The organism is Flavobacterium sp. PL11, from assembly GCF_035985025.1.
Lineage (GTDB): Bacteria > Bacteroidota > Bacteroidia > Flavobacteriales > Flavobacteriaceae > Flavobacterium.
On the sequence record NZ_JAXCIA010000001.1, the window covers coordinates 1 to 115,343 of the forward strand.

A 115,343-nucleotide genomic window follows, 5' to 3' on the forward strand; every position below is an offset into this window, starting at 1 on the left:
TGAATTTTGGTCGAGGAGCAAGTACGAAAATTTTATCCATTCAGCAAAGGGGAAAAGAATTTATTTTCTTTTCTCTCTTTCTGTAAAAATTTAATATACTTGCAACTCTTTTCTCAAAAGTTGCATTTATAAGTTGAATTCAAGTTTTATTTAAACCAACTGGAATATAGAACGTAATTATTAGCAATACGATCTATTTCTCCAGCAAAATTGGATTGATCTATATCTTTAATTTTTTTTGCAGGAACACCAGCCCAAATGCTACCAGAAGTGACAATAGTATTTTGTGTTATAACAGCACCTGCTGCTATAATCGAGTTGCTTTCTATAATACAGTTGTCCATGACAATAGAACCCATACCTATAAGCACATTGTCATGTACTACGCAGCCATGTACAATTGCATTATGACCAATAGAAACATTGTTGCCTATAATAGTTGGATGTTTTTGATAAGTACAGTGAATGATTGCTCCATCTTGTATATTCACTTTATTCCCTATTCTAATAAAATTCACATCGCCTCTGATGACAGCATTAAACCATACACTACAATTAGCACCAAAAGTTACATCGCCTACAATTGTTGCATTTTCAGCTACATAACAATCTTCGGGAATAAGAGGCGTTTTACCATTAATAGATCTTATCAACATAAATTTTTATGGATGTTAATTAATTGCGGGACATTTACAATCGTATTTAGCACGTCTACAAGATAAATCGATTCCTAATGTTATTTGGTGATAGCCACCATTATCAAATTTAACTGCACCTGATAATTGTGAATAGGTATAGGCAAACATAAATTTATTATAATTAACACCTACTATAGGAGTTATATATTGTAAATTTTGAGTTGCAATTTTACCACCGTTTGTATATTCAGCACTATCAAAACTTCTTCGATACGATAATCCAGCCCAAATGCGCCCAAAATCAAGATTCTTGTATGCTTTTAGATTAATATCGATAGCCTTTTCTCTAGTTTTTTCGACCATTTGAAATAAGAGTGATGGCTCCCATAAAACTTTATCACTGTCTCCAAAAACGTATCCAGCACTTAATAAATATTTCCTTAAATTATCACTTTCATATTCAGTATAAATATTCCTTCTGGTTTCTATCACATTTTTAACAGTGGCGTGTGCATAAAAATCTAAAAAATTATAAGATGATCCAATATCAACATTAAAATAAGAATCTTTTTGAACAATTGTACCATTTATGATGCGATCATAGTCACCTGATAATAAAAACTCAGTTTCATCCAATTGACTTTGAATAAATCCAGCACTCATACCAAAAGATAATTGGTTTAAATCAATCTCATCCCGAGAAAACATTAAGTGATAAGCATAAGTAAATTTCACCCCTTTTTGAGAGTGATATCCATTTTTATCATTAAAAAGTATTATTCCTGCGCCTGTATTCTCACCTACTCTTGCATTGTAGCTAAGTGTTTGTAATTCTGGCGCATCGGACTGATCAAACCATTGTTTACGACCGGTAAGTCTAATCTTGTCACAATTGGCGGCTCCCGCCATCGATGGATGAATCAAATAATAATTATCTGACAAGTAATCAGAATATACGGGAATACCCTCCTGTGCGAAAGAAAAGAATGATATTAAGAATAGCAGTGCTAAAATTTTAAATTTTTGGTGCATCGAAATAATTTTAAGTAACCTATTGATTAATGATCATTTGAAAAAGTAACATTGCTAAAAAAAAATTTAACCTGATATTAAATAATAGTTAATTTATTCATTAAAAAAACAAATATAGTTATTCATCGAAAATAACTTTAGTAAATTTGTATAAATTTAAAAAAACATGAACAAAGTTACCATAAAAGAAACGCAAAACCCTACTATATTAAAGTTTGAATTTCAAGAGTTCATTACTCAAAATGAAAGTTTTGAATTTAAAAATATAGATGAAGCTAAAAATTCGCCATTAGCACAACAATTATTTTATTTACCTTTTGTAAAAACGATATATATCTCTGGAAATTTCATTGCGGTAGAAAAATATAGTATTGTTGAATGGGACGATGTTAAAGATGCAGTTGCAGAACAGATGGAAAAATTCCTAAATGACGGAGGAACTATTATTAAAGTTGATGAAAATAAAGCTAAAAAACAGCCTGTAACAGTATATGGTGAAACAACACCTAATCCATCAGCTTTGAAATTTGTAGTTAGTAAAATGCTAACAAAAACTCCAATTGAGTTTAAAAATATAGATCAAACTAAGGCTTCTCCATTAGCAAAAGAGCTTTTTAAATTCCCGTACGTTAAAGAGATTTTTATTGATGAAAATTATATTTCGGTTACAAAATATGAAATTAATGATTGGCAAGAAATAACCCTAGAATTGAGAAGTTTTATAAAACAATATATTGAAAACGGCGGTGAAGTTTTAGATGAAAATTATGTAGCTACTGAAACTGCTAAAGAAGAAATTAAGGCGAAAGAATTTGATAATTTAGATGTTACTTCACAGCAAATTATTAATATTTTAGAAGAATATGTAAAACCCGCTGTACAAGCTGATGGAGGAAATATTGCTTTTGAATCTTATGACGAGAATGAAAAAACGGTAAAAGTGATTTTACAAGGAGCTTGTAGTGGCTGTCCATCTTCAACATTTACACTGAAAAGCGGAATTGAAAATATGCTAAAAAGCATGTTGAACGATGAAAGTATAAAAGTTGAAGCAGTAAATGGTTAATTTCCATAATCCTAAAAAAATAGGTATTAAATCTTTATAAGATTTGATTTACCACCCAGGATTTTTTTTGCTAAATTAGAAATTAGCTGATTAAATTAGAATTAAAAAGAATAAGCATAGCTTAACCGTTTAAATAAAATTATTCTTTTACGGTATTAATAAAACCTTCTCCAGTGGGAAGGTTTTTTATTTAGAAAAAAATGAAAATTATTCCAGAACAAGTTACTGATTATGCAAGTCATTTCATAAAGGTGTTGATCGATTATTCACCAAGATTGATTTCAGCATTTCTAATTTTATTTGTAGGGCTTTATGCTATCCGTCTTATTAATAGATTTATCAGAAAGATAATGATTAAAAGAAATTTAGAGCCTACCTTAACTAAATTTTTAGCTGATCTTTTACTGTGGTCATTACGAGTTTTGTTATTTGTAACATTTATATCTAAGCTGGGTATTGAAACTTCATCATTTGTTGCTATTTTAGGAGCAATGGGCTTGGCAGTGGGTCTATCGCTTCAAGGCTCACTTTCTAATTTTGCAGGAGGTGTGCTCATCATCCTTTTTAAACCTTTTAAAGTAGGAGATTTTATTGAAGGCCAGGGAGTAAGTGGAACTGTTTGTGAAATTCAAATTTTTATAACTAAGTTGATTACCACAAATAATCAAACCGTTTTCATTCCAAATGGGTCTTTATCTAATGGCAATATAATTAATTATTCAATGGAGAAAATTAGAAGAGCGGATTTGACTATTGCAATTTCGTACGAAACGAATATTAAAGAAGCGAAGGATATTATTATTGCGGTTTTAAAAAATAATCCAAAAGTGTTGTTGACTCCAGCGCCCGATGTTTCTGTAAAAAGTTTGACCGATAGTTCTATACAATTAGCGGTTAGACCTTGGGCAAATCGCGAAGATTTTTGGGGTGTTTACGCGGATACCCTACAAAACTGTAAACAAGCTTTTGATAATGCCGGAATCATTATACAACCTTATGTAAAAGAATTTTCTAAAAAAAATGAGATAACTAATTCTTAGAACTGAAGCGAAAATTTAACTATCTATTATAATTGCTTTGGAGAACTGATCATAAAGTCCTTTAGATAATAAGGTTCAAAGTAAGCTACATCAACAATGTCGTTTACTTTGAATTTATTATAACTCAAAATACTCATTTCCTTTGCCGATGGATATTTACTATTTTCTAAAAATACAAAATTTGCATTATTGAGAACTAATTTACATTTTGTTGCGCAATCTCCAACAAAATATATTTTTTCTTTTATTTCCTCAAACGAATCCTCACTGATAATTTCAGCTTGCGTATCTCTTATTTTTTGTAACTGTGGACTAAAAATTGCGCTAAACACTTCCATTCTACGCGCATCAATCATAGGAATTATTATTCCATCGTTAATATCTATCTGAGAAGCTAAAACTTGTAAAGTATCAATTGCAATCAATGGAATTCCTAAGGCAAAGCAAAAACCTTTTGCCGCAGAAACTCCTATTCTTAAACCTGTATAGGATCCAGGACCTTGACTTACTGCAACAGCCACTAAATCATTTAAAGTAATTCCAGCTTCTGCAATAACTTCCTCTATAAAAACGTGTAGTCGTTCCGCATGGGAGTAGCCTTCATCTGCTATTTCTCTAAAAAAAAGTGTTTGACCTTTCTTTGCTAGCGAGACAGAACAATTTTTTGTGGCAGTTTCAATGTTTAGTATGTATTCCAATTTGCGATTTTATTATAAAATATAAATCACAATTATAAATAAATATTTATAATTGTGATTTACAAAAATACTATAATTTAAGATTATTTTTTGCTTTTGGCTTTGTCATTATCACTTTTAAGTGACACTTTATCTCCTGAATTTAAATCCTTAGTTACCGTTGAGTATGGACCAGTTATGACAACATCCCCTTTCTTGAGTCCAGTTAGGACTTCAATATTTGTATCATCCTGTATTCCAGTTTTAATAACGCGGATCTTTGCCTTATCTCCAACCTTTACAAATACACATTCAAATTTTTTATCACTTTTTGGCTTATCATTTTTATCATCATTCTCATCAACAACAACAACTCCTTTAACTGCTGTTGTATCTGATTTGATAACTACAGAACTAATTGGAACGGATAAAACATTGCTTTTTGTTTTTGTAATAATATCTACCGTTGCTGTCATTCCAGGTCTAAAAGGTGAATATGTATCTGCCCTTCCCTCTAATAAATCTTGATAGGACTCTTTAAGGATTCTAACTTTAACTTTAAAATTAGTGACTTGATCCGCAGTTAAAGCTGAACTTGCAGAATTAGATATACTAGTTACAGTTCCTTTAAATTGCTTTTTTAAATAGGCATCTACTTCAACATTAGCTTCATCACCTACTTTGATTTTTACGATATCATTTTCATTAACATCCACTTCAACTTCCATATTGTTTAAGTTGGCAACTCTTAGTATTTCGGTTCCAGTCATTTGCTGTGTTCCTAGCACTCGTTCTCCTAACTCTACATTTAGCATTGAAATGGTACCATCTGCAGGAGCGTAAATTGTTGTACGCCCTAGATTGTCCTTTGCTTCATTTACCGTAGCTGAGGCGCTTTCTACATTAAAATACGCATTTTGCTTGGCTGCTTTGGCCACTTCATAAGAACCAACTGATTTATCCCAATCTGCTTTTGAAATTATTCCTTTATCAAATAATGTTTTATTTCTATCATAATTCGATTTAGACTCTTTAAAAGAAGCATCGGCTTGACTTAAATTAGCTTTAGTCCCAGATAAATTTGAAAGTGAGCGATTGTAACCCGAGGTGTATAAATCAGGATTTATTTTAACTAATAAATCTCCCTTTTTCACAACTTGACCTTCTTTTACGTTTAAAGAAATAATTTCGCCAGATACTTCAGATGAAATTTTAACTTCAATTTCAGGTTGAATTTTTCCAGTGGCCGAAACTGTTTCTATAATTGTCATTGGGTTAACCTGCGCAACTTCAATTTCAGTACTATTGTCTTTGTTACCTATAACCCCAGTTTTAGAAAGTATTACTAAACCAGCGATAATTACTACTGCTACACCTATTAAAATATAAATTGTTTTCTTTGACATGATAAATTAGTTTTTGATAAGAGGAATTCCAAAATAGAATTCTAATATTTTGATTTTGAAAATGTAATCGTATTTGGTTCTAAGTACTTCAGATTGTGAATTAGTTAATAGCGTTTGAGACTGATTAAAATCAAAAGCATTCATTAAACCAACATCATATTTCTCTTTTGCGTAATCGTAAGCTCCTTGCCTCGCCTCCACTGCAATAACAGATGATTCATAAGCATTTAAAGCTCCTTTGGCATCGGCGAAAGCGGTAAAAACATTTCTTTGAAGATCTAAATCTTGTTGTTCAACGGCAATTTTTGATCTCTCCAAATTGACATTTGCACGATCCACATTATTTCTAATCGAAAAGCCATTAAAAATAGGAACTGACAATTGCACGCCAAAAGATTGTCCTTTATTATTGCTAAACTGATTGAAAAATGGTGCCGGACTTCTAACACCTATTAAATTACCCGTAGAATCAAATAACGGTCCATCAGCATAAGAAACACGACTATTAAACCCATAAAAACCTTGTAAAGTAGGTTGTAAAGCACCTTTTGCAATTGCAACATTTTTTTGAGAAATCTCTAAATTTGTTCTAGCAATTTTTAATTCTGTTCTCTCTTCTTTGGCCTTGTCTAAAATTGCGTTAGGAGTTTGATCTAAAATATTATTTTCATCCTTAACCATGATGTCATCGACTACATCAAAATTTTCAAATTCTTTCAGCTGTAATAGTTGTGCTAAACTCAGTTTGGAGATTAGAAGTGCATTTTCCGCAGCAATAATATTTTGATTGTTAGAGGCTAGTGTAGCCTTTATATCTAATAGATCTCCACGAGGAATTGATCCTGCTTTTACTAATGCTTCAGATCTTATAAATTGTTTTTGATTGATACTTAATTGTTGTTGTTGCACATTTAAATTTTCTTTATTAAATAGTACTTGTAAAAATGCATTGGCCACATTTAAGGCAACATCTTCTTGCATTTTTAATAACTGGTATTTAGCAGCTACAATAGAAAGATTAGCTCTTCGTAAAGTGTTTTGGTTTTGTAAACCGTTGTAGATATCCACTCCCACATTGGCACCAACAGAAGTAAACTGAGTGGTCTGATTTCTCAAAAGACCTGTTGTAATATCTTGGTTTAAACCAATATTCCAAGAATGAGAAGCACTTGCATTTAAGGAAGGAAGGAAATTACCAATGGCACCTTTTCTATCAATTACTGCAGTTTTAGTGTCTAATTCGGTTTGTTTGATGGAAATATTATTCTCTATTGCATAAGTTACACATTCTTGTAATGTCCACACTTTACTTTGAGCACGCGAACTAATAGAGAACGTTACGACGGTAATAAAACTAATAAAAATTCTTTTTTTCATATCATTTTGAATAAAAGTGCAGCATCACTGCAAAACAAATTTAACTTTTTCTAATAAAGATGCACGAAATATTACAAAATATTTTAAGCACAAATTAATTATAAAACTATTAGACTTTCTAAACAGGCATTTGTTACAAAAAATTTTAGAAAAAGAATTCTTTTGTTAATTTTACCAACTTAATTAATATCTCAATGGCAAAGCTAACAATCCAATCGCTAATTCTTACATTACTTTTTACAGTTATAAGTTGCAGCACGATCAATAAAATAGATGCTTTAAAACCAGAGCCTGATGATGCAACACCACTTATTTATGAAAGCAATCCGTCATTTATAAATATGCCTGTAAGTGTAAAACTAAAAGATATTGAAAATCAAACCAATTCACTTTTAAACGGGCTCATATATGAAGACAATAACATAGAAGATGATGATATTGAAATGAAAGTCTGGAAACTTGCACCCATAACTATAAACAACAAGACTGCTGAAAAGGGAAATAAAATCACAACCGTATTACCATTGAAGGCAACAGTAAAATATAGGGTTGGCACCAAGAAAATGGGAATTGAATTATACGATACAAGAGAATTTCAGCTCAACGGCCTTGTAACTTTAGTAAGTGATGTGACATTGATAAACTGGAATTTAGCCACTAAAACGGAACTCAAATCACTAAACTGGAATGAAAATCCAACTATGACTGTATTTGGCAAAAATATGCCTATAACCTATTTGATTAATCCAACTATAAAAATCTTTAAATCTAAAATAGAAAGTAAAATTGATGAGTCAATATCGAAGTCAATGGATTTTAAACCAAATGTACTAATGGCACTTGAAAAAATAAGTGCACCGCTTCGAATGAGTGAGGAATACAATACTTGGCTGCGAGTGACACCACTTGAAATTTATTCCACTAATGCCAGATTGAAAAATGATACTTTTATTTTAGAAATGGGAATGAAATGCACTATGGAAACCATTGTAGGCCAAAAACCAGAATCTAAATTTAATGGTTCAAAAATAATTGTCAAATCAGTGTCTAAAATTCCAGAAAATGTAATTGCCAATATTGTTGCTATTTCAAATTACAGTGAAGCTTCTAAAATTATGACTAAAAATTTTATTGGACAGGAATTTGGATCTGGATCTAAAAAAGTTAAAGTAGAAAAAGTTACGATTTGGCATAAAGCAGGAAAAATGATAATCGCATTAGATTTGTTGGGGTCTGTCAATGGAACAGTATATCTCTCTGGCTTTCCTAAATACAACAACCAAACTAAGGAAATTTATTTTGAGCAATTAGATTACGTTTTGAATACAAAAAATAAATTAATGCGCACCGCAAATTGGCTCGCCGAAAGTTTAATTTTAAAAAAAATAGAACAAAATTGTCGTTATTCGATACAACCTAATCTAGCAGAAGGTCAGAAAAATATGATGAGTTACCTAAAAAATTATTCTCCTATGAAAGGCGTTTTTATAAATGGAAAGATGAATGACATTCAATTTAAAAAATTTCAATTGACCAATCAAGCTATTATAGCATTTTTACAAATAGGAGGCGATGTTAAAGTTTCAGTTAATGGATTGTAATAATAATTGAATGCTTACTACTACTTCCCAAAATCTAACTTGCTTTATTTTTTTTCATTCTATAAACTGCAAAACCAATTCCAGCCACCAGTATATAAGGTATAACCATTAAATAAACAATACCATCATTGATTGCTTCGGCTTTTACGGTATTGCCCTCACTTGTCAGCGCGGCACGACACATTGCACATTGAGCATTCATTTGCACTGAAGACAGACTAAATAAAAGAAGCATCGTATACAATACAGACTTCTTAGTACTAATTTTGATTTTATTTTGCATAATAAGGAGATATCATTATAAATACAATTACACCAGTAACGGCAACATACAACCAAATAGGAAAAGTGATTCTAGCTATTTTTTTATGTTTGTCAAATGTTTTAGCTAATGCTCTAACATAAGTGATTAAAACCATTGGTATAATAATAATAGATAAGATTATATGTGTGATTAATATGAAAAAATAGATATACTTTATAGTTCCTTCACCACCAAATTTTGTTGAATCAGAAGTCATGTGATAAGCAACATACATAACTAGAAAGGCAACAGATAGAGCAATTGCCGTTGTCATTAAGCTTTGATGAGCTTTCTTTTTACCATTCTTAATTGCTACTACCGCTGCAACTAACAACAAAGCAGTAATGCCATTGGTTGTTGCATATATAGGGGGTAAAAACGTCAAAGGCTCTACATCAAACCCAAAATCTTTTAATTTGATTCCAAAAAGAATTGCGACTACAACAGGAATCAATATTGAAACTGCAATTATTAATTTATTATATTTTTGTTCTAATGATATGTTCTCCATTATTATTCCTTTAATAAAACATTAATGTCCTGTTGTAAGTTCCTTACTCCTATTTTGTCCAAACCATCATAATATAAAATAGGATTACCAAAATCGTCATTTCTACATCGAATGTTTCCCTCTTTATCAACTAATGCAAACAAACCAGAATGTTCAAATCCACCAGCCACTTTTTTATTTTCTCCCGCATAAAGATTAAAACCTTTATTAGCTAAATTGAAAATATACTCTTTATCTCCCGTCAAAAAATTCCAATTTGACGACTTAACACCCAGAAATTCAGCATGTTCTTTTAAAGCTTTAGGCGTATCATTTATAGGATCAATTGTGATTGACACAATACCAAAATTTGGATTCCCAAAGAAAGTCTTTTCTAAAATAAGCATGCTTTCATTCATCTTTGGACAAATTGTAGGACATTTTGTAAAGAAAAACTCTAAAACGTAAACCTTTCCTTTATACGTTTCATTAGTGATTGTTTTATTGTCTTGATTGATTAATTCAAAATTTGGAACAGCTCCAATTTTAACTAATTTAGCATCACCAGTTGGTTTAGGCGATACTCGATCTAATCTGTCGCCTTTAACGATACTACCATTTTGGAATCTTTCCACTATTTTAGGAATAGCATAAATACCAAAAAGCAATATTATAAATGAAATGCCTATGTAAGATTTATTTTTAAGCATGAGTTATGAAATTAAATTTTTCTACTTGCGTTATTATTTTTCTTAAATGCAGCACGATATTCATAAAGAATAATTTTAAAATCATCTTTCATTTCATTGCTAAGTTCAGCAGGGTGAAATGTGTTATAACCTTCTTTACTATCATTATCCTTTTTACGACCACGAAGATTTCTTTTTTTATCAATAATATAAATCTTTGACGTACCTATTTTGTCATCTAACTTTTCTACCAAACCTAATTGAAAGTAATATGTTTTGATATCTTCTGGCGGAGCAAAAACAAACTTCCATTGTGCCATATCAGTAAATGCTCCTAATGCTTCAATGACTTTTCTAGCGTCATCCTCAGTACCTATAGGACATAAATAAACAAACTGAACATCTCTAAATTTGTGATAGGTTTGATAAATCTTTTGATTTAAATTAAACAAGTTTCCTCTATTGTTTAAAAGATCGTATCCTGAAAAACCAATAATAGTAATTTTTCCATTTAAAGACACTTTATCACCATTCAATGATTTCCAATTGCCAAACTCAGCCGTATTCTCTTTTAATGTTGGTAGTTTTGTATATCCATTTACTCCTGATGCAAAAAATAGATAGGCAACAATAGGCAATACAAAAAGCACAAAAAGAACAATATTTTTTTTCATTTTTTATATTTTTCGAATTTGATTAATACTCTAAAAGCTAGTTAAAACGTATATCAAAAATTATTACCTAAAATGCTAATCCAATTTCTAATTGATACAGTACCGCAATTATAGTGTATAAAAAAAGGTACCCGCTAAAACAGATACCCTCTTTAAGAATTAATTATTAATTAAAAATTCCATGTAATACTAGAATTTTTAAAAACCTCATATATATAATGACCTTCGGTTAAAAGTATGAAGAGTAAATATAAAATCAGGAAAATAAGTGGGTAAACAACTGAACTTCTTAAAGTACTAGTTTCGCCTTCTATATGCATAAAAGCCCAAACAATATAGTACGCTTTATAAACAGTTAGTGCATAAAAGATCCAGTTAAGTAAATTCATACCTAAAAAATCAGTCATAAAAAGAAAATCTGGTTTGATAATACCCAAGAAAACTTCAATTATAGTAACAGCTGATAATATTGCAAAAACCTTCCAGATTCTACCTGTATTGGATACGTGTACGTGTGACATAATGATTAATATATAAAATTAAGCTAGATAAAAAACTGTAAATACAAAAACCCAAACTAAATCGACAAAGTGCCAATATAAACCCACTTTTTCTACCATCTCATAACTTCTTCTCTTTTCGTAAGTTCCAACAAGCACGTTAAAGAATATGATAATATTGATGATCACACCAGTGAAAACGTGAAAACCGTGAAAGCCCGTAATAAAGAAAAAGAAATTAGCAAATAATTTATTACCATATTCATTTCGAACAAGATTAGCACCTTCTATTACATAACGAGCCTCACCTAATCTTGCCTCTGACTCTGATCTTGAAAGAATTGTTTTTTTCTTTTCTTTAGTAACTACTTCAGTTCTAATTAATAATTCAGGATGCGCTTTAAAACCAGCTTGAATTTCTGAAACGGTGTAAGTTGCTAATGGTGCCTCGTCCATAAACCACATTCCCTTACTTCTAGTCAGTTGCTCACGATCCCCTTTTAAATCGGTGGCGAAATCGGCTAGCGCGACACGTTTACCATCTTTATCAACAAACTGTAGTAAGCCTCCACCTGTAGTTTCTATCGCTCCATACTCACCTTTGATAAAATTTTTCCACTCCCAAGCTTGAGAACCTACGAAAATCATACCACCAACAATAGTTAAGAACATATAAACAACAACCTTACTTTTTTTCATTTGATGCCCTGCGTCAACGGCTAAAACCATTGTTACAGATGAAAAAATTAAAATAAAGGTCATTAATGCAACATAATACATAGGAGCATCAACACCGTGAAAAAATGGAAAGTGTGTAAACACCTCATCAGCAATAGGCCATGTTTCGATAAACTTAAATCTGGAAAATCCATAAGCCGCAAGAAATCCCGAGAACGTTAAAGCATCAGATACGATAAAAAACCACATCATTAATTTGCCGTAATTTGCACCCATTGGCTCATTATTGCCACTCCAAATTCTTTCTCCACTATTAGCAGTAGTAACTGTCGATTCCATAAATGTTATTCGTTAAAAAGTCTACAAATTTACGTTTTTTTCTTATTTAAAGAAATATAAAAATAAAAACAAATAAACCCATAATATGTCTAAAAAGTGCCAGTACATTGCACCTAGTTCAATTCCAAGGGTTTGAGATGAATTGTATTTTTGTTTAAAATGATTATAAATTATTATTAAAAGCGCCAGCACGCCACCTGCAAGGTGAATTAAGTGTACTACGGTAACTACATATAAAAAAGTAGTTGTTATAGAACTTCCACTTCCCGTAAAGAAATAACCTTGATCTACTATTTGTCGAAATCCTAAGAATTGCAAAACCACAAATAAAATACCTAATGCTAATGTAGTTAAAAGAAAAAGAGTTGTCTTTCCTTGATCATCCTTCATTATGGCTTTTTTAGCCAAATGAAAAGTGGCACTACAGCCAATAATCGCTAATGTACTCCAATAAAAGGCAGTTGGCAGCTGAAAATCTTTCAACCAATCCACACGTGATTTACTCACTACAAAAGCACTTGTTAACCCTGCAAACATCATAGTCATACTAACCATTGAAAACAATAAAATCAATTTATATGATCTTGCTGTTCTAGATTTTTGCTCTTCTACTGTCATTGTCATCTCCATAACTATCTTAAAAATTTATCTATTATATAAACTAATTGCAATAATGTAATATATAAAACACTAACTAACATTAATGTTCGTGCCGCTTTTGGTGTTCTCAATTTATATAGATTAACTGCATAAAATAGCATCCATAAACCTAATAAAAACACAACAATTGCTGCGATTGGCGTTATAAACAAACGACCCGTATAACCTAACACTGGTAATAATGACGCTAAAATTAACCAGATCGTATAAAGTATAATTTGTAGTGCAGTTCCCTTATCCTTCTTACCTGTAGGTAACATAAAGAAACCTGCTTTTTCATAATCGTCATATAAAAACCAACCAATAGCCCAAAAGTGCGGAAACTGCCAAAAAAACTGAATTAAAAAGAGAGTTCCCGCTTCAATCCCAAACTCTCCAGTTGCAGCCACCCAACCCAACATAAATGGAATTGCTCCTGGAAAAGCACCTACAAATACGGACAGCGAAGTCATTGTTTTTAAAGGAGTGTAAATACTAGTATATAAAAAGATCGAAATCGCTCCAAACATTGCTGTTTTTGGATTGATCGTATATAATAATATGATTCCTGTGAGTGTTAAAAAACTTGCAACAAATAAAGCAACTGAGCCAGACATTCTACCAGTAGGAACAGGTCGGTTTTTAGTGCGATCCATTAATGCATCTAAATCCTTTTCTATAACTTGATTAAAGGCATTTGAAGCTCCTACCATACAGTAGCCACCAATTGCCAACTTTAATAACACGATCCAATTAAGCGATTGAAAATCATTTATGCCCAGCATAAATCCAGCAATTGAAGAAAAAACTACACTAACAGCAAGCCTAGCCTTAGTGATTTCGCGGAAATCAACATAAACCGATTTTAAGGAAAGTGTACTTTGTGTTGCGCTCAATGCTATTACTTATTTGCTTTATGAATTCTTTTGCAAAACTACGTCATCAAAAGCGATTTGACAAAAAACAATTCATAAAAAGGAATTAAAAACTGAAATAATCACTAATAATCAAAATACCAATTAAAAACATCAGATCGTAGCCCAATACTAAACCAATTTGTACTTCCCTTGAATATTGAAGTAGTATTTTCCTGTGGATCTAAGCTTCTATAAATAAAACTTCCATATATTTTAAGATTACTTGCTGGATTTATTAAATAGCCTCCTTGCAAATCAGCAATTAAAATAGAGGTTTTATTTCCTTGACCCGCTTTTACTCCCTCATTAAAGGCTCTTTTTTCATCATAATCTTTATAAATATTTCCACCATAATTGAATCCATTTTCTAATGTGTCAAAATCCAACCCACGTGTTCCCAATGTAACTTTTGCATCAGCAAAATAACGTCCCTTGTGATATCGAGAAATAATATTAAATTCTTTAAAATTTGCACCCCATTGATGTCCCATGCTTTGGTTATTATGTCCATAATTTGTAATAGGCATACTATGAGAATAAACATAAGGACGAACATAATTGTATTCTAATTGCAATAGTAGATTATCAATTTTAAATGCATCAAAATATTTGGCACCAAACTGATAGCCATATTTATTCTTCCAGTTATTAACGCCACTTTTAAAATCTTTTAATGAAAAATCATCTAATATAAATTGCCCGTAAAAATTGATGTAATTACTCCATTTATATTTGTACGTTAACCCTAAAATGGCGTTTCCACTTCTTGATGATGAGGCAAATTCTACTGAGCGATAAAAGACTATAGGATTTATAAAACTAGCATCGAAACCTCTATTATTAGAATTACTCCAAACAACCGATTCAAAAAATCCAAGATTCAATCTATTTGAAACGTTCCAGCTTAAATAATGATTTGCCATAAATTTTGTAGCATAAGTGCGCTCGAGAGTGGCATCGGGACTCACGTCTTTAAGCCACATGTAGGTATTCGTATATTTTATTTTCCAGAATTTTGTATTTATTTTAAAAAACGGGTACGGACTTGCACCATCACTTTCGAGAAGTGAACGATATCCGTCACCTATAAAATTTCTACCATATCCTAACTGTAAATCGATATGTTTGCTTGGCACAAAAGTCAGATTGGCTTCTGCTAGAGGAAAATCATAGGAATTAATTTTGAAGTTTTTTGCAATTCCCATTCCTGGAATAATCGCTGGATTACCTCCCGCGGGTTTAATAGCTTCCGCATAACGATTAAAGTAATCTGCAAAGCGCCCTTGACTTTCAAAAACAGTAGTAGTAAAATTTAGTTTTGCACCTAAACCCCCACGAAAATTAATAGCTCGTGTATTTACGTAGGTATAAGAAACTTCACTTTCAGCGGATTTACCAAGCTGTAAATCTAATATTGGATTGAGTGTAAACCAGTAATCTTCACCTTTAATTACCACTGTATTTTCATTCCATAACTTTCTTCCCCACCAGCTTGATACTCTTTTTTTTAAATTTTCATTAACTGATTTTAAATTATAGTATTTCGATACTTCAGTGTAAGTGTATGGTTTTGATGCCGTATGATTATTACTTCCCACCTGATTTAATGATTCGTCAAATTGAGAATAATAGCTATGTGAGAAAGGTATATTTAAATTGCTTTTAAATTCTGGATTATCATATTTTTTATAAACTATCCTATCTAATTCCGTTAAATTTTTAATGAGATTGGGTTTGAATTCGGCTTGCGCCAAAGTTTCCGCTTCAACAATCGCTTTTGATTTTAACGGAATATCAATTGTCATTGTAAACTTAACATAAGTAGGCCTTCCGTTGTAAGTAGCAGGTTGAATTTTAGGTATAATATTAAAAACCCTTTTTGTCTCAACTATTAGTTCTTCCCCTATAGCACCTACATAAATAACATTAAAAACACCAGCAGCATCTACTTCAAAAAGCACTTTAATTTGGGTTTTATAATTACTTCGCTTTAAGGAAATAGGAACTTCAAAATTTGTGAAAACAAAATCTTGAAGTTGGTTGTAAAAGCAATTCTCTAAGTCTGAAAATTGCAAAGTTTGACAATCAGAGAAAACAGGAAAACGCTCCTCTACGATAGCTGACTTTACGACAATGGGTTGTATTTCCTGAGGATACACAGAAAAAGAGTAAAGCAATATAAAAAATACTAAAACTCTTTTTTTTGTGTCCATTATCTAACTCATTTAATAACTGTTATTTGTATTTTTACCATTGGCTATTGCTAAAGCACCTGAAGTACCAATTCGTTTTACTCCCAATTCAATCATAGTAATTGCTTCCTCATAACTTCGCACGCCACCTGCAGCCTTTACAGGAAGAGGAGCTGCATTATCTAACATTATTTTTATTACAGGAATCGTTGCGCCATTTGGCAAATTATTTTGCGTTTTGTAAAAACCTGTTGATGATTTAATAAAAACTTTAGGGAAAAGCTCTTGTTCAAAATTAGAAACTACTACATTTTTAATTAGGCTACATAATTGAATAATTTCTTTCTCAGTAAGAGCTGCTACCTCGATAATCCACTTTACTACTTTACCATTTGATAAGCCTAAGGAAGTTCCTTTTACTATTTCTTCCTTTATTAAATCTATATTGCCGTTTTTAAATGCATTATAATTACATACAAAATCTAAGTCGTCTGCACCGCTTTCAATTGCTTGTGAGGCTTCTTTCAATTTATCTTCTATCGATGATTTTCCTTCTGGAAAGTCAATAACAGTTCCTATCTGTACAATAGAATTTGCCTCTTGAATCATTTTTCTAGCTAAAGCAACTCTATCAGGTCTGAGCATAATAAGCTTAAAATTTTGAGTGATTGCTTCTTTAATAAATTCTTGAGCTATCAAAATGTTTTCTTGCTCAGTAATTCCTGCCTGCTCCGCTGTTTTTAAATAGGTAGAATCTAGATATTGCTTAATGTTCACTGTTTTTATATTAGTTGTAGATGATGAAATTTTAAATGTCAAGGTACAAATTATCTCGAATCAATATTAAATAAAGTGATTAGAAATTTTATATAAATAAAAAAAGTCCCAATTATCATTTGGGACTTTCTATTGTTATTGTTTTACTTTCTTTTTAATAACCTATAAATTGATATAAGCACTATGGCTGAAGCAGTTCCTACTATGTTTGCTAAAACATCAAATAAATCTGATTGTCTTGTAATGGTAAATAAGCCTTGCGCTATTTCTATTCCAATTCCGAAAAGTAAAGAAAATAAAAATGAATAGATTAATGGTTTCCAATTCCCTTTAATGTTAGTTTCATTATTTAAAACTAAAAAGCAGAGAAAAGTTAATACAAAATGAAAAAAGGCGTGAACATATTTATCGATATTTGAAACACTGGCTAATGGAACATCGTTCAGTTGTACTAAACAAAAGAAACTAATAATACCGCTCCATATTAGGACTGCCCAAAAATAAAGCTTTTTATGCACCTATTAATTCATTATAAGATTCGCTAGAAAGCAAACTCTCCACTTCTTCCATATTTGAAATCTTTAATTTAATCATCCATCCAGCTCCATAAGGATCTGAATTGACACTTTCTGGAGTAGATTCAAGAGCATCATTGAAAGCTATAATCTCACCCGCTAAAGGCAAAAACAAATCAGAAACAGTTTTTACAGCTTCAACTGTACCAAAAACTTCATCTTTTTCTAGCGTTTGATCTAAAGTTTCTACTTCAACATATACAATATCACCTAATTCTTTTTGAGCAAAATCAGTGATTCCCACTGTTGCTATATCACCTTCAATACTCACCCACTCGTGATCTTTTGTGTACTTTAAATTTGCTGGTATGTTCATCTAAAATGTAATTGATTATTATTAATTGATTATTTATCGAAATTTTGTGTTACAAATGTAACAATCTTCTCTTCAAATCAGTCTGGAATTATAAAAATTAATTCCCAAAATTGTAACGTACTGTAAATCCAGAACGTATGTTGGTTAATGGAAAAGAAGTTGAAATAACTGCTTTGGAAAATGAATGATCATAATAAAATATTGCCGTCAGATTTTTGCTAAACGCGTAATCAGCTTTCAATTTTAATGACCAAATATTTTGTCCACCAGCTAATTGATTGTTATCATAATCTAAATATCGAACCACAGTTTGATTGTTTCTATACCCTAAATCAGCTGCTATATTAATATCACTTTTTATAATTCCTGTAGGACTATCAGCTAATCGAGATGAAAATATTATATCTTTCAATCGGTATCCTAAACCTACTATATATTCAACACCTTTTACTTCTGTTAATAAATTATTATCAAAGCTCATGGATAAGGCTCTGTCTTTTTTAATTTCGGTCAGCACTTTTAATGAACTTTTTAATTCAAAATCCATTCGAATCAGCGGACTAAATTGCTCGACTAAATTGATGTTAGACATTATTGTTTCATTGTTATAATTGTCACTTGCATCAAATCCGTTTGGTGCATTATCATATTTAAAATTAGATCGAAACGCATTTATCGTATAAGAAGCCCTATAATTGTGTTGTAACGAAAATCGCTTAAAATTTTGTTTGAAAACACCATAGCGCATTAATCCATTGTATTTTACTGCCCAGTTTGGAATGGGGAAATTTCTAAAAATTCCTAAAGATACAGCTGCTGCATCTCCTCCTGAATACGCTGCTAAAAACGCTGGTAGTAAAACGGCTTGGTTGTTTTTGCCATAACCTAACGGAAATCCTTCCGCATCTTTATTGATAGGATTATTAATATCAATTCCCCTTTCTATAGCTAATCTATTAGCCACGGTAAGACGGTTTGTTCTAAAATCATCAAAAGCAGCTGATCCATTTTCATCGCTTTTAGAAAATGAAGTTCTTATTAACACAGTAGAAATCGAGAAAATTCCAGTATTGTAGGGAGATCGTGAATTATATAATCCGTTAGTAACATCATATTGTTCAGAAAAATTCTCAGATAGCGCTCTATCAAGTGTTAAATCAATTTTTAAGTCTGGTAATAAATCAATATTTGCAGTAGCCTTAAATAATCTATTACTAACCTGACTGAAATTTTGATTAAAATCAGGATAATCTGTCAACCAACCATTTTTTGCTGCTTCAAAGCGAACATCATCTTGACTACCAAAAACAAATCCTAACGAAGGTCTAGATGATCCTAAGAACCCAATGCTAGGTGTATACCCTGGTAAAACTGTACCACTATTATATGTGTAATTAATTTGAACATTTTTAATGCTTGTAAGAATTCCAATTAATCCATCTTTGAATGGATTATCTTTTTGAATTCGAATAGGATTATTATTTACAATTTTTTCACCAGGTTTTGGCGCTATAACTCTTGCTCTTGGAAGTGCTTTAGTACTATTTTTGGATAAACCAAGATACTTATATAACATTTCCATATTTAAAGTGGCTGTCAAATTATTTGAACTTGCATTTTGAATAGTATTTCCTAAATTATAATCAGTTCCATCGATTTGTATTTGCGACAAAGCATTTGATGTGCGTTGCCAACTATAATCACCCGTGTAAGAATAATTAGCTTTTATAAAATTAAATAGTGGTATTTTATTAATAGGTATCTCATAATTTACTACTAGTTGCTGCATGTGCTGATTTGCATCTCCAATATCCCAATAATTATCCCAAATGGTGAAACTATCGATAGGTTCGTCATCCTCATTAAGATAATCTTTGATAATATTATTTGATGATGCTGTATAATTTAATTTTAGTGACTTTGTCAAATTATAGTTGAAACCATATTGATAATTAAAAGCAAAATTTCTACGATATAAAGGATCTAGACCTATTCCTTGTACTTCAACTTGTCTAAATTGCTGACGGTTATACTGCCTAATAATCGAAGTATTAAAACTAATATTTGAAGGCAAATAATTAAAATTGAAATCACTTAATAACTTCCAGTAATTACTTTTTTTCATCAATTTACTTTTCTTAAAAGGCTCAACAAGTTTAGATTGAAAAGTATAATTATAATCTACAGATGAATTTGCTTGCTGGTCAATGTAATCTTCGATTTCAAAGTCATGTCGTTGCACTTCGTTATATGATTGTGAAAAAGTAAAATTCTCAGGATCATAAACATGTTGCTTTTGTTCTGGTTGACGTTCTTTTCTGACCCCAATAAAATTAATACTGGTACGTTTTGTGTAATCAATCGCTCTATTTGTGATATTGTCTCTTTTAGCCTGATCAGTTGTGTTTTCAAGTAATTGTTTTAATTTAATATCTTGATTAAAAGGATCGTACTCTGGCGTAATTGTTTCTTCGCCTATTCCATAATTGAAAGGTAAATTTACTCCCCATTTTTGAGGTAGTAATTTCCCTAAATTTATGTTAGTTACAATGTTATACTGTTGTGTATCCTCGCGATTTCTCTCATTAGGACCTTGCTCTAATGCGCCAAAACCTATAGTGCTCTTTCTACCAGAAGCAGAAATAGTGGCTAAATCAGCTAAGTTTGTATCCACATTTAGCACTGCTGCTGTTCCACCTTGATTATCCATATCAGCTAAACGCAACTCATTAAACCAAACTTCTCCCTTAATATCATTACGAATATCACTATTTTTAACTCCTACCATCAGCGTACGCACTAAGCCAAAATTAGGATTTCCTTTAATTCCTAGTTTCAACGTATTACTACCATCACCTTCTGGTTTATCAGGGTCCAGATCAGGATAATAAATACCATCAGGAGGCAACTTCGTAGGATCAATACTCATCGCTAATATTTTAAGTTTGGTCAATAATGCAAGTGATAGATCAATTTCATTTTCTTTTGGCCATACCGCCTCTGCGCTTAAAGGACTACAATCAGAATTAGGACCAGATGAAGCTACGGTAACTTTCAGAGGTATTTCTATTTGATAGAAATTTTGTGTAAAATCATTTCCAAAACGTATAAATCCCACCATTTGATCATCACTAAGAGCTATTTCACCAGGTAAAGATTCAGCATGCAAAAACATTTTCAGTTTCTTGAATTGACGCATATCAATACTAACATTTTTAAAAACAGCTCTAGAATCTTGAGATTCTAAACCGTTATCTCCAGATATTCTTAAAGCAAGCGATTGTTCATTTTGATTTATAATTGTGTTACTATTAAATAATTGTTCACGTTCCACTCCTGGTGGGGTCACATAATTTATGGGACATCTTTCATTATTTTCCTGAATGTTCACAGCTAAAACATCTAAACTAGTTTTGTCATCATCTACATTAGTATCACTAAAATCGAGTGTGTTAAGATATCTTCTCCATTCGCCACGAACTAAATCTAAAGCCCCAAAACGAACTGTAACTTCCGAGTTAAAACCTGTCATGAACAGTCTCATAAAACGTATCGACTTAAAATCAGTAATATTCCCTATTGTATTTTCAGGTTGAGAAACTGGGATTTTAAATTGAATCCAGCGAGCCTCTGTGCTGGACCCATTTGGTAAAGTAACTTGGGTATTTCGAACGTCAGTAATATAATTTTGTCCAATATTCATATTTGGCTTAATGTCAATACTATATTCATAATAAGCATTGATGGTGTTCATTGTATTATCCCTATTTATATCTTCAACATCAGGCAAAGTTGTTGACCCTCGATTAGGATCTGTGATACTTACTGCTGAATTTCCGTCAGTACCATTATATTGTTTATATCGATCTAAAATTCCGCCATTCGCATTTAAATAAAATCTGTAATCATCAGCAGCAGGATCAGGTTCTGAGGCATAATTAGTGTAAACAGAACCTTCATTATCGTTTGATAATCCATCTAAACCTATATCCTGATTAGCTCTATTATTTGCATTATTATCAAAAGCATAAATTAGCGATTGCGATGCAGGAACATCACCCCATAACGGTCTTGGATTCGTTAAAATTTGGTCCGGACCAAGGCCATTTTCATATTGCTTACGCCCATCCTTTAAAACATCCTCTGAAATTTCACCTAGATTAAAATAGATTTTACCTGTATTAGCTTTTGCAGACTGACCATTTCCCACATACGGATCTAAAACCCAAAATTGAATATACTCGACATTTCCTTGCTCAAAATTTGTAGCATTTAAAGAACGCATAATTCCTCCAAAATTTTCATTTGGATTTATATTTACATTTGGATTATTATTATACGCACCTCTTTCTGACGGGTAATATGTCAAATCCAATGTATTTACAACCTGTGTTTGTCCTTGTACAATATCAGTATTAGGATACAATTCTTTACTAAATATTCTTCTCGTTTTATTAGATGATACATCTTCATCAGAAATTCCAGCAGGTTTTTGAATATAAAAAATAGGATCTATTGAATACCAAGATAACTTGGCTCTCTTGAAACCATAGCTTAAGTCATTAGCGGATGCATTGAAGTTGTAAGTGCTAGAAATAGTTCTCGCTGGCGTTGATGCTAAACTCCACGAGTAGGAAGAGCGCATGTCTATAGTAGATTGTGAACCTTCAAAATCGTCAACATAAATAGTGGATTCCCCTTGAAATTGATCTGCTTTTGGAGTGTCTGGTTTTAAGAAAGCAATCTCGCCACGCACAGAAAGATTAGATGGGACATCCGTATCAATATTTGGTAATTTATTAACTAATCGGGTTAGAAAAGGTATTTCTTTAGCAAAATTAGTATTGAATCCAAAAATAGTATTATTAACAGATTCTTGTCCAAAACTTGATTTTTGCGTAAACGGTCTTTCTGTCATTTTTAAAAATGTACCACCTACAACAAAATTCTCTGAAATTTTAGTTTCAATATTCAAACCCATAAATCTTCTGGTTTGTTGACCAAAAATTGAATTGTTTTCTAATGAAACTTCAATAGGTGTATTTGACGCTTGAAGCGAGGGATCTAAAATTTGGACACGCCCTAATTGATAATTTACACTATAATCTAATCCTTCTACTAATAGTCTTCCAGCTGCTGTTACTACAACTGATCCTTGTGGCACATTAAAAGCACCAATAGGTATTCCATCTCCACCACTAGATTTATATTTACCTCTTAATAAAAATTTATTTTTTTCACTATTTTGTAATGCCCCAGCTTGAGTGTTGCTATACATACTACGAAATACATATTTTTTCTGATTTTCGTTATATGTGTTTGCAGTACGATAATCTTCACCTGATCCCTTATTGGATAATTTCGAAAATAAATGTTCACCAAAAGGTTCCTTAGTTGTAAAAACGATTCTTCCGTTTTGGGCATCAATTGTTAGTCCTGGTAGAAAGTCAAAAAATCCATCTCCTCCATCTTGAGGATCATTATTATAATTCAATCTATCTAAATTAAATACTTTCAATAAAGGAGTTTCAGCAACCTTATTTTCGGCATTTTCTTTAGGCGTTTTTGATGGGTCAGGTCCCGGAAATGGCACAGGATTTCCTGCAACATCTTTAGCTTCTGTAATATAATTTAGCGGTGAAGGATCTGTATAAAGAATATTAAATCTAAAATCCTGCTGCTGCAATTGGTATCCACCCTGAATTTGATAAATGTTTTTCATCATCAAATTCCACACTGGATTTTTGACATTTGTCAAATTACTTTTTAACATTTTCAAAATTAAACTTTGCGAAATAATTGCGGTAGTTGCAGGTGAATTTCCAGTTACAATTGTTGCATCTACACCATCATTTCCAAACTCACCTACTTGATACACTTTATCACCTATCGTGTATTGGTAGGCAACTGCCAGCACTTCATCATTAGCTAATCTTTGTTGTAAAGAGATATATCCTAACTGCGCATTAAACGTATATTCATTTGGATTAAGTTTCCGCGCATTTTCTAATTTAGAATAATCCTGACCTTCGATTACTGTAAAATTAAAACCTGAATTAGCCGTTACAATTTCACGAATATTAGGATTTAGCAATCCTGTACCTTTATCTATTTGTGCTGGATCAAAATCATTATTTGAGTTATCCGCGGGAGAGTCTAATGGATTATTAAAAATACCAGTTGATGGATCTAAGACTACAATTTCATTGTCAACAATACCAGAAAGTTGTGCTTCACCTAAATCTTGAAGCGCAATAATGTTTCTTAAGTTATTATTAGTAGTAGTTATTCTATTTTGTTTATTAGTTACCCAAATTTCAATTCGTGATATTTGAACACGACTATCAATAAAGGGATAGTTTGCTAATGATTTATCATATTTATTTCTAAAATACTGTGATAAGAAGAAATGCCTATCGCTATCATAATCTAAAGCGAACATTTCAAAATTTTCGATAGTTCCGCCACCTTGTGCAATGACGCTTTTAGTTTGTGATTTTTGCTCAGAGAATACGCCAGTAATGGTCGTTTTACCAAATTGTAGCTTCGTTTTTACACCAAATAAACTTTGAGCTCCTCTAATTAATGAACTGTTTAGTGGCATACTAACATTACCCACTTCAATTTTTTGAATGATATCATCATCAGACGGCGTATAATCGAGTTTTATTAAATTTTGAAAAGCAAATGTAGACTGGGTATCATAATTTGCATTAACGTTAAGTCGTGTACCTACTTTACCCATCAAGCTCATACTAATTCTTTGATCAAAATCAAATGAAATATTAGAGCGATTTCGAGGTGAAAAAGAGGGGTTGTCTTGTTTAGTGTATCGCATACCTAAATCTAATTCAACAGATCCAGTTGGTTTTACATCGATGGTATTACTTCCAAAAATGGATTCGAAAAGTCCTGATTTTATGTAATATCGTGGTAACAAATCTTTTTTTGCTAGTTCACTTCCTTCCTTAAGTCCATCTAAAGCATCGACTTTTTTCTTAAAATAATCGCGCATTGATTCTTTTAAAACCAGTCGTTCATATTCTTTGGGTGTTAAAATAATGGGATAATTTATTGAAAATCCATCCACGGAATTAGTGTAGATATAACGATTAGTTATAGGATCGTATGTATAAGCAGAGAGAATACTTGGCGGATTCTTTAATTGGAGTTTACCTACTGCAAAACCCTTTTGAATTGTATCTTGAGCAACTTGATCTACCTGCCCAAATGATAAAAAACTATAAAGTAGGACAGCTAAAAAAATACAAATTTTATACATAGAACTCATGTTTCTTATATACCTTTTTAAAGGCTTTTTAGTGCTTTTTTTATTATTGACTCTACAGATGCTTCGGGATCATCTTTTACGATTTTCTCTATAACTTTTTCAGAGGCTTTGCGTACAAATCCTAAAACTTCCAAAGCTGATAACGCTTCATCTCTATTTGTATTGTTTCGGGACATTGAAACCTCATCTAGATCATAAAGTTTCAATACCTTTTCTTTTAGATCTAATATTACTCGTTGAGCTGTTTTACTCCCAATACCTTTTATAGATTGGATTGTAACAACATCAGCTGATGCGATTGCATTAGTAATTTGCTTAGGGTCTAGCGAAGACAGCATTGTGCGTGCAATACTTGCTCCAATACCAGAAACGGAAAGTAACAATCTAAAGATTTCTCGCTCTGATTTTTCCATAAAACCAAAAAGTGTATGCGCATCTTCTTTTATTTGAAGATGCGTATACACTTTGATAAAATCTGTAGTGGGTAATAAAGAATACGTATGCAATGAAATATTGATATGGTAACCAACACCGCCGCAGTCGATGATAATATGTGTAGCAGACTTCTCAACTACTTTCCCCTGTAAATGTGCTATCATGAATATTTATATATCACCAAATATAATAAAATTTACACGTGTTAGAATCAAATCAATAATTTTAACTACGCCTCTATTTTACAGACTATTGAATTGGATTTAATTTATTTTTTTTCATTTCTTTTTCCTGAGCATCGATAACGGCAATTGCAGCCATATTTACCATTTCCTCCACACTGGCTCCTAACTGAAATATATGAACTGGTTTATCTAGTCCAAGAATTATTGGTCCAATTGAATCTATTTTGTTCAATTCTTTTAAAAGTTTATAGGTAATATTAGCTGAATCTAAATTTGGAAAAATTAATGTATTTACTTTTTTACCTGCTAATTTAGAAAATGGAAATTTAGCTTTTAACATCTCTGGATTTAAAGCAAAATCAGCTTGAATTTCACCATCAATTATTAAATTGGGGTGATTTTTATGTAAATAAGAGACTGCATCTCTAACTTTTCCAGCATTTTGACTTGTGGACGACCCAAAATTAGAGAAAGAAATCATTGCAATAACTGGTTCAATTCCAAACATTTTAACCGTTTTAGCAGTCATTATCGCTATTTTAGCTAAATCATCAGCTGAAGGATCGATATTTATAGCTGTATCAGATAGAAACATTGGACCACGGGCAGTCATCATCATATTAGTAGTAGCTACAATTGATGATCCTGGTGCTTTATCAATAAGTTGTAGAATAGGTTTCACAACGGTAGGATAACTTCTAGAATGTCCAGTAACAAGTGCATCAGCTTCTCCTTCATTGACCATCATTGCTGCAAAATAGTTTCGCTCACGCATTAATTTTTGAGCATCTAGAAAAGAAATTCCACGTCTTTTTCTACTTGTCCAATATGTTGTGGCAAACTTATTACGTCTTTGCTCTTCTTCATCCGTTTTTGGATCGATGATTTCAACGTCAGCGTCAAAACCTATTTCTGCTTTTAGTTCTAAAATAATTTCCTTGTTACCAAGTAAAATAGGAAAACCAATCCCTTCTTCCCACACAATTTGAGCAGCTTTTAGAACATCTAAATGATCAGCTTCCGCGAAAACAATTCTTTTAGGATCTGTTTTAGCTCTATTTGTAATTAAACGAACCATTTTATTATCGTTCCCTAAACGATCTAAAAGTTCCGCTTCATATTTACTCCAATCAGTAATGGGATTTAATGCAACACCTGAGTCCATAGCTGCTTTGGCTACAGCCGGAGCAACAATAGTAATTAACCGTGGGTCAAAAGGTTTTGGAATAATATATTCTCTACCAAAATTTAATTTGGTAGCTCCATAAGCAACATTTACTTGTTCAGGCACTGATTCTTTAGTTAATAAAGCTAATGCTTTAACAGCCGCCATTTTCATAGCTTCATTAATTTTAGTTGCTCTTACATCAAGCGCACCTCTAAAAATATATGGAAATCCTAATACATTATTAACTTGGTTTGGATAATCAGAGCGTCCTGTGGCCATAATTACATCTTGGCGTGTAGCCATCGCAAGATTATAATCGATTTCTGGATCAGGATTTGCCATGGCAAAAACAATAGGATTAGCTGCCATTCCTAACAACATTTGTGGAGACATGATATCGCCTGTGGACAATCCTAAAAACACATCAGCGTTAACTAATGCTTGCTCGAGAGTTTGAGAAGGAATATCTTTTGCATACTTTAACTGCATTTCAGACAATTTAGGATTGTCCTTTGTAAGCAGACCTTTACTGTTAAACATAAAAATGTTTTCCATTCTCACCCCTAGCAATATATATAAATCAGCGCAAGCGAGCGCCGCAGAACCAGCTCCTGAAACCACTAATTTAACATCTTCCGCTTTTTTATCGGCCAGTTCTAACGCATTTAGCAATGCTGCAGATGAGATAATAGCAGTGCCATGTTGATCATCGTGCATTACGGGAATGTTCAATTCCTCTACTAATCGTCTTTCTATTTCAAAGGATTCTGGTGCTTTGATATCCTCAAGATTGATTCCACCAAAAGTAGGCGAAATATTCTTTACCGTTTGAATAAATTCCTCAATATCTTTTGTACCTATTTCAATATCAAAAACATCAATATCTGCAAATATTTTAAATAATAATCCTTTGCCTTCCATTACGGGTTTAGAGGCTTCAGGACCAATATCACCTAAGCCTAAAACTGCAGTTCCATTAGTAATTACTGCAACTAGATTTCCCTTAGCAGTATATTTATATACGTTATTAACGTCTTTTACAATTTCTAAACATGGTTCTGCTACTCCAGGAGAATACGCTAATGATAAATCTCTTTGTGTTGCATATTTCTTAGTAGGAACTACTTGAATTTTACCAGGAGTGGGCTTCGCATGGTATAATAATGCTTCTCTTCTTTTACTATCTTTGTTCATTTATAATAGATTTTTTTCTAGTTGACAAAGATAGAAGACTTAGCTTAATTAGGTAACTTTAAATCTATTCTTTTTAATAAATCAATGATTTATCAATAACTACAAGTGCAAATAGCCGCTAAAAAAGCGGCTATTTTCGATTTAAAATCATTTCTCTTTATTGGCTTATGTAAGAGTTCAAATGTTCTATAGTATTTTTTTGGATCGCTATTATCGCTTTTACAACATCGCTGATAGAGATAATTCCTATTACGATATGATTTTCTAAAACAGGTAAATGACGCACTCTTTTTGTGCTCATTAATTCCATACAAAACTCCAAATTATCTGACGGAGCAACTGTCACTACATCAGTTTCCATAATTTCATGAACAAAAGTCTTTTTAGACGATTTAGATTTTAAGACAACTTTTCTAGCATAATCTCTTTCAGATAAAACGCCTTTTAAAACTGTATCTTCTATAATAAGGATGGCTCCTATATTTTTTTCACTCATTACAGATAAAGCTTCATATACGGTATGGGTTGAAAGTATAGAGTAAACTTCTTTTCCCTTGCTGCTTAAAATTTGATTTACAGTCATAATTGATTCATTTAGTGAATGATAAAGTTAGAAAAAATATACATTCAAAAACAAAAAATGTTTTACATCACTAAAAGAGAGCATCTGGCGAAATTAATTCAACTAATTTATTTTTTAAATCTTCGTTTAAAATTTGTAGCCCACGTTGATACGAAGCATTGACCCAACCAAAACCTTCTTTAGCGATATAGTCAAACTCAGTGCCTACATTACCATACTCCGCAAAGACTTTATGCGAGCTTATTTCAAGATCAAATTTTTCTGGTATTGTTCCATTATAATCTACAACATTGCGAGTTATTAACCACAACCAGCGGTACACCATCTCTTGAGCCTTGTCTATAAAATTATATTGTAACAAACCTTCCCATAACAAAATTTGATGCGGTGCCCAACCAAACGGATAATCCCACTGCCGTTGCGTTGTGTGCAATGAGGATTCTAATTCGCTAGATTTTGTGCTACCTGTTATACCTCCCGTTTTTATAAATTGAGGTAGCGCTACTTCAACTAATTTTTTGGCTTGACTTTCGTCACATAATCCAGCCCAAAGAGGGAAGAATGTTGCTGCAGCTTCAAACGGAAATTGCTTTTTATTTATAAAATCATAATCAAAATACATTCCCGCTTGCTCATTCCAGCACAATTCATTTATTTTATTCTTGCGGTAAATCGCTTTTTGTTTCCAATCTCCCGCACTGTAAACAACATTGTCAATTGTAAAAGAATTCTCAAAATAGGTTTCAATTAAATAAGCGATGTCTTTTTCATATTTATATAAAAAACTATTTATATCAACTGAATTTAAATTGGCACAGGTGTTTATCAATCGGTTAGTTGTGTCATGTCCACTTTCGCGCATGCTTCTATCGTGAACAAAATATTCATCGAGATCCGCATCAACAATAGTTCGCTGTAAATACTGCTTTTCAAATTCTCTAATAGGTAATTTATATTTTTGAGCATAAGGTTCCAATACGTCATCAAAATGTCCAGCCTCTACTTCAAACGGCATTCCAATTCCATCCGCTTTATACCTGTTTAATCCCGTTGATGTCAATCTATTTCCTTGAACCATCCAAACGGTGTTGTATTCCAGAATTATAGTTTCAAGATGACTTTGTAACCAGTCTAAGCTTGGAATTCCCTTTTTTAAAATTTCAATTATTAATGATGAATAGAGCGGCGGTTGCGTTCTAGTTAAATAATAGCTTCTATTTGCATTCAGAATTTTTCCGTAATAAATAATTTGATACTTAAAATTTTCAGCTATTGCAATTGCTTTTTCTATTTTGTTATCAATTAAAAGTCCTAAACCAATAAAATAACTATCCCAACCATACATTTCATTAAACCTTCCGCCAGGAACTATGAAAGGAATGCCTTGTAAACTATATCCCTTTTGTTCTAAAGCCAAAGCCAAAATCCCCGGTTTATCATTTAAAGTTTCAATATACTCCATAGAATAATTCTCTGGAAGAATCTCTACTTTAAAGTTTGGCAACTCCTTTTCTAGTGCCTTAAAATAGGCAACTCCTTGCTGATCCTTTGCAGAGACATAAAGTGTAGCCACTTCACTTGAAGTTTTTTCATCTTCAATAATTTGCAGTAATCCCTTTTTATCGATCGTTCTAGTAAGCTCGTCCCAGTAATCATCTTTAATTTTCCTTGAAATGCGATCTACGGGATTTTCTTTAATTCGAGCTAAATCAACTTCGCCTGAGACCAAATTACTTTCCCTGAGTAATGCTAATTCTTGCAGTAAATTAGATAATTGATACGTACCAATAATTTCTATTGTTGCTTTAGTATTTTCATCAACAAGCATAAAATGCTTTGGACCAGTGTCGTCTTTTGTGATTTTTTTATCTTGATCTGTATCTTCTTGAGAAAGTAGTCTTTCAAAAACTTCTTCAATATTAATTAGAAATTTCATTTTAATTCTTTTTTAGTTAAACTAAGCATTATCATTTTTGACTTCTAATTTTACCACAGCTGATGCAGTTAATTTTTTCAAAATAAAGAAAGAAATCAGCAACAACGACATAGGAATCAATGTGTAATAAAATGCATTTTCAGGACCTTCGTTTTTAAATAAATATCCAATCACTCTGGAACCTAAAGTCCCACCTAGCGCAGAAAACACAACAATTAATCCCGTCATAGCGCTGTGTAATTTTTGAGGTAAAGCACTCAATACAACTGAATTTAGTAAAGGATATATTGGAGCTATGAAAAGTCCAACTAAAGGAAATGCAAATCCTATAAGCGGGATATCATCAAGAGAATTGATGTCTTTAACTTCTAAACCAACCGTTTTAGGAAGAACAAATATCACAATCAACATGGCTACTATAATACAAACACTTAAAACCCAAATCCAACTTACTCGCTTTGTAATAACACCAGCTAAAAGCCTTCCTACAGCTAGAGAAATTGCTAGTATACTTGCCATCATTATGCTTATGTTCTCAGGTAGATGTAAAACTTTGCTATTAAAAGTAGGCAGCCACGACATGATTCCTTGCTCAATCATTACAAACAAAAACGCACTGATAACAAAAACTATGGTTAATAATTTTGCAAATAACTTAAACATTTGCTTAAAATCATCTGCTAAATCAACACCAGGTATTTCCGTTTGATTTTCGAATTTAGTAAAAAATAAAAAGCCAAAAGACAGTAATGAAATTGCAGCTAAAAGCCAATAAACATTCAACCATGCATCAGGATTTCCAGCAGAATTAAACGCCGGAAACAAAAAATAGGCTAACGCAATTCCTATCATAAACACGCCCTCAATGCTACTCATTAAACTATTATGCTCTTGTTGATTTTTAGTTATTGTTCCAATAAGAGAATAAACGGAAACTTTTATTAAAGCAAAAGAAACGCCAACGGTGGCAAAAAGTATTTTTGCCGTATCAAAAGAATTTCCAAAATACATAGTGATACAAGCTATCGAAACTAACGCTAAACCAATAAGCATTGCTTTCTTGTAACCTATTCTCGGTAAAAATGAAGCTATTAAAAAAGAAACGATAGCGATCGGTAAATCCTTGTAAGCCTCTAAAACACTTGCTTGCAATTCATCTACACCATAATTTTTTTGTGCTTTTAAAATTACAATCCCCACACTATTTAAAAGAATTGCAAACACAAAGTAATTGAGATACATTGCGAGTTTAACTGTGCTTTTTTTCATAGTTTAGTTTAAATTTGTCTTTAAATATTTTTCAATATCGATGTCATCTGGCAATCTACCTACATACTGAAGTTTAAGCACTGCCAATTTTTGCGCGATTGTAACTGTTTCTTCAAATGATTTTTTAGATAAATGCGCATATAAAAATCCAGTCCAGAAAGCATCTCCCGCGCCTGTGGTATCTTTAATAACAGCAACTGGCAACGCTTTTTGATTGTAAATGCCACTTTCAACATTAGACAATACAACACCATCTTTCCCTTTTGTCAAGCAAATAGTTATCGCACCCATATCATGGAAATATTTAAAAATAAAATCATCAGTTTTGACCTCAGTAAATAAACGAAAACAATCATCTTCACTAATTTTAACTAATGGATTAGTGGCTAAATAATTTTGTAAAAATTGTTTTGCTTCATCTCGATCTGGCCAAATTTTTTCTGAAAAATTAACGTCAATACTGGTTTGCAATCCTAATGCCTTTGCTTGTCTAGCGCTTTCTATTATTGTACTTCGCGCTGGGTTTTTGCTTAAAGCGAAACAAGTAGTGTGAAATATTTTAGCACTTTTCAATAAATCCTCAGTGATTTGATGTGGCTGGATTTGACAATCTGCCTCTCGATAAGGAATAAAATCTGGCGTACTGGTAGATTTTGAAACAAATATTACAGAAGTCGGGTGATTCTCTGATTTTCTAATGTGTGAAGTATCTACTTTATTGGACTTCAATTTCCTAATAATGTATTCGCCCAAGCCATCATTGCCACAAGTCGCCACTAAAACTGATTTTAAACCCAAACGTGCGGCATTTACCGCAACATTTGTTGGTGAACCACCTAATAATCTATGGTAATCCTTTGTTTTATCTATAGATGCATTCATTTCATGACCAATAAAATCAATCAATACTTCGCCTACACAAACTATATCTATTGTCTTTTCCAATTAAACTAAAAATTTAAAATTATTATATAAGCTCTGGTGTAATAGAACAGCTGCGGCAGCACTCCAAGCACAAAAAGCAACACCATTAGGCTCTGTAGTATTGCTATTAAAGTTTTCATAGAAACTAAAATCGGCAACGGCATTTACGAAATTTAAAGCATCAAGTATTTCTGAAGCTTCTGTAATTTTTCCTTTTGAGAGAAGTGCCAAACCGTAAAATCCGTTAACCATTGACCAACTACCGCCGTTATGAAATTCGAAAGGAAAATTCCTAAACTCATATTTACAATTATTTTTGAGTAGATTCCAATCTAAATCAGTTTCAAAAATTGGAGGCCAAAAAGCAGGCAAGAGCTTCAATTTCATTTCGTTTTTGAGATTTAGCGAATACTTTACAATTTCATCTTGAAAATCATCAGATCCGATGTTTAAAAACAGTGACAATGAATTAGCAAATGCATCAAACTGTATTTTGTATCCTGCCGGAGAAAAGGAACACGGCATAAAATCTCGAATCTCTATTTCATTGTACGCCCTTTGGTGGTATTTATCTCCGCCAGCATCTGACGTAAAATTGATTTCTATTTGTTCTATAATCGTTTCAATTTTAGTCGCTATAGATTTGTCCTCTAAAAAATAATTATAACTTTTAAGTGCCCAAACTCGTAGCAATTGGTCGTAAAGAACATAGCCATCTGTAATATATTCATCGGCCCAATTTCCTGAAAGTGGCACATAGAGCAATCCCTTATTATTAAATTCCCATGCTTCGAGTAATGCAAAACATTTTTCAATATGAACGTTATATTTTGCCACAAACGCCAAATCATTAGTGTAATAAGCATATTGACAAACTCCAACAATAAACCAAGTTACAGCATCAACTCTGCCCGCTAAACCTCCATAACTCACCTCAACTTCTTTACCATTTGTCATTACATTAGATGGAATAGTTCCATTTATATGTTGGTTGTCAGCTAATGTTTTTAATGTTACTCGAAATGTTTCTATCAGTTGCTTATCTCCTGAAGCTAAAGCAGCTAATCCGCAAATTACTCCATCACGAGCCCAAACTCGTTTGTAATTTGAAATATTATTTGCACTAGCCAAAAAACCTTCAGGAGATGACACTTTTTGCAATAATTCTATTGCTTTTCTATAATTTATATCGTCTTTCATGCTGTTCTTGATACGTTTTTAGCGTGAATTAAAAGCGTGCAAAAAGCACCAATCAATAGTAATACGCCTGCAAAAGTTATCGCTTGACGTGGATCATTGTCTAAAAAATTTCTCAAAATATATCCAAATGAGAGATTTTGAATGATCATAGGAATTACAATCATCATGTTTATAATTCCCATATATACGCCGTATCTTTCTTTTGAAATGACTGCAACTACCATTAAGTATGGAATTCCCATCATACTAGCCCAAGCAATGCCGTATCCTATTATCACTGCAAAAAATAAATATTGATTCTGGACAGTTGGGAAAAATAAAAAGGAAGTGGCACCAAGCAAAAGACAGACAAAATGTACCAATTTTGCTCCAAATTTTTTAGCCAATTTTGCTAAATAAAAAGCAATAGAAAAAGTTACTATAAAACCAAACGCGCCAATTAATCCATTCCATTCTACCGCCTTTTCATACCCCACAGCATTTTTTGGCGTCACGTCCCAAACGGATAATGCAATACTTTTTGAATTATTTTGCCAGTAGCACATCATTGCATACCATTGGAACAAATACACTAAAAAAAGTTGCCACATAACTTTTGGCATATCTAATACCGCTTTATAAATATCGATAAATGGCGAAAAAACATTTAAAGGTTCTGCTTTTAAGAGTGCTAATTCTGCCGCAGTTGGGGGAATTTCTTTTATTTTTCTCATACTCCACCATATTGAAGTAACTGAAAGAATTCCTCCTAGAAAAAAGGAAGCGTAGATCCAAGTGGGTAACGAACCAGTATATCCAACAAATACAATGGGAAACAGAAATAAAGAAATATAAGCTAAAAATTGTCCAAATCCTGTAAAAAAACTTTGAGCCTGAAAACCCATAGGCTGCTGTTCCTCGTCTAATGTATCTGCTATAAATGCGCGGTACGGTTCCATGGCCGTATTATTACCTACATCTAAAATCCACAGTAAACCTGCTGCCATCCACAATGAGCTACTAAAGGGAAATATAAATAATGCTATACTACAAATTATTGCACCAATAAAAAAGAATGGCTTGCGTCTTCCCCATCGCGGATGCCATGTTTTATCACTCATAGCACCTACTATAGGTTGAATTATTAAACCTGTTAACGGCCCTGCCAAATTTAAAATTGGAATTTGATCTGGACTGGCATGTAAAAAATCATAAATAGGATTTACAGCGCTTTGTTGTAAACCAAAACTATACTGAATTCCAAAAAAACCAACATTCATATTGATAATCTGCCAAAAACTCAATTTTACTTTTAAGTTCATATTAGTTGGTTCATTTGTTAATTATTTCTAAAATTAAATTTAAAATTCCCAATAAAAAATAGAATAACAACAAAAACGTTTTCGATAAAGACGAAAACGTTTTCGATATAATAAATTCTCGCTATATATTGTTATTTAATCGCATACGGTATAATTATCTTCGTCTCCCATTCCATTTCGTCTCCACCATTAAATGGATTAGCTAAAAAATTTTCTCTAGGCATTTTATTCAATTTATATCCGTGATTATTTGCATAATCAATAAGTGCAAACCAAGCTCTATCTGAAGTTCTATAATTACCATAATAAGTCGCTGTCAATCCCTTAATAGCTGGAAGTTTCTTAAACTTAACGAACTTATTTTGAACGATTTTTACATTTTTATCAACTGGAAAGCAGTAATCAAAATCGATTGTTTCTTTGTCTAAATCCCATTTTGTAATTTGCACATAAGGTTTACCAATGATTTTAATTCCATTACTTATTAAAAATCCAGTTATGTCAGCATTATTGGCGATCATACTTTGCGCTTTCTGCTGCATAACGCTTTTTAAACTGATATAAGCAACAAATACTTCTTCAGAAGTACCTTCTCCATCAACACTTAGAGTAAAATTTTTTAAATGTTCTATTAAACCTTCTTTAAAATCACTGATTTTTTTTATTTGTTCCAGTTTGAATGGAGTGTCAAAAAAAGGAACCGATATTCTATTATAGATGCTATTATTATAATCTTTTATACCTACTTCTACTTTTGTAATGGAATCATTAATGGAGGAAATCTTCCAAGAATAGTCCATTTTAATATTTTTACCTGATAACTCATATTTTATAAAATCAAAATTTCTTTTTTCAAGAATGGTATATTTTTCATTACTAGTTAAAGTTTCAACACTTTTCCACTCTTGCAATCCTTGAAAGACAGTACCGGTAGCTGTTTTTACTGTAAACGAAATACAATAATCTTCTTTTTTAATAAGTAAATACCAAACTAAAAACAGACTACAAACACTAATTACTACAAGTATAATTTTATTTTTTTTGCTCATTCTTTTTTTTCATTTTCAACTTGCTTACCACATAATTGCCTATATTTCTTCCTTGATCGATACCATTTACAATAGCGGCTCTATAATGAATACCGCCATATAACCTGCTAATTGATGCTTCGGAAGCAGCTTGATTAAACGAGGTAAAACTTCGCTCAGGTAAACCAAAAGGAATTTCAGAGTCATCAATATAAGCAAAATTATCTCCAAAAATCGAAGTCAAAATAACCGCTGAACAGGTCGAAACGACTGAATGCCCGCTGGAATATTCTGGAAAAGGAGGTGTTTGCAATTGAGGCATCCATCCCTCATCTATAAATTTATTAATATAGGTTTCAGGACGCACGACATTGCTTCTAAATTTCTCATCCCAGCAACTAATAAAACTTTCAAATATTCCAATAGATGTTAATGTATTTATATAAACCGTTGTCTCAAAATCAGTTTTAGTCATTTTACATGCAATTTTTGCAATATTGATCCAATGCGCATCAGGCGTATTTTTCTTTTTTGCAAACATCATGTGTCCCTGAATCACTGTAGCATAAGGATTACAGTCCCAAAAGCTTGCAATGGCAGATTTCTCCGGAATTTTATCGCTTTTTGCATTTTCCATTGCGAGTAATTCTTGAGTGATACTATTTCCAAGATCATATACTTCTTTTGCTTCTTTATAAAATGATGAATTTTTATCGGTAGAAAAAGGATAAGGTGCTACAGGTTTAAATTGGGAAGATGAATCCATAACTAGCGGTCTTATTACTTTCCAGTTTGGTTCCACTGCATCCATATAGGATGGAGGAGTTGGTTGCCAGCGATCCTGACGATCAGAGTAAACCGAATATTTAGCAAATGTTCTCGATTGTTTATACCTATCTTTATCCATCCATTTATTAATATGATCTACTACTTTAAACGCATAGTCTTTTGACATCAAAAATTCGCTTTTATTTTCATCCTCCCATTTAATATATAAACTATCGCGGTATTTCTCAATCATATCCTCTGAAAACAGCAATTGCTTACTGATTTCTAGATGAGCTATAATCGCAGCCAGTCTTTGATTTACGCCACTTTTAGGATCTAATTTTGGGATAGGTGTCAAATCGTTTAGTTGCCCTTGTAAGCTTTCATATTCCTTACTGTTTTGAGCAATAATTTCATACGCTGCAATATTTGGGTAAACATATACCCTACTTGCTACCGGAGGCGAAAAAATATCATGAACCATAATCCAAGTAACGGTATCAACAGCTGCGCAAAAATCATCTGCTGTGATCTTTATTGGAGCCTCTTTTTTACAAGAAGTGAATAACATCATAATTATTCCTATAAGAAAAATCTTAGCATTCATCTTTCTAATTATTTTTTTGATTATAATGAAATCATTGTTTAATTGAAGGCATTTCATATAGCTCTGCTTTCTTATTATTGATTGTCACTAACAAATATTTCTTATTATTAACAGTAATGATATTAAGATGTCTTACCGCTTTTTGAGTAAGATCAATTCCTATTTGAGACCCTAAATAAATAGTTTTATTTGTTTTAATCAATGCTCCAGAGAATCCATCAAATCTACTGTGATAAGGCGCAACTCCAAAGTAATTTCCAGCGGCAAACACTTCTTCTTTATCATCTGCATCAAAATTAGATTTAACAAAACTAGTTATCGGTGCTACTTGCATTTTATTAGAAAAAGCTACAAAAGTAAATTTTCCACTATCGTTCCTTAAGTAACCCGATTTTAGATTATGCACTTCATACAACTTAGCATTCTCTAACATTTTACTATCAAAAATTTCCTCGAGAGTTTTTCCAGCAAATGATTTATAACTATTAAATTTCTTTTTAAGCATGCCGCTAAACTGCTCTGCCAATTCATCTAAACCCGCCGTAGTGTAATATTTACCATTCTTTTCTATAGCTACGATGGTTTCAAAAGTACCATTAGCATCAAAGTCATCATAGTACATCTTCATTGGGAAATTTTGAGTCGCTTTGAATTTGGAATTCAATCCCCAGTTGCCTACTAAATAATCTAAATCACCATCCTGATCTATATCAAATGCAATTAACGATTGCCACAATCCATTATTTTTTTCTGGATATACAGTTGTAGTAACATTAGTAAACTTTCCATTTTTATTAGCAAAAAAAGTCGGCTTCATCCACTCACCTACAGCAATTATATCAATTGTTCCATCATTATTAAAATCAGTAAAAACAGCATCGGTAAGCATTCCTATTTTTTCAAATGTTTTATTTTGAACAATCGAAAACACCCCTTTGTTATTATTCAATAAATAGCAATTAGGCATACGCCCAAAACTATTGTATTTAGAGTTATTTCCAATAAATAAATCTAAATCGCCGTCTTTATCATAATCAAAAGCTTTGATTACAGAAGCATTCATCGCTTGTGTATCTGGGAAAATACTTTTGTTTAAGGTCTTTCCCAAATAAAATCTATGAATTAAGTCAGCTGCATATTGTCCGCTTCCTGAGGCCACCATTATATCATTTTCCTTGTCTCCATTAAAATCATTTATTACTGCTGATGCATCTTCATAAATAGAATCTGAAACGATTGTACTAAATACTTTTTTAGAAAATCCATTTCCATTTTGAAAATAAATAACCGCTTGTTTTCCTTGTGAACCTCCAAAGAAGATATCCTCCTTCCCATCACCATTTAAGTCGCCAATGGCAGTTGCTGGACCTCGGTCAGAACGTTGATATGGAATTAATTTTTGAGCATTAAAATCTACAAAATCATTTTCTTTATGGGTAAAGTCGATTCCTAGATTTTCTTTCACTTTGCTAAAAACAGGTAAAATAGTAGGATGCAAGGTCGAATAATCAAAAACGCGTCGCTTCGTGTTTGCGCTAATTGTTAGCGTTTTATTAGTTTTAACATTTTTTAATGATTGATAAGTCTTGTCTGGCCATATTACTACTAAGGAATCAATCTGTTTTATTTTTCCGTACCCAAAATGAATCATTGGCTCTGATGACGATTGAAATCCTCTTGTAGTTTGTAATTCTTTAAACTGCTTTTTCCCGTTAGAATAAGAAATTACTTTTGCACCTATTCCAAAGCTGTTTTTGCCTTTAAATTGTAATTTGATTTTTAAAAAATTTGATGTCGCATCTGTCTTATTAATGTAAAGCGATGCTACTGCATTTGTATTATTAGTAATTACATCTAGATCTCCATCATTATCTATATCAGCATATCCGCTACCATTTGAAATTATAGTGTCATTTTCAATCCAGTCCGTGGTTCGATTTTTAAATTGTAGATCAGCACCTCCTTGAAAAATATAATTATTTACATTACCACTGGGCATTTTTCTCAAAGCTTCTTTATCTAACAACTTTGTAGTGCTGATTTTAGTTTTAATTTTATCATTAGAATAGTATTTTACATAATCTAAGTCATTTGGACGCTTGAGAATTCCATTACTGATAAAAATATCTTGCTCACCATCTTGGTCATAATCGGCAAATAATGTACTCCAGCTCCAATCTGTAGCTGCAATTCCACTTAACAATGCCGTTTCTGTAAAGTGATTGCCTGCTTGATTTATTTGCAACATGTTTCTTGTATATTGATAATGATAGCCCAATTTCTCAGTTCTCATTTTCAACATTTGCACATTATCATCTCCCAGTGAAGATTTTAACACTTTTTCGTCTTCAGGAAGCATATCTAAACTCAAAATATCTGGAAAGCCGTCGTGATTTACATCAGCTACATCAACACCCATGGAAAATCTTGAAGTATGCCCAAAATATTGTTTTAAACTTTCTGTAAAAGTTCCATCTCCATTGTTTAAATAATAATAGTCATCTTCATGAAAATCATTTCCAACGTAAATATCTGGATAACCGTCTAAATTAAAATCGGCAACAGCCAGTCCCAATCCATACCCATTTGCACCGCCAAAAATTCCTGCTTGCTCGCTTACATCTACAAATTTCCCATTATCATTCCGAAATAATTTATCCCCCGATTCATAACTTCTTTTGCTCCTGCTATTTGCATTCCCAAAAGAAGATTCTGAATGCACTGCATGATTTAGCAAATACATATCTAAATCACCGTCTAAATCATAATCAAAAAAAGCGGCTGACGAACTATAATTATCTAGATCTAATCCATATTCTGCTGCACTTTCAGTGAATGTTTTATTTTTATTATTTATAAAAAGCTCATTTTTGCCTTCAAAACCATTGATGCCTACAACAGCACAAACATAAATATCTAAGTATCCATCTCCATTTACATCAGCCATCACCACTCCAGAATTCCAATCACTTGAACCTTTAACACCAGCTTCTTTAGAAATATCCTTAAATTTATTTTTTCCTTCATTTAGGTATAATTTATTTTCTCCCTGATTCGATGTAAAATAAATATCAACTAAACCATCATTATTTATATCTCCAAGCGCTACTCCGCCTCCATTATAATAATAGAGATAATCTAAAATAGATATGTTTTTAGATTCTACTAATTGATTATTAAATGTAATATTACTTTCATCCGATGATAATTTTTGAAAAAGGAGTTCTTCTTTTTTGGAACAACTTATAACAAGTAATGAAACTAATCCTATTATAAAAAAATTATTCATTGCGTCTGAATATTTTAGGAACATTATTATTAATTACCGCTAGTATTGACACCGTTTTATTCTTGTCTTTGATCACCCTAATTTTTTTTACCTCACCGTTAATATAAAAACCTGATTTATTATTGGGCATCCATGAAAAATTTCCCTTTTTACTCCCTAAAAGTACACTGCCATAATTAGCATCAAGTCTCGTAAATTGTGGTTTGAATGAATACTGGTTTCCGCCCAATATTAAATCTAAAATGCCATCATTATTTATATCCATTGTACTAATTGTATTAACACATGAAAATTGAACTTCTTTTGGGAGCGCCGTAATCTCAAACTTTCCATTTCCTTTATTAATAGCCACAACACTTTCTTGAGTATTTACCGTTTTTTGTATGGAATTGTCAATGACATCTTTAGCAAATAATTCCTGAAACGTCTTCCTGGCATAGTCTGTATAACTTAAATTTTTCTTTTTAATTGACGGGATTTGTTTACCTAGTTCTTGCTTTAAATTAATGGGTAAATCTTTGCCGTCTATAGTTCGCGTTGCTATTTGTTCTATAGTTCCGTTATTATCAAAATCATTAATAAACAATTTCAGAGGATTTCCTTTAGTTGCTTTGTAAGGCATATTTGTTCCTTGATTTCCAAAAACTAAATCTTTTTTTCCATCATTATTTAAATCTACACAAGCCACAGCGTTCCAAAAACCAGAATAATTACTTAGATTGGATTTATATTCAACCAATCGTCTTCCATTGTTTTTAAAGATCATGGGTGTTGTCCAATCTCCTACTAGAATTAAATCTTTTTTGGAATCATTGTCAATATCTTCCCATATTGCATCAGTTATCATTCCTACAGCATTAATTTTAAAAGCTTTCTTATCCAATACATTTATAAAATTTCCTTTACCATCATTCTCTAATAATAAATGTTCTGGATCTATTCCATAAACGCCTGGAACGCTTCGGCTTCCTATAAACACATCAATATCGCCATCATTATCAAAATCATTTGCCGCAATTACCGCTACATTATTATTTGTCGTTGGAATACTTGTTTTACTTTTTACAAAAACACCTTTTCCATTATTTAAATAAAGTCGGTTTATATAATTTTTTTGATCCTCTTTTTCATTTCCACCTGAACCCACCAGTAAATCAATGTCACCATCCTGATCAGCATCAAAAAAAGCCGCTGCTGTATCTTCAAAAAGCGAATCCATCTCTAGATCTTTTTGATTTGTAATAATATAATTTCCATTTCCTTTGTTCAAGTATATTTTTGCAGACTGTCCTCTAGCTCCGCCAACATAGATATCCTCATTTCCATCACCATTAACATCAGCAACTGCAAGTGATGGTCCTTCTTTAGAAAGCATTTTAGAAATTAATCCCTCATAATCAAAATCACTATATTCATTTTCTTTGTGTGCTAAAAATGGTGATTTTTTTTCTACAAAAAGTGGCTTAACAGTTTTGTTTTTTAGAACATAATCTTTTTTAGCATCTAAAATATTTAAATTAAACGTCGAATTGCTAACTACCTTATTTATAATTTGATATTTCCCATTTGGCCAAATTACTTGCAGGGAATCTATTTTTTTTGTTCCAATTCCAAAAGTCATTATGTAATCAATCGAAGATTGAAACCCTCTTGAAGGGATCAATTCTTGACGTAAAATTTCTTTACCTGAAAACAACTGAACTACACTTCCTACGCCAAAAGTGTTTTTTTTATCTCCTTTTAGTTTTACTTTAACAAAGTGATTATTTTTATTTTTTTCAGCATTATTGCGATATACAAATGATTCCATATTAACATTGTTGACAATTAAATCTAAATCACCATCATTATCTAAATCGGCATACGCGGCGCCATTTGAGAAGCTTGGTGTATCGAAACCCCATTTTACAGCTTCATTAGTAAAAGTTAAGTTTTTATTATTCTTAAAAGCATAATTAACAATTGGTGTGGTGGGCATTTTACTTATAATTTTCTGAACATCCTCTTTTACACCAGTAGCAACCATTTTTTGTAGAAATTGGTTTGCAAAAAAATCAACAAAGTCTTGATTAGTTAAATCGTTATAAATACCATTACTCACATAAATGTCTTTGTATCCATCATTATCCATATCAAAAAGTAATGCGCCCCAACTCCAATCCGTTTTTGATACGCCCGCATAATTTGCTATTTCAATAAATTTATCTTCACCATTATTAATTTGTAAGGTGCTTTGCATGTACTGATAATAGAAATCCATATTTATTTTTCGCATAAATAAATCATAGCTTTCAAAATTTGTAGTCAGTTTTAATCGTTCATCGGGTTCTGGTAACATATCCGTTACAAAAATATCAGGCTTTCCATCATTGTTTATATCCGCCATATCAGCTCCCATAGAAGATTGACTGATATGCGATGTCCATCCCTCAATTTTCTCAGTAAAGGTTCCGTTTTTATTATTTATGTATAAATAATCTCTTTCATAAAAATCATTAGAAATATAAATATCTGGATATAAATCTCCGTTTACGTCGCCTACCGTAACGCCAAGACCAAAGCCTATGAGACTGCCATAAATTCCTGCTTGTTCGCTAACATCAACAAAATTTCCATTATCATTTCGAAATAGTTTATCACCACCAACTTTTAGATCGTCAGCAATTGGCCAATCTTTTTCCCGTAACTCCCGTTTGTTAGAATAATTAAGACTACTCACGGGGATAAAACTATTATTTAAGAGGTATACATCTAAATCGCCATCTTTATCATAATCAAAAAATGCCGCATGAATAGTGACGCCGTCATCATCAAGATTGTATTCTTCTGCTCTCTCGGTAAAAGTACTATTGCCATTATTGATAAACAGCTCATTTTTTTGTTTGTCTCCTTTGTTATTACCAGCATTACACACATAAATATCAAGTAATCCATCCGCATTAATATCGACCATTACTACTCCAGCAGACCAAATTTTAGTGCCTTCAATACCTGCTTTTTTTGAAATATCTTCGAATTTGAAATTTCCTTTATTTAAATACAATTTATTTTTCCCCAGATTTGAAGTTAAATAAACATCAGCAAGTCCATCATTGTTTATGTCCCCAATAGCTACACCGCCGCCATTATAAAAAAAGCGGTATTTAATTATATTCATATCTGCGTTATCTTTCACTTCATTCAAGAAATTAATCCCCGTTTCTGAAGACTCTAATTTGGAAAATAAGGTGTCTTTATTTGCTGCATTTTCTTTAGAACAACCTGAAAAGAAAAAGAAGATAAATGCTAGTAGCACAAAATGTTTTGTCATAGAATCAAGTGGCATTTTAGGTAAATAAGTAGATAGATTTGAATGTGTAATTTATTTAATATTTTTTAGAAAACTTTAAATTAATTATACAATAAAGAGGGTAGTAAATACCCTCTTTATGACTAACTCAAAAATATTAAATTATAAATATATTTTTAGTAACCTGGATTTTGTTTAATATTTGGATTTATTAGTGCAGGTGCAGGAATAGGCATTAATACACGGTATGCATCGGTATTAGACATCGTTCTTCTTGCCGTTGTATAATTACCAAAACGAATCATATCGTTTCTTCTCCATCCTTCTAACCATAACTCATTTCCTCTAGCTTTAAAAATTCCAGCCAGCGTACTTAAGTCTGTAACGGTAGTAATTCCTGAACGACCACTTAATAATGTTGCTACAGCCGTTGCTGATGTGGGACTTACACCAGTTGCAGCACCACCTCGAGCTAGCGCCTCTGCCTTCATTAATAATGCATCAGCGTATCTAAATAAAACGTAATCATTTTCAGGTTTATCAATATTAGAAGCATCTGGAATATATTTTTGAGGACGAACTCCAGCTGTTTCTAACTTACTTACCGAAATAATTTGAGAAGCAGGTAAATCTTTATCAAAAATCAAATCTCCTCCTCCAGCTTGCTCTCTAACCTTTAATTTAGTTGTTCCGCCAGGAGCATATTGTTGACCAATTTGCATGCCCAATGGGTTTCCAAAAGTAGAGATAATACCAGCATCATCATTCTTAATTCTACGATCATTTGGATTAAATGTATCGTAAAATTCTCCTAATATTGAAAATCCATTCCATCCGCCTGGTGTTTGATTATAATGAGCTCCCATAAACCACCTTGTATTAACTGGCCCCATTGCCACTCCATTAATATTCTTTGAAGTAAAGATCACTTCTGGTGATGTATGGTTTGTAGGTTTAAAATTGTCCCAATAATCCGAAGCAAGAGTAGTTTTTCCTGCAGCAGTTATTTGATCAATATATTTAATTGCTTCATTCATATTGGCAACATTATTTGCATTAAAACCAGTATGAGTTGGAGAATCAAATACAGCTTTATTCATATAAATTTTTGCTAATAAGAAACGTGCTGCATCTTTATTAGCCACTGCAGGATCCGAACCTTTTTCAGCTAAATTAGGCAAGGCTTCATTTAACATTGCAATAATAGCTGCTGTAGCTGTAGGTGAATCCCAAACTTTAGGAAAATCATCTGGAGAACTACCCGCTTCTCGGTATGGCACTTGTCCATAAAAATCAATTACATTATAGTAATAAAATGCTTTTAAAAACAAAGCCTGCGCTTTCTTTTGTGGAGAAATCCCCGTAATAGCCAAAGCTAAATCACAGTTATAAACGCTAGTCAACATTGCGTCCCAAGATTGGCTTCCTTCTCTACTTGTTGGTGTCCAGTTGTGAGAATGATCTAATCTCCATTCCCCGTTATCATCCCAATCCCCACCTCGGGTAGGCACCATCATAATATCAGTTGAAACTTCGTTCAAAGCAAACATTTTATCCTGTGCTTGAAATGCTCTCAATCCATTGTATGCTGATGTTAATATAGCATCTGGATCGGCTTTAGCAATGTCAGTACCGTCGATAATTCGTTCGTCTAGATCGGTGCAACTTACACCAAAAACTACTACTCCAGTAAAAAGCAGGTATTTTATAAAATTATTTTTTTTCATTTTTTTAATTGTTAAAATGTTACATTAAGACCTAAAGCAAATGTTCTAGCTTTAGGATATGAATAATAATCAATTCCTGCAGAGGGAATTCCATTTCTTGATTTATCACTATCTACTTCAGGATCAAATCCCGAGTATTTAGTAATTACGAATAAATTAGAACCATTAACATAAAAACGAGCTGATTTTATATAAAAACGCTCTAAAGTAGCTCCTTGCTTAAAAGTATATCCTACTGTTAAATTGTTTAATCTTAAGAAATCACCTTTTTCTAAATATTTAGTAGAAGGACCGTTTATGTCAGCTGCAGATTGTGCTGAAGTTGCAGCGGTTTCAGTAGAATTTTTACCACCGAAAGCACTTTTGAAAAACGTAGCATTATCCGTATTGTTATATATGTAATGACCAAATGAACCATATAATGAAGTTGAAATATCTATTTGTTTATAAGATACACTTGTAGAAAAACCAACAGTTGTTTTAGGTAATGGCGTTTTGTCAGTAAGAACTTTTTTAGCGTTTTGCGAATTAACTATGGAACCATCTGGATTAATAAATTCAGATTCTCCAGCTGTATTGTATCCTTTAAACTGATTTAATTCATAAGCGTATAATGGTGAACCGTCTTTAATTGTTTGGATGAATGCTCCAGAAAGACCTTGACCATCAACATTTCCTGCTTCAAAAACATTAGTTGAACCTAAGTTTTTAACTTCATTACTCAAAAAAGCCATATTTGCTGAAATATCCCAAGTTAAATCTTCACTGTTAATCGCATTTAAATTCAAACCGAAATCTACTCCTTTATTTATTAAATTTCCATCTAAATTTTTAAATTTAATCCCTTGTGGAGATGGTTGTCCTGAAGTTGAAGGTACACCCACGATAAGATTTTCAGTGTCTTTTATAAAATAATCTAAAGATCCCGATAATTTATTGTTTATCAGTGTAAAATCAGTTCCTAATCCATAAGATGTAGAGGTTTCCCATGTTAAATTTGGATTGGCATTATTTACAATATTAAATGAATCTGGTCCATTATACTGAATTACACCAACAGATGAATTTCTCGGAAATTCAGTGTTACCTGTTTTACCAACATTAAGTCTTATTTTGAAATCATTAACGAGTCCTTCATTTCCACTAAAAATTTTATATCCTAAACCTAAAGAAGGAAAGTTACCATACTTTTTACCATCACCAGCTTTTGACGATCCATCACGTCTTACTGTTAAGTCTACATTTAATCTATTATAAAATGCAAGAGAAGCTCGTCCAAAAACAGATTGTAATTGTGTTTGTCCTTTGTATGAATTAGCTCTAAATTCTGTGGGAATACCTCCCTCGATATTATCTATTAAATTGGTTTGAGAAGGTGCATATCCTTTACCTAACGTAAAGTTACCATTTGACATATAATCATAAAAAGAATAACCAACTATAGCATTAATATTGATGTCCGCTGTAATATCTTTATTGTAAGTTAAGTTATGCTCAATAGTTTTATTTGTCCTTTGATCTGAACTAATAGTGGCCATTCCTCTATATTGTTTCTGATCTGCCGGATTTGTAGCAACAGCCACATTTTGGATAATCATTGTAGGTAGTAATTCAGTAGTAGTTAGTGAATTAGAAGTTTCAATACCTACTAATAATTGATATTTCAAATCATTAGTTAGTTTTACAGTAGTAGTTAAACTTCCCAAAAATTTACTCAAATCACCTTTATTAGAATATGAATTTAATAGTTGAACAGGATTTAGATAAGAATCTCCATTAAAGAAATAAGAACCATCGTTGTTGTACACATTTAATGTTGGGTTCCAATATAATGAGGAACTAATTAAGTTACCAATAAACCCACCATTATTGGTTATTAATCCTCGTTGATCTTTGATATTAGAATATGATAAACGTGTTTCTACCTTAACTTTATCGTTAAAAAAATCATTTGAATTAAATAATGATGCAGTATATTTATCCAGTCCAGTATTTCGCACGATACCATCCGTGTTATTTAAGCCTAAGGAAACTCTAGTATTTGATCTTTCAGTAGAACTAGAATAAGCTAAATCATGATTAATTGTTGAGCCTTGCTGTAAAATTGCATCTTTCCATTTAAAAGATCCATTTTTATTATTAGCTGGCGATAATTCTGCAAATCTTTCAGGACTTAATACATCAAACTTAGATGAAAAATTCGAAATTTGATAGGATGTTGAATAGGATAATTCAGGTAGTCCAGATTTACCTTTTTTAGTAGTGATAATAATTACACCATTTGCACCTCTTGCACCATATATAGCTGTAGAAGAAGCATCCTTTAATATTGACATACTTTCAATATCATTAGGATTGATGAAACTCAATGGATCTTTTGCAGAAGATGTTCCAAGTCCTATATCACCATTTCCTGATGACACATCACCACCACCTAATGGCACACCATCAACAACAATCAGTGGTCCATTTCCAGAACGAAGCGTACCATTTCCGCGTACTCTTACTGAAACACCTGCACCTGGTTCACCACTTGATGATGTGATTTGAACACCAGCAACTTTTCCTTGTAATAAAGAACCTGGATTAACAGCTGCTACATTATCAAACTTTTTGGCTGAGATAATGTCAACCGCTCCAGTTGCATCCTTTTTTCTAACAGTACCATATCCAATAACTACAACTTCTTTTAGTTCAGCAGAATCTTCCACTAATGTAATATTTACATTGCTTCTACCCGCTACATTTACTTCTTGTGTTTTTAGACCAATATAACTAAATATCAAAATAGCATTTTGACCTACATTTTTGATTGTATATTTTCCATCCAAATCAGTTTGTGCTCCAATATTTGTTCCTTTAACTAGAATAGATGCACCAGGAAGTGGCCCACTCCCGTCAGATACTGTACCGGACACATCTTGCGAGTATGCCACACTTGTACAGAGCATCACTAGGACTGCTGCCAAGTATTTTATTAGATTATTTTTCATACGTAATAAATAAGTTAGTTAATATTTTTTTTAAAATGGTTTGTTAATTCTAAGATCAAACATAGCTATTAAATTAAGATAAATTTAGCATTTCTATTACTATAACGATTTTATAGTATCGAAAACGTTTTCGATTTTACTATTAATACTTTAAAAAATTAGTATTTAAATTTCATTACCTATAAATAAAGGCAATTAAATTTATTATAATACTAGATTTAAGTTCCAACATTAATTTATTCAAAACCAATTAAGAGATTTTTTTTAATTCAAATTATTCAAAATGCAATAAATAGTTACAAGATTATGGGTAATGATATATTTATTAGGACAATAGATTTCAAAAGTTCTGAAATTCAATTCGTAAACAGCCTTAACATTGAGTATGTTATAAAATACAAAAAGCCGTAAGCATACATTTAATCTTCCTTTGAGATTTTAATGTACACTTACGACCTAAGATTATTTGACTAAAACCTTTTCCCTTTTTGATAAATTATATTATAGCTAAAGTTACCTTATTGAATAATTAAGCTATTAACAATTGCTTTTTATATGTTTCCATTTATATGGAAAACCATCTATAAATGAATACAGCAGCTTAATTATAAAAGCTTCAAATAATTAATTGAATTTAATTGAATGTCTATTTTATGGTTATTGTTTTATTGTCAACTCCAATTCCGATAATTTTTAAAGATTTCCATTGTTTTGGAAGTAATCCTTTATTATATTTTAATCCTGTATCTGTTAATTCAACACCACCAAAACCATAGATAACTGCTTGTAACATGGCGCCTGCACCAGTTGCAAAATATGGATTATTACTATTTGCTGATTCTGAAAATACTCCAAATGGAGGACGACTATTAGGCAAGTACGATTTTACAAAATAATCATAAGCTTTCTCTCTATTGCCTAAACGGGCATATAAAACAGATAAAACTCCAGATGCCATTGCGGGACCATCTTTTTTATCAATTTTTTCGGCATAGTATTCAAGATCTCTTTCAATTTGTGCTTTATCGGTGATCACATTCAATGGATAAGCTAACAAATTCACATCTGCCTGTTTTATCATTTGTCCCTCGTATCCTTTATAATTTTGAGTTATACCATTTTTAGTATGAATTAACAATTTGTTACTTATGGTAATCCAGTTTGGATTAATTGGCTCATTTAATATTTTGGCGGCTTTTATAGTGTTTTTTAAAGATTCAATTACAGATGCATTTGTAAAAGCATTATCATCCACGTGTTGAGCGTACTCATCTGCGCCTACAACATTTAAGATTGAGAAACTGCCATCCGGATTTTCAACAACACGACTTACCCAAAAATCAGCTGTTTCTTTGAGCACTGCCCATTCTTTCTTTAACCAAGCCTTATCTTGTGTGTATGCATAATAATTCCAGAATGCGATCGAAACATCAGCCGTAATATGCTGTTCATAAATACCTGTTAATGCCCAGGTTGGTGTAGCTTCCTCACCTGTATCATCAGATTCCCAAGGATACATAGCTCCTTTGTAGCCATAAATAAAAGCTTTTTGTTTTGCTTTTTGTAAACGATCTGAACGATAATCTAAACATGATTTTGCCATCTCAGGTTGCATGGCCAAAAGTGTTGGATACATCCACAGTTCAGTATCCCAAAATATGTGACCGTTATACCCTTGTGACGACAATCCCATCGGTGCAATACTTTGTCTGGTGTCTGGTCGAATAAAGGAATATAAATTATATAACGCAAAACGCACGCGTTGCTGTGCATCAAGATCACCTTCAATTTGGATATCTCCAGAGTTCCATAACTCTGCCCAAGCTTGTTTATGTCTATTTAAAAGTTTATCAATTCCCTCTTGTAAAGCATAAATGGGTTGTCTTTCAGATTCATTTAAAGGATCAGTAACATCCTTAGAAGTACAAATTCCTCCAGCTATAGCAAAACGATATTTTTTTCCCTTTTTCAATTTTTTTGTAAAACCAACTTCATTATTAGTTTGCTTTAAAGCTTCACTGTCTCCATCAAAAAGAAATGTAGTGGACGCGGCAACTGTATACTTACCCGTTAGAGTTTTAGCGACAGTACCAAAAACTGGCATCAAATATTGGTTATCTTTTAGAACACGAAACTGACTTTTAGCCTCTTTCAATTCGTCAGGAACTGTCATGTAATTATTAGCACTGATCTCTATATCTTTAGACGGAGTGATTTCAACTATTGCCATTGCTGAAAATGGTATCGCTCTGTTAGCTAAAATTGTGTAATTAATAGTCGCTAAATCTTTAAATGAAAATGAAGTGGTGCTTGTTCCCTCTTTCATTGAGACAACTTGAGACCAATTACTAATATTATCCGATTTAATGTCCTGGTTATTAATAGTCAAACGCAGATTTAAAAATTCTATCCCGCGCACAATTCTACTAATACCATTTTCAGGGCTTCCATCATAAACACCGTTCAAAATAATTTCTTTGGTTTTTAGCGGCGTATCATCTGTAACAATTCCTATTTGGCCATTTGCCATAGATACTCCATAATAATTTTCTCTTGAAGTGGCTAATAAATGCCATTCGTCTGATTTGGCTTGACTAAAAACTAGAGGGCCTATTAAGAGAAAGAAAAATAAATATTTATAAGTTGATATCATAACTGAATTATTTAATTTATTAAATTCAAACATAAATAATATAATCTGTAAAAAACTTATTGCACATCTATATCACTAGTATTATAACTCGAAAACGTTTTCGAGCATTTATGATTTTAATAAAATTATTTACATTAGTAATAAAATAAATTGTACACAATAGTTTTTAATTTAGAAATTATTTAATCAACTATAAATATGTTAAGTATTGTCAATATATTGTAAATTCGTTTTTGAGATATTTCTAAATTTTGCTTTTATTGATTAGAGAATAATATGAATAATCCAACTCTTAAAGAAATTGCTTCTCAGTTAGGAATTTCAATAACTACCGTTTCAAAGGCCTTAAAAGGATATGCTGACGTAAGCCCTCTTACAAAAAAAGCAGTTATAAATCTAGCTAAGCAATTGAATTATACTCCTAACAGTTTTGCAGTAAATTTAAGAACAAAAGAATCTAAAACCATCGGATTAATAATTCCAACGCTTGTGCACGACTTTTTCTCAATTGTAATAAAAGGAGTACTTGCAGAAGCAGAGAAAAGAGATTATCTAGTTATAATTTTACAGTCAAATGAAAAATTAGCATTCGAAAAAAAGCAAATTGAATTATTATTAAATAAAAGAGTGGACGGAATATTAATGTCTCTTTCTAATGAAACGGACGATTTTAAACATTTAAATACTATAATTTCACATGGGACGCCATTAGTGCTTTTTGACAAGATTGCTAAATTAGTTAATTGTTCTAAAGTGAGTATTAATGACCGAAAGGCGGCTTACGATGCGGTATGCTATCTGATAAATAAAGGTTACAAAAAAATTGCCCACTTTCGAGGTTCCTATACGCCTCAGAATTCTATTGATCGATTTTTAGGATATAAAAAAGCGCTGGAGGACAATAACATTCAATACGATTCATCCTTAGTTTACTTATGTGATCATAATGCCGATTTTCAAGATGGCTATGAGAACGCCAAAAAAGTAATTGCTGAACATCCTGAAATAGATGCAATTTTTGCCATAACGGATTTAGTAGCCTTTGGAATTATTAAGTATTTCAATGAAACTGGAATTTCTATACCTAACCAAATTGCCGTCTTAGGATTTAGCAATTGGTTTATGTCAAGCATTGTTACTCCAAAACTTTCAACTATAAATCAACCTGGATTTGAAATTGGCAAACAATCTGCGATAATTTTATTTGATGAAATAAAATTAAAAAGACACAACGCACCCATCGTTTTTAAATCAATTGAAATAGAAACCCACATTATTGAAAGAGAATCAACATGAAAAAATTAAATATTCGTGTGTTTAAGGTCAAATTAGTGATAATCATTCTTCAATATACAAGGATTTGAAAAATAACAATTATAAATAAATTAAAATGAATATCTTGCCATACCTGTAATGAAATACTTAATTTACAGTACTCATAGTCAATTAATAATCCAAAAAAGTTCAACAATTAATTGCGTAAAATTCATTTATGAAAGACATTACTCTTAAAGAAATTGCATCTAAATTAGGGATTTCAATCACGACAGTCTCTAAAGCATTAAAGAACTATCCTGATGTAAGCGCGCAAACAAAGGCAGCTGTGAAAAAGCTTGCGCACGAACTTCAGTATACACCCAATAGTTTTGCAGTAAACTTGAGAACTAAAGAGTCAAAAACAATTGGGTTGATCGTTCCAGAATTAGTTCATCACTTTTTTTCAAATGTAGTAAACGCTATAATTGATGAAGCAGAAAAAAATGGATATCTAGTAATAATTTTGCAATCTAATGAAAGTTTAGTACTAGAGAAAAAGCAAGTAGAATTGCTTATTAATAAAAGGGTTGATGGAATTATTATGTCCCTCTCCAATGAGTCGAACCATGACGATCATATCAAAGAAATTTGTTCACGAAATATTCCGTTCGTGATGTTTGACAAGATTGCGAAATTGTCAAATTGTTCTAAGGTTATTATCAATGACCAGAAAGCAGCCTTCAATGCCGTTCAACACCTTATTGATATGGGGTGTAAAAAAATAGCCCACATTAGAGGACCAGCAAATCCACAAAATTCAGTCGATCGCTTTATTGGTTATAAAAAAGCACTTGAAAAAAATAATATTTCTTTTGATTCATCATTAGTTTACACATGCGAAAATGTAAGTTTCGAGGAAGGGAAAACCTTTGCTGAGCAAATTATTAACGACCATAACGACATTGATGGTATTTTTGCGATTACTGATTTAGTAGCCGTAGGCGTTTTAGCCTATCTTAATGAAAAAAATATAAAAATCCCAGCTCAAATAGCAGTTATTGGATTTAGTAATTGGTTTATGTCTCAAGTACTCACACCAAAATTGAGTACAGTTGATCAACCAAGTCGAGAAATGGGAATTGAATCATTTAATTTGTTACTGGAAGAAATAAACTGTCATAAAGAGGGAAAAACTTTTAAACCACGAACGATAGAACTAGAAACAAGTGTGATTATTAGAGATTCGACGATGAAGATAGTAATTTAAGTGATGAAACTATTTTAAAAAGTCAATGTTTCTTTTTAAACCCTGAAATTTAGCTCGTTTTAGTGGCGAGTTTTTAAAAACAGCTTTAAACGTTTCTTCAGTTATATCGATCCAATCCTTTTTTGACATTGATAAAATCTCTGCATTAGCATTAAATAAAGGCTCAGAATGCGGTTTTGAAAACTTATTCCAAGGGCAAACGTCCTGGCAAACATCGCAACCAAAAGCCCAATCATCAAACCGTCCTTTCATCTCGATAGGAATATTTTCTTTCAGCTCTATTGTAAAATAGGAAATACATTTACTTCCATCTACAACATAAGGGGCAACAATGGCTTGTGTAGGACACGAATCAATGCAGGCTGTGCAAGTTCCACAGTGATCTGTAACAGCATGATCATATTCTAATTCAAGATCAATTATAAGTTCAGCGATAAAATAAAACGAACCTACTTTTTGAGTTAATAAATTACTATTTTTTCCTATCCATCCCAAACCTCCCTTTGCAGCCCATGCTTTATCTAAAACTGGCGCCGAATCTACAAATGCCCTGCCATAAACTTCACCTATCTGTGCTTGGATTGAAAATAAAAACTCTTTTAATTTATCCTTAATTACAAAATGATAATCTTCACCATAAGCATATTTAGATATTTTATAAGAATCAGCATTTTGCGATTGATCTGGGTAGTAATTTAATAGCAGCGAAACAACACTCTTAGCATCATCTACCAGTAATGTAGGATTTAATCGTTTATCAAAATGATTTTCCATATATTTCATTTCGCCGTTTTGATTGTTTTTTAACCAATTTTCAAGTCTTGGTGCTTCTTGCTCTAAAAAACCTGCTTTCGATATTCCACACGATAAAAATCCAAGACGCTTAGCCTCAGATTTAATAAAATCCGTATATGTCTGTTTAGAAATAATAGTCTATTATAATTTAAGGTTTTAGCACGAACAAGCTATTAAAATCGAGAAATTTTTTGATACAAATCTTTTCTAATAAAAAGATTATAATTTTAAAATAATCCTCCTTGAATGTTGGTATTTGCCTTTCCTAAATGTTTATAAGCCTTTTCAGTAACTTCCCTACCTCTAGGAGTTCGCATAATAAAGCCTTCTTGAATTAAAAATGGTTCATAAACTTCTTCAATAGTTTCACTACTTTCTGAAACTGCTGTAGCAAGGGTTGATAAACCAACTGGTCCACCCTTAAATTTATCTATAATGGTATTTAATATTTTATTATCCATCTCATCAAGGCCATGCGCATCCACATTTAATGCTTTTAATGCATATCTTGCTATCTCTATGTCAATTGTACCATTCCCTTTTATTTGAGCAAAATCTCGTACTCTTCTTAATAATGCATTTGCAATACGAGGTGTTCCCCTACTTCTACCAGCAATTTCTATAGCAGCTTGCATTGAAATTGGCATTTTAAAAATAGCAGCACTTCTTTCTACAATTGTGGTTAATAATTCAGTGGTATAATATTGCAATCGAGAGGCAATTCCAAAACGTGCTCTCATAGGAGCGGTCAGCAGTCCAGATCTTGTGGTTGCTCCAATCAAAGTGAAGGGATTCAGATTAATTTGAACAGTTCGAGCATTAGGACCAGATTCAATCATAATGTCAATCTTAAAATCCTCCATAGCTGAATATAAATATTCCTCCACTATAGGACTTAAACGATGTATTTCATCAATAAACAAAACATCTCTTTCTTCAAGATTGGTAAGTAAGCCAGCTAAATCTCCCGGCTTGTCTAAGACAGGTCCTGAAGTAATTTTTATTCCTACTTGTAATTCATTAGCAAGGATATTTGCCAAAGTTGTTTTACCAAGTCCTGGCGGGCCATGAAATAAGGTGTGATCAAGGGCCTCATTTCTTTGGTTAGCAGCTTGAACAAATATTTTTAAATTCTCTAATACTTGATCTTGACCTGCAAAATCATCAAATGAAAGCGGTCTTAATTTTTTTTCAAGATCAAATTCCTCAGTGTTAAAACCGTTTGAAGTAGGGTCTAAATTTTCGTTCATAAGACAAAGATAAAGTAAAGTTACATGTAAAAAAAAATGCCTTTCAGAATTGAAAGGCATTTTAAAAATTTTATCAATGCACTAATGATGTAATACTTCTTCACCTGGCTTCATTGGTACGTTTTGTGGTACAAAATCAACATCATGATGAGGGTTGCTATAATCATAAGGCCACCTATAAACTTCAGGAAGAGCTCCAGGCCAGTTTCCATGAATATGTTCTACAGGAGCTGTCCACTCTAATGTATTGGACTTCCAAGGATTTTGCACTGATCTTTTACCGTAAAAAATACTTACGAAAAAGTTATACAAGAATATTAGTTGGAAAGCACCTCCTATCAATGCAAACATTGTAATCAATACATTCACATTTTGTAAATCATCAAATAATGGAAAGTTCGTGTTAGTATAATAACGTCGTGGCAAACCAGCTAATCCTATAAAATGCATTGGGAAAAATACTCCATAAGAACAAACTGCAGTTACCCAAAAGTGGATATAACCCATGTTTTTGTTCATCATTCTTCCATATAACCTCGGAAACCAATGGTAAACACCAGCAAACATTCCGTATAACGCCGATATACCCATTACTAAGTGAAAGTGAGCAACTACAAAATAAGTATCATGAACATTTATATCTAATGTACTATCTCCAAGAATTATTCCTGTCAATCCGCCTGTAATAAAGGTAGAAACCATCCCTATGGAGAATAACATAGCAGGATTAAACTGTAGATTTCCTTTCCATAAAGTAGTAATCCAGTTGAAAGCTTTTACTGCCGATGGAATTGCAATCAAAAGAGTGGTAAAGGTAAATACAGAACCTAAAAATGGATTCATTCCTGAAACAAACATGTGGTGACCCCAAACAATCGTAGATAAAAATGCAATGGCTAACGTTGAAATAATCATTGCTCTATATCCAAATATGGGCTTACGAGCACTAGTAGCTAAAACCTCAGATACTATTCCCATTGCAGGAAGAATTACGATATAAACTTCGGGGTGACCTAAAAACCAAAACAAGTGTTCAAATAGTACAGGTGATCCACCTTGATAATGTAAAACCTCTCCAGCGATATAAATATCAGATAAGAAAAATGATGTGCCAAAACTTCTATCAAATATTAATAACAAAGCTGCTGATAACAACACTGGAAACGAAACAACTCCAATAATAGCAGTTACGAAAAATGTCCAGATTGTTAACGGTAGTCTAGTCATAGACATACCTTTAGTTCTTAAATTTATTACTGTAACAATATAATTCAAAGATCCCATTAACGAAGATGCTATAAATATCGCCATAGAAATTAACCATAATGTCATACCCGTTCCTGAACCAGGGATTGCCTGCGGTAATGCGCTTAATGGCGGATATATTGTCCAACCTGATGAAGCAGGCCCTGCCTCTACAAATAATGAACTTAACATAATAACTGCTGATATAAAAAACAGCCAGTAAGAGACCATATTCATAAAACCAGAGGCCATATCCCTTGCACCAATTTGAAGTGGAATAAGTAAATTACTAAAAGTTCCACTTAATCCGGCAGTTAACACAAAGAAAACCATAATGGTTCCGTGTATCGTGACAAGAGCTAAATAAATATCGTTAGCCATAACTCCATTTGGAGCAAATTTGTCACCAAGTAATACATTAAATATTTTAAATGATTCTTCAGGCCATGCTAATTGCATCCTAAAGAGTAATGACATCAATATACCGATTACCCCCATAAATATACCTGTAATCAAGTATTGCTTGGCAATCATTTTATGATCTGTACTAAATATATATTTAGTTATAAAAGTTTGTTTATGGTGGTGTTCGTGCTCGTGATCCATTGCGTGATCGTGACCTTCTGCTGACATATATCTTTACTTTAAATTTTCTTACTATTATTATTTCATTGCCATTTTAGCAACAGTTGCTGTATCAGTGGTATTAGTAGAATCTGCCTTTACATCACCATCAACCGCCGCAGGAGCTGCATTAGCATCTTTTACTTGATTAACTAATAATGCCTGCTCACTTAACCACTTCTTGTAATCTTCAGGAGTATCGACAATAACCTTCATTTGCATGTTGTAATGTGAAGCCCCACAAATTTTATTACAAAGCAATAAATAATCGAAGGCATAAGGGTCAAGAGCAGTTTCTCCTTTTGCAATAAGACCAACACTTTTCTTAGCTCTTAAATCATTAATGTGAGCTACTTTCTCAATCATATAAGGAAGCTCTCTATATTCTGCAGTGGTTAAAACCGGCGTAAATGCAAACTGAGTTATCATTCCTGGTACAACATTCATTTGTGCACGAAAATGAGGGAAATAAGCCGAGTGTAATACATCTTGAGATCTCATTTTAAACTGTACTTTCTTTCCTTTTGGAATATGCAACTCTGTCGTTACCACAATATCATCCTGAGAGTATGGATCGGCCATATCAACACCAAGACTATTCACGCCTTCAATTAATCTTACATTAGCTTTACCTAGAACATTGTCTTCGCCAGCATATCTAATTTTCCAGTTAAATTGTTGAGCATAAACTTCAATAATTATGGTGTCTTCATCTTCATCAACAAACATAATATTTGTCCATGCATATAAACCATATAGAATTAAACCCGCTAAAACTACCGCTGGAATACCACTCCATATAAGCTCTAGCTTATTATTATCTGCAAAAAATAATGCTTTTCTATCTTTATTTCCTCTGTATTTGAAAGCAAAATAGTGAAGTAGAACTTGGGTAATAGCTTGTACTATAAATATAAGTAGCCACGTGATGTTCATTAAACGATCCACTTCAAAACCATGTTCAGAAGCCGGAGTATGCAATACTAAAGGTCCCCACTTAAACAATCCGTAGATTGAAAAGATATATAAAAAGGCTAGGAATCCAAACATTAAATAACCTTGCACATTATTATCATCATCAGTAGCTATCTCTGATCTATCAGGATTTGCTCCTACTTGAGTAAGGTCGAATATTTTAGTCAATTGCCATAAAGCAACAGCTAATAAAACTAAAACTATAATTACCAACAAACTTGTCATCTGTTATTTACTTTAAATATTAATAATGGAAATGCTTACTTTCATCAATGAAAGGATTTCTTTTAGGTAACAATGGAACTTTAGACATAGCATTAAAAACTACAAAAATAAATAATCCAAGGAAAAATAAAACTGAAGCTATTTCAGGAATGCCAATAAACCATCTATCACCAACAGTACCTGGCATAATCATAATAAAGAAGTCTAAATAATGACCTATCAATATGACTACTCCAGCCATAACAAGAATCCAACTAATTCGTTTAAAGTCAGTATTAATTAGTATTAATAATGGGAAAACAAAATTCATTACAACTGCACCGAAAAAAGGCAAATTATATAATTCGATTCTTGTAATATAATACGTAACTTCTTCAGGAATATTAGCATACCAAATCAACATATATTGAGAGAACCATAAGTATGTCCAAAATATACTAAAACCAAACATAAATTTTGCAAGATCATGTATGTGACTTGTATTCACATACTCTAATGCACCTTTAGACTTTAAGTATAAAGTTACTAATGCAATAGTGGTAATAGCACTTACAAAGAAGCTTGAAAATACATACCACCCAAACAAAGTACTAAACCAGTGTGGATCAATTGACATAATCCAATCCCATGACATTATAGATTCTGTCACAATAAAAAATACTAAAAACGCGGCTGAAAGTTTAAAATTTTTCTTGTAATAAAAATTATCTTTGGCATCATCTTGTGCTAAACAATTCTTTCTTGAATAATACCAGTAAAGATTCCAACCAATTAAAAATATGGCAGCTCTAATAATCCAGAAAGGAAAATTTAAATAACCAGACTTGTTAGCAATTAACTTATCATTTGCCACAACTTCCGGGTCAAGCCAAACAAAAAGATGATTTAGATGTAAACCAGATAATACTAAAACTACAAAGAAAATAACCGAACCCACTGGAAGATAAGCGGTAATTCCTTGCATAACTCTAAAAAGAACTGGTGACCACCCAGCTTGAGCAACTTGTTGAATAGCATAAAATGCCAAGACGCCAAGAGAAACAAGCATAAAAAAGATACAGGCCACGTAAAAAGCAGACCAAGGCTTATTTTGTAATTGATGTAAAACATGAGTCAGATGTTCTATATGTTCTTCTTCTGCAGTTAAAACAGTTACTTTCTCTCTCCCCTCAGTTAAATCTGATAAAGATAAATTTTGATTAGTTTGCATTGCGGCCGTGACACCTCCCGAAATTGAATCACTACTATTAGCAGATGCTATTTTATTATCATTACTTTCCTCAGACGCATGAGAAGTACCATCATGCGGAGCTACAGTAGCTGAATGTTCTTGCGTTGCTTCACCATGTCCTCCATGACTTTCTGCAGCAAGAATTGTTTCAACTTCTTGAATATCTTTTGGTGCAGAGTAAAAACCATATCCTATACCTAATATACCTAAGGCCATTAAGATAAAGGAAAGTGTTTTTAATTTACTTGTAAATGTATACATATCTATTACGATCAGTTTGTTCAACAATTATAATTCGCTCTTTAGTTTCAAAACATAGTCGGTAACCAACCACCGTTCATCGGCACTCAATTGATTAGCATGTGAACCCATAGAATTTAAACCATAAGTTATAACATGAAAAACACTTCCCTCAGTTATAACTCTATCAGCATAACTAGGAACACCTAAAAACTTTTCTCTTTCAACTAAAACGCCTTTACCGTTACCATTATTTCCATGACAAGTAGTACAATATATTTCATAAAGCACTTTTCCTTTATCGGCATTTCTTGAAACAGAATCAAGAGGAGATTTTAAATTAGCTTTAGCCAATTCATAACCAGCGGTAGAGTTTTCATATTCAAATGGCTCAAACCCTCTATCTATTGATCCTTCTGCAGGTAACTGAGCTTCTTTTCCATCTTTAAAAGCATTTGATTCGGAGTAAGTTTCATACCCCACAGCCTCATACATATCTGGAAAATATTGAAAGTTCGGTGCCGAAGTATTATGGCAGGAAGAAACTATAATAGTCAATCCAAATAAAAGTGTTATTTTATATACGCTTTTCATATCTCTAATTAATGCTTATCAATTACTTTAACCTCTATAGCTCCTGTGCTTTGAAAGAAGGAAACCAGTTCCGCCTCATTGTCTCTGACTGCAACTTCCATTAAGAAGTGATCATCAGTTGTTCTTACATCCGGATTTTCTGCTTGTTTAAATGGCCATAATCTACTTCTCATATAAAAAGTAATAACCATTAGATGCGCAGCAAAAAATACAGTAAGTTCAAACATAATTGGAACGAAAGCAGGCATATTTTGAAGATAGCTAAAACTCGGTTTACCACCAATATCTTGCGGCCAATCTTGAATCATTATATAATACATCATCCAAGTTGCAAATGATATACCCACACAACCATACAAAAATGAACATATCGCTAATCTTGTAGGTGCTAATCCCATAGCCTTATCTAATCCGTGAACTGGAAATGGCGTGAAAACTTCTTCAATATGATGATGAGCTGCCCTAGTTGTTTTAACAGCCTCCATCAAAATATCATCGTCATTATAAATGGCGTATATTACTTTATTACTCATGATGTGAATCTTTATTTGCTTCTCTTACTCTCTTATAACTTTCTCCTGTCGCCTTCAAGATTGTTTTAACTTCTGCTTGTGCAATAACTGGAAAAGTTCTAGCGTATAACAAAAACAAAACAAAGAAGAAACCAATTGTTCCTATAAATATACCTATATCGACAAACGTAGGTGAAAACATAGTCCAAGAAGACGGTAAATAATCTCTGTGCAATGATGTTACAATAATTACAAATCGTTCAAACCACATTCCAATATTAACTACAATCGAAATTACAAAGGAGAACATTATGCTTGTTCTTAATTTTTTAAACCACATAAATTGAGGAGAAAAAACATTACAGGTCATCATTGACCAATATGCCCACCAGTATGGTCCAGTTGCTCTATTTAAAAACGCGTACTGCTCGTATTCAACACCAGAATACCATGCAACAAATAATTCTGTGATATAGGCCACTCCAACTATCGAACCAGTAATCATGATTACAATGTTCATTAACTCAATATGTTGAACCGTAATGTAAGCCTCAAGATTTGAAACTTTTCTCATAATGATAAGCAATGTATTTACCATTGCAAATCCAGAGAATACCGCCCCAGCAACAAAATAAGGAGGGAAAATTGTAGTATGCCATCCTGGAATTACTGACGTTGCAAAATCCATCGATACAATCGTATGTACTGAAAGCACAAGTGGAGTCGCTAAACCAGCAAGAACTAACGAAACTTCCTCAAAACGTTGCCAATCTTTTGCTCTACCACTCCAACCAAAACTTAAAATAGAATATACTCTTTTATTGAAAGGAGTGATCGCTCTATCTCTAAGCATTGCAAAATCTGGTAATAATCCAGTCCACCAGAAAACTAATGATACTGACAAATACGTGGATATTGCAAATACATCCCACAATAATGGTGAATTAAAGTTTACCCATAATGATCCAAATTGATTAGGAATTGGTAACACCCAATATGCTAGCCATGGACGACCCATGTGAATAATTGGAAACAAACCTGCTTGAATAACTGAAAATATAGTCATTGCTTCAGCTGACCGGTTAATGGCCATTCTCCATCGCTGACGGAAAAGTAATAATACAGCAGAAATCAATGTTCCAGCGTGACCGATACCAACCCACCAAACGAAATTGGTTATATCCCAAGCCCATCCAACAGTTTTATTTAATCCCCATGTTCCAATCCCTGTAGAAACGGTATAAATAATGCAGCCAAGTCCCCAAAGGAAGGCTATTAATGCAATTGAAAATACAATCCACCAATGTTTGTTAGCCTTACCTTCAACAGGTGCAGCTACATCTACAGTTACATCGTGATATGATTTATCACCCATAACAAGGGGTTTTCTAATGGTTGCTTCGTAGTGAGACGACATAATCCTTTATATTGATTCTTAATTAATTTATTTTGTACTAGGTATTTCTGACTTTAACATGATAAATCACATTAGGTTTTGTTCCAACGTGTTCTAAAAGATGATACATTCTTTCATCAGCAACTAGGGAAGCAATTTCAGAACCTACAACGTTTATATCGCCAAATTTCATTGCACCTTGCGAACACGCATTTGAGCATGCCGTTTGAAATTCACCTTCATTAACAACTCTTCCTTCTCTCTTAGCTTTTAAAATTGTAGATTGAGTCATTTGAATACACATTGAACATTTCTCCATCACACCACGAGAGCGAACATTTACATCTGGATTTAATACCATACGACCTAAATCATCATTCATGTGATAATCAAACTCGGTATTTTTATTGTATAAGAACCAGTTAAATCGACGTACTTTATAAGGACAGTTATTAGCACAGTAACGCGTTCCAACACATCTATTATAAGCCATGTGATTTTGACCTTGACGAGAATGTGATGTTGCAGCTACAGGACAAACCGTTTCGCATGGCGCATGATTACAATGTTGACACATTACAGGTTGAAAAGAAACTTGAGGATTTTCACCTGCGCTTTCCATCTCATTAAATGTAGATAATGAACTACCTAATCCAGAAATATTTTCTTTACGTTCATTGTCACCTGCAAAAGTACTCTCCGAAGAATAATATCTATCAATACGCAACCAGTGCATATCGCGACTTCTTCTTACTTCTGATTTTCCAACGACAGGAACATTATTCTCTGCATGACAAGCAATAACACATGCCCCACATCCTGTACAAGCATTTAAGTCTATTGACAAATTAAAATGATGCCCTACAGAACGATCAAAAGACTCCCATAAGTCAACCGTAGTTGCTTCAACTTCTTTATGATCTAATGAAACTACTGGCTGTTTGTTCCAAAATTCAGCATTCTTAGTATTAAAAATCTCTAAAGAAGTTTCCTTAATAATATCTCCTCTACCCATTAATGTTTTCTGACCTTGAACACAAGCAAACTCATGTTCTCCTCCAGCATTAGCAAGCGTAATTGACTGCACATTATTAAAATTTTTATATAATGGATAGGCATTTACACCTACCATCATTTCCTCTTTCATAGCTTTCATACGGCCGTAACCTAATGCCAACCCAACTGTTCCAACTGCTTGGCCTGGTTGCACTATAACAGGAATGTTTTCTACTTTTGAACCGTCAGTTGTTGTAATAGTTGCATAACTACCATTCAAACCACCGTTGGCAACTATTTCATTAGACATTTCATATTTATCAGCATCAGCTTTAGATACTGTTAAATAATTATCCCATGAAACTCTAGTTATTGGATCTGGAAATTCTTGCAACCAAGGATTATTTGCTTGTTGCCCATCTCCTAAACCTGTCTTGGTATATAAAACAAGTTCTAGTCCTTGAACTGCTTTTGATTGGCTTAAAGCATTTGCTGCAGCAGTAAAATCTGCTGAACGAGCTGCGATGTTTATATTACTACCAACATAAACACCATCATGTAAGACTTTATTCCATGAAGAGCCTGTTATTATTGATGCTGAATTTGTTTTTATAAAATCATAAAAAGAACCTGCTTGACCGTTTAATGATAATAATACATCTTGAAATTGTTTCGTATTAAAAAGTGGTCTAATGGTTGGCTGAGTAATACTGTAATTTCCTTTTACAATACTTAAATCATTCCAAGATTCTAAATAGTGAGGAGTTGCAGCTGCAATTGTACTAATTGATGCAGTTTCGTCATCTTTTAATGAAAAAGCTACAGAAGTTTTCACTTTTTTAAGACCGCTAACAAAAGCAGTGCTGTTTGGTAAGCTATAAGCAGGATTTATTCCACTCATCAATAGAGTGTGAACTTTACCAGCGTTCATGTCGGCAACTAATTGTTCAACTTTAGCATTTGAACCTTTTCTAATTTGTCTAACTCCTAAAGTAGAAGCAGCTTCACTAGATAAAATTTGATTAATAGATAAAACTAAAAGTTGTGCGTTTTTATCTTGGATCCCAGATACTAATAGACCTTTAGATCCTGCTGCTTTTAATTGTTGAGCTGCTTTATTAACATCTGCTTTAAATGAAGGGTCCAACTTAACGGCAACAACTGAACCAGACACAACGTTGTATATATGAATTAATGCTTGCTTTTGATTTGCAGTTGACATTGCAAGACGTTTATCTGCAGCAGCGCCAGAAAGTGTCATATTGGACTCCATCTGAAAGTGACGAGACATTCTACCGCGTTTTGGAATCCTCCCTTGTGCGTAACCAGTAGCATATCCGCCACCTTGCCAATCACCTAGAAAATCAGCTCCAACTGATACAATTAATGATGCTTTTGAAAAATCATAATTGATTAAAGCTCTCTCACCATATACAGTTTCAAAAGCATCTAATGCCTCTGATTCCGAAACTGCATCATAAATTACATGTTTTGCATTTGGATTTTTACCTAAAAACTCAGTAATTAATTTTTCGGTTGAAGGACTTGCTAATGTATTTGTGAAAAGAACTACCTGACCTCCTTTAGCAGAAGCATCAGCAATACTTGATTTTAATTTAGAATCTACAGTACTCCAATTTGAAGCTGTACCTTCAATTTTAGGCTCCTTTAACCGCGTACTGTCATATAACGAAAGTATAGAGGCATGAATTCTCGCATTAGCGCTAAATGCTGCACCTGCAATAGTATTATTGTCTATTTTTATAGGACGTCCTTCACGAGTTTTGATTAATAGGTTAGCAAAATCAAAACCATCAAAAACTGATGTTGCATAGTAATCAGAAACTCCAGGAATGATTTGCTCTGGTTGAAGAACATAAGGTATTGACTTGTTTACAGGACCTTCGCAAGCTGCTAACGTTGCCGCTGCAGTACTAAAACCAACGTACTTTAAAAAATCGCGACGTGATGTTGATGATGATGCTAATGCACTGGCATTTCCTAAAAATTCATTGGTAGGAATTTCTTCAACAAACTCGTTATTTTTAAGCGCCTCAACAATAGAACTATTTTCGTCTAGTTCTTCAACACTTTTCCAGTATTTTTTGTTTGATGACATATATAAATATTAAAATCTTAATAAATTGATTAATAATGGCATTTACCACATTCTAAACCACCCATTTGTGCAGCAGTCAGTTTGTCTACACCATACTTCTTAGAAAGTTCCTCATGAATTTTAGTATAATATTCATTTCCTTCCATTTTAACTTCCGTTTTTCTGTGACAATCAATACACCATCCCATAGTTAATGGAGCAAATTGTTTTTGGATTTCATATTCCTGAACAGGACCGTGACATGTTTGACATTCAATACCTGCAACAGTAACGTGTTGGGAGTGATTAAAATAAACAAAATCAGGTAGATTATGAATACGAACCCATTTCACAGGTTGTGTTTTTCCAGTATAGCTTTGTGTTTCTGGATCCCAACCAACAGCGGTATATAGTTTCTGGATCTCTCCATCGTAAAATGCCTTACTGTATTCTGGAGTAGCTGTACTTTCAGCAACTTCACCAATATTTTTATGACAGTTCATACAAACATTTAGTGATGGAATTCCACCATTTTTACTTACTCTGGCAGCTGAGTGACAATATTTACAATTAATCTCATTATCACCAGCATGAATCCTGTGCGAATAATGTATAGGCTGTATAGGAGCATAATCTTGATCTACACCTATCTGCATTAAAAAACCATAAACAAAATAAGCACTAGCCAAAAGAAAAAATACTGAAGTAACTAAGACTAAAAATTGATTTCTTGCAAATGCTTTCCATATAGGAGTAGTAGGTGTTTTAGGAGCAACTACAATCCCATTTGCCTTAGCTACAGATGTAAGTACTTTATTCACTAAGAATAACATAACAACCAAAACAATCATTACCAATGCTAAAGCTCCTAATATTATATTATTAGACATGGCTCCATCTGCAGGCGCAGCACCGGCAAGAGCTTCTGCTCCGGGAACAGTTGCAGCGGGCGCTTCCATTTTTGGCTCTGAAGTGTAGGCTAATATATTATCGATATCAGCATCAGACAATTGAGGAAAAGCAGACATTACTGCCTTGTTATACTCTTCATAAATTTTTATAGCTTGAGGATCACCAGATTTAATCAAATCTGAACTATTTCTAATCCACTTGTAAAGCCAATCAGTGTCGTATTTATCAGCTACACCTCTTAGTGCTGGACCAGTGGCCTTACCATCTAACTTATGACATGCAGCACAATTTGCATTAAACAATTCCTTACCTTTAGCAGCATCACCTGCACCGGCAGCTATAGGAGCAACATCAGCGGCGGCGGCATCTGCAACTACTTCCTGAGCAAAAGAATTTAGGGAGAAAATTAATGATAAAGCAAAGCCTAAAAATAATTTCCGTGTGATCGAATTATGGTTACCCACCTTTTTCATATTGTATAAATATTATCTAATAAAAATTGGCACAGTTTTTAGAACCATTTTACTGGCCTGTTCCTTCTTTTAAAACTTGTACAAAAATACGACTAAAGAACTATTCTCAAAACCCAAAAATGGCCTTAAATTCAATTTATATTTATTCTAAATAACGCTTACTTTTAACTATATGCTATTAAATAGTAAATTTGCAAAAAAACAATCACATAATGAGAATTTTAGCTATATCCAACACTTCTTTGACATCCCTTTTTATAACTTTAGCTACTTTCACTGTGAATGCACAAGTAGCAAACATTAATATTAAACAAGATATTAAATTTGAACAATTATTAAATGAGAGGAGAAAAAACACAATTTCGCCTCCTACTGATGAAAATTACCAGATTCAGATTTACAGTGGTGATAGCCAAAAAGCAAAATTAACGCTCAATGAATTTAGACAAGAATTTAAGGATGTTGATGCTACAATCTTTTTTTTTACTCCTAATTATAAAGTTTGGGTTGGAAATTATAGCAGCCGTATTGAGGCTGAAAGGAACTTAGTTAACATCAGAAAAAGGTACAGCAATGTACATTTAATCAAGCCCAAGAAATAGATCTGATTTTTATTGTCATGATCTTTTTAAGCTTTCTTTTTAATAGTTAATTTTAAAAAAATGGTGAATTTACAGCTTAAAATAATAGTGTAAGTTATGTTTTAAAATCCTTTTAGAAGTTAAAACACTCTATTCCTTAAAGCTTCCAGCCTTTTAAAGGTTGGAAACTTTATTAACCTAAGTTTTTTTTTTGAGTTAAAATAGTACCATTGTTTAAGGCATCTCATTATTTGCTATTTATATGAGCGAACTTACCTATAAAATACTTTGCTTCGTAAAGCTTCCAGCCTTTGAAAGGCTGGAAGCTTTGTTAAACTATTTTTTTTGAATTAAAATTGTACTATTGTATAAGTCTACTAATTATTTGATATCAAAGTTATTAGGTTTGATTTTAAGATATTCTAATCCTTAAAGCTTTCAGCCTTTGGAAGGCTGAAAGCTTTAGCAAAAATTTATTTTTTAAGAAATCTACTGAAATGCTGATTTAATTTTAAAATTCCACTAATTATTAGCTTAGTTTTAAGCGCTTTTCAAGGATTACACTATCTCATTAAATCTCATCTTATACTAATTCTTAAAAGTACATTTACATTTTAACACTTATTATAAAGTGGTTTCTCATTATATTTCTGATTCTTTTAAATCTGTTTCCCAAATTTACTCTATTAATTTTCTAATTCAATTACGTTCTTTACTACGTTTGAATCCTATAAACCCACAAAATTTCTTTTCAAATTTTATATTATTTCTAAAGCTATCAAGTATTGTTCTCATTGAAAATCCTTCTTATTACTAATATTGGCACCGTTTTCAAATCGGTAATATTAGAGCAAAAAAAATCCCGACGAATCGGGATTTAAATAATATTTATTTAGAAATTTTATTTCAATTTCTTCTTAATGGCAACTTCGTGGTACGATTCAATAACATCTCTTTCTTCAATATCGTTGTATCCTTTAACTTGAATACCACAATCATAACCTTTAGCTACTTCTTTAACATCATCCTTAAATCGTTTCAATGCTAAAAGCTCACCAGTAAAGACAACTACTCCGTCTCTAATAATACGCATTTTCGCGTTTTTAACAATCTTACCATCCATAACCATAGAACCAGCAATTGAACCTACTTTAGAAATTTTGAATATTTCTCTAATCTCAGCAGTACCTAGAATTTCTTCTTTCATTTCTGGCGCTAACATTCCTTCCATTGCATCTTTTAAGTCATCAATAGCGGCATAGATAATAGAATAATAACGGATATCAATTTCTTCCTTATCAGCTAATTGTCTAGCATTTCCTGCAGGACGTACATTAAATCCAATAATAATTGCATCAGAAGCAGAGGCTAACATAACATCAGTTTCAGTAATTGCTCCAACACCTTTATGGATAATATTTATTTGTATTTCCTCTGTAGAAAGTTTAGAGAACGAATCAGATAATGCTTCAACTGATCCATCAACATCACCTTTAAGGATAATATTCAGTTCTTTAAATTGACCTAATGCAATTCTTCTTCCAATTTCATCTAATGTAATATGTCTTTGTGTACGTACGGATTGCTCACGCATCAATTGAGATCGTTTAGAAGCAATTTGTTTAGCTTCTTTTTCATCTTCAAAAACATTAAATTTATCTCCTGCTGTTGCTGCGCCATCAAGACCCAGTACAGATACTGGTGTTGATGGACCTGCGACCATTACAATATTTCCACGTTCATCATGCATGGCTTTAATTTTACCATGATGCTTTCCAGCTAGCATATAATCACCAACTTTTAAAGTACCATTTTGCACTAATATAGTTGACACATATCCTTTACCTTTATCTAAAAATGCTTCCACAACTGTACCTTGCGCAGCTTTATTAGGATTTGATTTCAAGTCCAAAAGTTCAGCTTCCAGCAATACTTTCTCTAATAAGTCTTTTACACCTGTTCCAACTTTAGCAGAAATATCATGTGATTGTATTTTTCCACCCCAATCTTCTACCAGTAAATTCATACCTGCTAATCTTTCTTTTACTTTTTCAGGATTAGCATTTGGCTTATCGATCTTATTGATAGCAAAAATGATCGGAACATTAGCGGCTTGAGCATGGCTTATCGCTTCTTTTGTTTGTGGCATTATATCATCATCAGCTGCAATTACAATAATAGCAATATCCGTAACTTGAGCACCACGAGCACGCATCGCTGTAAATGCTTCGTGACCTGGTGTATCTAAGAATGCAATTTTTTGATCATTATCTAAAGTTACTCCATAAGCCCCAATATGCTGCGTAATTCCTCCACTTTCTCCTGCAATAACATTCTCTTTACGAATGTAATCCAGTAAAGATGTTTTACCATGATCTACGTGACCCATCACAGTAACAATAGGAGCTCTAAAAACTAGATCTTCCTCTTTGTCTTCAACAACTTGAATTGCTTCCTCAATATCTACAGTGATAAATTCAACTTCATAACCAAATTCATCAGCAACGATTGTTAATGTTTCTGCATCAAGACGTTGATTCATTGTAACCATGATACCAAGTGACATACAAGTACCAATAACTTTAGTAATTGGCACATCCATCATTATTGCAATTTCACCAACTGTTACAAACTCAGTAACCTTTATAGTTTTACTTCCTTCGTCAATAGCTCTTTGCTCATCATCAGATTTCTGACGGTGTGTGTCTCTTTTATCTCTTCTATATTTAGCCGCTTTAGATTTACCACCTTTACCTTGCAGTTTCTCTAAAGTCTCTCTAATTTGATTTTTAACTTCCTCTTCCGTAGGCTCTACCTTGGCTACAATTGCAGGTCTATTTCCTTTTACAAAACCAGGTCTTGCACTGCGATTAGCATTGTATCCACCTCCACCTACATTAGGTGTAATCTTATTAGGATTTGGCGCACCTGGAACTGCTGGCGGTCTTGGCGCACCCGGTTTAGGAGCAATCCTTTTACGTTTATTTTTATTTGCATTAGCCGCAGCTGAACCTGGAGCTCCTGGTTTATTTGGAGTGATCTTTGGCTCTTCTTTTTTCTTCTTAGGCTTATTGAACTGCGACAAATCAATTACTTGACCTGTTGATGTTGTTCCAGATAATTTTTGGTACTGAGTAGTAATTGTTTCATCAACAGCTGCTTCCACTGGTTTTACAGTTTCTGGAACTACTTCTTCTTTAAGACCTGCTGAAGATTCCTTGATAGGTGTTGCTTTTATTTCTTTACTTGCAGCGTTTGGTTTTATCAAATTGCTGTTTGTATTACTTTTCTGTTGTAGAGGTTTAACTTCTACTGGAATTTCAGCAATAGGTTTGGCTTCAATAATAGGTTTAACTGCCTCCACTTTTTGCGACACATTATCCTCCATTACTGGTTTAACTTCAGCTACTTTTGGCACTACAGCTGGCGCTTTTTCAACTACTTTATTGGCCGAAATTATTACAGGTTTTTTCGGATTTAGATCTATTTTACCTACTTGAACAGGACCGGCAATAACAGCTCTCGCTTTTATCACTTCTTGTTTTTTAAGACGATCTTCCTCTACCTTGCGTTTTTCTTCAATTTCTTTTTCACGCTCTAATCTTAGAGCTTCTTTTTCCTTTCTTTTTTCTTCTCCCACTTCCTTAGAAGCTTCTTTGTTCCCTTTGTCTCCAGCAAATTGACCGCACAGAACATTGTATATATCATTAGAAATTTTTGCGTTTGGATTTGCTTCAATAGCAATTCCATTATCTTTTAGATAATCCACAGCTCTTTCTAAAGAAATATTCAATTCCCTTAAAACTTTGTTTATTCTAATAATTCTCTCTTCAGACATAAAACCTTTTTATTATTACCTTTTTGTTATTCCTCATTTTACTCTCGCTTAATACCTACTAAGAAAGATTTTGTTGTAAAATGGCATGTTTATAGTTGAAGAATTATTGACTAACTGTCAAATTCTTCTTTTAATATTCTCATTACATCTAAAATCGTTTCCTCTTCTAGATCTGTTCTTTTCACTAAATCATTTACATCTTGTTTCAAAATACTTTTTGCAGTATCTAAACCTATTTTTGCAAACTCTTCAATAACCCAATCCTCAATTTCATCTGAGAACTCAGTTAATTCAACATCATCTTCATCTGCTGTTGCACCAGCAACATCGCCTTCACGAATAACGTCTAATTCATAACCGGTTAACAATCCAGCTAATTTAATATTGTGACCACCTCTACCAATTGCTTTTGAAACCTCTTCCAATTTTAAGAAAACTTCTGCTCTTTTAGTTTCTTCATTAATTTTTATCGAAGAGACTTTTGCTGGACTCAAGGCTCTTGTAATAAACAACTGAATATTACTAGTATAATTGATCACATCTATATTTTCATTTCCTAATTCACGAACAATTCCATGAATACGAGAACCTTTCATTCCTACACAAGCTCCTACTGGATCAATTCTATCATCATAAGAATCCACGGCTACCTTTGCTTTCTCGCCAGGAATTCTCACTACCTTTTTTACCATGATCAAACCATCGAACACTTCTGGTATTTCTTGCTCAAATAATTTCTCTAAGAACTTCTCAGAAGTACGAGACATAATAATTTGAGGCTTATTCCCTTTCAATTCAACACTTTCAATTATTCCTCTAACATTATCGCCTTTACGGAAAAAGTCAGAAGGTATTTGCTTTTCTTTTGGCAAAACAATTTCATTGCCTTCATCATCCACTAATATGACAACTCTTGGACGCACATGGTGTACCTCGGCTGTATAAATATCACCTACTAAATCTTTAAATTGCTTATAAAGGTTTGTATTATCATGTTCGTGGATTTTTGAAATTAAGTTTTGACGCAAGGCTAAGATAGCTCTTCTTCCAAGATCAATTAACTTTACTTCTTCAGAAACCTCTTCTCCTATTTCAAAATCAGGCTCAATTTGTCTGGCTTCAGTTAACGTGATTTCAAGATGATCAAAGTCCAAGTCTTCATCAGCAACGATTACTCTTCTCTGCCAAATTTCCATATCTCCTTTATCAGGATTTATAATAATATCGAAATTATCGTCTGATCCGTATTTTTTTTTCAATGCATTTCTAAATACATCTTCTAAAATTGCCATAAGCGTTACACGATCAATGAGTTTATCATCTTTAAACTCTGAGAATGAATCGATTAATGCTAAGTTTTCCATGCGAATTCTTTAATTAAAATGTTACTGTAACAATTGCTTCTTTAATAGTACCATAAGGTAGCTTCAATTCTTTTTGAACTGTCTCCTTGCCTTTCCCAATTTTCTTAGGCTCTCTAGCTTGCCACGACAAAATTACAAAATCATCATCAGCATTAACTAATTCTGCTTCAATTATTTCTGATTCTGTCTTAACAATTAAAATACGACCTATATTTTTTTTATACTGCCTGATTTGTTTTAATGGTGAACCAACACCTACTGACGCCACTTCAAGAGAATAATCTTGCTCCTCACGATCTAAATTAACATCTAGATAACGACTTACATCAATGCAATCCTGCAATGCAACACCATTATCCCCATCTAAATTTACAATCACTTTGAAGGAATCAGTAATGATTAAATCAATTAAAAAAATTGAAGGTTTTTCTTTAAGGCATTCTACCAATGCTGTATTTACTTTGTCTTTGAATGTCATAATTTGTATAAAAAGAGGGGACTTAGTAGTCCCCTCATTATCTAAATTTTAATAAATAACGGTGCAAATATAGTGCTTTTTTTTATAAAATTAAAATTTTAGATTGATCGATAATAAATTTATACCTTTATGAACTAGAATATCTATTTTTTTTAATAAAATTTAACACTTTTTACTTATGAAACGTATTTTAGTTCCTACTGATTTTTCTCAATATGCGGAAAACGCTCTCAAAATGGCGGCTTTAATAGCCAAGAAAAACAACTCAGAAATATTTTTACTTCATTTACTAGAATTACCGAGCCAAATGCAGGACGCAACCACAGACGGTAGCAGTATTCCAGAAGTGATGCATTTTATAAAAAAAGCAAATGAGAAATTAGATGATATAACGCAACAACCATATCTAAAAGATGTAATCGTCCATTCATCAGTTAAGTTTGAAAAAGCTTTTAATGGTATTCTTTCTTTTAATGTGAAGAATAATATTGATTTAATAGTAATGGGATCACATGGCACTTCGGGATTTGAAGAAATATTAGTTGGCTCCAATGCTGAAAAAGTAGTTCGATTGTCTGACATTCCAGTTTTAATTATTAAAAATGATATAAGTGAATCTAAATTTGACAATTTTGTTTTTGCCTCTGACTTTTCAAAAGAAATAAAGAGACCTTTTAAAAAAATGTTAGAATTTTCAGAGATTTTTAATGCTAAACTTTCGTTAGTTATGATTTGTTCTCCTAGTAGTTTTAAAACAACGCTTGAAGCTGAGAAAATAATGAATAAATTTGTAAAAAAACATGACATTAAAGATTATTCGTTACATATATTTAACGATACCAAAGTGGAAAATGGCATTATCAATTTCTCAAAAAAAATCAATGCCAGTTTAATTGGAATATGCACTTATGGCAGAACTGGATTAGCTCATTTTTTTAATGGAAGCATAAGTGAAGATATAGTCAATCATACGGTTAGACCCGTAATAACATTTAAGATATGATCAATTAAAAAACATGATTATTACATTAAATCAATTTTAAATATAGTTTAAGAACACAATGTTAAATATAGGTAAAGCTTGTTTAGTCAAACATTTGTGATAGTTTAAAGATGCCGTAATCAATAATAAATAGCGTTTATTTAGCTTAAAATTAAAGAGACAATTAACATGATAACAATTTAAAATGGCATTATAAAAATAGCAAAACTTTATACTGTTCCATTGATACTAACACTACTAAGATTTAATTAATACGCTTTACACAGCTTTATATTTATACAAATTAGATGTACTTAGGCTGTATAATGTGTGCACAAATTGACATTACTGCTTATTAGCAACTTTATTTATTTTATTAGAAATACGCTCAAAAAATGACAGTGTTTTACCAACTGTGTAAGTTAAAGAATTATATTAATAAATTAGTTTCGCCCGATAGTAATTTCTAACACTATATTTCATCATGAGTTGCCTATTCCTTTTTAAAAACCAAATCCTTATTATTGGAGTAAGCATTTTTATGTAATTTCTTAGTATTATTATATTCCCATTTGTCAAACTACAATTCATAAATTACTACAAAGAATTGTAAATTTTCTGACATAAATTAGATCAATTTTTTTATTAGAAGATTGACTTAAAAGGTACAATCGTCATATTCCATTAAATTCTAATAGAAAATTATGCAAATTGATTCTCACATTTTTTTTTACTAAAAACGGTGAATTTATTTACTTTAAAACAATTAATGTACTTTATCGATTAAAATGCACGTTACATCGTGTATTTTATATATTAATTTATTAGGTTTGAATAAAAAAAATGAAATCATAATTTTTTTTAAGCCGTTAGAAATAAATAAGTTGATATTATATTAATTTGAAATAATAGAAGTTAATAAAATACTTGTTAATAAATAAAATAATGAAAATTACAATTGTAGGAAGTGGATACGTGGGTTTAGTTACAGGAGCTTGTTTTTCAGAGGTTGGTATTGATGTTGTATGCGTTGATATCGATCAAAGTAAAATTGATAATCTTAATAAAGGGATTATTCCAATTTACGAACCAGGGCTAGAAGAGATGATAGCTCGTAATATGAAAAAGGAACGTCTAAAATTTACTACCGACATTGCTGAAGCAGTTAAGGAATCTGAAATTATTTTTATTTCAGTAGGAACGCCACCTGATGAGGACGGAAGCGCAGATTTAAAATACGTATTAGCCGTTGCCCGTGATTGTGGCATGTATATGGATAAATATACTCTTGTAATTACTAAAAGTACTGTTCCTGTTGGTACTTCTTTAAAAGTAAAAAAAGCAATACAAGAGGAGTTAGATAAAAGAGTTGAAACTATTGAATTTGATGTAGCTTCGAATCCTGAGTTTCTTAAAGAAGGAGCTGCAATAGATGATTTTTTAAAACCAGATAGAATTGTAGTTGGTATTGAAAGTGCACATGCAGAGGAGTTATTAAAACAATTGTATAAACCTTTTGTATTAAATGGACATCCTATAATTTTTATGGATATTATTTCAGCCGAAATGACAAAGTATGCTGCAAATTCTATGTTAGCTACTAAAATTAGTTTTATTAATGATATTGCAAATCTTTGTGAATTAGTTGGAGCAAATATCAATCAAGTAAGAAAGGGAATAGGATCAGACGGCCGTATAGGCAATAAATTTATTTATCCAGGAATTGGTTACGGAGGATCTTGTTTTCCAAAAGATGTTCAAGCATTGATTAAAACTGCAGGAGAATACAATTATGATCTACAGGTTTTAAAGGCAGTTGAAGCTGTTAACATGGCTCAAAAGTCAATCTTATTCCATAAAATAATGAATTATTTTAATGGAGATGTCAAAGGTAAGACAGTCACCTTATGGGGATTGTCCTTTAAACCTCATACTGACGATATGCGTGAGGCTCCATCATTAGAAATAGTGCGTAAACTTTTGAAAGAAGGAGCACATATCAAGGCTTATGATCCAGTTGCAATCCCAGAGGCGAAACATCATTTTGGTGATACCATTTCATATTATGATGATCAATATGAGGCTTTAATAGATTCAAATTGTCTAGCTATATTAACAGAATGGCCAGAATTTAGAATTCCAAATTTTAATGTTATTAAAAAATTATTGAAAGCACCTGCTGTTTTTGATGGAAGAAATATTTATGATAAAGAAGAAATGAAACAAAATGAGTTTGATTACTTCTGTATTGGGATTGATACATCAAGATAAGTTTATAAAATTAAAAAAATCTATAACTGAATTTTAGATAATTTATTTTCTTAAAAAGAATGATACGTAAAAAAGTGCTTGTTACTGGTGGCGCAGGTTTTGTAGGATCGCACTTGTGTGAACGTTTATTAAATGAGGGTAATGAAGTATATTGTTTAGACAATTTCTTTACTGGTCAAAAGCGAAATGTGGTACACTTATTAAGCGATCCTTATTTTGAACTAATCCGTCATGATGTTACAACTCCATTTTTCATAGAAGCTGATGAAATTTACAATCTAGCTTGTCCAGCTTCTCCAGTACATTATCAATACAATCCTATTAAAACCATGAAAACTTCTGTAATGGGAGCAATCAATATGTTAGGATTAGCAAAACGAATAAATGCTAAAATCTTGCAAGCATCAACGAGTGAAGTATACGGAAATCCATTGGAACATCCACAAACAGAATCTTATTGGGGCAATGTAAATCCTATAGGAGAACGCTCTTGTTATGATGAAGGCAAGCGTGCTGCTGAAACCTTGTTTATGGATTATCATAAACAAAACCAAGTAGATATAAAAATTGTACGAATATTTAATACTTACGGTCCACGCATGCATCCCGACGATGGAAGAGTAGTATCTAACTTTATCGTTCAGGCATTAAAAAATCAAGATATTACTGTTTATGGCAAAGGTCAGCAAACTAGAAGTTTTCAATATGTTGATGATTTAGTTGAAGGAATGGTTAAAATGATGGCTTCTTCAAATGGTTTTACAGGACCAGTAAATATTGGAAATCCAGATGAATTTACGATTATGGAGTTAGCGAAGAAAGTAATTGCAATTACAAATTCTAATTCTAAAATAATATATAAAGCACTACCATCGGATGATCCCTTGATGAGAAAACCAGATATCAGTCTTGCAAAGAATGAACTTAATTGGTCACCAAAAATCAATTTAGATGATGGTTTAATAAAAACTATAAAATATTTTGAATCAATTTTTAATTAAATTTTAAAATAAGGTTATGAAAAAAAAGATATTAGTTGTTGATGATGAAGCCATGATATGTTTTCTGTTAGAAAATTTCCTTTCTAAAAAATATGAAGTGACAGCAGTGAATGATGGTATTGGAGCTTTAAAATGGTTAGACAGTACGATTCCTGATTTAATAATAAGTGACATTCAAATGCCTAATATGGGTGGTTTTGAATTTCTCACTAAGTTGCGACAACGTGGCTTTACGAAGCACACTCCTGTTATCATGCTTTCAGGAAGATCAGAAAGTAAAGAGCGCATCAAGTGTTATCAACTAGGAGCACAAGATTACCTTACTAAACCATTTAACCCTGAAGAACTTGATGAATTAGTTAAAAAAAACCTATTCCCAATTCATTATGCATTAGAGTGGTAACATTCTAAAAATTTTAATCCCACTTATACCTACAAGATGAAGCCCCATCTCAACCTCCTATATATTGGTAACAATCCTAATTATTTTAATAACATAAAAGACAATGAAACTATTTCTCTAACCATAATGGAAAATAGCATCAAAGCCATACAACATTTAACATCTCACGAAGTGACAGATGCTATAATTTGTGATTATAATTTATCTGGAAATAATGGATTGTATCTTTATGACTGGATTAGAGAGCGTGCAGAGTTTAATACAATTCCTTTTATTATTCTTACCAAAGAATTTAATATTGAAACTTATAAAAATGCATTTATAAAAGGTGTAAGCGATTATTATATACTAGCAGTAACTCCAGTGACCGTTATTTTAGAAAGAATCGCATTTCTTCGTACCCATCAAAACATTGCTATAAATACGACACAATTAAATCAAAAAGATACGGAACAGGGTTATAAAATGCCAATATCTAAAAGGGTCTTTGATATATTTGTTGCTTCATCAGCATTATTAGTAGTGGCGCCATTTCTTTTATTAATAATTGGAGCCATACGCCTAGAATCTTCTGGCAAAGTTTATTACACTTCAAAACGAGTGGGAAGAAAAACATTTGATTTTTATAAATTAAGATCAATGAGAAGTGGCTCTGATCAGCTTTTAAAAAAGCTAGCTGAAGAAAAAAATCAATACAAAGCAAAATCTAAAGCTGAAGACAGTCCACTAAATACTGATTGTACCAGATGTAGTTTATTACCAAATGGACAACGATGTTCCCCAATAATGTTTATGGGCACTGAAGAGATATGTGATTACTGGTTTAATGTACAAAAGAAAGAAGTACTCAAAAATAATTCTACTTTTGTCAAAATTGTAGATGATCCCCGTGTGACAAGAGTAGGTAAATTTATTAGAAACACTAGTATTGATGAATTGCCACAATTGATAAATGTTATAAAAGGCGATATGTCAATTGTAGGAAATAGACCATTACCGGTTTATGAAGCAGAATTACTTACTTCAGGAGATTTATCTAAACGTTTTTTAGCTCCTCCAGGAATAACTGGTCTTTGGCAAGTTGAACTTAGAGGTAAAGGTGGACAAATGTCTGAGGAAGAAAGAATACGGCTTGACAATGAATATGCTGATCAATTTAAAGGAGATAAATACTCTTTCTGGTACGATCTTAAACTTATATTAAGAACTATTCCTGCATTACTACAAAAAGATTCTGTTTAAAAATTATAAATATCCTTTAAAATTTTATGAAGAAATTTCTAATGTTACTTTTTACCGTAACAGTATTATCATCTTATACTATTCAAGCTCAATCATCAAATAATGATGACAGTGAAGATTTTTCTTTACCTGCTCTTTCAATTGTTATTGATTCTGTTTTAAAAAATAATGGGTTACTCCAGTCGCGAAAAAAACACATAGGTGTAAAGGAATTTACATTAGCCTCTGAACGCGTTGACTGGACTCGCAACATAGGCATTCAAACAGACACTAGATATGGAACTCTTAATAACATTTCAACAAATGGTCTTGATAATCTAGCCACCTCTATTGCTACTAATACAAGGCAATTTAATTATAGTGTTGGCTTTTATGTAAACCTAACCGTTTTTAATGTTATAAACAGAAAAAACCAAATAGGATTAGCTCGATTAGAAGTCGATGAGGCTAAGGATATGGTGCAGTTTCAAGAAGATGAAATACGACAAAATGTTATTAAATTATATCAAGATTTACTTTTAAAGCAAAAAATCTTAAGAATAAAATCTAAAAATTTAGGCGATGGCAAGGTAAATATGCAAATGATAGAAAAAGAATTTAGAAACGGAGTAGTTCCTGTTGCTGAATATGTGCGGATCACAAGTATAACGGCTGATGTAGAAGTAGATTATGAATTAGCAAAATCTGAATTTATTACTTCGAAAAAAATATTAGAAGATATGGCACGATTCACATTTTAAATCAAACTAAACATCATAAACTGGAATTCCGTATTAATAAAATTTCTTAATAGTAGTAGTATTGATGCCACCTATAGCCTTGAGCTTTTAGCACGCCATGCTGCCGCTATTTTTTCGAATTACAAATTATAAATTTAAGCAAACATTGAAAATAAAGGTATTGCATATACCCTTATAAATCAGTAACCAACATATATGAAAATAATTGATTTTATCAGACTGCTTTTAAAGCATTTAACTCTTTTAATTGTAGTTCCCTTACTTTTAGCTGTTTTAGTTTTACTATTAACTAGCAAACCAAGTTTAAAGTATACTTCCCAGACCATATTATACACTGGTCTTGCCTCTGGTTCTAGTATTGAGATGGAGAAAACCTTTAATTATTTTGCAACAAATACTGATTTTGACAATTTAATTAATATTGTAAACTCTAGAGAAACACAAGAGGAAGTAGCTGTCAGATTGCTAGCCACACACTTACTATTGCCAGCTGCTGACCCTAAATATATTTCTAAGAAACATTACGATGAAATTAAGTCAAAGGTGCCAACTGCTCTATACACTTACATAAAAAAAACCCCAATTAGTAAGGTAGACAATAATGTTATGCCTTTGAGTAATGCAATTCCTGCTGCTATTAATCCATATCAGTATGAAAAAACAGTAGAAAGGCTCTTACAAATCATGCGCAGTAGTAATGATAATTACATTTATGAATTATTAAATTATGAAGGTGACGATCATTACTCACTAAAAGCTTTATCTACTATACAAGCAGTTAGAATAAACAGTAGTGATTTAATTAAATTAACGTATACGGTAAACGATCCAGGAATTTGCCAGCAAACCCTTCTTATTTTTAATGAAATCTGTATTAAAAATTATAAAACCATAAAAGAAAATAGGTCTGATGATGTTGTTAAATACTTTGAAGAGCAGTTAAATAAAGCCAGTACTGACTTAAAGCTTGCTGAAGAAAAGCTGCTACAATTTAATAAATCCTATAATATCATCAATTATTACGAGCAGAGTAAAGCAGTTGCTGTGGTAAAGGAAGAAATGGGGGTTGAATACAATGATAAAAAAGCACAATTAGCTGGAACAGAGGCGTCTGTTAAGCGATTAGAAGAAAAATTAAGAATACAAGAATACATACAAAAAGAAAATAATATCGTTTTAGAAAAAAAGAAATTACTAGGCGATATTAACTATAAAATTGCGGTAAGCGAAGCAAATTTACAATCTAATAAAAATGAGGAATTACTCACTAAACTGAATTCATTAAGAAAACAAAAAGAAACTTTAGCAGAGGACATTAAAAAAAGTGTTGATGACATTTATAGCTATCAAAATTCCACAGATGGAGTACCATTAAGCAAAGTATTACCAGACTGGATGACTAATGTTGTTGAAGCAGAAAATTTGAAAGCTAAAATTAATGTAATGGATCAACAGAGCAGAAGATTTGAAGATCAATATGCTATGTATGCACCAGCGGGCGCCACAATTAAACGAATTGAACGTGAAATTTCAGTATCAGAACAAGGATATCTTGAGCTTTTACATGGATTAAATCAGGCAAAACTAAAGGTTCAAGACAATCAAATGTCCTCAAACTTAAAAGCCGTTGACCCACCCTATTATCCATTATCAGCAAATCCAACTAAGAGAGGATTGCTTATTGTTATAGCAGCTTTTCTAGGCGGCATTATGACCATAGCAATTATACTGATAATGGAATATTTTGATGATACACTAAAAAATGTAGAGCGAGCAACTAAAAAATTAGGACTTTCCCCACTAGGTATTATTCCTAAAATTGTATTAAACCCTGGAGATTACAATTTAAATTATATTCAAAAGAGATTGCTTGAAATCATTGCACAAAAAATAGGTTTATTTCTTAATTATAACCCAGCAGAGCAATTAGTAAAAACAATTGTAATTTTTAGCACGCAACATAGCGAGGGCAAATCAGTTGTTGCTGGTAATCTAGCTAAAACTTTAAAACAGGAAGGTAAAAAAGTTTTATTGTTACAAGAGCACACCGTACAACAAGAGCAAATAAAGCAACGAAAATTTCCGATGATACATAAAATTCTTGGTTACTCAGATCCAAGAGTAGATTTAAAAAATTCTTTTTTAGCTCCTATTTCAACCTATTTAGATCCACAAGATTACAGTACCTATACCTTAAATCAGTCATTTTATGAATCTACCAATTACAAGGATTTAGTAGCCACTACTACCCTTAGTTTAAATCACAAACCTGATTTTGTGATCATTGAGTTACCTGCTTTACTATACAATAATTCTCCATCACACTTACTTGCTACTGCGGATCTAGGTATTCTTGTTTGTCGTGCAAATAGAGTTTGGACCGAGGCTGATCAAGCAGCAATAGAAGCCATTTCGACACTCTCACGGGATAAGATCAAATTTATATTGAACGGTGTAGATATAAATGAGACTGAGTCAATCTTAGGAGATCTTCCTAAAAAGCGAACTGCTTTTAGAAAAAAAATTAAATCCATGTTTGAGTTTCAATTTTTCTCTAAAAACCAAATCTAATTACTCTTCATGAAAATTTTAAAAAAATTACTGCGAGAGGATAATTTTCTGTCATTATCTGGAAACATAATCATTGCCATTTTAGGCATTGGTGGTTTTGCGTTATTAGCCAGAAATTTATCGATAACTGTTTTTGGCGAGTGGGTTTTGTTTATTACAGCAGGCTCTTTTGTAGAAATGTTCCGTTTTGGAATTACAAATACAGGTTTAATTAGATTCCTATCAGGAGCTGAGGCTCCTGATAGAATAAAATTAATTGGCAGTAATGCCTTAATAGGTCTTGTGGCAACAATAGGCATTGCCCTTATTCTTATTTTATGTAATCTCCTTTTTTCAGAGGCAATACAAAGTTCAGGATTTTACCTGTTTTTTAAGTGGTACCCTATATTAGCTTTTTTAAATCTTCCGTGGAATAATGCTTTAGTTTTATTACAAGCAGATCAACAATATGGTAAGATGTTAATAGTAAAATTTATCAATAGTAGTTTGTTTTTTTTGGTGATTTTGAGTAACTTTTTGTTTTTTGAATTAACATTAAATCAGTTAATTATTGCACTACTTATTATCAATGGTCTTACCTCAGTAATCACTTTGATACTAAAATGGGATGGAAGTACATATATCACAAAGGCTGATGTAGCAACTAATAAAACCTTACTACATTTTGGGAAATATACCACTTTTACCTTAGTAGGATCTAATTTATTACGCAGCGCTGACACGCTGATAATCAGTTTAAGTCCCATGGGTAGTGCAGCTGTTGCCTTATATAGCATTCCCTTAAAACTCACTGAGCTACAACAAATACCTTTACGCAGCTTTGTAGCTACTGCTTTTCCAAAAATGTCCAAAGCAAGTGTCTTAGGAAAAGTAGATGAGGTTAAGGATTTATTTTATACGTATTCAGGAGCACTCACCTATTTATTTATTGGTATTAGTGTGGTAACATTTGTATTTGCAGAATTTTTAGTGTTTCTGCTTTCTGGACAGCAATATTTAAAAACTGATCCTATAACTGGATTTAATGTGGTCGATATCGTTAGAGTATTTGCCATATACGGCTTGTTACTGCCTATTGATAGAATGACAGGAATAGCTTTAGACAGTATTAACAAACCTCAAATAAACGCTATTAAGGTATTTGTAATGGTTGTAGCTAATGTTATTGGAGATTTTATCGCCATTTTTATATTTAAGTCCTTACTACTAGTTGCAGTAGCTTCTATACTATTTACGGCTATTGGTATATGGATGGGGATGTATTTTCTCAATAAAAATTTTAAATTATCGTATAAAGCTATTTTTAGGAATGGATTTTACTTTTATGAAAATCTATTTCATAAAGCCACACACAATCGTTATTTACCATCACATAAAATTAGCAAATAAAAAAAATTGAATATAAACAGTTCTGATACTAATCCTTTTGAAAAATTAACAGGTTCGTCCATCTTGGCGAATACTAAAGCTATTGTTATATTACTAACTGTTGTCACTCTAATTGCTTTATTACTTGCCAAAATGCAAATTATGGGAGCCGGTTTGGTATTTGCTCTGCTATTTGGTTTAATATTTCTGTATCTATTGTTTCAAAATCCTATTATTGGTTATTACACGGCTATAGGTTTAAATTTCATATTGCTGGGCTTAAATCGTTATATCGTTGGTTTGCCATTAGGTTTTGGTATTGATGGAATACTACTGTTAACTCTATTAGCATTAATTTTTTCGAGGTTTAGGGATCGTGTAGATTGGTCTCCAGCAAATAAAGACATTACTATATTAGCAGCGTTGTGGTTAGGATATTGCCTTTTACAACTTGTAAATCCAGAGGCTCAAAGTGTGGAAGCGTGGATTACTGGAAGAGGAATAGGCTTTTATTTCTTTTTCTTTGTGGTCCTTACTTTACTGTTTATCAATACGGGTAGAAAATTAGATACCCTCCTGTATGTTTGGGGAGTTTTTACGATTATTGGTACCTTAAAGGGAATTGTTCAATTATATATAGGAGTTGACGCAGCTGAGCAAGCCTGGCTGGATGACGGTGCAGCTCAAACTCATGTGCTCTTTGGCAAATTACGTGTATTTTCATTTTTTAGTGATGCGGGACAGTTTGGTGCTAATCAAGGATTTTCAGCCGTTGTAGCCATTATCTATTCCATGAGTAAAAGGGGATTTGCAAAAGTTTTCTTTATACTTGTGGGATTATTTGGTATATACGGCATGATGATTTCTGGAACAAGAGGCGCAATTAGTGTTCCACTTGTGGGCTTTATGACATTTTTTGTTTTACGCAGAAACTTAAAAGTATTAGCCTTTGGTGTTTTTATTTTAGCCATAGTATTTGTGTTTTTTAAATATACAACTATTGCTAATGGCAACGATCAAATAAGGCGTATGCGTACTGCCTTTGACCCTAATGATGCATCGCTACATGTTAGGCTTGACAATCAAAAACTCTTTAAAACTTATTTAGCTACTAGACCCTTTGGAGGTGGTTTAGGTCATGCTGGCGATAAGGCAAAACGCTTTTTGCCAAATGCTTTTTTATCTAATGTTGCCACGGATAGCTGGTATGTTCAAATCTGGGCTGAATTAGGTATAGTTGGATTGGTACTTCATTTAGGTATCCTTTTTTATGTAATGGGAAAAGCTTCTTTCCAAGTGATGTTCAGAATTCGAGATCCAGATTTAAAATTAAGAATCTCCGCGCTCATTGCTGGAATGGCGGGTATTATGGTTGCATCGTATGGAAATGCAATTTTAGGACAAATGCCTACAGCCTTATTATTTTATGCTGGCATGGCCATTATATCAAATACCGCTGTACTAGATAATGAAGCTACTGAGCCTGTGAGTAAACTGCAACATAAATTTATTAATTAATATTAGCATGATTAACTAATTTACTACTTATATAAAACATTACTATGTACTATCGCAACGTCAAAGATTTAAATAATATCATACTCCAAAAACTAAGTATCCTTCCGCGTGATTTTGACTTAATTGTGGGTGTGCCAAGAAGTGGTATGCTTCCCGCTAATTTACTAGCACTATACCTTAATAAACCGTATACTGATATTGATTCCTTTATCAATGGGCATATTTATAAAGCGGGCGCTAGAGGACAGTTTTTTGACATTTCTACTTTTAAAAATATTTTAGTTGTAGATGATAGTATCGCATCAGGATCTGCAATGATCGAAGTACAAGACAAGTTAAAGCACCTTACCAACCAATTTAACATAAAATATTGTGCTATATATGTGATCCCTGGAAAAGAAAAATTGGCAGATTATTGCTTTGAAACAGTTCCTTTACCTCGTTATTTTCAATGGAATATTCTAAATCATACTACTTTAGAAAAAGCTTGTTTTGATATTGATGGGGTGCTTTGTGCAGATCCACTACCGCATCAAAATGACGATGGAGAAAAATATATTGACTTTCTATTAAATGCACCTCCTTTATTTATTCCTGGAAGTAAAATAGGTACTATTGTTACTTCTCGCTTAGAAAAATATCGGAAAGAAACTGAAACGTGGCTTCTAGCTAATCATATTAAATATAATGATTTAGTGATGCTAGATTTACCTACTATGGAAGCCAGACAACGAGCTAATAATCACGGGGATCATAAAGCTAAGGCTTATATGTCTAAACCGTACGTTTTATTTATTGAAAGCGACTACAATCAGGCTCTTGAAATAAATAGAATTAGTAAAAAACCTGTACTTTGTACAGCTAATTTTGAAATGATTTTCGAGTCGGAATCATTTATCTATAATTTAAAAAGCGGTAAACACTTGCCCTTCCTTAGAAAATATGCTTTGAAGATGAGAAATAAAATAAAAGCACATTTATAAAGATTTTTATTCAAGAAACGATTACATCATGCTACTACTAAATATTGTTCAAACCATTTTATTAATTTTTTTAGGCTTAGCTACCTTGTACATCTTAGTTTTTTCATTTGCAAGCTTGTTTTACAGACAAAAGAAATATAAAGATCATGGTAATTATAAAAAAATAGCAGTTCTTATTCCTGCTTATAAAGAGGATGAAGTAATTATTGAAGTTGCCCATAATGCATTAATGCAAGATTATCCAGCTGAATTATATGATGTTATTATCATTGCCGATTCTTTAAAAAGTGAAACAATTATAGCATTAAACCATATGGCTATTGTGGTTATTAAAGTAAAATTTGAAAAAAGCACAAAATCAAAGGCGCTTAATATGGCTATGAATTCCCTAGAAACTAGTTATGACATTGCAGTTGTTTTAGATGCTGACAATATAATGGCTACGGATTTTTTAAAAAAAATGAATGCTGTTTTTGAAACCCACCCTATGGCTGTGCAAGGTCATCGTACTGCAAAAAACATGAATAATTCATGGGCTATACTTGATGCGGCAAGTGAAGAAATAAATAATAATATTTTTAGAAAAGGTCATCGCGTTTTGGGACTTTCATCGGCAATAATTGGTTCGGGGATGGCTTTTAGATATGATTATTTTAAAACAATGATGTCTACTGTTACTGCGGTAGGTGGTTTCGATAAGGAAATTGAGCTTAAGATGTTGTATGAAGGACATAAAATTATGTACTTAGATGATGCCCTAATATATGATGAGAAAATACAAAAAATAGAAGTGTTTAGCAATCAACGTCGCCGATGGCTGAGTGCTCAAGTTCATTATCTTAGAAAAGATATAGTGAATGCTTGCAAGCAATTAGTACTAAAAGGAAATATTGATTATTTTGACAAAGCAATTCAATTTTTACAACCTCCACGCAGTATACTTTTAGCAGCGGTGCTAGTTTTTAGTTTTGTATTTTTAATACTGAATTACTATTTCAATAATCAAATAGTTTACTCTATTTCATGGATTATAATATTACTTAGTTGTATCCTTTCATTTGTATTTTCCATACCTAAATCATTTTACAATTTACATACCTTGCGTGCTCTTTTACACTTGCCTACGGGTATATTTATCATGTTTATGTCATTGTTAAATATCAAAGGGGCTAATAAAACCTTTATTCATACTAAACATACGGCATTCGTAAAAAAAAGTGATTCTAAAATAAAGTAGCATACGCAGTGATAGCAATATCAATTTTAAAAAGAGATTAATTAAAATTTAAACTAGAAGTATACCATAACTTACTTTTTTAAAGCAATCCATAATAACATTAATTTTATGATAATAGGTATTGAAGGACAAAGACTTTTTCGCAATAAGAAACACGGTATGGATATGGTTGCGCTAGAACTTATCAAAAACCTTCAGCAAATAGATCGTAAGAATGACTATTATATTTTTGTAAAACCAGATGAAGATCGCTCCGTTTTACAAGAGACTGCTAACTTTAAAATCATTGAATTAAAAGGTGGTTTTTATCCTTTATGGGAACAAATAGCATTACCTAGGGCTGTGAAAAAGTATGGTTGTGATGTGTTGCATTGCACAAGTAACACAGCACCTCTGTTTACTTCAGTGCCCCTAATCACTATTATTCATGATATTATTTACATGGAAAATAGTTATTTGCAAATTCTAAAAAGCAGCTCTAGTTTATATCAAAAATTTGGCAATGTATATAGAAAATTTATAATTCCAAGTGTTTTAAAGAGAAGTCAAAAAGTGATTACAGTTTCTCATTTTGAGAAAAAAAGAATAGCTGATTTTTTTAAATTAAAAGACAGTCTTAAACTAGATGCCATTTATAATGGGGTAAGTATACATTTTAAACCTATTACTGATGTAGCTGAACTACAACGAATAAAATTAAAATACAAATTACCTGATCAATTTTTCTTTTTTTTAGGTAATACTGATCCAAAAAAAAATACCAAAGGAGTATTAAAAGCCTATTCAGATTTTTTAAGGCAAACTAATTATAGACACAAACTAGTTATGCTAGACTATGATAAAAATGAATTGCATAAACTTTTAATTGAGATTGAAGATCCTGAATTAATCAATCATATTGTATTAACAGGCTATGTAAATAACAGCGATTTACCAGCAATTTATACACAATGTGATGTCTTTTTATATCCTTCGCTTCGCGAAAGTTTTGGCATACCTATGCTTGAAGCTATGTCCTGTAATGTAGCTGTAATTACCTCTAACACCTCATCTATGCCAGAAATTGCTGGAGATGCAGCACATATTATAGATCCACATTCCCCTCAAGAAATCACTCAAGGATTGATAACCTTATTAAGTAATGAAGCCTATAGAAATTCACTTTGTGAAAAAGGACTGAAAAGGAGTAAAAATTTTTCTTGGAAAAATATGGCTCAAGAATATTTAGAACTTTATAAGGCCACTATCCTAAAAACTAAAATAAAAAAATAGATCACCATGATAGAAGGGAAAGATATTGTCATCATAGCTGTTCAGGCTTGGGATATTGAAATAGGAAGTAATTGTAAAAATATTGCATTAGAATTCGCCAAGAAAAATCGTGTTCTTTATGTTAATCCTCCATTAAACAGAGCTACAATAAAGAATAATAGAAATAGTGAAAAGGTTCAAAAAAGGATCAAAATAAAAGAAGGTTTAGAAGAAGATTTATATGAAATTGAATCTAACCTATGGAATTTGTATCCAAAAAGTATTCATGAATCTATAAATTGGTTGCCCAATCACAGCCTATTTAAAATTTTAAATAAGAGAAATTCTCGTATTCTTTCAAATGATATAAAAACGGCCATTAGCCGCTTAGATTTTAAAGATTTTATCTTATTTAATGATAGTTCTATGTTTTTAGGACTTCATTTAAAGCACTATTTAAAACCTAAAATTGATGTTTATTACATGCGTGACTTTCTAGTCAATGAAGCTTACTTTAAAAAGCACGGGGAACGCCTAGAACCTGAAATTATAAAACAAGCGGACTTAGTTGTCACTAACTCTGATTTTTATGCAGATCATGCTAGAAAATATAATGCTAATAGTGTAATGGTAGGTCAGGGTTGTGATGTATCACTTTTTAGTGATGAGAACAATACTATACAAATCCCTATAGAGTTTAAGGATATTGCTTCGCCTATAATAGGCTATGTAGGATCACTTGTAAGCATTAGACTCGATATTGAGTTGCTAGCTTATATGGCCATCCAAAGAAAGGATTGGAATATTGTGCTTGTGGGTCCAGAAGATCAAGAATTTAAAAACTCTAGCTTACATGATCTTTCTAATATTCATTTTTTGGGAAGTAAAGACGGCTCAGAGTTACCTTCCTATATAAAAGGATTTGACATAACTATGAACCCGCAATTAGTCAACAACTTGACAATAGGCAACTACCCCAGAAAAATAGACGAATATTTAGCCATGGGAAAGCCCGTAATTGCCACTAAAACGAAAGCTATGGAAATGTTTCAAGATCACGTTTATTTAGCCTCATCTAAAGAAGAATATATAACCTTAATTGAAAAAGCGCTAGAAGAAAATACTGCTACACTTTCACAAGAAAGAAAAGAATTTGCACAAAGTCATTCCTGGGAAAACAATGTATTAGCGATTTATAGAGCTATAATAAATACTAAAATGTATCAGTAATGTCTATAAAAGATCTATAATTAGCTATTAGAAATAAATAGATTGCCAGGCAATTTAGTTTAAAAAGCAAACAAGAATTAATATATAATAATCAAATTACTAATTATGTATACAAAATTACATAAACCCTTGGTTTCTATTGTAAGCATAAATTATGATCAGCCTGATGTTACTTGTGAAATGTTAGCCTCACTACAAAAAATCACCTACCCAAATATTGAAGTATTTGTGGTAGATAATGCTTCTCCTACTACTTCTCCAGCTATTATTAAGGAGAAATATCCAGAAGTTCAATTACTTATAAGCGAAAAAAATCTAGGGTTTGCTGGAGGGAATAATATTGCTTTAAGGAAGGCACAAGGAGAATATATTTTGTTGTTAAATAATGATACAGAGGTTAAGCCAGATTTTTTAGAAAGCTTAGTTGACTTACTGCAAGCAGATACAAGCATTGGAATTGTAAGTCCTAAAATTCTTTATTTTTACGAAAACAATACCATACAATACGCAGGAACATCATCGATGAATTCTATTACTTCCAGAGCAGGATCTGATGGAGATAAAAGCATAGATATGGGCCAATATAATCAAATTAAAGAAACATTTTATCCTCATGGAGCTTGTATGATGATGAGCAGAAAGGTATTAGAAGAAGTAGGCTTATTATATGAAGGTTACTTTTTGTATTATGAAGAATATGATTTTGCAGAAAGAGTGAAAAATGCAGGTTATACCATTTACTATCAGCCTAATTCAACTATTTTACATAAGGAGTCTATTTCTACTGGTAAAAACAGCCCTTTAAAAACTTATTATTTAAATAGAAATAGAGTGCTTTTTTTACGCAGAAATAGTCATGGAATCCAATTTTTTCTTGCTATTATCTATTTTTTCTTAGTTTCTTTGCCTAAAAATACGTTAAAATATTTATTTAACATGGAGCATTTAGTGGCTCTATATAAAGGCGTGGCGTGGAATATTAGCAATTATAATCTCAATAACAATTCAAAACTATGATTGCATTAAAAATAGTACATATCCTACTGCTTGTTTACCTAGGACTATCCGTTTTATTTTTGTTTATATATGCTGTTTTAGGGCAAATACCTTATAAAATAAAGAAAGCGACTAAAAACGATTTAAATAAATTTGTCATCTTTATACCCGCTTATAAGGAAGATGCTGTTATTTATAATGTGGCTAAAAGAGCTTTGGTTCAAGATTATCCTTCTGAATGGTTTGATGTTATCGTTATAGCCGATTCACTGCAACAAAAAACTTTAAATGATTTAAGTTTATTACCCATACAGGTAAATGTGGTCTCATTTGATAAAAGCACTAAAGCAAAAGCACTAAATAAAACAATGGCAGAATTGCCTGATAATGTCTATGATATAGCCTTAATCATGGATGCTGATAACATATTAGCACCTGATTTTATTACCAAAATGAATGAATCGTTTAATGCTGGTTATCAAGTAGTACAAGGACATAGAGCAGCTAAAAATATAAATGGTTTTGCGATGCTAGACGCTATTAGTGAAGAAATTAATAATAATATTTACAGTAAAGGCCATAGGGCCATAGGATTATCCTCTCGACTAGCAGGCTCTGGAATGGCAATTTCTTATTTATTATTTAAAAATACAATGAAAGAAATAGATTCCGTTGCTGAGGATAAAGAAATAGAATTACGATTACTAAAGCAAGGATATAAATTTGAATATAGAGACGATGCCCTTTGCTACGATGAAAAAGTGAGTGAAGCTAAAGTATTTAATAATCAAAGAAGCAGATGGATATCAGCACAATACTACTATTTTAAAAGGGACTTTTTGACAGCTTTTTGGCATCTAATTACCAAGGGAAATATAGATTATTTTGATAAAGCGTTTCAAATGATATTGCCACCAAGGTTAATCTTACCAGGCTTTTTATTTATCACGGCAATAATAGCATATTTCGTTAGTCCAGATCTCTATTTTTATATATGGACAGGACTTTTTATTGCCAATATATTGTCTTTTATAATTTCAATACCAAGTAAGTTTTATTCTTTAAAAATGATGTATGCATTAATGCATTTACCTAAAGCTTTCTTTGGGATTTTTATTACTTTATTTAGAATGCGAGGTGCAACTAAAACCTTTGTACATACCCCTCATAGCAATGATGAAAACGAAAATACAAATTAATTATGAGTGCATTGATTCAATTAAAGAATGAATATATCAAATTGAAAGAGGCCTCGCCTCTAAGAAATCCTACACTATTGATATGTAACAGAATTAGCGCAATATTTTGGAGAGTCATTTTAGGTAAATGGTTTTTAAGAAATTGTAAAACTGGTCGCTTTTGTACCGTTAGAGGAATTCCTGAAATCGAAGCAAATGGGGAAATAATTTTAGGTGACAGAGTCAAAGTTTGGTCGCATATTCAAACAACGCAGCTTTCAGCTGGAGGAAAAGGAAAATTAATGATTGGCGACAATACATTCATCAATGTTGGAACCATTATATCAGCTCGTTTTGAAGTAAAAATTGGTAAGAACGTGCAAATTGCTCCTGGCGTAATTATCATGGATAGTGATTTTCATGGGGTTGAAGATCGAGATGCTAAGGTCATTGCAACTCCTATTACAATAGGGGATAATGTGTGGTTAGCCACTAGAGCAATTATATTAAAAGGAGTTACAATAGGGGAAGGATCAACAATTGCTGCCGGAGCTGTTGTGACAAAAGATATTCCTCCTTTTTCCCTCGCTGCAGGAATCCCTGCTAAAGTGATTAAAAGTTTTAAATGAAAAAATACCTTATTGGTTAATTTTAAAAATACCTTAAGCTGTAATAATTTATTAAAAAAAGTACTGCGTTTAGGTTTAGTTAAGGGGATGTAAATCCATAAAAATATAAAGGTATATTAAACTTGATTACATTATTAAATAAACTATCAAATAGTGTAACAATCATTAATCGTTTAGATTGCTTGTAAAAATGCAACCTGTTTTAAAATATCATTGATAAATAATCGTAATAGCTCTGTCAAGGCATTATATAATATTTCGCTTGTCAATAATCTATTTTTTACTGTTAATTATCGTGAGTTAAATAAAAATAATATTACCAATCCAATCTTAAAAAAAATAAAATAGTATGGCAGTTTTAAAAATTATTTTTTGGATTCTCTTATTCATAATTTTTTACACTTACATAGGATATGGAATTCTTCTTTTCATAATTATTAAATTACGTCGATTTTTAAAAATAGGGAAAAAATTGGAGCTAGATTTAACTTACGAGCCTGAAGTAACTTTATTTATAGCAGCTTATAATGAAAAGAATTATGTTGCTGAAAAAATGAAGAATTCATTAGCTCTTGAGTATCCTAAAGAAAAATTAAATATTGTTTGGGTAACTGACGGTTCAAATGATGGAACACCTGATTTACTGAAAGGGTATCATAATACTAAAGTTTATCATTTACAGGAACGAAATGGCAAAATAGGGGCAATGAATCGAGGTATGGCATTTGTAAAAACACCTATTGTTATTTTTAGCGATGCGAATACTAATCTTGGAAAAGAATCGATTAGAAGAATTGTTACTTTATTTGGAAATTCAAAAGTAGGTTGCGTTTCTGGTGAGAAGCGAATTGTAGATAAAGAAAGTGACGTTGCCTCAGGAGCTGGAGAAGGTCTCTATTGGAAATATGAATCAACATTAAAAAAATGGGATGCCGAACTTTACTCAGTAGTAGGAGCAGCTGGTGAATTATTTGCTATTCGAACTGATTTATATCGACACGTTGAAAAAGACACGATTTTAGATGATTTTATAATATCCTTACGTGTGGCTCAAGATGGCTATGTCATACAATACGATCCAGAAGCTTATGCTATAGAAACTGCATCAGTAAATGTAAAAGAAGAATTAAAGCGCAAAATAAGAATTTCAGCGGGAGGAATTCAGTCTATTGTTCGGTTGAGGGCGTTACTTAATATATTTAAATATGGTACACTATCGTTTCAATATATTTCACATAGAGTTTTACGCTGGAGTTTAACACCTTTAAGCTTAGTTATTTTAATTCCATTATTAACTATAATTGCCTTTAATGAAGGTGTTTTGTCGTTTGGTTTATATTCAATGTTATTTTGGTTACAATTATTGTTTTATGCATCAGCATTATTAGGTTGGTTTTTAGAAAACAGACAAACTAGTATAAAAATTTTATTCATTCCTTATTATTTTTTTATAATGAATCTATCTGTAGTATTAGGATTTATTAGATATTTAAAAAAATCACAATCGGTCAATTGGGAACGTTCTAAGAGAGCTATTTAATAAATTCGATAAGAATTGCTTTAATTTTAATATAGGCTTTTTATGATATCATATAGTAAACTACTAAAATTCTTATTTTTTATATCCATAAGCCTTATATTATTATTAATAGGGTTAAGGTATTATATTAGAAAACCATCATATACAATCCAAACATTTGGAAAATTATATATAGTAAATAAGTTAAGTAAAGACATTACCGTATTTGATTTGTATAAAGGAAAGAAAATTGCAGAAATTCCAATAAATATAGAGTCTCATCAAGTAGCTAAGTTAAAAGATCGAGATAAAATTGTGGTAGCAAATTACGATAGCTTTAAAAATCAAGATATAAACCTAACTATCATTAATACACAAACTAATAAAATTGAAAAAACCATAAAGTTCAATCAAACAAATATAGATGCAGATGGCGTTTTAGCCTTGACAGATTTTAATAAAATTGGTATAGTCAGTAGAAATACTAATGAATTTTTAGTAGTCAATCTCGATTCAGAATTGATTGAAAATAAAATAGCTACTCAACAAAAATCGAGTCATTTTGCTATAATGCACCCTACTAAACCATTAACTTATATTACCAATCAAGATTCTGGTACGGTCAGTGTTATTGATCTTACTTTAAATAAGGTTATAAAAATAATAGCTTGTGGAGCGGGAAGTGGCGGTATTGTGATAACTCCCGATGGAAATGAAATTTGGGTGGCCAATAAAGATAAAAATTCAATTAGCATTATTGCCACTTCAACTAATGAAGTGATAGAAACCCTTAAATCTGATGATGAGCCATTAAATTTAGTATTTTCAATAGACGGAAAATATTGTTTGGTACCTAATGGAAATGATGGAACAATTGCGGTGTTGAACCGAGAGACCAGACAGCAAGTAAAAATAATTAGAATTCCAGGTAAAAAGGAATTGTTAGAAAGAATTCTGTATCATACGCCCCGACCCGTCACTATTATTATGCACCCTAGTGGCAAATATGCATTTGTTTCCAATTCAAACGCTAATAAAATTGAAGTGATTGACATGAAGACTTTTGCGATTGTTAGCACCATAGGTACTGGAAAAATACCAGATGGATTGATCTTTATAAATTAAATGAAACAATAATGCAAAAGGATTTTTATATCAATAGTGTGTTAACGTTCATTGATAATGAATTTCCTTTTAACTAGTAATAGCGTAACCATCATTAAACTGACAACCATTTTTCACTTACGTATTAAGATATAAAATAAATTCTATCGTTGTAAAATAGTATATAATCAGATATGACTTATTTATCTTTGACAATACTAACTGATCATTTATATAGACTAGCGAGCATATCACTAATAATTTTCTAATAAAATAAAAATCTTCCTAACCCTTGCTTTAATAGTTCATTAATCAATGTAACTATTTAAAATAGCTTTATTGGGAAATTTGATGTCTGTTATAATCAGAAAATCAACAAGTTTAAGAATAGATTAATTCAAAAGAATTATTAAAAATGCTCACTACTTTGATTGTAAATTTTATAAAATACCTTTACAGTAAAAAATTTAAAAATAGTATGGCATTTCAGTTTAAATACATTTTAAATCTATTTAAAATATGTAAAGTGATTTATAAGAAAAATATGGTTTATATTTATTGTCTATGTACTTAACAATATTAGTGATGTATAGCTTGAATTTTTATTAAAAATAAGCACTATAAACAAAGAATTATATTTAAAGAAATATGATTTAAATAGGTTAAATATCTTCTTAATTCAAAAATAAATCTATTTTTGCTAGTACTTGAACTTTCTTAAATTCTATAAAAAAAATAGATGTAATTATTGTGAGTAAGCAATACTTAAACTAATATTTTTTATACGTTTTTGAATTAATATTATTTTAAAGTCAAATACTGTTTTAAATGAAAACATTACCTCAACCCGATAATGAGAGTCAAAGAATAGAAAAATTAAAAGAATATTCCATATTAGATACTTTAGCGGAGAAGGAATATGATTCTATCACAAAATTAGCTTCTTATATTTGCGAAACGCCTATAGCTTTAGTGAGTTTAATTGATGAAAACAGACAGTGGTTTAAGTCAAAAATAGGTTTAGACATCTCAGAAACTTCAAGAGATTTATCTTTTTGCCAATACACTATAATGGGTGATGCTATTTATGAGGTTACGGATACTAGAGAGAACGATTTATTTCATGATCACCCGCTAGTTACTGCAGGGCCAGAAGTTAGATTTTATGCAGGTGCTCCATTACGTACTAAAGAGGGCCTAAATATGGGTTCATTATGCGTAATTGATACGAAGCCTAGAATATTAAATGAGAATCAAAAAAAGGCCTTAACTATATTAGCAGATCAGGTTGTTACTTTACTAAAATATAGAACAAAACAAGAAACATTACGTAAATCCCAGCTGGAATTACAAAATTTTATTGATCTATCTCAAGATTTAGTTTGTATTGCAAACTTAAATGGATTCTTTCTTAAAGTAAACCCTGCGTTTTCAAATGTTTTAGGTTATGATACTGATGAATTAGAAGGTTTTCATTTTACTGATTTTGTTCATACTGATGATATAGCCTCATCTTACAAAGTAGCAGCAAAACTTGCTGCAGGAGAAGTAACTTTAAGTTTTGAAAATAGATTTCGATGTAAAAATGGTGACTACATAACGCTTAGCTGGAATACATCTCCAGATCCAATTACAGGCAATCTATATAGTATAGCAAGAGATATAACTAAAGAAAAAGAGGCTGAAGAGCATTTAATAAATACAAATAATTTATTAGAAGAATCGCAAAATATTGCGAAAATTGGAAGTTGGAAATTTGATGTTAAAAATAATGATCTTATTTGGTCTAACGGTCAGTACGCAATATTCGAAATGGAAAAACTTCCTCCTAATGAATTGTATAAAGCATTTAGATCACGTATTCATAGAGATGATATTAAAAAATTAAATGAAACAAATATAATTGCATTAAAAACTGGTGATAATTTTAAAACAAACTACAGAATTGTTTTTCCAAATAAGAAGATTAAATATATTACAGAAATCGGACAGCCTTTCAAAGATGAAAAGGGAAATGTAATAGAGATCAAGGGAGTAATACAAGATGTTACAGAAATCACAATTGCTGAGCAAGAAATTATTCTAAAATCCAAGGAAATTACTGATATTAAATCAGCTCTTGATGAATCCACTATTGTTTCTATTATTGATAAAAAAGGATTAATAACATATACTAACGATAACTTTAGTACCATTTCTAAATATCGCAAAGATGAGCTAATAGGTAAAGATCAGCGTAGCGTTCTCGGGTTACTGGATAAAGAATCAGCAAAAGATATTTTATCAACAATTTTTAATGGAAAAGTTTGGAAAGGGGAATTACGCAATTTAGCTAAAGATGGATCCACTTATTGGGAGAAGACAACCATCGTCCCATTTTTAGATCAAAATAATAGACCTTATCAATATATTTCAATTGGTGCTGATATTACTGATCAAAAAAATGCAGAAAAAAAATTAATAGCTACTTTGCTAAGACTTGAGAAAACTAATAAAGCTTTAGATGAATTTGCTTATGTTGTATCTCATGATTTAAAAGCACCTTTAAGAGCGATCAATAATTTATCAGAATGGATTGTAGAAGATATGCCTGATATGCCTAAAGAAGTAAGTTCAAATTTTGATTTACTGAGAGGAAGAGTGCTTCGAATGGAAAATCTGATTAATGGAGTTTTAGAATATTCGCGAATTGGTAGAATTGAAATTAAAAAAGAAGAAATAGATTTAAAAGTCATGCTCAATGAAATTATAGATTTTATCGTACCAAAAACAGGATTTGAAACTGTTGTTGGAAATAATTTTCCAAAAATATATTCAGAGCGAATTTTATTAGAGCAAATTTTTAGTAACTTGATTAGCAATTCAGTAAAGTACAATAATAAAATAATTGGGAAAATTGAATGTATTTATGAAGAGTTTTCTACCTTTCATAAATTTATTATTAAGGATAATGGTCTTGGAATAAGCCAAGATTATCATGAAAAGGTTTTTAAAATATTTCAAACTATTACAGCAAGAGATATAAAAGAGAGCACAGGCGTTGGCTTATCTATCGTTAAAAAAATTATTGAAGAAAAGGGAGGTACAATTTCTATACAATCACAAGAAGATCAAGGATGTAGTTTTATCTTTACTATCCTTAAATAAATTAAACATGAAAGACTCAGAACTAAAATGTCAAAGTGAGCTAGGGGAATTAAAAAAAGAATTTGACGATTTTATTTATATTGTTTCTCATGACATAAAATCTCCTATGAGAGCAATATCAAATTTAACGACTTGGATTGAGGAAGATTTTGACAAAGGATTGAATCAAGATATGTTGTCAAATCTTGTATTATTAAGAAACAGAGTCAATCGTTTAGAAAACATGATGAACTCTTTATTAGATTTATCTCGTATAGACAGAATGGAATTAGAATTTTACGAGATTGATATAATAAAAATGATTGAAAATACGATTCAATTATTAGATATTAATTCTAATGTAGAATTTAGGATCACACCTAATATCGAAAATAGAACCTGTTTTACCTTAGGCACTAAATTAAAAAAAGTAATTCTGAGCGTTATTGACAACGCCATTCAGTTTACTGACAAGAAAGAAACCAAAGTAGCTATTTCTATTATAGAAAATAAAAGTGATTATATTATAGAAATTGCTGATAATGGACCTGGAATACCAAATGAACTCGTAGAAAGAATTTTCACGATTTTTTATACTGTAAATTCTAAAGATATTGTCAATAGCACTGGTGCAGGATTAGCGCTTAGTAAAAAAATTCTAAAATTGGTTGGTGGATCAATTCAATATTCGCTAGGATTAGAAACTGGCTCCATTTTTACAATTAATTGGCCTAAAAAAATAACTCTAAACAATTAAATTATGAATCAAAAAATATTAAATATTTTATTGGTTGAAGATGACGAAGTGGATATTATGAACGTAAAAAGAGCGTTCTCTAAAAATAATATTACGAGTCCACTTTTTGTAGCTAATAACGGCGTCGAAGCTTTAGAAATGCTTGAAAAGCAGATAATTCCGTTACCAAAAATCATTATTTTAGACATTAATATGCCAAAAATGAATGGAATTGAGTTTCTAAAAATTATTAGAGAAGATGAAACATTTAAAAATATATCCGTTTTTGTTATGACCACTTCAAATGAAGATAGTGACAAAATAAATGCCTATAATTTGAATGTCGCTGGATATATTTTGAAGCCCTTGTCATTTGAAAAGTTTTTGCACTCAGTAGGAACTCTTAAAAATTTTTGGCAATTATGTGAAATGTAAATAGTTTAATTGGTTTGTTATGATAAATACAAGTATCTTATTAATTGATGATAGAGAAACTATTATTGAAAGTATTGATAAATCTTTCAAAGAAATTAATTTTAAACATAAATTAATTTCAGTAAATAGTACGGCAAAGGCTTGGTTGATGCTTGATGGAAATAATAAAATTAATCCTGTACCAAGGATTATGTTAATTGATATTAATAGGATATCAAAGGATGGTATACAGTTAATAACGGCAATTCGTAATAATTCTAATTTAAAATCTATGCTGATTTTTGTACTAACAAATTCTCACAATCAAAAGAACAAGACTGACATCCTTAAATTGAATGTTGCGGGATATATTGTTACTTCATTTGAAGAAAAAGATTTATTACACTGCTTAAATGTGTTGAATGATTATTGGAATATTATTGAATCTTAAGTTAAAATTAGAGTGCAAATGGGCGTAGATTTAAAAATATTAATAATAGATGATGACAAAATTGACAGCATAACTATTAGCCGATCTATATTACAATCTGGCATTAAGGCAGAAGTCGATAGTATATTTTCTGCAAAAGAAGGAATTGAAAAAATCAAATCGTTTCAATATGATTTAATATTTTTAGATTATATGATGCCTGATACTGACGGCATTTCTTTTTTAAAAAAGATTATAGATTTAGATATAGATACTCCGGTGATATTTGTAACCTCGCAAGGTGATGAAAAAATAGCTAGTCAAGCGATACTCAATGGTGCTTTTGATTATATCCCAAAAACATTGTTAACTCCTGATGGTGTTTCGCAAAGTATAAGAAATACTTTAAAACTGCACAAAAATTTACAATCCCGAAAAATCACTGAATTGGCGTTAAAAATTAATTCTAACCGGCTAATTGAAGCTCAAAAATTAGCTAAAATTGCCAGTTGGGAGATAAATTTAAACGATAATTCAGCTTATTTTTCTGATCAATTTTATTCCATTTTTGAAGTAGAAAATGAAATAAATACATCGGTTGATTTTTTTAAATCTTTTTTTAATACTGCCGAAGATTTGTCATTATTTGAAAACTATTTAAAAATGACTAAAAGCTCACAATTAGAAATACAATTTAATCATGCGGTAACCACTAAAAAAGGAACCGTTAAATTTATAAACCAATATATTAAATGTTTATATGATGAAAAAGATAGACCCACTAAGATTCTTGGTACTATTCAAGACATAAGTGAGCAAAAACATATCGAATCAGAACTTATAAAAGCTAAAGAATTAGCGGAACAAGCTGTTATTATCAAAGAACAGTTTTTAACGAATATGAGTCACGAGATTCGAACTCCTATGAATGGGATCATTGGGTTTGCTAAAATTTTAGAGAACACCATCTTAGACGATAATCAAAAACAAAGTGTTGAAGCTATAAAAATAGCCAGTATTAATCTAATGAATATTATAAATGATATTTTAGATTTTTCTAAAATTGAAGCTAATAAAATGACATTTGAAGAAATTAGCTTCTCGATAAGTGAAACAATTAAAACTATAATACAGTTATTAACTCAAAGCGCTAAAGATAAAAAAATTAAACTTTTATATCAAATTGATCCTAAAATTAATGATTTTCTTTTAGGAGATGCCGTAAAACTATATCAAGTTTTAATTAACTTAATCGGTAATGCTATTAAATTTACTGAAAAAGGTTATGTTGAACTAGTAGTTACTCAAGTATTCAAAACAGATTTAATTTCTTCATTAAACTTTTCTGTAATAGATTCAGGAATTGGAATTCCAAAAAATAAATTAGCTTCAATATTTGATAGTTTTAATCAGGCTTCAAATGAAACCACAAGAAAATATGGAGGTACTGGCCTTGGATTAACTATCACTAAGAAACTTATAGAATTGCAAGGTGGATCAATAGACGTTAAAAGTTCTGTTTCTGAAGGAAGTGAATTTTCATTTTCTTTAGAGTATAAAAATTTGAAAAATAGAAATAAAAAACAAAAATTAAATTTGAATCCTATTAGATCTGCTGATTTTCTTAAAACCAAGAAGATACTTTTAGTGGAAGACAATGAGCTAAATCAACTTTTAACAATAAAGGTTTTTGAAAAATGGAATAAAGAAATTGATATTGCTGCTAATGGCAAGATAGCAATAGATAAAATAAAAGAGAACTCCTACGACATTATTTTGATGGACATTCAAATGCCTGAAATGGATGGTATAGAACTTACAAAATATATTAGATCAGAAATGGGGCAAAAATCATTGATTCCTATCATAGCCTTAACAGCTCACGCCACAATGGGAGAAGAAGAAAAATGCATTGAAGTAGGTATGAATGATTATTTATCTAAACCATTTAACTTTGATATATTACTTGATAAACTATACATTCATCTCATAAACAATGATTTATATAATTTAGACACCACAGAAATGCAAAGCGAAGAAGAGCAAGCTCTGAAATTATTTGATTTAGAATACTTAAAAAAATTCTCCGCAGACGATGATACTTTTATAAAAAAGATGATAACCATGTTTATAACTAATACTCCAGAATCACTTAATATAATTTTACAGTCAAGTAAAAATGATGAGATTATGATCCTAAAAAATGAGATTCATAAGTTTAAATCATCGTTAAATTTATTAGGTATGAGCAAAGCAGTAGAATGTGTAAATAAAATTGAAAAGCAAATTAAATTAAATCCGAATGATGATAAAATAAAAACAGAAATTACAGTTTTAAATGAAATATGTACCTCAGCATTAGTGCAGCTGAATTTAAAATTAAAAAATTATTGATTTTTTTTAGGTTCTTTGTTATAGTTCTACATATTGAAAAAAAATAAATTACCGTTCGTTTTTAGCTATTAAGAGCTCAATAAATTTATAGTCCTTGTCGCGATGTCAGCGTTCTTACTATCTATTTCCAGTAAAATCTTTATACGGTATAATTCAAAATTTAAAAGTATAATTACCTTGCTAACTTACTATTAAGCGGATTCTTTCTTTTAGTGGAAAGAGCAGTTCCAATTATTTTCAATTTGTCGTCCACCAATCTGTTTTGACTCGCTTTGCTCGCCAAAACCTCTTAAAACAGAATTAATACTGCTTTGTAATTCTTGATCGCGCATTCTTATTCGGTTTCTAACTGAATGGTATTTTCCCACCTCTCTAAGTTTTTCAAACTGTAAATGCAAGTTGAATACCACGGTACAGTATGGCGCCTTCCGAGCTAATCTATAACTTTTTGGGTGTAAGCTAATCATATAAAAAGCTTTGCCCTTTAAACTAAAACTAAAGTTTAGATCATTCAGATTTTGACTCACACTTGGATCCCATTTTTTATTATCTTTTTGATATAGTTTTTGTAGAAAATCCTATAACGCTTTTTAAAACTCTATTTCAGTATCAAAACTATCATTTTTAAAACAAAAGATTAATGATTCAAAAATTTTAGAATCACAGTCATAACTATTTAGATATTTTTCAACATTTGCAAGTATTGGTGTAATAATATCATCTGACTTTATGTTATCATAAATTTTTAGCTGGTATTTTTCCATTCTAAAAACTGTATTTGCCATTAAACATGGCTGCTATTTATCGATAATAAAGTTTTTGAATTCATTTTCTGTAGTATTAAATGACTGCGTGCTCATGGCTACTTTGTTTAAAATTTCACATTTATCTCATCTTTTATTTCCACTTAAAGAATACAACTATTTTATTAAAAAATTTGTTGATCGAAAATTCTATTGGATAACATGTAAATTAAATAAAATTTTGATTTCTAAAAATTGATCGATGCTTGGACAATTATTGTGTAACTGACTCCCCTTGAACAGTGGAAACGTAAGCTTTGTATGCATGCCCGAATGGGTAGAAAGGACATACGCCGTTACAGCTACTTCAACAACCTGACTACCCGTGATCAGCATTTATCACAAGCATTGATTCAATTTTTTCTAGTAATAAAATTTATTACTAACATTAAAATCAAAATATAGGGTCAATAAATCTTTAAAAATGAGTTATCAAATATATTGTTGAATTGTACTTTGTAAAATTAATTAGGAAGCAGTAAAAGTGTCAAATAGAATTTTTAGTTTGATTTATAAAATTTGTCTCAAAGATTTCAGCCACTAAAAACATTGACATTAATATTAAAATTGTCGTTTTAAATTACTTAAATAGTATTACCGACCATAAAATAATTGAGCTAAAGTTTATTTTTAGATGAAAAAATAGCATGATATTATGATCATGCAATACCTACCAAATTTCTTCTTAATCAATAATTTATAACTAATTAGAAATGGAAAGAGGCACAACTTTTACATCTTATATAGTAAGATTTCATTTAAGACTTTGATCCACAGATATAATGAGATATGAAATATGCAGCTTCTAGCTCTATTACAATATTTACTAACCACAAATCCACTTTCAATAATTATAAGTGAAAAAGTTGACTACTCTGACAGGATTTTTAATAAAAAAAAAAAGACAATAGATATTTAAATTGAAGCAAATAAATATGTAGGTTTCTTATTAAATTGAACGGCTACAATGTTTAAGTATACTTTAAATCATAAGATTGAATAAATTTATAGAATGACATTGAGATATTATATGATTAAATATACTTCATAGAAAACGAAAAACCCCGCAAACGTAATGTTTGCGGGGTTTTTTAATAATACCAGTTGGTCTACTAGGACTCGAACCTAGAAAGACTGCACCAAAAACAGTTGTGTTACCATTACACCATAGACCAGTATTGTTGCTAAGCGAGTGCAAATTTATAATAAATTTTAGTTTGCACAAACTTTTTGTGTGATTTTTTAAAAAAATGATTGATTATTTTGAAATCTAAATCAGCAATGAAATCGAATGCATTATAGATCAATGATTTATCAATTTAATAGAGTTTTCAAGAAATTTTTGTTAATGACTGCAACCTTAAACAAAAAAACATTTTCTTTGCAGCTGATATAAATTAAAATTTAGTACATGGATAAAGTAACTTTCAATTTCAATAAGTGGAACATAATCATTGGTTGGTTAGCATTTGGAATCGCATTATTAACTTATACTTTGACTGTTGAACCTACCATGAGTTTTTGGGATTGTGGAGAATATATTGCTACTGCAGCTAAACTGCAGGTAGGTCATCCTCCAGGAGCACCTTTATATCAAATGATTGGTGCGTTCTTCGCCATGTTTGCTACTGATTATACTAAAATCGCTTTGATGGTGAATATGATGTCAGTATTCTCAAGCGCATTTACAATACTATTTTTATTTTGGTCGTCTTCTATGATATTGCGCAAATTAGTTCTTCGATTTGCAGCGTTAGAATCTCAAAGCGAAACTAATAATCAACTTACTACAAGCAATAATATTGTTATATTAGGAAGTTCATTTGTAGGGGCATTAGCTTACACGTTTTCTGATAGTTTTTGGTACAATGCAGTGGAAGCCGAAGTTTATGCAATGGCATCATTGTTAATTGCATTACTATTTTGGTTGGGTTTGCGATGGGAACAAGACATGCATAAACCACGAGGAAATAGATGGTTATTGCTGATTTCACTTGTTATTGGATTATCTTTTGGAGTTCACTTTATGGCGCTCTTAACTATTCCAGCGATTGGATTTTTATATTTTTTTAAAAATTACAAAACAGTTACAGTAAAAAGTTTTCTTCTAGCTAATGTAATTGTAATTGCAGTGCTACTTTTTATTTTTAAATTACTTCTTCCTTTGACCATGGGATTCTTTGGTGATACCGAAGTTTTCATGGTAAACAGTCTAGGATTACCTTTCGACTCTGGAACTATATTTGTCACTATAGTCCTGATTGCTTTATTTTATTTCGGATTGAATTATACTCGAAATAAGGGAATGGTTACTTACAACACCTTAATTTTATGTATTCTTTTTATCTTAATTGGATTTTCTACATGGATGATGCTTCCTATTCGCGCCAATGCTAATACCGTAATTAATGAAAATAAACCTTCAGATGCACGCGAAGTTCTTGCTTATTACAATAGAGAGCAATATGGCGTAAATCCATTATTTTATGGCCCACAATATACAGAAGCTTTTGGCGGTTTAGACAAAGACAAACCATATTTAGACAAAGCTCCTAATTATGAAAGAGACTACAAAACGGGAAAATATATTATTGTAAATAATTTTAAAAACGCCGATCAGAATACCGCTGATATTCATAAAACAATATTGCCTAGAATGTGGAGCGGCGATCATATTGAAAATTATATGAACTTTACAAATCCACCTGAGTTCAAAATTGATCCTAATTATGATTACAGTGATGATTTAGCTAAATATGGCATTGAAGCTAGCCAACTTAGTGAAGAAGATTATAATAAAGCAATCGCACAATTAAAAAACGAGACGGAAAAAACAATAAACGAATTCCGACAAGCTTACGCACAAAAACAAATTGACAACGAAGGCTATGTGAAATTTTTAAAAAGTTATGGAGATTATTTAATTGTAGATAAACCTACAACTATAGATAACTTAAGCTTTATGGTTGAATACCAGTTTGGATATATGTATTGGAGGTATTTAATGTGGAATTTTGTGGGTAGGCAAAGTGATGCTCAAGGTAGATATGATTATCTTGATGGAAACTGGCTAAGTGGAATATCATTTATAGATAAATTGCATTTAGGAAGTCAAGACAATCTTCCATCAGATGTTTTAAATAATAAAGGTCGAAATGTGTATTTCTTTCTTCCGTTTATTTTAGGATTAATTGGATTAATGTATCACGCTAATAAAGATTTAAAAAGCTTTTATGTACTGCTAGCTTTATTTTTATTTACGGGAATTGCACTAAAAATTTATCTAAATGAAAGACCTTTTGAACCAAGGGAAAGAGATTACGCATTAGTGGGATCATTTTATGTGTTTGCCATTTGGATTGGTTTTGGCGTATATGCCTTATACGAAAGCGCTCGAAAATACATCGCTCCTAAAATTGCTGGGCCTATAATTATTGCTGCCAGTTTACTTGCCGCTCCAATACTAATGGCTGCTCAAAACTGGGATGACCATGATCGTTCTGGAAAATACACAGCTTTAGCGATGGCAAAAGCATATTTAGAATCCTGTGATGCTAATGCAATATTGTTTACCATTGGTGACAACGATACCTTCCCGCTCTGGTATGCTCAAGAAATTGAAAATATAAGAACTGATGTCAAAATTGTAAACACAAGTTTATTTATGACTGACTGGTATATTGATCAAATGAAAACTAAAACCTACGAATCAGATCCATTGCCCATCTCATTTACTCACGATCAATATGTAGGGGATAAATTAGATTATGTTGCATACATTCCAAAAATAGATAGCCGATGGGATATTAAAGACTTGATCACTTTTATAAAAAATCCTAAAGCAACCGTTCAAATGCAGAACGGACAAACTATTCATTTTTATCCAACCAATAAGATTAGAATCCCTGTTGATAGAAATACAATTATTAATAATAAAGTAGTAGATCCTAAATACAATGATTCAATTGTTCCTTATATTGATGTTGATATTAAGGGAAATGCGCTTTATAAAAACCGGTTAATGATGCTGGATATTGTTGCTAATAACAATTGGAAACGTCCTATTTATTTTAGTGGAGGCGCTTTTGATAATGAAGATTATATTTGGATGAAGGAATATCTTCAGCTAGAAGGTATGGCTTATAAATTAGTTCCTATTAGAACAAAACTACCTACAGATGGCAGCCCGCTTGAAATGGGGCAAATAGATTCAGAAAAAATGTATGCTAAAGTGATGAAATGGGATTGGGGAAATAGCGAAAGCCGTGAGATTTATCACGATCCTGAAACAAAAAGAAATAGTATCACTTATAGAACTAATCTTGCTAGGTTAATGAATCAATTAATTACTGAGGGTAAAAATGATAAAGCAAAAACAATTATCAATCTAGCGATGACTAAAATGCCACTTGAATTATTTGGCTATTATTCACTCTTAGAACCTTTTACAGATGGATATTATAAAATAGGTGATAAAGATAAAGCACAGATGTTATTACAACAACTTATTGGAAAATATCGAGATAATCTTAATTATTATGGCCAATTAAAAGCCTCAGAGCAAAATGACATTGCAACACCTATTATAATTGATATTGAACGCTATAGAAGTTTACTTCAAGTTATGAAAAAAAATGGTGATATAGATTTCTATAATAAAAACAAGGTGATTTTTAATACTTATATCAATATGTTTGCCCGTTTTGAACGTGAAAAGGAGTAATTAAAAGTTAAATAAAGTAATCAAATGATGAGTTAATTAGAATAAATGCAATAATGCAGTTTCTAATTGACTCATTTTTTTTTAAAGAACATCTCCATTAAATCATTGTATTGTTATGAAATTCTATTGGATAAAAACACACTGGATTATAAAAAAGATTTTTAATAATTATATTTGGGATGTTTCCAATGACAAAAAAACCGTCTATCTTACTTTCGATGATGGTCCAATTCCTGAGGTGACTACTTGGGTTTTAAATCAATTACAAGAGTATAATGTAAAAGCCACCTTTTTTTGTATAGGCGATAATATCAATAAACATCCTGCCCTTTTCATAAAAATAATTACTGATGGACATGCAGTAGGCAACCATACTCATAACCATTTAAATGGATGGACAACGCCAAATGACACTTATATAGAAAACATAAAAAAATGTGAAGAAGTCATGCATTCAGATACTTTTATAAATTCACAACCAAAAATTTTTAGACCGCCTTACGGCAAAATAACGATGGGTCAATCTAAGCTACTTAGAAGTCTAGGATATAAAATTATTATGTGGGATGTCTTAAGTGCTGACTTTGATCAAAAAATTAATAAACAAGAATGCTTAAATAATGTTTTATCGAATATTGAATCAGGAAGTATAATTGTTTTTCATGACAGCATTAAAGCGTTTAAAAACCTTGAATATGTATTGCCGAATACTTTACGTTATCTACAAAACAATGATTTTGAATGCGCAATATTATAACTTAGAAACTATAACTGCTCTTGAACCATATTTATTAAAGTATTTGCATCTAACTCACCTGATTGTCTCCACATCATTTTACCTTGTTTATAGATCATGAGTGTAGGCAAGCTTTTAATTCGAAGTGCATTGGCTAGTTCTTGATTTTTATCTACATCAATTTTAACCACCCTAGCTTTATCTCCAAGTACAGCTGCTACATCTTTAATGACATTGTGCATGGTTAATGAAGATTCATTCCACTCGGTATAAAAATCTATTAATACCGGTAACGGCGTGTTTAAAATTTCTCCGAATTTTGACATAAAACTAAAAGTTTGAGTTATTAAAAATTCGCTTCTAAGCAATATTAATATTACAAATGTAGCATTTTTAACGTATTAGGCGACATTTCCGCCTTTTTTTAATTCTATTACCGTTATTTCTGGCATAATCCCTACTCTTCCTGGATACGCATGAAAACCAAAACCCCTATTTACATAAACATAGCGTCCCATATTTTCATATAAACCAGCCCATTGCTTATATACATATTGTGCTAAACTCCACTTGAAGTAACCAGGGATTTCAATACCAAATTGCATTCCATGAGTGTGACCTGAAAGTGTGAGATGATAATGTTTAGCATCATGTTGTACCACTTTATCCCAGTGTGATGGATCGTGACTCATCAATATTTTAAAATCTTCTTTGTTTAATTTTTGAGATGCTTTACCTAAATCTCCTGCTTGCTTAAAATTATGACCCCAATTTTCCACTCCTACTAGCGCAATTTTATCTTCTCCTTTTTGAATAAAAGTATGCTCATTTAATAAAAGTTTAAAGTCAATTTCTCCATAAAGATTTTTTATAGCCTGAAAATTATCTTCTTTGGCCGCCTCATTAGGCCAAGTAATATACTCACCATAATCGTGATTGCCTAAAACCGAATATTTCCCATACTCATGTTTTTTTATTCTATTAAAGGTCTCTATCCAAGGGTGCATTTCCTTTGCATGCGTATTGACTATATCACCTGTAAACAAAATCAAATCTGAATTTTGCTCATTGACAAGATCAATGGCATAATTGATTTTTTCAGCATCATCAAAGCTACCACTATGTATATCAGAGATATGTGTAATTGTAAAACCATCAAAAGATTCAGGTAAATCAGGAAAAAAAATACGTTGCTTAATTACCTTATAATTATATTTTCCTGCAACAACCCCATAGATTAAAGATAAAAAGGGAACAGCTGCTAGGCCTAAACCTATTTGGCTAACAAACTTTCTTCGTGAATTTAAAAAATCAGCACTTTTATCAGGGTTGATAAAATAATTTACTGTTCCAGCACCTAATCTAAAGATATCTTCTCCAAGTAAAATTAATGTCAAAAATAATTTTGGAACATATACAATTAATAATAGTGCCATTACAAACATGGTGCGGTGCGTTTGCCCTACACTTCGATCAAACTGAGATAAAGAATAAACAATGTATATTAAAAATACAATACTTATACTTTCAATTGTAAATTGTAATGGTTTGGATCGCACTAAAGTTTTTAATACTTGAAAAAAATAAACCTCTATAATAAATAAGATTAAAAATACGAATACGATGCGAAAGATCATTTTTATTAAATTTTAAACAAAATAACAAATTATGAAATTACAATGCCTTTATATTAATCTAAATTTAACTAAAATACAAGATGCTAATTTTCATTATGCTCCCTACAATCTATTTATCCAGTGAAGAACTGCCTATTTTAGTAAAAATTAAAAATAGATACATTTACTTCATTAAACAAAGGAATTACTAACTGGAAATAGCAACTATCCATTAATTTTTTATAAGAATTGCGCATCTCTCTCGCTTACTTTGTTTTATGAAATTATTTTTTAATTAAAGATTTGTAATAGAAATTACTGATTGGTTATCTTCTTTATATAACCAATTTTGTACTTTTGAAAACAATACAAAAACAAACTCATGTCACAACAAAAACGTTTATTCCTTCTTGACGCTTATGCTTTAATATTCCGTGGTTATTATGCTTTTATAAAAAATCCTAGAATAAATTCTAAAGGCATGGACACATCAGCAATCATGGGTTTTATGAACTCCTTAATGGACGTTATTAAAAGAGAAAAACCAGATCACTTAGCAGTAGCGTTTGATAAAGGAGGAAGCCAATTACGAAATGATATTTTTCCAGAATATAAAGCGCATCGTGACGCAACACCCGAGGCAATTAAAATTGCAGTTCCCTATATTCAAGATTTATTAAAAGCGATGCATATACCCATAATAGAAGTGGCAGGTTATGAAGCAGATGATTTGATAGGTACAATTGCAAAACAAGCCGAAAAAGAAAATTACAAAGTTTTTATGGTAACTCCTGACAAAGACTTTGCACAGTTAGTTTCAGAAAATATATTTATGTACAAACCAGCTCGAATGGGCAATGGTATAGAAATTTGGGGAATCCCTGAGGTTTTAGCTAAATTCGAAATAGAACGACCTGAGCAAGTTATTGATTTCCTAGGAATGATGGGCGATGCCGCTGACAATATTCCAGGATTACCAGGAGTAGGCGATAAAACTGCCAAAAAATTTTTAAAAGAATATGGCTCTTTAGAAAATCTGCTTGCTAACACGCACCAACTCAAAGGCGCAATGAAAGATAAAATTGAAGCCAATGCAGAGCTTGGCATTTTATCTAAAAAATTAGCTACCATTATATTAGATTGTCCTGTGACTTTTGATGCAGCAGATTTTGAACTTTCAAAACCCGATGCAGAAAAAACAGATGCATTATTTATGGAATTAGAATTCCGCCAAATGAAAGCACAGTTCGATAAATTATACAATCCTACAAGCGCCGAAGGAGAAATTGACAATGAGCCAACACAAAAAACGATTGCTAAAAAATCAAATGAAGATCAATTTGACCTATTTGGTTTTCATGATGACACTTCCGGTGAAATGATATCTAATTCGCTTTATGCCACTTTAGAAAACACTGATCACAATTATCAAATAATTCAAGGTGATTTAGGATTAAAATTATTTTTACAAAATTTAAACAATCAAACTTCGGTAAGTTTTGATACAGAAACTACGGGACTTGACGCCTTAAATGCTGAATTGGTAGGATTGTCATTTGCAGCAGCAAAAGGAAAAGCGTTTTACGTTCCATTTCCAGATAATCGTGATGAGGCTCAGGCTTTAGCCAATAAATTCAAACCCTTTTTTGAAAATGAAGCTATCGAAAAAGTAGGGCAAAACATAAAATATGATTTAAAAGTATTGACAAAATATGGTATTCAAATAAAAGGTAAATTATTCGATACGATGATTGCTCATTATTTGATTAATCCAGATATGCGTCATAATATGGATATTTTAAGCGAAACTTATTTAAAATATACGCCAAAACCCATTGAAGACTTAATAGGCAAAAAAGGTAAAAATCAAAAATCGATGCGGGATGTTTCTTTAGAAGAAATTAAAGAATACGCCGCAGAAGACGCTGATGTAACCATACAATTAGCAACGGTTTTTAGTCCAATATTAGAAAAAGCCGAAACTAAAAAATTGTTTGATGAAATCGAAATTCCTTTGATTCCAGTTTTAGCTGCAATGGAATTAGAAGGCATCAATCTTGATGTTCCTTTTCTAAAAGAAATGTCCACTGAAATGGCAAAGGAAAGCAGTGCATTAGAACAAAAAATTTATGAAACTGCTGGAGAACAATTCAATTTAGCGTCGCCTAAGCAACTTGGAGATGTTTTATTTGACAAAATGAAAATTGGCGCTGCTAAACAAAAGAAAACCAAAACGGGTCAATATGCCACAGGAGAGGAAGTGCTAAGCTATTTAGCAATCAACAATCCTATTGTAAAAGATATTCTGGAGTGGCGCCAAATGGTAAAACTACAAAGCACCTATATCGATGCTTTGCCAAATCAAGTAGACGAAATTACAGGTCGCGTTCATACTGATTATATGCAAACAGTGGCTGCCACAGGCCGATTGAGTTCTACAAATCCTAACTTACAAAACATTCCTATTCGGACAGAAAAAGGTAGACTGATTCGGAAAGCCTTTATTGCTCGTAATGAAAATTACACCTTGCTTTCTGCGGATTACTCTCAAATTGAACTTCGTATAATTGCCGCTTTATCTGGTGAAGAAAATATGATTGCCGCTTTCCAAAATAATGAAGACATTCATAAAAGTACAGCAGCAAAAGTCTTTAATGTTCCCCTTGAAGAAGTTACCAAGGAACAACGAAGTAATGCCAAAACCGTAAATTTTGGAATTATATATGGTGTTTCAGCATTTGGACTATCCAATCAAACGTCGCTTTCAAGAAAAGAAAGCGCTGATTTAATTGATGCTTATTATGCTACTTATCCTAAACTGAAAGCCTATATGGCAAATCAAGTTGATTTTGCTAGAGAAAATGGGTATGTACAAACCGTTTTAGGAAGACGACGCTATTTAAAAGATATTAATTCAGCGAACTCGATCGTGAAAAGTGGCGCAGAGCGTAATGCTGTAAATGCACCTATTCAAGGAAGTGCCGCTGATATTATAAAAATTGCAATGATTAATATCTATAAAAAGCTAACTTCTACGAATCCCGATGGTTCAGGATGGAAATCAAAAATGTTATTGCAAGTGCATGATGAACTTGTATTTGATGTTCATAATGATGAGTTGGAGAAAATTAAACCTATGATTAAATACGAAATGGAAAATGCTTTTAAACTGGATGTCCCTTTGGATGTTGAGATTGGTGTAGGAAAAAATTGGCTGGAAGCTCATTAAGCAGTGGTCAGTAAGCAAGCGTGCATTAGGTAATTAATTATTGCGCGGAGTTGTGAGATGCGAAGCAAAAAAATTGAATTCAAATTAAATTAACTGGTAAGCTAATTTTAAAAGGTAACACTAAATATATATTCAAAAAAAATCCATCTTTTAGATGGATTTTAGCTTTATAACTTTCTTGTAGATTCTCTTTCTTTTAATTTTGTTTTGATAACCACCGTTTCATAAGGAATATATTCCTCTTTAGATTCTAATCGATCAATTAATAGTTTAGCAGCAACTTCTCCTATTTCTATTCCGTGTTGACTTACAGTTGTCAACCTTGGTGATAATCTTCTGGAGGCGAGAATCCCATCGGCAAAGCCTATTATTGATAGCTCTTCAGGGATTTTATATCCTTTTTTAAGTCCTATTTTTAGAGCAGCAACTGAATCGGTTTCATCTAATGCAAAAATACCGTCAATTTTCATATCCTCTAAAATCGCTTCAATTTTATTATTTAAATCTTCTTCGGAATCGGTTCTAATAATAATAGAGTCATTAATGGTTATATTATTATTTTCTAAAGCTTTTAAATAGCCTTCTGCTCTCAGTTTACCCACACTTAAATTATCAATAGAAGAAAGTAAAGCAATATTTTTACAACCCAAGTCAAGTAAATGCTGCGTAGAATTAAGTGCTGAATCAAAATCATCAACTATTACTTTATCACAATCTACCGTATCCGCAATTCTATCAAACATTACTATTGGAGTGCCGTCATTAATAATACTAGAAAAATGATCGTAATCACCC

General features: G+C 31.8%; 81 protein-coding genes, 1 tRNA gene and 1 pseudogene (1 of these 83 running past the window's edge). 32 read left to right on the forward strand and 51 right to left on the reverse strand.

All coding sequences use genetic code 11. From position 1 onward, the window contains the following. Positions 1-146: 146 nt before the first annotated feature. Both RCH18_RS00005 and RCH18_RS00010 read right to left on the reverse strand, forming a co-directional pair. Positions 147-656, reverse strand: a complete 510-nt coding sequence (locus RCH18_RS00005; RefSeq protein WP_326934701.1) for a gamma carbonic anhydrase family protein — start codon at positions 654-656, stop codon at positions 147-149. Positions 657-671: 15 nt separating this feature from the next. Next, positions 672-1,670 (reverse strand): PorP/SprF family type IX secretion system membrane protein, encoded by a 999-nt coding sequence (locus tag RCH18_RS00010; RefSeq protein ID WP_326934702.1) that lies wholly within the window; start codon positions 1,668-1,670, stop codon positions 672-674. Positions 1,671-1,836: 166 nt separating this feature from the next. Between RCH18_RS00010 and RCH18_RS00015 the strand changes: the two genes are divergently transcribed. Further along, on the forward strand, positions 1,837-2,736 hold the full coding sequence (locus RCH18_RS00015; protein ID WP_326934703.1) for a NifU family protein: 900 nt from the start codon (positions 1,837-1,839) through the stop codon (positions 2,734-2,736). Positions 2,737-2,936: 200 nt separating this feature from the next. Further along, a complete protein-coding gene (locus tag RCH18_RS00020; protein ID WP_326934704.1) occupies positions 2,937-3,776 on the forward strand; it encodes a mechanosensitive ion channel family protein in 840 nt (279 codons plus the stop codon). Positions 3,777-3,802: 26 nt separating this feature from the next. Here the strand turns inward: RCH18_RS00020 and tsaB are convergent, their stop codons facing one another. From tsaB to RCH18_RS00035, 3 genes are all read right to left on the reverse strand, one after another. Then, positions 3,803-4,474, reverse strand: a complete 672-nt coding sequence (tsaB, locus tag RCH18_RS00025; RefSeq protein WP_326934705.1) for a tRNA (adenosine(37)-N6)-threonylcarbamoyltransferase complex dimerization subunit type 1 TsaB — start codon at positions 4,472-4,474, stop codon at positions 3,803-3,805. Between the two features lie 83 nt (positions 4,475-4,557). Beyond that, positions 4,558-5,859: an efflux RND transporter periplasmic adaptor subunit gene (locus RCH18_RS00030; RefSeq protein WP_326934706.1), complete on the reverse strand. Its 1,302-nt coding sequence runs from the start codon at positions 5,857-5,859 to the stop codon at positions 4,558-4,560. A 6-nt stretch (positions 5,860-5,865) separates the two neighbouring features. Continuing rightward, a complete protein-coding gene (locus tag RCH18_RS00035; RefSeq protein ID WP_326934707.1) occupies positions 5,866-7,236 on the reverse strand; it encodes a TolC family protein in 1,371 nt (456 codons plus the stop codon). 194 nt (positions 7,237-7,430) lie between these two features. Here RCH18_RS00035 and RCH18_RS00040 point away from each other — a divergent pair, with 194 nt between their 5' ends. Next, positions 7,431-8,837: a DUF4403 family protein gene (locus RCH18_RS00040; protein WP_326934708.1), complete on the forward strand. Its 1,407-nt coding sequence runs from the start codon at positions 7,431-7,433 to the stop codon at positions 8,835-8,837. A gap of 34 nt (positions 8,838-8,871) precedes the next feature. Here RCH18_RS00040 and RCH18_RS00045 read toward each other — a convergent pair whose 3' ends face one another. The 28 genes from RCH18_RS00045 to RCH18_RS00180 all read right to left on the reverse strand — a co-directional run bounded on the left by RCH18_RS00045 (position 8,872) and on the right by RCH18_RS00180 (position 51,767). Then, positions 8,872-9,039, reverse strand: coding sequence for a hypothetical protein (locus tag RCH18_RS00045; RefSeq protein ID WP_442788130.1), 168 nt, complete (start codon positions 9,037-9,039; stop codon positions 8,872-8,874). A gap of 70 nt (positions 9,040-9,109) precedes the next feature. After that, positions 9,110-9,652: a DUF420 domain-containing protein gene (locus RCH18_RS00050; protein WP_326934709.1), complete on the reverse strand. Its 543-nt coding sequence runs from the start codon at positions 9,650-9,652 to the stop codon at positions 9,110-9,112. Positions 9,653-9,654: 2 nt separating this feature from the next. Continuing rightward, positions 9,655-10,341, reverse strand: a complete 687-nt coding sequence (locus tag RCH18_RS00055) for an SCO family protein (protein WP_326934710.1) — start codon at positions 10,339-10,341, stop codon at positions 9,655-9,657. An 11-nt stretch (positions 10,342-10,352) separates the two neighbouring features. Then, on the reverse strand, positions 10,353-10,994 hold the full coding sequence (locus tag RCH18_RS00060; RefSeq protein WP_326934711.1) for a hypothetical protein: 642 nt from the start codon (positions 10,992-10,994) through the stop codon (positions 10,353-10,355). A 170-nt stretch (positions 10,995-11,164) separates the two neighbouring features. Further along, a complete protein-coding gene (locus tag RCH18_RS00065; RefSeq protein WP_326934712.1) occupies positions 11,165-11,515 on the reverse strand; it encodes a cytochrome C oxidase subunit IV family protein in 351 nt (116 codons plus the stop codon). A gap of 18 nt (positions 11,516-11,533) precedes the next feature. After that, complete coding sequence (locus tag RCH18_RS00070) at positions 11,534-12,511, reverse strand: cytochrome c oxidase subunit 3 (RefSeq protein WP_326934713.1); 978 nt, start codon at positions 12,509-12,511, stop codon at positions 11,534-11,536. A 42-nt stretch (positions 12,512-12,553) separates the two neighbouring features. Beyond that, on the reverse strand, positions 12,554-13,141 hold the full coding sequence (locus RCH18_RS00075; RefSeq protein WP_326934714.1) for a cytochrome c oxidase subunit 3: 588 nt from the start codon (positions 13,139-13,141) through the stop codon (positions 12,554-12,556). Between the two features lie 2 nt (positions 13,142-13,143). After that, entirely contained in the window at positions 13,144-14,046 is a 903-nt protein-coding gene (gene cyoE / locus RCH18_RS00080; RefSeq protein WP_326934716.1) for a heme o synthase, read from the reverse strand. A gap of 104 nt (positions 14,047-14,150) precedes the next feature. Continuing rightward, on the reverse strand, positions 14,151-16,280 hold the full coding sequence (locus RCH18_RS00085; RefSeq protein WP_326934717.1) for a gliding motility protein RemB: 2,130 nt from the start codon (positions 16,278-16,280) through the stop codon (positions 14,151-14,153). A gap of 12 nt (positions 16,281-16,292) precedes the next feature. After that, positions 16,293-17,036, reverse strand: a complete 744-nt coding sequence (gene deoC / locus RCH18_RS00090) for a deoxyribose-phosphate aldolase (RefSeq protein ID WP_326934718.1) — start codon at positions 17,034-17,036, stop codon at positions 16,293-16,295. 143 nt (positions 17,037-17,179) lie between these two features. Next, a complete protein-coding gene (locus RCH18_RS00095; protein WP_326934719.1) occupies positions 17,180-17,554 on the reverse strand; it encodes a VanZ family protein in 375 nt (124 codons plus the stop codon). Further along, positions 17,547-17,927, reverse strand: a complete 381-nt coding sequence (gcvH, locus tag RCH18_RS00100) for a glycine cleavage system protein GcvH (protein ID WP_326934720.1) — start codon at positions 17,925-17,927, stop codon at positions 17,547-17,549. The genes RCH18_RS00095 and gcvH overlap by 8 nt, the downstream gene beginning before the upstream one ends. A gap of 97 nt (positions 17,928-18,024) precedes the next feature. Next, positions 18,025-25,209, reverse strand: a complete 7,185-nt coding sequence (gene sov, locus RCH18_RS00105) for a T9SS outer membrane translocon Sov/SprA (protein ID WP_326934721.1) — start codon at positions 25,207-25,209, stop codon at positions 18,025-18,027. Between the two features lie 26 nt (positions 25,210-25,235). Beyond that, the gene (gene ruvA, locus RCH18_RS00110) at positions 25,236-25,817 is read right to left on the reverse strand and encodes a Holliday junction branch migration protein RuvA (RefSeq protein ID WP_326934722.1); all 582 of its coding nucleotides are present in this window, start codon (positions 25,815-25,817) and stop codon (positions 25,236-25,238) included. An 85-nt stretch (positions 25,818-25,902) separates the two neighbouring features. Beyond that, positions 25,903-28,200, reverse strand: coding sequence for an NADP-dependent malic enzyme (locus RCH18_RS00115; protein ID WP_326934723.1), 2,298 nt, complete (start codon positions 28,198-28,200; stop codon positions 25,903-25,905). A 157-nt stretch (positions 28,201-28,357) separates the two neighbouring features. Next, entirely contained in the window at positions 28,358-28,783 is a 426-nt protein-coding gene (locus RCH18_RS00120; RefSeq protein WP_326934724.1) for a CBS domain-containing protein, read from the reverse strand. A gap of 70 nt (positions 28,784-28,853) precedes the next feature. Continuing rightward, positions 28,854-30,719: a trehalase family glycosidase gene (locus RCH18_RS00125; protein WP_326934725.1), complete on the reverse strand. Its 1,866-nt coding sequence runs from the start codon at positions 30,717-30,719 to the stop codon at positions 28,854-28,856. Between the two features lie 21 nt (positions 30,720-30,740). Then, a complete protein-coding gene (locus RCH18_RS00130; protein ID WP_326934726.1) occupies positions 30,741-31,988 on the reverse strand; it encodes an MFS transporter in 1,248 nt (415 codons plus the stop codon). 3 nt (positions 31,989-31,991) lie between these two features. Then, positions 31,992-32,933: a carbohydrate kinase family protein gene (locus tag RCH18_RS00135; RefSeq protein ID WP_326934727.1), complete on the reverse strand. Its 942-nt coding sequence runs from the start codon at positions 32,931-32,933 to the stop codon at positions 31,992-31,994. Continuing rightward, complete coding sequence (locus RCH18_RS00140; protein ID WP_326934728.1) at positions 32,934-34,112, reverse strand: fructofuranosidase/invertase; 1,179 nt, start codon at positions 34,110-34,112, stop codon at positions 32,934-32,936. After that, positions 34,109-35,413, reverse strand: coding sequence for an MFS transporter (locus tag RCH18_RS00145; protein ID WP_326934729.1), 1,305 nt, complete (start codon positions 35,411-35,413; stop codon positions 34,109-34,111). The genes RCH18_RS00140 and RCH18_RS00145 overlap by 4 nt, the downstream gene beginning before the upstream one ends. A gap of 131 nt (positions 35,414-35,544) precedes the next feature. Beyond that, positions 35,545-36,462, reverse strand: coding sequence for a GyrI-like domain-containing protein (locus RCH18_RS00150; RefSeq protein WP_326934730.1), 918 nt, complete (start codon positions 36,460-36,462; stop codon positions 35,545-35,547). Then, positions 36,446-37,816: a vanadium-dependent haloperoxidase gene (locus tag RCH18_RS00155; protein ID WP_326934731.1), complete on the reverse strand. Its 1,371-nt coding sequence runs from the start codon at positions 37,814-37,816 to the stop codon at positions 36,446-36,448. The genes RCH18_RS00150 and RCH18_RS00155 overlap by 17 nt, the downstream gene beginning before the upstream one ends. Before the next feature lie 31 nt (positions 37,817-37,847). Continuing rightward, positions 37,848-41,105 carry a VCBS repeat-containing protein gene (locus RCH18_RS00160; RefSeq protein WP_326934732.1) on the reverse strand — a complete coding sequence of 1,086 codons (3,258 nt, stop codon included), beginning with the start codon at positions 41,103-41,105 and terminating at the stop codon, positions 37,848-37,850. Continuing rightward, positions 41,098-44,415 (reverse strand): VCBS repeat-containing protein, encoded by a 3,318-nt coding sequence (locus tag RCH18_RS00165; RefSeq protein ID WP_326934733.1) that lies wholly within the window; start codon positions 44,413-44,415, stop codon positions 41,098-41,100. Before RCH18_RS00165 ends, RCH18_RS00160 begins: the two co-directional genes overlap by 8 nt. Before the next feature lie 155 nt (positions 44,416-44,570). Next, positions 44,571-46,121, reverse strand: coding sequence for a RagB/SusD family nutrient uptake outer membrane protein (locus RCH18_RS00170; protein WP_326934734.1), 1,551 nt, complete (start codon positions 46,119-46,121; stop codon positions 44,571-44,573). Positions 46,122-46,132: 11 nt separating this feature from the next. Next, a complete protein-coding gene (locus RCH18_RS00175) occupies positions 46,133-49,114 on the reverse strand; it encodes a SusC/RagA family TonB-linked outer membrane protein (RefSeq protein ID WP_326934735.1) in 2,982 nt (993 codons plus the stop codon). 646 nt (positions 49,115-49,760) lie between these two features. Continuing rightward, positions 49,761-51,767, reverse strand: a complete 2,007-nt coding sequence (locus RCH18_RS00180; RefSeq protein WP_326934736.1) for a glycosyl hydrolase family 95 catalytic domain-containing protein — start codon at positions 51,765-51,767, stop codon at positions 49,761-49,763. Between the two features lie 276 nt (positions 51,768-52,043). Here RCH18_RS00180 and RCH18_RS00185 point away from each other — a divergent pair, with 276 nt between their 5' ends. Both RCH18_RS00185 and RCH18_RS00190 read left to right on the forward strand, forming a co-directional pair. Beyond that, on the forward strand, positions 52,044-53,063 hold the full coding sequence (locus RCH18_RS00185) for a LacI family DNA-binding transcriptional regulator (protein ID WP_326934737.1): 1,020 nt from the start codon (positions 52,044-52,046) through the stop codon (positions 53,061-53,063). Positions 53,064-53,259: 196 nt separating this feature from the next. Then, the gene (locus RCH18_RS00190) at positions 53,260-54,291 is read left to right on the forward strand and encodes a LacI family DNA-binding transcriptional regulator (RefSeq protein WP_326934738.1); all 1,032 of its coding nucleotides are present in this window, start codon (positions 53,260-53,262) and stop codon (positions 54,289-54,291) included. 9 nt (positions 54,292-54,300) lie between these two features. On the opposite strand, the gene queG is transcribed toward RCH18_RS00190, so the two are convergent. The 10 genes from queG to RCH18_RS00240 all read right to left on the reverse strand — a co-directional run bounded on the left by queG (position 54,301) and on the right by RCH18_RS00240 (position 67,857). Further along, a complete protein-coding gene (gene queG / locus RCH18_RS00195; RefSeq protein WP_326935006.1) occupies positions 54,301-55,221 on the reverse strand; it encodes a tRNA epoxyqueuosine(34) reductase QueG in 921 nt (306 codons plus the stop codon). Positions 55,222-55,313: 92 nt separating this feature from the next. Next, the gene (gene ruvB / locus RCH18_RS00200) at positions 55,314-56,336 is read right to left on the reverse strand and encodes a Holliday junction branch migration DNA helicase RuvB (RefSeq protein ID WP_326934739.1); all 1,023 of its coding nucleotides are present in this window, start codon (positions 56,334-56,336) and stop codon (positions 55,314-55,316) included. An 81-nt stretch (positions 56,337-56,417) separates the two neighbouring features. After that, positions 56,418-58,214: a cytochrome c oxidase subunit I gene (locus RCH18_RS00205; protein WP_326934740.1), complete on the reverse strand. Its 1,797-nt coding sequence runs from the start codon at positions 58,212-58,214 to the stop codon at positions 56,418-56,420. 30 nt (positions 58,215-58,244) lie between these two features. Beyond that, positions 58,245-59,405: a cytochrome c oxidase subunit II gene (locus RCH18_RS00210; RefSeq protein WP_326934741.1), complete on the reverse strand. Its 1,161-nt coding sequence runs from the start codon at positions 59,403-59,405 to the stop codon at positions 58,245-58,247. Positions 59,406-59,424: 19 nt separating this feature from the next. Continuing rightward, positions 59,425-60,897: a quinol:cytochrome C oxidoreductase gene (locus RCH18_RS00215; RefSeq protein WP_326934742.1), complete on the reverse strand. Its 1,473-nt coding sequence runs from the start codon at positions 60,895-60,897 to the stop codon at positions 59,425-59,427. A 27-nt stretch (positions 60,898-60,924) separates the two neighbouring features. After that, positions 60,925-61,470 carry a c-type cytochrome gene (locus tag RCH18_RS00220; protein ID WP_326934743.1) on the reverse strand — a complete coding sequence of 182 codons (546 nt, stop codon included), beginning with the start codon at positions 61,468-61,470 and terminating at the stop codon, positions 60,925-60,927. Between the two features lie 8 nt (positions 61,471-61,478). Then, positions 61,479-62,003: a DUF3341 domain-containing protein gene (locus RCH18_RS00225; RefSeq protein ID WP_326934744.1), complete on the reverse strand. Its 525-nt coding sequence runs from the start codon at positions 62,001-62,003 to the stop codon at positions 61,479-61,481. Beyond that, positions 61,996-63,399: an NrfD/PsrC family molybdoenzyme membrane anchor subunit gene (gene nrfD, locus RCH18_RS00230; RefSeq protein WP_326934745.1), complete on the reverse strand. Its 1,404-nt coding sequence runs from the start codon at positions 63,397-63,399 to the stop codon at positions 61,996-61,998. Before nrfD ends, RCH18_RS00225 begins: the two co-directional genes overlap by 8 nt. Before the next feature lie 37 nt (positions 63,400-63,436). Beyond that, a complete protein-coding gene (locus tag RCH18_RS00235; protein ID WP_326934746.1) occupies positions 63,437-66,493 on the reverse strand; it encodes a TAT-variant-translocated molybdopterin oxidoreductase in 3,057 nt (1,018 codons plus the stop codon). Between the two features lie 29 nt (positions 66,494-66,522). Beyond that, the gene (locus RCH18_RS00240) at positions 66,523-67,857 is read right to left on the reverse strand and encodes a c-type cytochrome (protein ID WP_326934747.1); all 1,335 of its coding nucleotides are present in this window, start codon (positions 67,855-67,857) and stop codon (positions 66,523-66,525) included. 212 nt (positions 67,858-68,069) lie between these two features. Here RCH18_RS00240 and RCH18_RS00245 point away from each other — a divergent pair, with 212 nt between their 5' ends. Further along, positions 68,070-68,459, forward strand: coding sequence for an SPOR domain-containing protein (locus RCH18_RS00245; protein WP_326934748.1), 390 nt, complete (start codon positions 68,070-68,072; stop codon positions 68,457-68,459). Between the two features lie 880 nt (positions 68,460-69,339). Here RCH18_RS00245 and infB read toward each other — a convergent pair. From infB to rimP, 3 genes are all read right to left on the reverse strand, one after another. Further along, on the reverse strand, positions 69,340-72,276 hold the full coding sequence (infB, locus tag RCH18_RS00250; protein WP_326934749.1) for a translation initiation factor IF-2: 2,937 nt from the start codon (positions 72,274-72,276) through the stop codon (positions 69,340-69,342). 110 nt (positions 72,277-72,386) lie between these two features. Next, positions 72,387-73,640: a transcription termination factor NusA gene (nusA, locus tag RCH18_RS00255; protein WP_326934750.1), complete on the reverse strand. Its 1,254-nt coding sequence runs from the start codon at positions 73,638-73,640 to the stop codon at positions 72,387-72,389. A 13-nt stretch (positions 73,641-73,653) separates the two neighbouring features. Further along, entirely contained in the window at positions 73,654-74,118 is a 465-nt protein-coding gene (rimP, locus tag RCH18_RS00260; RefSeq protein WP_326934751.1) for a ribosome assembly cofactor RimP, read from the reverse strand. A gap of 178 nt (positions 74,119-74,296) precedes the next feature. Here rimP and RCH18_RS00265 point away from each other — a divergent pair, with 178 nt between their 5' ends. The 23 genes from RCH18_RS00265 (at position 74,297) to RCH18_RS00375 (ending at position 103,441) form a co-directional block, all read left to right on the forward strand. Next, positions 74,297-75,121 carry a universal stress protein gene (locus tag RCH18_RS00265; protein WP_326934752.1) on the forward strand — a complete coding sequence of 275 codons (825 nt, stop codon included), beginning with the start codon at positions 74,297-74,299 and terminating at the stop codon, positions 75,119-75,121. A 924-nt stretch (positions 75,122-76,045) separates the two neighbouring features. Further along, positions 76,046-77,371, forward strand: coding sequence for a UDP-glucose dehydrogenase family protein (locus tag RCH18_RS00270; RefSeq protein WP_326934753.1), 1,326 nt, complete (start codon positions 76,046-76,048; stop codon positions 77,369-77,371). A 59-nt stretch (positions 77,372-77,430) separates the two neighbouring features. After that, positions 77,431-78,372: a UDP-glucuronic acid decarboxylase family protein gene (locus tag RCH18_RS00275; RefSeq protein WP_326934754.1), complete on the forward strand. Its 942-nt coding sequence runs from the start codon at positions 77,431-77,433 to the stop codon at positions 78,370-78,372. Between the two features lie 16 nt (positions 78,373-78,388). After that, positions 78,389-78,775 (forward strand): response regulator, encoded by a 387-nt coding sequence (locus RCH18_RS00280; RefSeq protein WP_326934755.1) that lies wholly within the window; start codon positions 78,389-78,391, stop codon positions 78,773-78,775. 36 nt (positions 78,776-78,811) lie between these two features. Beyond that, positions 78,812-80,017 (forward strand): sugar transferase, encoded by a 1,206-nt coding sequence (locus tag RCH18_RS00285; RefSeq protein WP_326934756.1) that lies wholly within the window; start codon positions 78,812-78,814, stop codon positions 80,015-80,017. Between the two features lie 26 nt (positions 80,018-80,043). Then, entirely contained in the window at positions 80,044-80,757 is a 714-nt protein-coding gene (locus RCH18_RS00290; protein WP_326934757.1) for a TolC family protein, read from the forward strand. Between the two features lie 195 nt (positions 80,758-80,952). Then, complete coding sequence (locus RCH18_RS00295) at positions 80,953-83,328, forward strand: exopolysaccharide transport family protein (RefSeq protein WP_326934758.1); 2,376 nt, start codon at positions 80,953-80,955, stop codon at positions 83,326-83,328. 9 nt (positions 83,329-83,337) lie between these two features. Beyond that, complete coding sequence (locus RCH18_RS00300; RefSeq protein WP_326934759.1) at positions 83,338-84,717, forward strand: lipopolysaccharide biosynthesis protein; 1,380 nt, start codon at positions 83,338-83,340, stop codon at positions 84,715-84,717. A 6-nt stretch (positions 84,718-84,723) separates the two neighbouring features. Further along, positions 84,724-86,214, forward strand: a complete 1,491-nt coding sequence (locus RCH18_RS00305) for an O-antigen ligase family protein (protein ID WP_326934760.1) — start codon at positions 84,724-84,726, stop codon at positions 86,212-86,214. A 44-nt stretch (positions 86,215-86,258) separates the two neighbouring features. Then, a complete protein-coding gene (locus RCH18_RS00310) occupies positions 86,259-87,197 on the forward strand; it encodes a phosphoribosyltransferase (RefSeq protein WP_326934761.1) in 939 nt (312 codons plus the stop codon). Between the two features lie 28 nt (positions 87,198-87,225). After that, positions 87,226-88,434 carry a glycosyltransferase gene (locus RCH18_RS00315; protein ID WP_326934762.1) on the forward strand — a complete coding sequence of 403 codons (1,209 nt, stop codon included), beginning with the start codon at positions 87,226-87,228 and terminating at the stop codon, positions 88,432-88,434. 108 nt (positions 88,435-88,542) lie between these two features. Beyond that, entirely contained in the window at positions 88,543-89,706 is a 1,164-nt protein-coding gene (locus RCH18_RS00320; protein WP_326934763.1) for a glycosyltransferase family 4 protein, read from the forward strand. Positions 89,707-89,712: 6 nt separating this feature from the next. Continuing rightward, positions 89,713-90,915, forward strand: coding sequence for a glycosyltransferase (locus RCH18_RS00325; RefSeq protein ID WP_326934764.1), 1,203 nt, complete (start codon positions 89,713-89,715; stop codon positions 90,913-90,915). Between the two features lie 105 nt (positions 90,916-91,020). Further along, positions 91,021-91,932, forward strand: coding sequence for a glycosyltransferase family 2 protein (locus RCH18_RS00330; protein WP_326934765.1), 912 nt, complete (start codon positions 91,021-91,023; stop codon positions 91,930-91,932). Next, on the forward strand, positions 91,929-93,110 hold the full coding sequence (locus RCH18_RS00335; protein WP_326934766.1) for a glycosyltransferase: 1,182 nt from the start codon (positions 91,929-91,931) through the stop codon (positions 93,108-93,110). The genes RCH18_RS00330 and RCH18_RS00335 overlap by 4 nt, the downstream gene beginning before the upstream one ends. 2 nt (positions 93,111-93,112) lie before the next feature. Beyond that, positions 93,113-93,718 (forward strand): acyltransferase, encoded by a 606-nt coding sequence (locus tag RCH18_RS00340; RefSeq protein ID WP_326934767.1) that lies wholly within the window; start codon positions 93,113-93,115, stop codon positions 93,716-93,718. A 472-nt stretch (positions 93,719-94,190) separates the two neighbouring features. Further along, positions 94,191-95,258, forward strand: a complete 1,068-nt coding sequence (locus tag RCH18_RS00345; protein ID WP_326934768.1) for a glycosyltransferase family 2 protein — start codon at positions 94,191-94,193, stop codon at positions 95,256-95,258. A 42-nt stretch (positions 95,259-95,300) separates the two neighbouring features. After that, a complete protein-coding gene (locus tag RCH18_RS00350) occupies positions 95,301-96,362 on the forward strand; it encodes a YncE family protein (RefSeq protein ID WP_326934769.1) in 1,062 nt (353 codons plus the stop codon). Between the two features lie 807 nt (positions 96,363-97,169). Next, complete coding sequence (locus RCH18_RS00355; protein ID WP_326934770.1) at positions 97,170-99,488, forward strand: PAS domain S-box protein; 2,319 nt, start codon at positions 97,170-97,172, stop codon at positions 99,486-99,488. Between the two features lie 7 nt (positions 99,489-99,495). After that, positions 99,496-100,224 carry a sensor histidine kinase gene (locus tag RCH18_RS00360; RefSeq protein WP_326934771.1) on the forward strand — a complete coding sequence of 243 codons (729 nt, stop codon included), beginning with the start codon at positions 99,496-99,498 and terminating at the stop codon, positions 100,222-100,224. A gap of 3 nt (positions 100,225-100,227) precedes the next feature. Beyond that, a complete protein-coding gene (locus tag RCH18_RS00365) occupies positions 100,228-100,638 on the forward strand; it encodes a response regulator (protein WP_326934772.1) in 411 nt (136 codons plus the stop codon). 19 nt (positions 100,639-100,657) lie between these two features. Beyond that, entirely contained in the window at positions 100,658-101,068 is a 411-nt protein-coding gene (locus tag RCH18_RS00370) for a response regulator (protein WP_326934773.1), read from the forward strand. An 18-nt stretch (positions 101,069-101,086) separates the two neighbouring features. Then, complete coding sequence (locus RCH18_RS00375; protein WP_326934774.1) at positions 101,087-103,441, forward strand: response regulator; 2,355 nt, start codon at positions 101,087-101,089, stop codon at positions 103,439-103,441. Between the two features lie 209 nt (positions 103,442-103,650). On the opposite strand, the pseudogene gntA reads toward RCH18_RS00375, so the two are convergent. Beyond that, positions 103,651-104,226: pseudogene (gene gntA, locus RCH18_RS00380) on the reverse strand (guanitoxin biosynthesis heme-dependent pre-guanitoxin N-hydroxylase GntA). A gap of 1,122 nt (positions 104,227-105,348) precedes the next feature. Further along, positions 105,349-105,419 (reverse strand) — tRNA-Gln (locus RCH18_RS00385). A 236-nt stretch (positions 105,420-105,655) separates the two neighbouring features. Between RCH18_RS00385 and RCH18_RS00390 the strand changes: the two genes are divergently transcribed. Both RCH18_RS00390 and RCH18_RS00395 read left to right on the forward strand, forming a co-directional pair. After that, positions 105,656-108,967, forward strand: coding sequence for a glycosyltransferase family 117 protein (locus RCH18_RS00390; protein ID WP_326934775.1), 3,312 nt, complete (start codon positions 105,656-105,658; stop codon positions 108,965-108,967). A gap of 115 nt (positions 108,968-109,082) precedes the next feature. Beyond that, entirely contained in the window at positions 109,083-109,724 is a 642-nt protein-coding gene (locus RCH18_RS00395) for a polysaccharide deacetylase family protein (RefSeq protein WP_326934776.1), read from the forward strand. 8 nt (positions 109,725-109,732) lie between these two features. Here RCH18_RS00395 and RCH18_RS00400 read toward each other — a convergent pair whose 3' ends face one another. Then, positions 109,733-110,029 carry a thioredoxin family protein gene (locus tag RCH18_RS00400; RefSeq protein ID WP_326934777.1) on the reverse strand — a complete coding sequence of 99 codons (297 nt, stop codon included), beginning with the start codon at positions 110,027-110,029 and terminating at the stop codon, positions 109,733-109,735. 75 nt (positions 110,030-110,104) lie between these two features. Then, positions 110,105-111,340, reverse strand: a complete 1,236-nt coding sequence (locus RCH18_RS00405) for a metallophosphoesterase (protein WP_326934778.1) — start codon at positions 111,338-111,340, stop codon at positions 110,105-110,107. Positions 111,341-111,701: 361 nt separating this feature from the next. On the opposite strand from RCH18_RS00405, the gene polA reads away from it, so the two are divergent. Beyond that, positions 111,702-114,548 (forward strand): DNA polymerase I, encoded by a 2,847-nt coding sequence (gene polA, locus RCH18_RS00410; RefSeq protein WP_326934779.1) that lies wholly within the window; start codon positions 111,702-111,704, stop codon positions 114,546-114,548. 167 nt (positions 114,549-114,715) lie between these two features. Here the strand turns inward: polA and RCH18_RS00415 are convergent, their stop codons facing one another. Then, positions 114,716-115,343, reverse strand: partial view of a LacI family DNA-binding transcriptional regulator gene (locus tag RCH18_RS00415; protein ID WP_326934780.1) — the 3' portion only. The gene runs 398 nt beyond the window's last position; only the last 628 of its 1,026 coding nucleotides appear in the window; its start codon lies off the right edge, out of view — the gene reads right to left on this strand; it ends in the stop codon at positions 114,716-114,718.

What these genes read in the sequence shown, in the direction of transcription:
- RCH18_RS00205 (WP_326934740.1), bottom strand. Translation starts at nt 58,214, where the DNA reads ATGTCAGCAGAAGGTCACGATCACGCAATGGATCACGAGCACGAACAC.
- RCH18_RS00395 (WP_326934776.1), top strand. Translation starts at nt 109,083, where the DNA reads ATGAAATTCTATTGGATAAAAACACACTGGATTATAAAAAAGATTTTT.
- RCH18_RS00240 (WP_326934747.1), bottom strand. Translation starts at nt 67,857, where the DNA reads ATGAAAAAGGTGGGTAACCATAATTCGATCACACGGAAATTATTTTTA.
- RCH18_RS00040 (WP_326934708.1), top strand. Translation starts at nt 7,431, where the DNA reads ATGGCAAAGCTAACAATCCAATCGCTAATTCTTACATTACTTTTTACA.
- RCH18_RS00405 (WP_326934778.1), bottom strand. Translation starts at nt 111,340, where the DNA reads ATGATCTTTCGCATCGTATTCGTATTTTTAATCTTATTTATTATAGAG.
- RCH18_RS00150 (WP_326934730.1), bottom strand. Translation starts at nt 36,462, where the DNA reads ATGAGCAAAAAAAATAAAATTATACTTGTAGTAATTAGTGTTTGTAGT.
- RCH18_RS00170 (WP_326934734.1), bottom strand. Translation starts at nt 46,121, where the DNA reads ATGAAAAAAAATAATTTTATAAAATACCTGCTTTTTACTGGAGTAGTA.
- RCH18_RS00365 (WP_326934772.1), top strand. Translation starts at nt 100,228, where the DNA reads ATGAATCAAAAAATATTAAATATTTTATTGGTTGAAGATGACGAAGTG.
- RCH18_RS00030 (WP_326934706.1), bottom strand. Translation starts at nt 5,859, where the DNA reads ATGTCAAAGAAAACAATTTATATTTTAATAGGTGTAGCAGTAGTAATT.
- RCH18_RS00285 (WP_326934756.1), top strand. Translation starts at nt 78,812, where the DNA reads ATGAAGCCCCATCTCAACCTCCTATATATTGGTAACAATCCTAATTAT.
- RCH18_RS00310 (WP_326934761.1), top strand. Translation starts at nt 86,259, where the DNA reads ATGTACTATCGCAACGTCAAAGATTTAAATAATATCATACTCCAAAAA.
- RCH18_RS00300 (WP_326934759.1), top strand. Translation starts at nt 83,338, where the DNA reads ATGAAAATTTTAAAAAAATTACTGCGAGAGGATAATTTTCTGTCATTA.
- RCH18_RS00010 (WP_326934702.1), bottom strand. Translation starts at nt 1,670, where the DNA reads ATGCACCAAAAATTTAAAATTTTAGCACTGCTATTCTTAATATCATTC.
- RCH18_RS00275 (WP_326934754.1), top strand. Translation starts at nt 77,431, where the DNA reads ATGATACGTAAAAAAGTGCTTGTTACTGGTGGCGCAGGTTTTGTAGGA.
- RCH18_RS00375 (WP_326934774.1), top strand. Translation starts at nt 101,087, where the DNA reads ATGGGCGTAGATTTAAAAATATTAATAATAGATGATGACAAAATTGAC.
- RCH18_RS00120 (WP_326934724.1), bottom strand. Translation starts at nt 28,783, where the DNA reads ATGACTGTAAATCAAATTTTAAGCAGCAAGGGAAAAGAAGTTTACTCT.
- RCH18_RS00295 (WP_326934758.1), top strand. Translation starts at nt 80,953, where the DNA reads ATGAAAATAATTGATTTTATCAGACTGCTTTTAAAGCATTTAACTCTT.
- RCH18_RS00070 (WP_326934713.1), bottom strand. Translation starts at nt 12,511, where the DNA reads ATGGAATCGACAGTTACTACTGCTAATAGTGGAGAAAGAATTTGGAGT.
- RCH18_RS00190 (WP_326934738.1), top strand. Translation starts at nt 53,260, where the DNA reads ATGAAAGACATTACTCTTAAAGAAATTGCATCTAAATTAGGGATTTCA.
- RCH18_RS00220 (WP_326934743.1), bottom strand. Translation starts at nt 61,470, where the DNA reads ATGAAAAGCGTATATAAAATAACACTTTTATTTGGATTGACTATTATA.
- RCH18_RS00355 (WP_326934770.1), top strand. Translation starts at nt 97,170, where the DNA reads ATGAAAACATTACCTCAACCCGATAATGAGAGTCAAAGAATAGAAAAA.
- RCH18_RS00330 (WP_326934765.1), top strand. Translation starts at nt 91,021, where the DNA reads ATGTATACAAAATTACATAAACCCTTGGTTTCTATTGTAAGCATAAAT.
- RCH18_RS00020 (WP_326934704.1), top strand. Translation starts at nt 2,937, where the DNA reads ATGAAAATTATTCCAGAACAAGTTACTGATTATGCAAGTCATTTCATA.
- RCH18_RS00185 (WP_326934737.1), top strand. Translation starts at nt 52,044, where the DNA reads ATGAATAATCCAACTCTTAAAGAAATTGCTTCTCAGTTAGGAATTTCA.
- RCH18_RS00335 (WP_326934766.1), top strand. Translation starts at nt 91,929, where the DNA reads ATGATTGCATTAAAAATAGTACATATCCTACTGCTTGTTTACCTAGGA.
- RCH18_RS00245 (WP_326934748.1), top strand. Translation starts at nt 68,070, where the DNA reads ATGAGAATTTTAGCTATATCCAACACTTCTTTGACATCCCTTTTTATA.
- RCH18_RS00055 (WP_326934710.1), bottom strand. Translation starts at nt 10,341, where the DNA reads ATGCTTAAAAATAAATCTTACATAGGCATTTCATTTATAATATTGCTT.
- RCH18_RS00350 (WP_326934769.1), top strand. Translation starts at nt 95,301, where the DNA reads ATGATATCATATAGTAAACTACTAAAATTCTTATTTTTTATATCCATA.
- gcvH (WP_326934720.1), bottom strand. Translation starts at nt 17,927, where the DNA reads ATGAACATACCAGCAAATTTAAAGTACACAAAAGATCACGAGTGGGTG.
- RCH18_RS00015 (WP_326934703.1), top strand. Translation starts at nt 1,837, where the DNA reads ATGAACAAAGTTACCATAAAAGAAACGCAAAACCCTACTATATTAAAG.
- RCH18_RS00225 (WP_326934744.1), bottom strand. Translation starts at nt 62,003, where the DNA reads ATGAGTAATAAAGTAATATACGCCATTTATAATGACGATGATATTTTG.
- RCH18_RS00050 (WP_326934709.1), bottom strand. Translation starts at nt 9,652, where the DNA reads ATGGAGAACATATCATTAGAACAAAAATATAATAAATTAATAATTGCA.
- RCH18_RS00270 (WP_326934753.1), top strand. Translation starts at nt 76,046, where the DNA reads ATGAAAATTACAATTGTAGGAAGTGGATACGTGGGTTTAGTTACAGGA.
- RCH18_RS00320 (WP_326934763.1), top strand. Translation starts at nt 88,543, where the DNA reads ATGATAATAGGTATTGAAGGACAAAGACTTTTTCGCAATAAGAAACAC.
- RCH18_RS00160 (WP_326934732.1), bottom strand. Translation starts at nt 41,105, where the DNA reads ATGAATAATTTTTTTATAATAGGATTAGTTTCATTACTTGTTATAAGT.
- RCH18_RS00290 (WP_326934757.1), top strand. Translation starts at nt 80,044, where the DNA reads ATGAAGAAATTTCTAATGTTACTTTTTACCGTAACAGTATTATCATCT.
- RCH18_RS00060 (WP_326934711.1), bottom strand. Translation starts at nt 10,994, where the DNA reads ATGAAAAAAAATATTGTTCTTTTTGTGCTTTTTGTATTGCCTATTGTT.
- RCH18_RS00180 (WP_326934736.1), bottom strand. Translation starts at nt 51,767, where the DNA reads ATGATATCAACTTATAAATATTTATTTTTCTTTCTCTTAATAGGCCCT.
- RCH18_RS00175 (WP_326934735.1), bottom strand. Translation starts at nt 49,114, where the DNA reads ATGAAAAATAATCTAATAAAATACTTGGCAGCAGTCCTAGTGATGCTC.
- RCH18_RS00045 (WP_442788130.1), bottom strand. Translation starts at nt 9,039, where the DNA reads ATGAATGCTCAATGTGCAATGTGTCGTGCCGCGCTGACAAGTGAGGGC.
- RCH18_RS00075 (WP_326934714.1), bottom strand. Translation starts at nt 13,141, where the DNA reads ATGGAGATGACAATGACAGTAGAAGAGCAAAAATCTAGAACAGCAAGA.
- RCH18_RS00035 (WP_326934707.1), bottom strand. Translation starts at nt 7,236, where the DNA reads ATGAAAAAAAGAATTTTTATTAGTTTTATTACCGTCGTAACGTTCTCT.
- RCH18_RS00390 (WP_326934775.1), top strand. Translation starts at nt 105,656, where the DNA reads ATGGATAAAGTAACTTTCAATTTCAATAAGTGGAACATAATCATTGGT.
- RCH18_RS00210 (WP_326934741.1), bottom strand. Translation starts at nt 59,405, where the DNA reads ATGACAAGTTTGTTGGTAATTATAGTTTTAGTTTTATTAGCTGTTGCT.
- rimP (WP_326934751.1), bottom strand. Translation starts at nt 74,118, where the DNA reads ATGACATTCAAAGACAAAGTAAATACAGCATTGGTAGAATGCCTTAAA.
- sov (WP_326934721.1), bottom strand. Translation starts at nt 25,209, where the DNA reads ATGTATAAAATTTGTATTTTTTTAGCTGTCCTACTTTATAGTTTTTTA.
- RCH18_RS00115 (WP_326934723.1), bottom strand. Translation starts at nt 28,200, where the DNA reads ATGAACAAAGATAGTAAAAGAAGAGAAGCATTATTATACCATGCGAAG.
- RCH18_RS00165 (WP_326934733.1), bottom strand. Translation starts at nt 44,415, where the DNA reads ATGACAAAACATTTTGTGCTACTAGCATTTATCTTCTTTTTCTTTTCA.
- nusA (WP_326934750.1), bottom strand. Translation starts at nt 73,640, where the DNA reads ATGGAAAACTTAGCATTAATCGATTCATTCTCAGAGTTTAAAGATGAT.
- RCH18_RS00085 (WP_326934717.1), bottom strand. Translation starts at nt 16,280, where the DNA reads ATGGACACAAAAAAAAGAGTTTTAGTATTTTTTATATTGCTTTACTCT.
- infB (WP_326934749.1), bottom strand. Translation starts at nt 72,276, where the DNA reads ATGTCTGAAGAGAGAATTATTAGAATAAACAAAGTTTTAAGGGAATTG.
- RCH18_RS00235 (WP_326934746.1), bottom strand. Translation starts at nt 66,493, where the DNA reads ATGTCATCAAACAAAAAATACTGGAAAAGTGTTGAAGAACTAGACGAA.
- nrfD (WP_326934745.1), bottom strand. Translation starts at nt 63,399, where the DNA reads ATGTCGTCTCACTACGAAGCAACCATTAGAAAACCCCTTGTTATGGGT.
- RCH18_RS00125 (WP_326934725.1), bottom strand. Translation starts at nt 30,719, where the DNA reads ATGAAATTTCTAATTAATATTGAAGAAGTTTTTGAAAGACTACTTTCT.
- RCH18_RS00130 (WP_326934726.1), bottom strand. Translation starts at nt 31,988, where the DNA reads ATGAAAAAAAGCACAGTTAAACTCGCAATGTATCTCAATTACTTTGTG.
- ruvA (WP_326934722.1), bottom strand. Translation starts at nt 25,817, where the DNA reads ATGATAGCACATTTACAGGGGAAAGTAGTTGAGAAGTCTGCTACACAT.
- RCH18_RS00370 (WP_326934773.1), top strand. Translation starts at nt 100,658, where the DNA reads ATGATAAATACAAGTATCTTATTAATTGATGATAGAGAAACTATTATT.
- RCH18_RS00360 (WP_326934771.1), top strand. Translation starts at nt 99,496, where the DNA reads ATGAAAGACTCAGAACTAAAATGTCAAAGTGAGCTAGGGGAATTAAAA.
- RCH18_RS00400 (WP_326934777.1), bottom strand. Translation starts at nt 110,029, where the DNA reads ATGTCAAAATTCGGAGAAATTTTAAACACGCCGTTACCGGTATTAATA.
- RCH18_RS00325 (WP_326934764.1), top strand. Translation starts at nt 89,713, where the DNA reads ATGATAGAAGGGAAAGATATTGTCATCATAGCTGTTCAGGCTTGGGAT.
- RCH18_RS00280 (WP_326934755.1), top strand. Translation starts at nt 78,389, where the DNA reads ATGAAAAAAAAGATATTAGTTGTTGATGATGAAGCCATGATATGTTTT.
- RCH18_RS00315 (WP_326934762.1), top strand. Translation starts at nt 87,226, where the DNA reads ATGCTACTACTAAATATTGTTCAAACCATTTTATTAATTTTTTTAGGC.
- RCH18_RS00215 (WP_326934742.1), bottom strand. Translation starts at nt 60,897, where the DNA reads ATGTATACATTTACAAGTAAATTAAAAACACTTTCCTTTATCTTAATG.
- RCH18_RS00145 (WP_326934729.1), bottom strand. Translation starts at nt 35,413, where the DNA reads ATGAACTTAAAAGTAAAATTGAGTTTTTGGCAGATTATCAATATGAAT.
- RCH18_RS00155 (WP_326934731.1), bottom strand. Translation starts at nt 37,816, where the DNA reads ATGAATGCTAAGATTTTTCTTATAGGAATAATTATGATGTTATTCACT.
- RCH18_RS00065 (WP_326934712.1), bottom strand. Translation starts at nt 11,515, where the DNA reads ATGTCACACGTACACGTATCCAATACAGGTAGAATCTGGAAGGTTTTT.
- ruvB (WP_326934739.1), bottom strand. Translation starts at nt 56,336, where the DNA reads ATGAACGAAAATTTAGACCCTACTTCAAACGGTTTTAACACTGAGGAA.
- RCH18_RS00340 (WP_326934767.1), top strand. Translation starts at nt 93,113, where the DNA reads ATGAGTGCATTGATTCAATTAAAGAATGAATATATCAAATTGAAAGAG.
- polA (WP_326934779.1), top strand. Translation starts at nt 111,702, where the DNA reads ATGTCACAACAAAAACGTTTATTCCTTCTTGACGCTTATGCTTTAATA.
- RCH18_RS00265 (WP_326934752.1), top strand. Translation starts at nt 74,297, where the DNA reads ATGAAACGTATTTTAGTTCCTACTGATTTTTCTCAATATGCGGAAAAC.
- RCH18_RS00005 (WP_326934701.1), bottom strand. Translation starts at nt 656, where the DNA reads ATGTTGATAAGATCTATTAATGGTAAAACGCCTCTTATTCCCGAAGAT.
- RCH18_RS00140 (WP_326934728.1), bottom strand. Translation starts at nt 34,112, where the DNA reads ATGAAAGACGATATAAATTATAGAAAAGCAATAGAATTATTGCAAAAA.